The sequence below is a fragment of the Rhizobacter sp. Root1238 genome, assembly GCF_001425825.1.
Lineage (GTDB): Bacteria > Pseudomonadota > Gammaproteobacteria > Burkholderiales > Burkholderiaceae_C > Rhizobacter.
This window is the reverse complement of the sequence record NZ_LMDM01000014.1, coordinates 55,793-140,070: the sequence shown is the minus strand read 5'-3', so window position 1 is coordinate 140,070 and position 84,278 is coordinate 55,793. Positions and strand designations below refer to the sequence as shown.

At 69.2% G+C, this 84,278-nt stretch carries 70 protein-coding genes (1 of these 70 cut by a window edge); 17 read left to right on the top strand and 53 right to left on the bottom strand.

What is annotated here, in order from left to right; translation table 11 throughout:
* Positions 1-32: 32 nt before the first annotated feature.
* From ASC98_RS30340 to ASC98_RS13330, 5 genes are all read right to left on the bottom strand, one after another.
* The gene (locus ASC98_RS30340; RefSeq protein WP_157604809.1) at positions 33-599 is read right to left on the bottom strand and encodes a hypothetical protein; all 567 of its coding nucleotides are present in this window, start codon (positions 597-599) and stop codon (positions 33-35) included.
* A 210-nt stretch (positions 600-809) separates the two neighbouring features.
* Positions 810-2,027 (bottom strand): alanine transaminase, encoded by a 1,218-nt coding sequence (alaC, locus tag ASC98_RS13345; RefSeq protein ID WP_056812726.1) that lies wholly within the window; start codon positions 2,025-2,027, stop codon positions 810-812.
* A 226-nt stretch (positions 2,028-2,253) separates the two neighbouring features.
* Positions 2,254-4,341: a penicillin-binding protein 1C gene (gene pbpC / locus ASC98_RS13340; RefSeq protein WP_056812777.1), complete on the bottom strand. Its 2,088-nt coding sequence runs from the start codon at positions 4,339-4,341 to the stop codon at positions 2,254-2,256.
* Positions 4,342-4,373: 32 nt separating this feature from the next.
* Complete coding sequence (locus ASC98_RS13335) at positions 4,374-10,229, bottom strand: alpha-2-macroglobulin (RefSeq protein WP_056820016.1); 5,856 nt, start codon at positions 10,227-10,229, stop codon at positions 4,374-4,376.
* 59 nt (positions 10,230-10,288) lie between these two features.
* On the bottom strand, positions 10,289-11,920 hold the full coding sequence (locus ASC98_RS13330; protein ID WP_056812731.1) for a M48 family metalloprotease: 1,632 nt from the start codon (positions 11,918-11,920) through the stop codon (positions 10,289-10,291).
* 73 nt (positions 11,921-11,993) lie between these two features.
* On the opposite strand from ASC98_RS13330, the gene moaC reads away from it, so the two are divergent.
* A complete protein-coding gene (gene moaC / locus ASC98_RS13325; protein WP_157598144.1) occupies positions 11,994-12,509 on the top strand; it encodes a cyclic pyranopterin monophosphate synthase MoaC in 516 nt (171 codons plus the stop codon).
* On the opposite strand, the gene ASC98_RS13320 is transcribed toward moaC, so the two are convergent.
* Positions 12,502-14,217, bottom strand: a complete 1,716-nt coding sequence (locus tag ASC98_RS13320; RefSeq protein WP_235581254.1) for an O-antigen ligase family protein — start codon at positions 14,215-14,217, stop codon at positions 12,502-12,504. The two genes, moaC and ASC98_RS13320, sit on opposite strands and share 8 nt — an antisense overlap.
* A gap of 130 nt (positions 14,218-14,347) precedes the next feature.
* Here ASC98_RS13320 and ASC98_RS13315 point away from each other — a divergent pair, with 130 nt between their 5' ends.
* From ASC98_RS13315 to ASC98_RS13305, 3 genes are read left to right on the top strand one after another with little or no spacing between them, the layout of a single operon-like run.
* Complete coding sequence (locus ASC98_RS13315) at positions 14,348-14,641, top strand: hypothetical protein (RefSeq protein WP_056812738.1); 294 nt, start codon at positions 14,348-14,350, stop codon at positions 14,639-14,641.
* A 28-nt stretch (positions 14,642-14,669) separates the two neighbouring features.
* Entirely contained in the window at positions 14,670-16,613 is a 1,944-nt protein-coding gene (locus tag ASC98_RS13310; protein WP_056812741.1) for a tetratricopeptide repeat protein, read from the top strand.
* A 49-nt stretch (positions 16,614-16,662) separates the two neighbouring features.
* The gene (locus tag ASC98_RS13305) at positions 16,663-17,544 is read left to right on the top strand and encodes a TylF/MycF/NovP-related O-methyltransferase (protein ID WP_082542163.1); all 882 of its coding nucleotides are present in this window, start codon (positions 16,663-16,665) and stop codon (positions 17,542-17,544) included.
* A 3-nt stretch (positions 17,545-17,547) separates the two neighbouring features.
* On the opposite strand, the gene ASC98_RS13300 is transcribed toward ASC98_RS13305, so the two are convergent.
* The 24 genes from ASC98_RS13300 to araD1 all read right to left on the bottom strand — a co-directional run bounded on the left by ASC98_RS13300 (position 17,548) and on the right by araD1 (position 45,975).
* Complete coding sequence (locus tag ASC98_RS13300) at positions 17,548-19,269, bottom strand: PglL family O-oligosaccharyltransferase (protein WP_082552761.1); 1,722 nt, start codon at positions 19,267-19,269, stop codon at positions 17,548-17,550.
* Positions 19,270-19,336: 67 nt separating this feature from the next.
* Complete coding sequence (locus tag ASC98_RS13295) at positions 19,337-19,765, bottom strand: pilin (RefSeq protein ID WP_056812747.1); 429 nt, start codon at positions 19,763-19,765, stop codon at positions 19,337-19,339.
* A 194-nt stretch (positions 19,766-19,959) separates the two neighbouring features.
* Positions 19,960-22,422, bottom strand: a complete 2,463-nt coding sequence (locus ASC98_RS13290; RefSeq protein WP_056812751.1) for a tetratricopeptide repeat protein — start codon at positions 22,420-22,422, stop codon at positions 19,960-19,962.
* A gap of 12 nt (positions 22,423-22,434) precedes the next feature.
* Positions 22,435-23,211: an MBL fold metallo-hydrolase gene (locus ASC98_RS13285; protein ID WP_056812754.1), complete on the bottom strand. Its 777-nt coding sequence runs from the start codon at positions 23,209-23,211 to the stop codon at positions 22,435-22,437.
* A gap of 175 nt (positions 23,212-23,386) precedes the next feature.
* Entirely contained in the window at positions 23,387-24,055 is a 669-nt protein-coding gene (locus ASC98_RS13280) for an FHA domain-containing protein (protein WP_056812758.1), read from the bottom strand.
* 101 nt (positions 24,056-24,156) lie between these two features.
* A complete protein-coding gene (locus ASC98_RS13275) occupies positions 24,157-24,939 on the bottom strand; it encodes a Stp1/IreP family PP2C-type Ser/Thr phosphatase (protein ID WP_047501166.1) in 783 nt (260 codons plus the stop codon).
* A 48-nt stretch (positions 24,940-24,987) separates the two neighbouring features.
* Positions 24,988-26,277, bottom strand: coding sequence for a serine/threonine-protein kinase (locus ASC98_RS32345; protein WP_082542165.1), 1,290 nt, complete (start codon positions 26,275-26,277; stop codon positions 24,988-24,990).
* An 81-nt stretch (positions 26,278-26,358) separates the two neighbouring features.
* The gene (locus ASC98_RS13265) at positions 26,359-27,066 is read right to left on the bottom strand and encodes a TerC family protein (RefSeq protein ID WP_056812761.1); all 708 of its coding nucleotides are present in this window, start codon (positions 27,064-27,066) and stop codon (positions 26,359-26,361) included.
* Positions 27,067-27,233: 167 nt separating this feature from the next.
* The gene (sucD, locus tag ASC98_RS13260) at positions 27,234-28,127 is read right to left on the bottom strand and encodes a succinate--CoA ligase subunit alpha (protein ID WP_056812764.1); all 894 of its coding nucleotides are present in this window, start codon (positions 28,125-28,127) and stop codon (positions 27,234-27,236) included.
* A 30-nt stretch (positions 28,128-28,157) separates the two neighbouring features.
* Positions 28,158-29,321: an ADP-forming succinate--CoA ligase subunit beta gene (gene sucC, locus ASC98_RS13255; protein WP_056812767.1), complete on the bottom strand. Its 1,164-nt coding sequence runs from the start codon at positions 29,319-29,321 to the stop codon at positions 28,158-28,160.
* 32 nt (positions 29,322-29,353) lie between these two features.
* Complete coding sequence (locus ASC98_RS13250; protein WP_056812770.1) at positions 29,354-29,941, bottom strand: DUF2889 domain-containing protein; 588 nt, start codon at positions 29,939-29,941, stop codon at positions 29,354-29,356.
* A gap of 121 nt (positions 29,942-30,062) precedes the next feature.
* The gene (locus tag ASC98_RS13245) at positions 30,063-30,827 is read right to left on the bottom strand and encodes an ATP-binding cassette domain-containing protein (RefSeq protein ID WP_056812773.1); all 765 of its coding nucleotides are present in this window, start codon (positions 30,825-30,827) and stop codon (positions 30,063-30,065) included.
* A complete protein-coding gene (locus ASC98_RS13240; protein ID WP_056812783.1) occupies positions 30,827-31,957 on the bottom strand; it encodes a sugar ABC transporter permease in 1,131 nt (376 codons plus the stop codon). Before ASC98_RS13240 ends, ASC98_RS13245 begins: the two co-directional genes overlap by 1 nt.
* 68 nt (positions 31,958-32,025) lie before the next feature.
* Entirely contained in the window at positions 32,026-33,060 is a 1,035-nt protein-coding gene (gene xylF, locus ASC98_RS13235) for a D-xylose ABC transporter substrate-binding protein (protein WP_056812774.1), read from the bottom strand.
* Positions 33,061-33,209: 149 nt separating this feature from the next.
* Positions 33,210-34,448, bottom strand: coding sequence for a carbohydrate porin (locus tag ASC98_RS13230; RefSeq protein ID WP_056820012.1), 1,239 nt, complete (start codon positions 34,446-34,448; stop codon positions 33,210-33,212).
* Positions 34,449-34,683: 235 nt separating this feature from the next.
* Complete coding sequence (gene yjfF, locus ASC98_RS13225) at positions 34,684-35,703, bottom strand: galactofuranose ABC transporter, permease protein YjfF (RefSeq protein WP_056807810.1); 1,020 nt, start codon at positions 35,701-35,703, stop codon at positions 34,684-34,686.
* Positions 35,700-36,740 (bottom strand): ABC transporter permease, encoded by a 1,041-nt coding sequence (locus ASC98_RS13220; RefSeq protein ID WP_056807808.1) that lies wholly within the window; start codon positions 36,738-36,740, stop codon positions 35,700-35,702. Before ASC98_RS13220 ends, yjfF begins: the two co-directional genes overlap by 4 nt.
* Entirely contained in the window at positions 36,737-38,257 is a 1,521-nt protein-coding gene (locus ASC98_RS13215) for a sugar ABC transporter ATP-binding protein (RefSeq protein WP_056807805.1), read from the bottom strand. Before ASC98_RS13215 ends, ASC98_RS13220 begins: the two co-directional genes overlap by 4 nt.
* A gap of 114 nt (positions 38,258-38,371) precedes the next feature.
* Positions 38,372-39,568 carry a multiple monosaccharide ABC transporter permease gene (gene mmsB / locus ASC98_RS13210; RefSeq protein ID WP_056807803.1) on the bottom strand — a complete coding sequence of 399 codons (1,197 nt, stop codon included), beginning with the start codon at positions 39,566-39,568 and terminating at the stop codon, positions 38,372-38,374.
* Entirely contained in the window at positions 39,558-41,159 is a 1,602-nt protein-coding gene (mmsA, locus tag ASC98_RS13205; protein WP_082541755.1) for a multiple monosaccharide ABC transporter ATP-binding protein, read from the bottom strand. The genes mmsB and mmsA overlap by 11 nt, the downstream gene beginning before the upstream one ends.
* An 80-nt stretch (positions 41,160-41,239) precedes the next feature.
* A complete protein-coding gene (gene chvE, locus ASC98_RS13200; RefSeq protein WP_056807801.1) occupies positions 41,240-42,328 on the bottom strand; it encodes a multiple monosaccharide ABC transporter substrate-binding protein in 1,089 nt (362 codons plus the stop codon).
* A gap of 99 nt (positions 42,329-42,427) precedes the next feature.
* On the bottom strand, positions 42,428-43,360 hold the full coding sequence (locus ASC98_RS13195; protein ID WP_056807800.1) for an ABC transporter substrate-binding protein: 933 nt from the start codon (positions 43,358-43,360) through the stop codon (positions 42,428-42,430).
* Positions 43,361-43,523: 163 nt separating this feature from the next.
* Positions 43,524-44,960, bottom strand: coding sequence for an aldehyde dehydrogenase family protein (locus ASC98_RS13190; RefSeq protein ID WP_056807798.1), 1,437 nt, complete (start codon positions 44,958-44,960; stop codon positions 43,524-43,526).
* A 13-nt stretch (positions 44,961-44,973) separates the two neighbouring features.
* Positions 44,974-45,975, bottom strand: a complete 1,002-nt coding sequence (gene araD1, locus ASC98_RS13185) for an AraD1 family protein (RefSeq protein ID WP_056807796.1) — start codon at positions 45,973-45,975, stop codon at positions 44,974-44,976.
* A gap of 158 nt (positions 45,976-46,133) precedes the next feature.
* Here araD1 and ASC98_RS13180 point away from each other — a divergent pair, with 158 nt between their 5' ends.
* A complete protein-coding gene (locus tag ASC98_RS13180; RefSeq protein ID WP_056807794.1) occupies positions 46,134-47,102 on the top strand; it encodes a LysR family transcriptional regulator in 969 nt (322 codons plus the stop codon).
* Between the two features lie 114 nt (positions 47,103-47,216).
* On the opposite strand, the gene ASC98_RS13175 is transcribed toward ASC98_RS13180, so the two are convergent.
* Positions 47,217-47,999, bottom strand: a complete 783-nt coding sequence (locus tag ASC98_RS13175) for an SDR family NAD(P)-dependent oxidoreductase (RefSeq protein ID WP_056807792.1) — start codon at positions 47,997-47,999, stop codon at positions 47,217-47,219.
* Between the two features lie 173 nt (positions 48,000-48,172).
* Between ASC98_RS13175 and ASC98_RS13170 the strand changes: the two genes are divergently transcribed.
* Together ASC98_RS13170 and ASC98_RS13165 are read left to right on the top strand one after the other, a co-directional pair.
* The gene (locus ASC98_RS13170; protein ID WP_056807790.1) at positions 48,173-49,906 is read left to right on the top strand and encodes an IlvD/Edd family dehydratase; all 1,734 of its coding nucleotides are present in this window, start codon (positions 48,173-48,175) and stop codon (positions 49,904-49,906) included.
* A gap of 29 nt (positions 49,907-49,935) precedes the next feature.
* On the top strand, positions 49,936-50,841 hold the full coding sequence (locus ASC98_RS13165) for an SMP-30/gluconolactonase/LRE family protein (RefSeq protein ID WP_056807789.1): 906 nt from the start codon (positions 49,936-49,938) through the stop codon (positions 50,839-50,841).
* A gap of 12 nt (positions 50,842-50,853) precedes the next feature.
* Here the strand turns inward: ASC98_RS13165 and ASC98_RS13160 are convergent, their stop codons facing one another.
* Both ASC98_RS13160 and ASC98_RS30335 read right to left on the bottom strand, forming a co-directional pair.
* On the bottom strand, positions 50,854-51,123 hold the full coding sequence (locus ASC98_RS13160; protein WP_056807787.1) for a hypothetical protein: 270 nt from the start codon (positions 51,121-51,123) through the stop codon (positions 50,854-50,856).
* A gap of 16 nt (positions 51,124-51,139) precedes the next feature.
* The gene (locus tag ASC98_RS30335) at positions 51,140-51,403 is read right to left on the bottom strand and encodes a hypothetical protein (protein WP_157597814.1); all 264 of its coding nucleotides are present in this window, start codon (positions 51,401-51,403) and stop codon (positions 51,140-51,142) included.
* 160 nt (positions 51,404-51,563) lie between these two features.
* Here ASC98_RS30335 and ASC98_RS13155 point away from each other — a divergent pair, with 160 nt between their 5' ends.
* The 3 genes from ASC98_RS13155 to ASC98_RS13145 are packed head-to-tail and all read left to right on the top strand — an operon-like array spanning position 51,564 to position 53,298.
* The gene (locus tag ASC98_RS13155) at positions 51,564-52,124 is read left to right on the top strand and encodes a GNAT family N-acetyltransferase (RefSeq protein WP_056807785.1); all 561 of its coding nucleotides are present in this window, start codon (positions 51,564-51,566) and stop codon (positions 52,122-52,124) included.
* 18 nt (positions 52,125-52,142) lie between these two features.
* On the top strand, positions 52,143-52,619 hold the full coding sequence (locus ASC98_RS13150; protein WP_082541757.1) for an SET domain-containing protein: 477 nt from the start codon (positions 52,143-52,145) through the stop codon (positions 52,617-52,619).
* 16 nt (positions 52,620-52,635) lie between these two features.
* Positions 52,636-53,298 (top strand): DNA-3-methyladenine glycosylase I, encoded by a 663-nt coding sequence (locus ASC98_RS13145; RefSeq protein WP_056807784.1) that lies wholly within the window; start codon positions 52,636-52,638, stop codon positions 53,296-53,298.
* Positions 53,299-53,301: 3 nt separating this feature from the next.
* Here the strand turns inward: ASC98_RS13145 and malZ are convergent, their stop codons facing one another.
* The 3 genes from malZ to ASC98_RS13130 form a co-directional block, all read right to left on the bottom strand.
* Positions 53,302-55,125, bottom strand: coding sequence for a maltodextrin glucosidase (malZ, locus tag ASC98_RS13140; protein WP_056807782.1), 1,824 nt, complete (start codon positions 55,123-55,125; stop codon positions 53,302-53,304).
* Positions 55,126-55,294: 169 nt separating this feature from the next.
* Positions 55,295-56,194 carry a pirin family protein gene (locus tag ASC98_RS13135; protein WP_056807780.1) on the bottom strand — a complete coding sequence of 300 codons (900 nt, stop codon included), beginning with the start codon at positions 56,192-56,194 and terminating at the stop codon, positions 55,295-55,297.
* Between the two features lie 53 nt (positions 56,195-56,247).
* Positions 56,248-56,850, bottom strand: coding sequence for an FMN-dependent NADH-azoreductase (locus ASC98_RS13130; RefSeq protein WP_056807778.1), 603 nt, complete (start codon positions 56,848-56,850; stop codon positions 56,248-56,250).
* A 124-nt stretch (positions 56,851-56,974) separates the two neighbouring features.
* On the opposite strand from ASC98_RS13130, the gene ASC98_RS13125 reads away from it, so the two are divergent.
* On the top strand, positions 56,975-57,967 hold the full coding sequence (locus ASC98_RS13125) for a LysR family transcriptional regulator (RefSeq protein ID WP_056807777.1): 993 nt from the start codon (positions 56,975-56,977) through the stop codon (positions 57,965-57,967).
* Between the two features lie 85 nt (positions 57,968-58,052).
* Entirely contained in the window at positions 58,053-58,571 is a 519-nt protein-coding gene (locus tag ASC98_RS13120; protein ID WP_056807775.1) for a LapA family protein, read from the top strand.
* 18 nt (positions 58,572-58,589) lie between these two features.
* On the opposite strand, the gene ASC98_RS13115 is transcribed toward ASC98_RS13120, so the two are convergent.
* The 10 genes from ASC98_RS13115 to ASC98_RS13070 form a co-directional block, all read right to left on the bottom strand.
* The gene (locus ASC98_RS13115; RefSeq protein ID WP_056807773.1) at positions 58,590-59,285 is read right to left on the bottom strand and encodes a Bax inhibitor-1/YccA family protein; all 696 of its coding nucleotides are present in this window, start codon (positions 59,283-59,285) and stop codon (positions 58,590-58,592) included.
* Positions 59,286-59,296: 11 nt separating this feature from the next.
* Positions 59,297-60,058 carry a TerC family protein gene (locus ASC98_RS13110; RefSeq protein ID WP_056807771.1) on the bottom strand — a complete coding sequence of 254 codons (762 nt, stop codon included), beginning with the start codon at positions 60,056-60,058 and terminating at the stop codon, positions 59,297-59,299.
* Positions 60,059-60,181: 123 nt separating this feature from the next.
* Positions 60,182-60,526: a hypothetical protein gene (locus tag ASC98_RS13105; protein ID WP_157597815.1), complete on the bottom strand. Its 345-nt coding sequence runs from the start codon at positions 60,524-60,526 to the stop codon at positions 60,182-60,184.
* A 65-nt stretch (positions 60,527-60,591) separates the two neighbouring features.
* The gene (locus tag ASC98_RS13100; RefSeq protein ID WP_200952984.1) at positions 60,592-63,684 is read right to left on the bottom strand and encodes an efflux RND transporter permease subunit; all 3,093 of its coding nucleotides are present in this window, start codon (positions 63,682-63,684) and stop codon (positions 60,592-60,594) included.
* A 34-nt stretch (positions 63,685-63,718) separates the two neighbouring features.
* Entirely contained in the window at positions 63,719-64,876 is a 1,158-nt protein-coding gene (locus ASC98_RS13095; RefSeq protein WP_056807767.1) for an efflux RND transporter periplasmic adaptor subunit, read from the bottom strand.
* A 25-nt stretch (positions 64,877-64,901) separates the two neighbouring features.
* Positions 64,902-66,362, bottom strand: a complete 1,461-nt coding sequence (locus ASC98_RS13090) for an efflux transporter outer membrane subunit (protein WP_056807765.1) — start codon at positions 66,360-66,362, stop codon at positions 64,902-64,904.
* On the bottom strand, positions 66,359-67,093 hold the full coding sequence (locus ASC98_RS13085) for a CerR family C-terminal domain-containing protein (protein WP_056807763.1): 735 nt from the start codon (positions 67,091-67,093) through the stop codon (positions 66,359-66,361). The genes ASC98_RS13090 and ASC98_RS13085 overlap by 4 nt, the downstream gene beginning before the upstream one ends.
* A gap of 56 nt (positions 67,094-67,149) precedes the next feature.
* Entirely contained in the window at positions 67,150-67,341 is a 192-nt protein-coding gene (locus ASC98_RS13080) for a helix-turn-helix transcriptional regulator (protein WP_056807761.1), read from the bottom strand.
* 39 nt (positions 67,342-67,380) lie between these two features.
* Positions 67,381-67,776 (bottom strand): hypothetical protein, encoded by a 396-nt coding sequence (locus tag ASC98_RS13075; RefSeq protein WP_056807759.1) that lies wholly within the window; start codon positions 67,774-67,776, stop codon positions 67,381-67,383.
* Between the two features lie 156 nt (positions 67,777-67,932).
* Entirely contained in the window at positions 67,933-69,093 is a 1,161-nt protein-coding gene (locus ASC98_RS13070; protein WP_056807757.1) for a hypothetical protein, read from the bottom strand.
* 173 nt (positions 69,094-69,266) lie between these two features.
* Here ASC98_RS13070 and ASC98_RS13065 point away from each other — a divergent pair, with 173 nt between their 5' ends.
* A complete protein-coding gene (locus ASC98_RS13065) occupies positions 69,267-70,256 on the top strand; it encodes a YafY family protein (RefSeq protein ID WP_056807755.1) in 990 nt (329 codons plus the stop codon).
* Positions 70,257-70,259: 3 nt separating this feature from the next.
* On the opposite strand, the gene ASC98_RS13060 is transcribed toward ASC98_RS13065, so the two are convergent.
* On the bottom strand, positions 70,260-72,104 hold the full coding sequence (locus ASC98_RS13060; protein WP_056807753.1) for a diguanylate cyclase domain-containing protein: 1,845 nt from the start codon (positions 72,102-72,104) through the stop codon (positions 70,260-70,262).
* Positions 72,105-72,276: 172 nt separating this feature from the next.
* On the opposite strand from ASC98_RS13060, the gene ASC98_RS13055 reads away from it, so the two are divergent.
* From ASC98_RS13055 to ASC98_RS13040, 4 genes are all read left to right on the top strand, one after another.
* The gene (locus ASC98_RS13055; protein WP_047593840.1) at positions 72,277-72,558 is read left to right on the top strand and encodes a DUF427 domain-containing protein; all 282 of its coding nucleotides are present in this window, start codon (positions 72,277-72,279) and stop codon (positions 72,556-72,558) included.
* Positions 72,559-72,663: 105 nt separating this feature from the next.
* Complete coding sequence (locus tag ASC98_RS13050) at positions 72,664-73,551, top strand: amino acid ABC transporter substrate-binding protein (RefSeq protein ID WP_056807750.1); 888 nt, start codon at positions 72,664-72,666, stop codon at positions 73,549-73,551.
* A gap of 38 nt (positions 73,552-73,589) precedes the next feature.
* Positions 73,590-74,369, top strand: a complete 780-nt coding sequence (locus ASC98_RS13045; protein WP_056807747.1) for an aspartate/glutamate racemase family protein — start codon at positions 73,590-73,592, stop codon at positions 74,367-74,369.
* Entirely contained in the window at positions 74,366-75,634 is a 1,269-nt protein-coding gene (locus ASC98_RS13040) for a D-amino acid dehydrogenase (RefSeq protein ID WP_056807817.1), read from the top strand. Before ASC98_RS13045 ends, ASC98_RS13040 begins: the two co-directional genes overlap by 4 nt.
* Here the strand turns inward: ASC98_RS13040 and ASC98_RS13035 are convergent.
* The 6 genes in view from ASC98_RS13035 to ASC98_RS13010 are tightly spaced (at most 36 nt apart) and all read right to left on the bottom strand, a layout consistent with a single transcriptional unit that may run on beyond the window.
* Positions 75,618-76,508, bottom strand: a complete 891-nt coding sequence (locus ASC98_RS13035; RefSeq protein ID WP_056807745.1) for a LysR family transcriptional regulator — start codon at positions 76,506-76,508, stop codon at positions 75,618-75,620. The genes ASC98_RS13040 and ASC98_RS13035 overlap by 17 nt on opposite strands.
* A gap of 36 nt (positions 76,509-76,544) precedes the next feature.
* Positions 76,545-77,315, bottom strand: a complete 771-nt coding sequence (locus ASC98_RS13030) for a YfaP family protein (RefSeq protein ID WP_056807743.1) — start codon at positions 77,313-77,315, stop codon at positions 76,545-76,547.
* A complete protein-coding gene (locus ASC98_RS13025) occupies positions 77,312-78,970 on the bottom strand; it encodes a DUF2300 domain-containing protein (RefSeq protein WP_056807741.1) in 1,659 nt (552 codons plus the stop codon). The genes ASC98_RS13030 and ASC98_RS13025 overlap by 4 nt, the downstream gene beginning before the upstream one ends.
* A 7-nt stretch (positions 78,971-78,977) precedes the next feature.
* Entirely contained in the window at positions 78,978-83,588 is a 4,611-nt protein-coding gene (locus ASC98_RS13020; RefSeq protein WP_056807739.1) for an alpha-2-macroglobulin, read from the bottom strand.
* Positions 83,585-84,223 carry a DUF1175 family protein gene (locus ASC98_RS13015; RefSeq protein ID WP_056807737.1) on the bottom strand — a complete coding sequence of 213 codons (639 nt, stop codon included), beginning with the start codon at positions 84,221-84,223 and terminating at the stop codon, positions 83,585-83,587. The genes ASC98_RS13020 and ASC98_RS13015 overlap by 4 nt, the downstream gene beginning before the upstream one ends.
* On the bottom strand, positions 84,223-84,278 hold the end of the coding sequence (locus tag ASC98_RS13010) for a DUF2138 family protein (RefSeq protein WP_162249250.1). 1,567 nt of this gene lie beyond the right edge of the window; 56 of the gene's 1,623 nt are visible here — the last part of the coding sequence; the start codon falls outside the window, past its right edge; it ends in the stop codon at positions 84,223-84,225. Before ASC98_RS13010 ends, ASC98_RS13015 begins: the two co-directional genes overlap by 1 nt.

Genomic DNA, 84,278 nt, shown 5'->3' with positions numbered 1-84,278 from the left:
GAACCAATTCGCTGTGGTCTACGAGGAGCGATTCACACTGCCGGCGCACGGCAGTCGATAAGCGAGTCGGCCAATAGCCAATTCAGCTCAACCGCCTCGCACACAGAAATCCTGACAGCCCCATTTTGCTTGCCCTGCCCCGAGGCTTCCGGCCAGTCCGGCTCTCCGCTGACGGGTTCGTACTTGCGACTCCCGACTCGCTCCTTCACCCTGCCCAAGGAATTCTGGCTTGCGGCATTCAGCTTGCGGGCGGCTCCACGAACGCGTGAGCCTGCCTTCTTCGTCACCTTGCGCGCGCTGCTTGCGGCATCTTCAGCTCCTTGCGCGACGACACCCCCTGCAGCTCGGACAAAACCACTACCCGCCTCTGCCACATGAACAGCTGCCTCGTAGGCCATCCTCATCGCGTGACGCCTCAAGTCACGTCCAGCCTTCTCGGCATTGTCGATCACGTGAAGGCAGCCCTTCTCCAGGAAATCGACATACCCGTTCAGCGCGGCATTCGCGCCGTGCCGAATATTTTCCACTCTGGTGTGCAACCGATGAGCAGTTGGGCTGTGATAGACCTGCTTCGGCAGTTTGTTCAGGCCCTTCTTCATCACGTGAAGGGGCCTGCGGAGTGAGGGGAGTGAGGGGAGTGAGTGGAGCAAGGGGAGCGAGGGGAGCGACATGGGGCTGACCTTTGACAAACAACTGGAGCTGATGAAGATGCGTACGGCGCACCGCGGATCCGACCCACCAGACTCGATCTCCGTGCGCCTTGAGTAACAAGGCCGCCCCATCGGTTCCCAGCCGTGGGCTGTCGTTTGTCAGGTCGCCCGCGCCGCCTCCACCCCATCCCCCTTGAACATCGCCTTGATCCCCCGCACCGCCTGGCGGATGCGCGACTCGTTCTCGATCAGCGCAAAACGGACGTGGTCATCGCCGTGATCGCCGAAGCCGATGCCGGGCGACACCGAGACCTTCGCCTTCGCCAGCATCTGCTTCGCGAACTCCAGCGAGCCGAGCGCCCGATACGGTTCGGGAATGCGCGCCCAGATGTACATCGAGGCCTTCGGCGTCTCGACCATCCAGCCGGCCTCGTGCAGGCCCTTCACCAGCACGTCGCGGCGGCGCTGGTATTGCGCGGCGATGTCCTTCACGCACTGCTGGTCGCCCTCGAGCGCGGCAATCGCCGCCACCTGCAGCGGCGTGAAGGTGCCGTAGTCGTGGTACGCCTTGATGCGCGCCAGCGCCGCCACCAGGTCGCGGTTGCCGACCATGAAGCCGATGCGCCAGCCGGCCATGTTGTAGCTCTTCGACAGCGTGAAGAACTCGACCGCGATGTCCTTCGCGCCCGGCACCTGCATGATCGACGGCGCCTTCCAGCCGTCGAACACGATGTCGGCATAGGCCAGGTCGTGCACGACGAAGATGTCGTGCTTGCGCGCGAGCGCCACCACGCGCTCGAAGAAATCCAGCTCGACGCACTGCGCCGTCGGGTTGCTCGGGAAGCCCAGCACCATCATCTTCGGCTTCGGGTAGCTGCCGCGGATCGCGCGCTCCAGTTCGGCGAAGAAGTCGACGCCCGGCACCAGCGGCACCGAACGGATGTCGGCGCCGGCGATCACCGCGCCGTAGATGTGGATCGGGTAGCTCGGGTCGGGCACCAGCACGGTGTCGCCGCGGTCCAGCGTCGCGAGCATCAGGTGCGACAGGCCCTCCTTCGAGCCGATCGTCACGATGGCCTCGCTGTCGGGATCGATCGCGACGCCGTAGCGGTCCTGGTACCAGTGCGAGATCGCGCGGCGCAGCCGCGGAATGCCCTTCGACGTGGAATAGCCGTGCGTGTCGGGCCGCTGCGCCACCTCGGCGAGCTTCGCGACGATGTGCGGCGGCGTGGGCCCGTCGGGGTTGCCCATGCTCATGTCGATGATGTCTTCGCCACGACGGCGTGCGGCGGCGCGCAGCTCGGCGGTGATGTTGAAGACGTAGGGGGGAAGACGGTCGATGCGCGCGAAGCGGCGCTGGCCTGCGGAAGAGGACATTGAGAAGACTTTCACGTGAGCGCCCGGAACCGTCCGAGCGACGTGAGCCGCGCATGAGGCGCGGCCCGGGCGGGATGGTAGCGGAGGTTTTGGGCGGGCAGGCGTTTCGACAGGCTCGACGCGAACGGGGGGGCGGCTCAGCGCGAACGGGGGGGGCGGCTCAGCGCGACTTTTCGACGGGCTCAGCGCGACCCTTCGACAGGCTCAGGCGAACGGGTTGTTGAACTCAGGGCGAACCAGTCTTCCGCTTGCGCACGTCCGCACCCCGCACCTCGAAGTGCACCGCCTGCAGCAACGCGCCATCGCGCGCCACCAGCTTCAGCTCGTGCCGCCCCGGCCACGGCGCCCAGTGCAACCGCTCGCCCTGCCCGAGCGCCTTGCCGTCCATCCACCAGCTGCCGCCCTCGCCTTCCAGCACGATGCGCTGCGCGGCGGGCGGCATGTCGGGATCGATCGCGAAGATGCTGCCGTCGCGCGGGCTGGCAATGCCGAAGCGCTGCGTGCCGCGCACCTGCGCGCTCGCGCTCCACAGCGCCTGCTCGGTGCCGGCGATGAACACCTCGTCGCGCGCGGTCTCGCGCCGGTCGTCGAAGCGGATCGGCATCGTCACCACGCCCGCCGGCGCCGCCGGCCGCTTCGACGGCGTGCCGTCGTGCAGCTGCCGCACCAGCGCCTGCCACACCGGCGCTGCACCGCTGACGCCGCTCACGTCGTGCATCGCCTCGCCGCTCGCGTTGCCGACCCACACGCCGACGGTGTAGCGGTCGGTGAAGCCGATGCACCAGTTGTCGCGCATGTCCTTGCTGGTGCCGGTCTTCACCGCGGCGAAGCCCTTCGTGACGAGGCTGCTGTCCAGCCCGAAGGTGCGCGCCCGCGCCGCGTTGTCGGCCAGGATGTCGGTGACGAGCCAGCTTGCCGCCGCACCCGCGACGCGCTTCGGCGCACCCGCCGGACCACGCAACGCCGGCGGCGAGTACAGCCCGCCGTTGGCCAGCGTGCGGTAGGCGTTGGTCAGCGCCAGCAGGCTCACGTCGGCGCTGCCGAGCGCCAGCGAATGGCCGTAGAAGCCGCCGGTCTCCGGCAGCGCCAACCCCAGCGCGTTGAGCCGCTCGACCAGCGCATCGGGCCCGAGCATCGCGCCCACCCGCACCGCCGGCACGTTCAGGCTCGCGCCGAGCGCGGTGCGCGCGCTGACCCAGCCCTTGAACGCATGGTCGTAGTTCTGCGGCAGGTACAGGCCGTTGGTCGTCGCCAGCTGCGCCGGCGAATCGTCGAGCAGGCTGGCCGGCGTGATCAGCCGGCGCTCGAAGGCCAGTTCGTAGACGAAGGGCTTCAGCGTCGAGCCCGGCTGGCGGCGCGCGAGCACGCCGTCGACCTGCGCCGCATCCGAGAAACTGCCGCTGGAGCCGACCCACGCGCGCACCTCGCCGCTGGCGTTGTCCAGCACGACGATCGCGCCGTCTTCGACGTTGCGGCCCGACAGCTCGGCCAGTTGGCGGCGCAGCGTGTTGACCGCGAAGCGCTGCAGCCGCGCATCGAGCGTGGTGCGCAGCACCGGCGCCTGGGTCGCCGCATCGCCTGTCACCACCTGCCGGGCGAAATGCGGCGCAAGCTGCTCGCCCAGCGGCATGCCGCCCTGGCGCGTGAGCGCCGTCTGCGCCAGCGCGGTGACACCCTTGCAATCGAGCTTCTGAAGTTGCAGCACGCCGCATGCCCGTTGCGCAACGACAGTCGGCGTTGCATTCGGCCCGCGCAGCAGCGCCGCCGCGATCGCCGACTCGTCGACATCGAGCCCGCCCGGGTGCTTGCCGAACAGCGTCTGCGACAGCGCATCGATGCCGACCACCTCGCCGCGGAACGCGACCCGGTTCAGGTAGGCCTCGAGGATCTCGCTCTTTTTCCAGCGCGCATCGAGCCGCGTCGCGGTGACGGCCTGGCCGAGCTTCTGCCCGACGCTGCGCCCGCCGACCGGCCGCGCGAGTTCGTCGTCGAGCAGGCCGGCCAGCTGCATCGTCAGCGTCGACGCGCCGCGGGTGCGGGTGTTCCACACATTGGCCCAGGCGCTCTTCGCGACCGCACCCCAGTCGACACCGCTGTGCTCGTAGAAGCGCCGGTCCTCGCTGAGCACGATGGCCTGCAGCAGCGCCGGCGAGACCTGCTGCAGCGGCACCCAGGCCAGGCGGCGCGCGCTCTTGTCGACCCGCAGCGTCTGCAGCGGCGTCCCGTCGCGGGCCAGCAGCGCCACGTCGGACGGCTTCCATGCCGCCTTCACGTCGTTGAAGCTCGGCAGCGCCTGTGCCACGCCTGCTGCCATCAGCAGGACTGCGGCGGCACAGGCGCGCCCGCTCACGGCGCCACCTCGATCGCCGCGTTCGGCAACTCGCCGAAGCTCTCCGGCGCGTACATCGCCTCGACACGCGTCGGCGGCAGCGCGAAGCGGCCGTGGTTGTTCAGCCGCACGGTGTACTCGATCACGTGCTTGCCACGCGGCAGGTAGTCGTAATAGCTGCGGAAGGCCTCGAAGCTGCGCTCCTCGTACACCGGCCAGCTTCCCTGGCGCTTCTCGCCTTGCGTCGCGATCGCGCTGTCGCGGCCAAGCCCCGAGCCGAGCAGCGTCGCACCGCCCGGCACCGGGTCGCTGACCACCACCCAGGTCATGTCCGACTGCGCATCGACCTCGACCCGCACCCGCAGCACGTCGCCGCGCGACCACTTCGACTTGTCCTTCTGCTCGACCGCAGTGACGGTGCGCGCGAGGCTGTAGCCGGCGCGGATCGGCTCCTTCAGCGGGATCGCCGCGAGGCCCTGCACCGTCAGCCACGGCTTGCCGCTGCCCTCTTGGGTCACGCCCAGCGTGCCGGCCTTGTCGGGCCACGGCAGCGTCACGACGCCGCCGTCGGCCGACTTGCCCCAGTCGATCGCGGCCGGCGCGCCGCCGGTGCTCGCGACCGTGCGGCCGGCGACCTTGGCGGATTCGAACTTCGCCGAGAACTTGTCGAGCGCGAGCGAGCCCCACAGGTTGGCCGTCGTCGTCAGCCAGGCGCCGCCGCGCTGGCGACCCAGGCTGCCGACCACCATGCGCGGCAGGTCGTCTCGCCAGGCCGGGTCGTCGAGCACCGCGAGGATCAGCCGCGCCGCGTTCGCGTCGGCGCTGTCCATCAGCCACCACCAGAAGTCGTCGCCCTCGTTGCTGAAGCGCAGCGTGGCGCCGGCATAGGTCAGCCGGCCGCGCAGGATCTGCTGCACTTCCTCCAGCCGCTTGGCCTGCTCGGGCACGCCCTGCACGCGGCGCAGGATGTTGAGCCAGTCGATCACCGCGGCGGTCGGCCACTGGTTCGGTGTGATGTTGACCGAGCCGAGCATCTTCGGCTGCGCCCGGCCGTAACGCGACAGCGCCTCGATCGCGGCCAGCTTGCGCACGTCCAGGTCGGCGCGCGGCGACCAGAACTTGCGCTCGATGCGGCCTTCGACGAACGCGGTCAGCCCGTCCAGCATGCTGTCGCGCGCGGCGGGCGGCAATTCGAAGCCGGCCTCGTGCGTCGCGGCCAGCACGTAGGCGGTGAGCCGGTCGCTGCCGCGCGGGCCGTCTTCGGCGCGCGGCGGAAAGTAGCTCGCGAGCCCGTCGCTGTCGAGGTAGGTCGGCAGCGCGTTCGCGACGCCGGCCCACAGCTTCGCGTCCTTCAGGCCGACCGACTTCGAGGTCTTCTGCTCCAGGCAGATGAACGGGTAGGTCTCGAAGTAGCGGCGGATGCCGGGCAGCGCACCGGTCAGCTTCGGCTGCACGCCGACTTTCAGGCCGCCGCGCTTGACGCCCGTGTCGGGCAGCGCATCGGCCGGCGCCGCCACCGGCAGCGAGAACGGGCCGTCGAGCTGCGACAGCGTCGCCTGCAGCACGCGCACCGGCACCGCGGCACTGACCAGCTGCGTCACCTTCAGCTTGTCCTTGGCCTTGTCACCGGCGAGTTCTTCGGCACCCGCCTCCCACCCGATGCTGAACACCTCGGCCGGCACGTCGACCGGCCACGCCAGCTCCTTCGCGCCACCGGCCGGCAGCACCACGTCCTGCGGCGGCAGCTCGATCGGCGTGCGCACGATGTCGCGGCCCTGCTCGCCGCCGCTGTTCGCGCTGCCTGCGAGCGTCGCCCGCACCTTCATCTCGTGCGTGGTGGTGTTGCGCAGCGTCAGCATCGCGCTGAAGCGGTCGCCGTCGCGCACCAGCGGCGGCAGGCCGGACAGCACCTGCAGGTCCTGCGTGACGCGGATGCTGGTGCTGCCGCTGCCGAACTGCTGCAGCCCGGCATCGGCCACCGCCACGAGCCGGAAGCTGGTCAGCGAATCGTTCAGCGGCACGTCGACCACCGCCTCGCCGTTGGCGTCCAGCGCCACCTGCGCCTTCCACAGCAGCAGCGTGTCGAACAGCTCGCGCGTCGCGTTCTTGCCGCCGCCGCCGCCGGCGGCCACCGCCTTGCGGCCGTAGTGGCGCCGGCCGATGATCTCGCTCTGCCCGGTGCTGGTCTCGACGCCGAGCGCGCGCGGCTTCAGCATCGCGCCGAGCAGGTCCCACGAATCGTTCGGGCGCAGCGCCAGCAGGCCTTCGTCGACCGCGGCGAACGCCACCTCGGTGTTCGCGAGCGGCTTGCCGTCATGCAGCACCTTGATGCGCGCCTTCGCGGTCTGGCGCACCGCGTACTGCGGCTTGTCGGCCGTCACGCTGACCTGCAGCCGGTGCGCCTGCAGTCCCACCTTCAGCGCGGCGATGCCGAGCTTGAAGGCCGGCTTCGACAGGTCGACCATCGCGGTCGGCGCCTGGTACTCGCGGCCCTCGTACCAGAACGAGCGCGCCCAGTTCAGCGGCTCCTTCCAGCCCCAGCTGAAGAACGAATACCACGGCACCTCGCGGATGCGCCCGCGCAGCACCAGCACGTCGACATACACGTTCGGTCCCCACGACGGCTCGATCTTCAGCTCGACCGTCGGGTCGTCGCCGCGCAGCGTGACGACGCGGGTCGCGATGATGCCCTCGCGCTCGACGCTGACCAGCGCGGTCGCCTCGCGGAACGGCATGCGCACCTGCAGCCGCGCGGTCTCGCCGGGCTCGTAGCTCTTCTTCTCGGGCAGCACGTCGATGCGGTCGTCGTTGTCCTGCGCGAACCACAGCTCGCCCTGCTTCGTGACCCACACGCTGGACGCCGATTCGGCGACGTTGCCGGCCTTGTCGCTCGCCTTCGCGATCAGCTCGACCTGGCCGGCGTTCTCGAGCGCCGCATCGCACAGCAGCAGGCCGCGGTCGTCGGTGTTGCCGCTGCACACCGTGCCGAGCTCCTTGACCTCGGTGCGGTTGTCGTAGGCGTAGAAGCCGCCGACCATGCGCTTGCGCGTGCTGATGACCTGCGACAGCCGGCCCCGCACCTCGACGGCCTGGCCCTTGACCGGCTGGCCGGCGGTGTCGAGCGCCAGCACCTGCAGCTTGACCTTGCCACGCGCGCTCGCCCACGAGCCGGTCTTCACGCCCAGCACCACCGCGCTCGGCCACAGCGAGACGGTGGTGGACGCGGTCTGCACCTCGCCGTTCGGGTCGTTGAAGGTGAGCTCGGTGACGAGCTCGCTCGGTCGCTTGATCGGCGGCAGGTCCTTCACGGTGACGCTGGCCGCGCCGTCGCGGTCGGTCGTCACCGGCAGCTTGTCGGCCACCACCTTGCCGCTCGCCTCGGGTGCGCCTTCGTCGCCGTCGTCGCTGCGCGCAGCCTGCTTCGGGTCGCGCGGCGGCTCGAAGCTGAATTCGTCGTAACCCGCCAGGCCGCTCGCGCGGCCGCGCAGCAACGCAGTCAGGCGCGCCGGTGCCTGCGCCATCCCGCCGCCGGCGAAGTAGTTCAGCTGCACGCCGATCGGCAGCTCCTTCGGTGCGATCGGTACCTCCTTCGGCCCGCTGACGCGCGCATCGACCAGCGGCAGCCGGAACTCCTCGACGCGGAAGCTGCCAGCCGACCAGCTGCTGCGCTGCCGGTCGTCGCCGCCGCCCTCGCGCTCCAGCGTGACGTCGTAGACGCCGAGCTTGGCGGCCGGCGGGATGTTCCAGCTCGACACCGCGCTGCGCGTGCCGTTCCAGCTCAGCGGCAGCGCGATCTCCTGCCCGCTGCCCTGGTGCACGATCTTCAGCCGCGTCGGCAGCCGCTCGGCCGGCAGCGCAGCAAGCCCGCTGCGGGTCTCGCGGCGCAGGAAGTGCTTCATCGACACCGTCTCGCCGGCGCGCAGCAACGTGCGGTCGAACACCGTGTGCGCCTGCACGTCGGGCTGCGTGTCGTTGCTGGTCGGGAAGCTGAAGCGCCAGGTCTCGATGCCCTTCTGCCAGCTGCTGAAGACGAAGGCGGTGTCGGTCAGGCCCTTCGGCGTCGGCTTGCGGGCGGTGACGAAGAAGCCGGTGTCGGCCGGGCATTCGTCGGCCCGCTCGAGCGGCTGCTCGATGCGCGCGAGGCCGCTTGCATCGGTGCGGCCGGCCCACAGCCGGTGTCCGCGGCAGTCGTTGACGGCGATGTCGGCGTCGACGACCGGCTGGCCGCGGTCGAGCGTGGTGACCCAGACCACGCTGTTCTCGCGGCCGAGCTTGAAGTGCACGCCGAGGTTGGTGACCAGCACGCCGGCGCGCACGTACATCGGCGCCTTCTTGTCGAGCAGCGCTTCGCCGAGGCGGCGCGATTCGATCTCGACCACGTGGTAGCCGGGGTCGGCGATCGGGATGCCGACCACCTCGAACGGCCGCGGGTCGCCGCCATTGAGCTGCGGCAGGTCCATGCGCTTCGCATCGGCCGCGCCGTTCAGCAGCGACAGCTCGCGGGTCTCGACGACGCGCTCGCGCCGCACCTCCTTGCTGCGGCCCTTGCCGTCGACGACGCGCTCGACCTCGTAGTGCTGTGCGGCCGGCAGCCCGGCCTCCTTCGCGGTCAGGCGGCTCTCGTGGTAGCGCGCGACGCGGGCATACCACTGCAGGATGTCGGCATCGGTGCGCAGCGTCTTGATGCGCACCGCGCCGCCGCCGGCGGCCGGCCGCAGGTCGCCCTGCACGTGGCGCAGCGTGACCGGCAGCATCGCGTCGGCATTCAGCTCGACGACGCCGAACGGCGCGGCCGCGAACTTCGCGATCGGCGGGGCGTCGCCGGTCGCGACCTTCAGCGGGAAGTTCGCGGCATTTGCCAGGGTACGGCCCGAGCCGTCCTTCAGGTTGCGCGGCAGCTCGATCGTGAACGTGCTGCGCTCGGGCAGGGGCGTCGGGAAGCGCAGGTTGTCGACCTCGGTCGACTTGTCGTCGGCATCGAACGCCGGCGCGATCGCCTTGCCCGAGGCCGGCTGCAGGCGGATCGCGGCGGCCAGTTCGCGCGACAGCGGCGACGAGAAGCGCAGCGTCATCGGCCGGATCGGCAGGCACGGCGCGTCGGCGCGTTCGCGCTCGCAGCTGAATTCGGCCGTGAACGCCGGGCGCACCCGGAAGTTGAAGCGCTGCTCGGTGCGCGTGACGATCTTCGGATTGGCCTGGGCCGCGATGCCGGCGCCCCACACCAGGCGCAGCACGCTGTCGGGCGGCAGCGGGCGCTGGCAGGTCAGCACGACGATGCGCTCGGCCTGCTTGTCGAGCTGGCGGGCCTTGATCACCTCGTCGCGGACCGCACCGCCGACCACGCGCACCGGCATGCGTTCGCCGATGCCTTCGACCTCGCAGGCCGCATGCGCCGCGACCGTGGCCTCGACCGCCGGGCCGGTCAGCCGCAGCACGAAGTGCTGGTCTTCCTCGATGGAATTGCCGGCGTACGGCAGTGTCGATTCGACGGCCGGGCCGCCGGTGCTGACGCTGTAGTCGGTGCCGCCGGTCAGCGCACCGTTCAGCGGCTTCCAGTCGGGCTTCGCCTTCAGGGTGCAGCGCGTGCCGGGCGGCAGCGCTTCGCGAAAGTCGTACAGCCAGACGCGGTCGTTGGCCCAGCGACCCGACCCGGCACGCGCCGGGCCTTCGCAGGCCACCACCAGCGGGTCGGGCAGCCGCAGGTCGCCGAACGGCACCACCGCCTCGGAGAACTTCACCGTGAGCTGGCGGACCTGCGCGACCTCGCCCTGCGGGCTGACCGACGTGATGGTGGCGGCCGTGGCCGGCATCGCCGATGCCGCGAGCAGCGCGAACGTGGCGGCGCCGATGGCCCGGGCGATGAATCGTGGCATGCCGTCTCCTCCTGAAGTGCCGGGAGGATAAGCCACGCCAGGCCGGATTCGGCGGGGCTTCAGCCTTCCTGCCGGCGCTCCTCTTCCATCTGCCGGCGACGCTGGCCTTCGAGGTCGCGCAGCCGTGCATCGATGATCGACGCGTCGATGAAATCGACCTTGCCACCCGGCGAGCGGGCCAGCCGCTGGCCGGCGCGCAGCCGGTCGACCGCGCCGGTCAGGTCGCCGACGGCGTAGTGCGCTTCGGCATCGGCGCGCAGCGAGCGCAGCTGCAGGCCGAGCTGCTCCCAGGTGCGGCTGAGCTGCTGCCACGCGAGCGCATCGGTCGGGTGCAGCGTGGTCCAGGTCTGCAGGTCGTCGGCGCTGCGCTTGACGGCCGGGTCGGCCTTGGGCGAGGCCAGCGCCACCTGCGCCTGCAGCAGCAGCACCGCGCGCGACGGTGTCGCGCCGGCGTCGAGGTAGGGCTTCAGCACCTGGCCGGCGCGCGGGCCGTCGCCGCGTTCGGCCAGCGACTGCGCCTGCAGCATCACGACCTCGCGCTCGGCGGTGGCGTCGCTGCGCGGGCTGCCGCGCACCACGCCGAGCGCCACCTGCAGTGCGGCATCGGCACGCGCCCAGTCGTGCAGCAGCGTCGACGCCAGCGCGCTGGCATAGGCGGCGTTCAACCGTTCGCCGACGCTGGCGGTGGTGGCGACCTGGTCCTGCGACTGCCAGCGCCGCAGCGCGTCGGTGCGGGTGTCCATCATCACGCGGGCGCGGGCCTGCGCCGCGACGTGGGCCAGCACGCTGACCGGCGGCACCGGCGCGGCGGTGCCCAGGCGCTGGCGGGCGTCGCCGATGCGCTCGGTGGTGATCGGGTGGGTGCGCAGGTAGGGAAAGCCGCCGCTGTCGTTCAGGTGCGAGGCCTGGTCGAGCTTCTCGAACATCGCGGCCATGCCGCCGGGCGCGAAGCCGGCGCCGGTGAGCACGTTGAAGCCGACGCGGTCGGCCTCGCGTTCCATGTCACGCGAGAAGTTCAGCTGGCCCTGCACCGACGCCGCCTGGGCGCCGGTGAAGATCGCGTTGGCGCCGTCGACGCGCGTGCTGCGCGTCGCGGCGATCACGCCGAGGATCATGCCGGCCAGCCCGATCAGCGACTGGCGCCGGCTGTTGACCATGCCGCGGGCGATGTGGCGCTGCGTGACGTGCGACATCTCGTGCGCCAGCACCGACGCGAGCTCGTCGCGGGTGGCCGTCATCGCGATCAGGCCCAGGTGCACGCCGACGTAGCCGCCGGGCAGCGCGAACGCGTTGACGGTCTTGTCGCGCACCAGGAAGGGCTCCCACGCGAAGCGCTGGTCGATCTCGCCGCCGATGTTGCCCTGGGCACGCGAGGCCGCGACCAGCGGCTGCCACAGCGACTGCAGGTATTCGAGCAGCACCGGATCGTCGAGGTAGTCGGGATCCTGCCGGATCGCCCGCATGATCTGGTCGCCGATGCGGCGCTCGGTGCCGACGCTCAGGTCGTCGGACACCGAATCGCCGAGGGCGGGCAGCGAGTTCTGCGTGGCCGGTGCGGGCTCGGGCGCGGAGGCGGCGCCCTGGGCTTGCGCCTGCGCCCAGCCACTGCTGCCGAGCAAGGCCAGTGCGCAGAGCGACGCGGTGAGGCGGGCGGCCAGGGTCGGACGGGTGGGTTGGAGCGAGCGTGTCATCCGGTGGGGCGCGAAGCTGGAACGGGACCGGTCGCTATGATGCCAGCGCCACGTTGCCCGGATGTTTCCTTCCATGTCCAAGCCCCTTCCCCCAGTGCAGTCCTTGCCGGCGAATCACCTGACCCACTTCGATGCGCAGGGGCAGGCGCACATGGTCGACGTCTCGGCCAAGGCCGAGACGCACCGCGTCGCCCGCGCCGCCGGCGTGATCCGCATGCTGCCGGCCACGCTGGCGCTGATCCAGGGCGGCACGGCGAAGAAGGGCGACGTGATCGGCATCGCGCGCATCGCGGCGATCCAGGCCAGCAAGCGCACCGCCGAGCTGATCCCGCTGTGCCATCCGCTGCCGATCACGAAGGTCGCGGTCGATTTCGAGGTCGACGCCGCGCAGAACCTGGTGCGCTGCACCGCGCAGGTCGAGACGCTCGGGCGCACCGGCGTCGAGATGGAGGCGCTGACCGCGGTGCAAGTCGGGCTGCTGACGGTCTACGACATGTGCAAGGCCGTCGACCGCGGGATGGTGATGGGGGAGATCCGGGTGCTGGAGAAGCACGGGGGGAAGTCGGGGGATTGGGTGGCGGCTACCTGAAGTCCTCGAACGTCAGCGGGCGGGTCGGCTGCAGGCACTGGAAAGGAAGCGGCGCGGTCGACGACGCCTTCGGGGCATCGCAGGGCGCAAAGAATTCGGCTGCGGCCGGGTTCTTGAACTCGCGCAGGCGCTGCGCGACGTAGCGCGCCCGATCGGTGTCGCCGCTCTCTTCCAGCGCCTTGGCCCACGCCATCATCAGCCGGGTGTCCAGCAGGTAGTGAGTGGAGCGCTTGAAGCTGCCCAGCACGTCGCCGGGGTGGTCGGCGATGGTGCCGGCGGCGTAGTCGGCGTGGTGGGCAAACAGCCAGCTGCGCTGGCCGTCGGCGATGCGTTCGGGCAGTGGGGTCGCGTTGTCCGGCGGCGAGAAGATGACCACCACGCGCAGGTAGTCGACCACCGTCGCGACGGTGCCCAGGATCAACAGCACCGAGCCTGCCACCAGGACCATCGAGAGGCGGCGGGTGGGCACTGGCGTCACAGCTTCGCCGGGCTGCCGGACCCCGCCCAGGCAGATGCCGAAGGCGAAGGCCGTGGGCAGCAGGAAGTAGGCGTACCACAGCGGGTACTCGAGCATGCTGTGCACCACCATCATCAGCACCATCACGAAGGCACTGCGCTGCGTCATCAGCACGCTGGGCGACGCGGTGCGGCGCGTTGCGATGAACGCCTTCCACAAGGCCCACAGCAACAGCGCCATCACCACGGTGGCCAACGGAATGCCGAGCTCGACGAGCAATTGCAGCGGCAGGTTGTGGGTGTGGTCGAAGAAGGCGCCCGGCCGGCCGGGAAACGGCGTGAGGGTCCATGCGAAGTTGAACTCGCCCCAGCCCACGCCGAGCCAGGGATGCTGCGCGATCATCGAGAGCGTATTGGCCCAGATGCCGAAACGGGAGCTGGAGAGATCCGATCCGTGGATCTGCGAGTCACCGGCGAACGCCTGCGCGCTGGCCGTCGCCAGCATCCATGACACGACATACAGAAGCGGCGTCAGTCCCAGCATGATGCGCGTGAAGCGCGACAGGCCGCGATCGACCACCCCCCAGGCGGCGAGCAGCAGCACGCAGACCATGCCGGTGCGCGACACCGTCAGCGCGACCCCGAGAACCAGGGCGCCCGTCGCGAGGAACGACGCCACGCGGGCCGCGGCCAGGCGCGGATCGCGTGGACGCTCGATCCAGGCTTCGTGCAGGTAAGCCAGCGCCGCGAGTGACCACACCAGCAGGCTGCTCAGGTGATTGGGCTGGCGCAGATTGCCGCCGGCTCGCCCGGGTGTCGCGGGTCGGGCAATCCAGTCGCCATCTGCCCATTGGGGTGCGAACGACTGGATCGCCGCGACGACCAGGCTGAGCAGCCCGGCAACGACCATGGCGATGCAGAAAGCCTGGAAGACCGCCTGGCGCTGCCCGGCCGACCGGCCGACGAGCACGCCGATCGCCAGCGCGAGCACCCCGGCCAGGATCATGCCGGCCGAGGACAGCGCCAGCGGCCACGGCGCCCCCGAGACCACGGCAGTGATCAGCGCCGACAGCGCGAGGATCAGCAGGGCTGCTGCCGCCGCCAGCGACGGGATGGCATCGCGCCGTGGACCGGCCTGCAGCGGGACGGTGGCCGAGAGCACCAGCGCGAGCACGCCCCACCCGGCCAACGCCGCCGCCTGGTTCAGCAACGTCGCCGAGGGGGGGACGTTGAACGCCAGCAGCGCCGGCACGGCAATGGCGACCAGCGCGAGGCCGCCGACAAGCGCCGGCTCGGCGCGAGAAGAATAGGTCATCCGGGAATTCTGCCCGAGGTGCCAGCAAGTAAACTCGCGGACCGGTCAGAGGCTTGGAGGAGCGCAAATGCTGAAATGGTTGGATGCGAAGGAAGAACAGGCCTTCGGCACGGAACTGGCGAAGTTCTACATCGCGCGGGTGCCGTTCGAGTCGCCGTTCAGCACGAAGCAGTTCGCCGCCAAGACGCAGGAAGTTCTGAAGAAGGTCGACCTGCAGGTGCACAACTTCAAGACCGGCCGTTCGATGAACGTCTACAAGAAGGCCAAGCTCGGCAACGCGTTCAAGTGGGTGCTGCGTGACGCCGGCTACGACACCGAGTACGTCGACGGCCTCACCGAGTGGCTGATGCACCGCCTGTGATCCCCACGCGGGCGTGCGAGGGCCTGCGATGACGGGCTGGCTCAGGCGTTTGCTGGGGCGGGATCGGCCCACGGCGGCTCCCGCGGATGATGGCAGTGCCGCCGCCGCGGCCCATGTTCGCGAAGGCAACAACCTGCTCGGCAGCGGACGCCTGGAAGATGCCGCGGGGTGTTATCGCCTGGCCATCAAGGCCGCTCCGCACCATGCGGTTGCGCACGTCAACCTCGGGTTCGTGCTGCTCGAGATGAACCGCGCGAGCGAATCGCTCCCGGTGCTGCGCCGAGCGACGGAGCTTGCCGCCGACTCCGCCGATGCGCACTACCTGCTCGGGACAGCTTTGCAGAAGGCCCAACAGTCGGCGGCCGCCGTGCCGGCATTCGAACGCGCGCTGACCCTCAAGGCGGACTTCGTCGTCGCGCATCGCGATCTGGCCAAGGCGCTGCATGACATCGGGCAGCATGTGCGCGCGAAGGCAGTGCTGAAGACCGCCGTGGCCATCGACCGTCGGCTGCCCGATCTGCACCTTTTCCTGGGCAACATCGCGCTGCACGAGATGGAACTCGATGCTGCACTGGACAGCTACGACCGAGTGCTCGAGATCGAGCCGAATCATGCGGTAGCGCTCAGCAACAAGGCGCAGGCACTGCTCCAGCTCAGCGATTTCGACGGGGCCGCGGTCGCCGCGCATCGGGCGATCACGATCGATCCGTCGCTGCACTTCGCACGCAGCAACCTGTTGATGACACTGTCCGGCGACGGCCACACCTCGCCCCAGGCTTATCTCGCGGAAGCGCGTCGCTACGGTGAGATGGTGACACCCGCGAAACCGCCGCTGGTGCCCCAACGATCCGCCGATTCGCCGGCTCCCGCTCGCCCCCTGCGTATCGGCTTCGTGTCCGCCGACCTGCACAGCCACCCGGTGGGCTTCTTCCTCGAGGGCGTTCTCGCGCATTGGGACCGCGGCCGGCAGATGGACGTGATCGCCTACAGCAACCGGGCCGCGGGGGATGCACTGACCGGACGGCTCAAGTCACGCTTCAACGAGTGGTACGACATATCGGGCCTGGATGACGATACGGCTGCGCGCAAGATTGCGGCAGACGGGATCGACGTGCTGATCGACCTGTCCGGGCACACAGGGGAGAACCGGCTTCCGGTATTCGCGCGGCGTGCGGCGCCGGTGCAGGCCAGTTGGCTGGGGTATTGGGCGAGCACCGGCGTGCCGGCCATGGACTGGTTGATTGCGGACCCTGTCTCCATCCCTCCGGAGCAGCGCGAATTCTTCAGCGAATCGATCTGCTACCTGCCCGACACGCGCCTGTGCTTCACGACGCCGACGGGCGCCGACATTCCCTCAGTGGCGCCGCCGCCGGTCGTTGCGAGGGGGTACGTCACCTTCGGATCGTTCCAGCGTCTCACAAAGCTCCACGACGAAGTGCTCACGCTGTGGGCGAAGGTGCTGCACGCAGTGCCTGGCTCGCGCCTTCGGTTGCAGTCGAAGCAGATGCAGGACCCGATGGCCCGCCGGCAGTTGCTGGAGCGACTGCAGCGCGTCGGCGTCGAGGCGGCGCGCGTCGAGTTGGCGCCTGCAAGTGCAAGGTCGGCCTACTTGGCAGCCCACGCCGAAGTCGACATCCTGCTCGACACGTTTCCGCACAGCGGCGCAACCACCACCTGCGAGGCGCTGTGGATGGGTGTTCCTACCGTGACGCTGGCAGGACAGACGATGCTCGCACGTCAGGGTGCCAGCCTGCTCGGCTGCGTCGGCCTGTCTGACTGGGTGGCGCGGGACGAGGCACACTATGTCGAGTTGGCGGTTCGGCATGCTGGCGACGTCGAAAGCCTGGTCAGCCTGCGGTCCGTGCTGCGCGCGCAGGCGGCGGCTTCGTCGCTGTTCGATGCGCAGCGCTTCACTGAGCATCTGCAGACCGCCCTGCTCACAATGTCAGGCCGCCAAGCGGCACGCCCATGATGGATCGCGAACCGTCGATCCTTTCTCATCAAATCCTCCGAGGAACCGCATGATCCTGACCCGCCTGTTGCGACGCTTGTTCTCCGCAGGGCCGTCCCGCGAGACCCATGTGTTCGAACTGTCGCGCGAAGGCGATCCTGCCGTGATCGCCAGGCTCCCTCCGCTGACGTCGCCGCCGCCGGAAAGGGTGTCCAACTTCTTTTCCCCCATGTTCTGGTGCACGCAGGAACCGGAGAAGGTCAAGTCCTCGGCACGAGTGATCGCTGATCTGGCGACGTCAGGCCACTACTTCGGCGACAACCTGCTGACCTGGGGTCGGAACATGTCGATGCTGGACGACCAGCCTTTCGTGCAGGCTTGGCAGAGCAACATCGAGAGCGATGCCGACCAAGCCATTCTGTGGCGCAGGTACGTGCTCGCCTGCGCCGCATATCACTGCGTGCAGCTCGGGGGCGATTTTGTCGAATGCGGCGCCTACACCGGGGTCGGAATGAAGACGGTGATCGACTACCTGGGCGGGCGCGAGTTTCCACGCACCTTCTGGGGCTACGACCTTTTCGAGCACGAAGAAGGCATGCTGCACCACTCGATGCAGGAGCATGGCGAAGGGCTGTACGCTCGCGTGCAGCAGAAGTTCGCCGACTATCCGCAGGTGAGATTGCTGAAGGGAATGATCCCCGATGTCTTTGCTGACGGTTGTCCCGAGCGCATCGCATACCTCCACATCGACTTGAACCAGGCCCCGGCGGAAATCGCTGCGCTCGACCATCTGTTCGACCGCATGGTGCCAGGGGGCATCCTGATCCTCGACGACTATGAATGGTCGGGGCCCTACCGTGTGCAGAAGCTGGCCGAGGACGTGTGGTTCGACTCTCGCCAGTACCGCGTCATGCCATTGCCCACCGGTCAAGGCTTGATCATCAAGCGCTGAGCATCACGCCGACGGCCATGTCACCCGCTGGATGGCGGGTTGCCGAGCGCCCAGTACCGCCCACAGTGCCGTCAGGTTTTGGCACGTCGCCTCGGGTTCGAGCTTGCAGACGCGCCGCAGCACCTGTACAGCCTCTTCAGACTGGTTATTCAGTGCCAGAGCCGCGGCCAGTCGCACCATGTTCGCGCCGGACGGGAAGCGGGCAACGGTCTGGCGCATTTCGCCAAGTTGCAGCTCGGTCATGTCTTTGCGCTCCGGCGTCCGTGCAAACTGCAAGAGGGCATCGAACTGCGACAGCAGTCGGATGGGAGGCAGCGTCGACTGAGGTGCATGCAAGCCGATGCGTGCTTGCTCGAACCGCAGCCGCATCATTTGCTGCTCGACGGTCAGGTAGTCGACGGACACGACGAACAGCAATGACGCGGCGCCGCACAGCAGCATCGGCGACAGCCACGCCGGGACGACACGCACCGATGCGGTCGGTCCATCCGCGCACAACAAGCCGCACAGCACGCCGGCGGGCAACAGGAAGTAGGTGTACGCGAGCGGATACTCGACTTGCGCGTGGCTCAGCATCGCCATCAGTGCGACCAACGCAAGCAAGGCGGTCGAATCGGTCGCGCTTGTCGCGACGCCCCACAGCCAGACAAGTAGCCAGCCCACAATGATCAGCCCCAGCGGTATGCCGGTGCAGACCAGCAGATCGAGGACCAGGTTGTGGCTGTAACCCAGAATTTCGTGTGTAGCCGGGAATGCGGCGGCCACGTCATATTGGGCGGAAACCACACCCATCCAACCATACCCCGACCATGGCCGGCGCAGCATGGCGACGGCCATCTCGTGCCAGTGCGTGATCCGGTTTCCGGTCGACGCCGTACTCACCGTTGCATCACGGGCGACCGGGTGAGCGCTCAGCGGATCGAGAACCATCCAGGCGAGCTGGGCCAGGATCAACAGCATTGCGCCAATCGCAAAGTGCCGCAAGCCCAGCGAACCCGTCAGCGCGCGGCGCTTGGCAATCACCACCAGCGAGATGACCGCCAGCTCGAGCCAGGCAGCACGGGACTGGGCCAGGATCAAGCCAAAGCTGATCAGCGCGGCCGTCAGCAAGCTGACCGCGGCACTGATGCGCCTGTTGTCGAACAGGCACGCGACGCCGACCAAACCCAGGACAAGAAGGGTGGCCAGCAGATTGGGCTGAAGCAGATTCGCGTACGGCCGAGAGAGCGGCGCAAGCGTGTTCACCAGCAATGGAAGGCCGTCCGACATCTGCCATTGACCAAGGGCCATGCCGGAAGACGCGATGGCCGCTAGCACAACGACCCAGGCGCAAGCGTCCAGCACTCGCCGTCCGGACCACAAACGGGCCGCATGGAAACTGATGGCCACCGTCATGGCGAACGAGAACAGGTACAGACTGGAGAGGATCGCATCGCCGGCGAAGCGGATCGTGCCGACCAGGAGCTGCAGCAACGGTGTCATGGACACGGCCGCAGCGAAAACGGTGAGCGATGGCATCGCAACGACCCGCCCGCGAAGGGCGGACAACACACTCACCGAGCCGAACAGCGCCGCGATCCCCATCGCCAATTCGGCATGAAACGTGGTCCAGGGAAGTTCATGCGTGGGCATCAACCACGACAGCAGTGCACACGCCCCCGCGCCGAAGAGAAATAACCGTGTCGCCGAGTCGATCTTTCGGGCTGCGCTGGGGTCTGGAGCCATGAGAAAAAGGCGGAGACTCAAACAGGAGAGGCCTCCGAAGAGGCCTCTTTTGCAATCGTGAATCCGATTACTTGCAGCTGGAAGGCAGGTACTTCGGAGCGATCGAACCGGTGCAAGCCCACGAGACTTGGCCGGTCGAGGTGTCGTACGTGCCGGTGAGCACGACGTTGGAACCGGAGATGGCAGCTTCCTTCGAAGAAGCGATCGCCGTGATCGTACCGGTGTTGGTGCCGGTGTTCGAATAGGCAACGGACGAGACGTACGGCGATTGTTGCGTGTTGATCGCGCCAGATGTCGTCGACGGCATTGCGCCGTAGGTGGCGGCTTGCTCCGACACCGACGTCTTGCCCGACGAGGCGGCCAGGATCACTTCGGAAACCTTGGCGCGGACCGTGTAGTCGCGGTAAGCCGGCAGCGCAACTGCTGCCAGGATGCCGATGATCGCCACGACGATCATCAGTTCGATAAGGGTAAAGCCTTGTTGGACGCGTTTCATGAGGAATGGCTCCTGAGTCGGTTGAGGAAAGAGACGGAACTGCCGCTCGCTCTACTCATTTGCAGCGTTCATGCCAAGTCGAATCACCCCCCTAGAACGGTATTGCTTGGCGCTTTGCAGGAGCATCCGACACGGATGCGACGAAACCTGTCATTCGCTGCCGCTTTCTTTGCTTCGGCGAGCGACGATTTGCGTCATGACGACCGGGTTTCCGCAGAGGCCGCGGCCCCTTGTCGCCAGATCTCCGCCACAGCTTCTTCGAAGTTGCGTGCAAACCGACGCACGTCGAACAAGGCCGTGCCTGCCAATCGGCCGCGCACGCCCTCGCGCCATGCCGCCAGTGCCGGCATGTCCGAGGCCAGCAGCGCAGCCTTGCACACGAAATCGGCGCGATCGGTCGCCACCCATTGCGGCAGCCCTGCAGCACGCATCAAGGCCTCCCCCTGGCGGGAGATCATGGTGTCTCCCGACAGCGTGAGCGTCGGCACCCCCATCCACAGCGCCTCGCACGTGGTCGTACCGCCTGTATACGGGAACGTGTCAAGGACGATGTCGACTTCACTGTAGGCCTGGAGGTAGACGTCCCGCGGAACCGGGCCGCGAAGGGTGACGCGGTCGGATGCGATGCCGACGCGGGCCAATCGGGCGAGGGTCTGTTCGACCGCCTTGGCGCGGCCAGTCTGAACACTCTGAATCAACAGACGCGCATCGGGCAAGCGCGCGAACACCTCGCCCCACAGTGCCAGCACCTCATCGGTGATCTTCGGCAGGCGCTGGAAGCATCCGAAGGTGATGTGACCGCGCTGCAACGCGGGCAGTGGTGCAACCGGCGGAGCGGCATCGGTGGCCGGCGGCGTGAAGCACAAGCGGGTTTGTGGCAGACGCCAGATCCGCTCGCTGAACTGGTGCTCATCGCCGATCGGCACACAGCCCTCGTCGGCGAGCACGTAGTCGATCTCGGACACGCCCGTGCTGGCCCAGTATCCCAGCCAGCTGAGTTGGACCGGCGCCGCACGCCTCGCAAACACGGCGAGGCGATTCTCGGCGGTGTGACCGGCCAGGTCGATCAGGATGTCAACCTCGTCAGCACGAATCCTGCGGGCTGCAGCGTCATCGCCCAGCCCTCTCAGCTGCACCCATTGGCCGAAGCGCGGCTTGATCCGTGCCGTCAAGGCGTCTTCCTGGCCCACGGTCGAGTACGCAATGAGCTCCAGCTTGCTGGGCTCCAGGTGCTGAATGATTCCCTCAATGAACAAGCCGACAGGGTGGGTGCGCAGGTCGCCGGACACGAATCCCACGCGAAGAGGCTGCCCGGAAGCCAGGTTGCGGCGGACCGGAGGATCCTCGGGCGGACGCGCGAGCTTCGCATCGAAACGGCGCGCCTCGGCCAGGTATTCCTGCGTCGAGGCGTGGCCGGTGGATGCCAGGTACACGAGCAGGTTGCTGTGGGGCATGAGGAAGTCGGGGCGCTTCGCCAGCACATCGCGGTACGCCGCAATCGCCTGTTCGGTCGCCCCCGTGTCGCCCAACGCGCTTGCCAGGTTGCAATGGACGCTCAGGTTGTCGGGGCTCAGCCGGATCGCCTCGTGGTAGTGATCGATTGCCTCGTCGGTGTTGCCGAGCTTGGCCAGCGTGATCCCCAGATTGCCATGGAGCTCGTGCGACGGCTTGATTGCCAAGCCCTGTTTGTAGACATCGACGGCCTCTCCGGACTGCCCGTTGTGGTCCAGCGCCATCCCCAGGTTGACGTAGCCACCGGGAAGGTCCGGACGCAGCGAAATGGCACGCCGATAGTGCTCGATGGCCTGCGGCAGCTTGCCCTGCTCCTGGAGCACCATGCCCATCTCATTCAGGGTGTCCGGGTTCTTCGGATCCAGCTGAAGCGCCCGACGAAATGCCTCCTCCGACTCGGCAAGGCGGCCTTGCGCCTTGCGCGTCATGCCCCATTTGGCATGCGCATCGGCGAACGTGGGGTCGAGCTTCAAGGCCTGCTCGTAGCTGGCGATGGCTTCTTCGTACAGACCCTTGATCCGCAAAGTACTGCCGATATTGGCAATGACCTGAACATGGTCCGGGCGAAGTTCGAGTGCGCGGCGGTAGTGTTCGACGGCCGCATCCGGTTGCCCCTCGGTCACGCACACGTTGCCGAGATAGTGATGGAAGTCCGCGTTCGACGGATGCAGCGTCATCGCCTCTTCGATGGCCGCACGCGCTTGCACCAGATCGCCCTTCAGCGCAAGCATTCGGCAAAGGTCGATCCGCGCCGCCTCGAAATCCGGCCGCAGGGCCAATGCGGCGCGTACATGTTCGACCGCGCCCTCGAAATCGGGCAGAGTTTCCAGCGCGCCAGCCAGCATGTATCGCGCATCGAGCGATTCCGGATCCAGCGACACCGCCAGCCGCAAATGGTCGAGCGCAGCGACCCCTTCGCCGACTTGCTGCAGTGTGTAGGCCAGATTCACGTGGTGAGACGCGACACCGGGCTCTCTTGCCACCGCCTCCCGGAACTGCTGCGACGCTGCCAGCATCTGGCCCGACCTCAGCAACTCAACGCCGCGCTGGGACGGGCCCGCCGCCTCATGGTCAACCAGCTCGCGTTCCGGTTTCACCGCCGCGATGGCGCGTTGCGGCCTGCGCAGCCAGTCAAAGAATCCCATAAGCCCTTCGAATCAACCCACGTCGATCACGTCGCCCGCGACAAGCATGCGAATCCGGTGGATGGTATCAAGGCGGCCTATTTCGCTCATCACGGCGTCCGTCTCGCCAGGCTTGATGTGGGTGATGTGGATGTCGACGCTGTGCTTCAGCGAGGCCAGCTCATCCCCGAGCGCGGTCGGGCACAGGTGCCGACTGATGCGCGCGAGCTGTCGCTCGTCGTCGCTGAAGGCGGTCTCGATCACCAGGTGCGCCACCTTCAGCTGCGCCAGCCGCTCCCACAGCAACGGGTTGGGCCCCGTGTCGCCGGTGTAGATCCACCAGCCATCGGCGCCCTTCAGCCCGAAGCCAACCGCCGGCACCGTGTGGGCCGCGCTCAGCACCTCGAAGGTCTTGCCGCCCAGCATCAGTTGCTGGCCGATCTCGAACGGCCGCAGCTGCATCACCGGCTGCTCGCGGCTCGGCAGGCGCGTGAAGTCGGGCCAGATCACGCCATTGAAGATGTGCTGGCGCAGCGCTTCCAGCGTCTGCGGCAGCGCATGCACCTGGATCGCCGGCCGGCCGGCAGCCATGCGCCTGCGCATCACGCTGTCGGCCAGCAGCCCGATCGACAGGATGTGGTCGAGGTGCGAGTGGCTGATCAGGATGTGATCGATGCCCGTCAGCTCATCGAGCGACAGGTCGCCCACGCCGGTGCCCGCATCGACGAGCACATCGTGATCGACCAGGAAGGCGGTGGTCCGGCTGCCTGCGGCAATGGCCCCGGAGCACCCGAGGACGCGGATTTTCATGGCGGTGGCAGGAGGCGCGCGACTCAGGCACGCCAGCAGGACAGAACGCTGAATGCTGACTGCGACCGCCCGGTGATGCAAGGTGCGAAGCCGCAATCGGGCCCACCTTGAACACCTCGATACCCGGCATTCGCGATCGACGTGAATTGCTTCACGCCGGCCGGGCTACAGTTTCTCAGGCCTGCACGAACTGCATCTGCGTGCCGGCGAGTTCGATCACGTCGCCGTTCTTCAGCGGCAGCGTGTCGCTGGCCAGCGGGTTGCCGTTGATGGTCGGGCGCGTGGCGCCTTCGACGTGGGCGAACACATAACCGCCCGGACGCTTCGTGATCGACGCGACCTGCACGCCGGGCTTGCCGACGGTCGTGACCACCTTGGTGAGCGCGACCTCGCGGCCGGCGGCAGCACCGTTCAGCACCTTGATGGTCGCCGGGTTCGACGATGCGCCCAGCCCGCCGAAGCCGGAGGCCGGCGCCAGCGTCTGCGCGAAGCCCTGGGCAGAAGGCACCGGCGCGGCGCCGGGCTTCAGGATCATCGTCTTCTCGTAGTCGGTCCCGTCCTCGACCAGGTACTTGATCTTGTACTTGCCGATCTCGACGGTGTCGTTGTGCGCCAGCAGCTGCTTCTTGACGGCCTTGCCGTTGATGTACGTGCCGTTGGTGCTGTTCAGGTCTTCGATGAACACATCGGAGCCGACCATCTGGAGCACCGCGTGCTCACCGCTGACGGCCAGGTTGTCGATCACGATGTCGTTGTAGGGCCGCCGGCCAAGGGTCGTCTTGTCCTTGGTGATCTGCACTTCCTTGATCACGACTCCGTCGAGCGATACGACCAACTTGCCCATGCTTGACCTCTAGTCTCTCTTGTATGTCTGGGCTCCGAACCAGGACCCCGTGCAATGTGCTGGCAATTTCAGCGCCGGCAAAACTTCAACGCCCGAACGCTTCAACGCCTGAACGGCCACCAGGACCGCGGCGCGATGCTCTGGCCCCGTACCCGAACCAGGACCACCGCGATATTATCCTTTCCACCCGCATCATTGGCCGCGTCAATCAGCGCCGCGCCTGCCTCGTCCAGCGAGTCGTGTGCCTGCAACACCTGGCCGATGCTTTCATCGTCCAGCATGTCAGACAGCCCGTCGGAGCAGAGTAAGTAGATGTCTCCGGGCATCAGGTCGTGCAGGTGGGTCTCCAGCAGCACGGTGTCTTCGACGCCGACCGCGCGCGTCACCAGATTCTTGTTGGCGGAGAAGGCAGCCTGTTCCGGCGTGATCAGCCCGGAATCGATCTGTTCCTGCAGCAGCGAATGGTCGTGCGTGATCTGCTGCAGGCGCCCGGCGCGAAAGCGGTAGCCGCGCGAATCGCCGACGTGACCCATCAGCAGCCGGCCGTCGCGGAAGGCGCCGACCACCAGCGTGGTGCCCATGCCGGCGTACTGCGGGTTCGAATTGGCCGCATTGAAGATCGCGCGGTTCGCGTTGTCCACGCAGATGTCCATCGCCCGGCGCACGTCGGTGTCGGACGCGTTGCCCGACGCTTCCTGCAGCCAGCGGCCCAGTTCGGTCTTGATGAACGAGGTGGCCATGCCGCTGGCGACCTCGCCGGCGTTGTAGCCGCCCATGCCGTCGGCCAGCACGACCAGCGCCGAAGCCTCGTGCACGGCGACCGAATCCTCGTTGTTGTTGCGCGCTCGGCCGGTGTCCGTGGCACTGAAGAATTCAAGCGACATGGCGGTGGCGGACACGGGCAGAGTCATCGAACCTTCAAACCGAGGGGGTCAGGAATTGTGCCTTGGATCGGCACGGTCGAACTTCACGGTCTCCGTGAATCCGCTGGAATCGGGGGGTGGCGATCCTACGGCCGGCGGCGGCGCCAGCGCGGCGGCGTCCATCAACGACGCGATCTGCCGCAGGTCGGAGGCCATCTGCCGTCCATCGGCATAGCGCACCTCGGGCCGCTTCTCGACCGCGAGCGTCACCACGTCGGCCAGCATTTCCGGCAGCTCCGGGCGCAGCGTGCGCACGTCAGGCGCCGGCTCGTTGGCGATCTGGTGCATCAGCGTGGCCATCGATTCCGAGCGGTGCGGCAGCATCCCGGTCAGCAGCTGGAACAGCATCACGCCGAGCGAATACAGGTCGCTGCGCCCGTCGACGCGCAGGCCGGCCATCTGCTCGGGCGACATGAACGACGGCGTCCCGAGGACCATGCCGGTGCGCGTGCGGCTCGAATCGGAGATCCGCGCGATGCCGAAATCGGTGACCTTCACCAGGTCGCGCGACAGGTCGACCATCACGTTGGCCGGCTTGATGTCGCGGTGCACCACGCCCTGGCTGTGCGCGTAGGCCAGCGCCTCGGCCACGCGCGCAACGACGCGCAGCACCTGCGGCACCGGCAGCAGCCGCCCGGGCTGGCTGTGGCGCAGCAGGTCTTCGCCCTTCAGGTATTCCATCGCGATGTAGGCGAGTTCCTGGTCTTCGCCGGCGTCGTAGATCGTCACGATGTCGGGATGCTGCAGCCGGCCTGCCGTTTCGGCCTCGCGGAAGAAGCGGCGCCGCGCCTCTTCCAGCTCGTCGCCGGCGAACTCCTGGCTCAGCGCCATCGTCTTGATCGCGACCAGGCGGCCGATCTTGCTGTCGCGGCCGAGGTAGACCGCGCCCATCGCACCGCGACCCAGCTCGCGCTCGACGCGATAGCGGCCGAGCATGCGACCTTCGGCGCCGGGGCGGGTCGATGTCGCCGATGGATCGGGCGCGGGCAGCGCGGGGGATTCAGGATGCGGCGGTCCACGGCGCCCCGCCAGCCCACGTTCGAACCCGAGGTGCCCGGTGACGAGCGCCGCCACCGGCAGCAGCCACGGCACCCACACGGCCGCCGACAGCAGGCCCCACGCGATCAGGATCTGGACGAGCGCCAGCGCTCCGCTGGCGAGGCGCCCCCGGCCGGCATCGAGCCGCGGCAGCACCAGCAACACGTGCACGAGCACCGCGGTCAGCAGCAAGGCGACGGCGGCCGCCGTCGACGCGGCGTTGAAGGAGGGATCGGGGGGAACGAGGCCGCCGCTGAACATGGAGCGGGCACCATATCACAGGCGCCACGGGCGAACGGGCTCACGCCGGCGCTGGCTCCAGGCCGCGCGGGCCCGCCGCCGTCATTCGGCTGCGCCGCCCTTCGCCGCCTTGCCGCGTTTCTGCAGCCACAGCCCGACCACCACCACCAGCACCGCGCAGATGCCGCCGACGATGAAGTCGGCTTCCGGCACGTTGGCGTGGAACCAGTCGCGGGAGAACGGGTCGCTGACGAACATCTCGCCGGCCAGGAAGCCCAGCAGCGCCGCCCCCAGCGTGATGATGATCGGGAAGCGGTCCATGATCTTCATCAGCAGCGTGCTGCCGGCGATGATCAGCGGGATCGACAGCGCAAGCCCGACGATCAGCAGCGTCAACCGCGCACCCTCGGGCGCCCGGTCGGCGGCGCCGGCCACCGCCAGCACGTTGTCGACGCTCATCACCAGGTCGGCAACCAGGATCGTGCGGATCGCCGCCCCCATGGTGCCGTGCGACTTGACCTCGCCGTCGTCCTCCGAATCGACGAGCAGCTGCACGCCGATCCACAGCAGCAGCACGCCGCCGATCACCTTCAGGTAGGGCAGCTGCAGCAGCTGCACCGCGACGATGGTCAGCACGATCCGCATCACGATCGCGGCGGCGCTGCCCCAGAAGATGGCCTTCTTCTGCTGCTCCTGCGGCAACGATCGGGCGGCCATCGCGATGACCACCGCGTTGTCGCCCGACAGCAGGATGTTGGCGGCGATGATGGCGCCGAAGGCGCCCCACAGGGCTCCTGACGTGAAGTCCATGGGTGTGGATCCTCCTGGTTGTTGTGTTCGATGATTGCGGAAACCGAGGCCGGCATTGTCTGCCGGCCGGCCGGCGCCCGGCTTCTGTAGTTTCCACAGGCGCCGTCGTCCCGCCGAAAAAAAAGCCGCCTGCAAAGGCGGCCCCTGGGGCGTCGAGCCCGGCTTGCTTAGAGCAGGCCCTTCAGCAGTTTGCCCATTTCCGACGGGTTGCGCGTCACGGTGAAGCCGCAGGCTTCCATGATCTCCAGCTTGGCATCGGCCGTGTCGGCACCGCCCGAGATCAGCGCGCCCGCATGGCCCATGCGCTTGCCGGGGGGCGCGGTGACGCCGGCGATGAAGCCGACGATCGGCTTCTTCATGTGGTCCTTGCACCAGCGGGCGGCGTCGGCCTCGTCCGGTCCGCCGATCTCGCCGATCATGATGACCGCATCGGTCTCGGGATCGTCGTTGAACATGCGCATCACGTCGATGTGCTTCAGCCCGTTGATCGGGTCGCCGCCGATGCCGACCGCGCTCGACTGGCCGAGGCCGATCTCGGTCAGCTGCGCGACCGCTTCATACGTCAGCGTGCCCGAGCGCGAGACCACGCCGATGCGGCCGCGGCGGTGGATGTGGCCCGGCATGATGCCGATCTTGATCTCGTCGGGCGTGATCAGGCCGGGGCAGTTCGGGCCGAGCAGCAGCGTCTGCTTGCCGCCCTTGGCTTCCTTCTGCTTCATCTTGTTGCGCACTTCCAGCATGTCCTTCACGGGGATGCCTTCGGTGATGCAGATGGCCAGGTCGAGGTCGGCCTCGACGGCTTCCCAGATGGCCGCGGCGGCGCCGGCCGGCGGCACGTAGATCACGCTGACGGTGGCGCCGGTGCTGGCGGCCGCGTCCTTGACGTTCGCGAAGATCGGGATGCCTTCGAAGTCTTCACCGGCCTTCTTCGGGTTCACGCCGGCGACGAAGCAGTTCTTGCCGTTCGCGTAGTCACGGCACATGCGGGTGTGGAACTGGCCCGTCTTGCCGGTGATGCCCTGCGTGATGACCTTGGTGTCTTTGTTGATCAGGATGCTCATGGAATTTCCTTGGAGGGTCGTCGCGCGAGTTCAGGCCTTGAGGGCGCCCATGACCTTCTGGGCCGCTTCGGCCATCGAGTCGGCACTGATGATGGGCAGGCCGCTGTCGGCCAGCATCTTCTTGCCCAGGTCTTCGTTCGTGCCCTTCATGCGCACGACCAGCGGCACCGACAGGTTGACCGCCTTGCACGCGGCGATCACGCCTTCGGCAATGGTGTCGCAGCGCATGATGCCGCCGAAGATGTTGACGAGGATCGCCTTCACCTTGGGGTTCTTCAGCATGATCTTGAAGGCCTCGGTGACCTTCTCGGCCGTCGCGCCGCCGCCGACGTCCAGGAAGTTGGCCGGCTCGCCGCCGAACAGCTTGATGGTGTCCATCGTCGCCATCGCGAGGCCGGCGCCGTTGACCAGGCAGCCGATGTTGCCGTCGAGCTGGATGTAGGCGAGGTCGAACTTGCTGGCCTCGATCTCGGCCGGATCCTCTTCGTCGAGGTCGCGGTAGGCGGTGATCTCGGGGTGGCGGAACAGCGCGTTCGAATCGAAGTTGAACTTCGCGTCGAGCGCCTTGATGTTGCCGTTGCCTTCGAGGATCAGCGGGTTGATCTCGGCCAGCGACGCGTCGGTGCTCATGTAGCAGCCGTACAGCTTCTTGAACACGTCGACGGCCTGGGCCTGCGAGGCTTCGGGCACGCCGATGCCCTTCGCGAGCTCGTAGCCTTGCGCGTCGGTCATGCCGGTCAGCGGGTCGATGAAGACCTTCAGGATCTTGTCGGGCGTGTTGTGGGCCACCTCTTCGATGTCCATGCCGCCTTCGCTGCTGGCCATCATCGCGACCTTCTGCGTCGCGCGGTCGGTGACGGCGGCAACGTAGTATTCCTTCTTGATGTCGGCGCCTTCCTCGATCAGCAGGCGACGCACCTTCTGGCCTTCGGGGCCGGTCTGGTGGGTTTTCAACTGCATGCCGAGGATCTCGCCGGACAGCTTCTTCACGTCGTCGAGCGAGCGCGCGAGCTTGACGCCGCCGCCCTTGCCGCGACCGCCGGCATGGATCTGCGCCTTCACGACCCAGACCGGGCCGCCCAGCTTCTGGGCCGCCTCGGAGGCTTCCAGCACGCTGAATGCCGGGTAGCCCTTCGGCACCGGGACACCGGCCTGGCGCAGGATTTCCTTGCCTTGGTACTCATGGATTTTCATCGCGGACTCTCTCGCTCAGTTTCTAAAAATGTTCAACGGGCAGGCCCGTCGATGGGAGTGCCTGGCACAGGCAATGCTCGGTACCAGCGGGGGTAGAAGGTGCGCACCACCGGCCCGTCGGTGCGCAGCGCATGGCAGCGGTCAAGCTGGAACGGCTGGCGGCCGGACGCATTGTCCTCCCGCGTGTCCAGCACCTCGCCGGCAAAGGCCTGCACGACCGCGGTCGGCAGCACCTGGGTCATCTCGGTCAGGTGGGTGCAGCCCAGCACGCCGCCGAGCCGCTCGCGCACCGCGGCGCGAAAGCCCTGCAGCAGGTTCAGGCCGACCAGCGTGCCATAGGCATCGCCGAGGTCGTCGCAGTGGCCGGGGTACGGCATCCAGCGGGTTTCGGAGCCGGCCTCGAGGATGTTGAAGGCCTCGTCGATCACCAGCCGCAGCAGCATGTCGTGGATCGGGTCGCCGGCATGGCGGACCTGGCCGGCCAGCGTGGCGTCGCGGGTCTTGATGTCGCTCAGGTGGGCGTCGACTTCCCACAGGCCGTTGCCGCGCGCATAGACGCGCACGTCGATGCTGCGTCGATGCTTGAGCTGACGCTCGGGCGCGGCGGTGGGCAAGGCCATCAGGTTGGGTTTCAGGGTGGTTACAGCCGCGGACGAGCCGAGAGGCGTCGGTCCGCGCGGGCCCTAGGGCAAACCCCCGAAATGTAGCATCCCGCACCGCAACAAGCGGCCGGGCGGGTCGTCAAACCGGTGCGAATGCCTGCGTTTTGCCCGCCGGTTGCTTGCCGAGGATGATCATGCCGAGCACCTCGTCCTCGGTGACGTCGCTGGTGCGGTAGGTGCCGACCAGCTTGCCGTTCTTCATCACCGCGAGCCGGTCGCTGAGCTCGAACACGTCGGGCATGTCGTGGCTGATCAGGAAGATGCCGACGCCCTCGGCCTTCAGCTGGCGCACCAGGTTGCCGACCATGCGCGTCTCCTCGGGCCCAAGCGCGGCGCAGGGTTCGTCCATCACCAGGATGCGCGCATTGAAGTAGATCGCCCGCGAGATCGCGACCACCTGCCGCTGCCCGCCCGACAGCCTGCGCACCGGCGTGCGGATGTTGGTGAAGTTCTTGTTCAGGCGCTGGAAGACCTGCCGGGCCTGCACCTCCATGAAGTGGTCGTCCAGCGTGCGCCAGGGCGTCAGCTTCTCGCGGCCGAGGAACAGGTTGGCCACCGAATCGAGGTTGTCGGCCAGCGCGAGCGTCTGGTAGATCGTCTCGATGCCGTGCGACTGCGCCTCGGCCGGCGTGCGGATCTGCACCTTCTTGCCGCCGATGCGGGTCTCGCCGCTGTCGATCGGGTAGGCGCCGGCCAGCATCTTCATCAGCGTGGACTTGCCGGCCCCGTTGTGGCCGAGCAGCGCGACCACCTCGCCCGGGTACAGCGTCAGGTTGACGCCCTCGACGGCGCGCACGCCGCCGAAGGCCTTGTGGATGTCGACCAGTTCGACCAGGGGTTCCATCAGCTTTCCTGCACGTAGCGGCGGTACAGCACGTCGAACACGACGGCCACGATCAGCACCTGTCCGATGATCACCATGCGCTTGCCGATCGGCACGTCGAGCAGCAGCATGCCGCTGTCGAGCGACTGCATGATCAGCGCGCCCAGCACCGAGCCGAGGATCGAGCCGCTGCCGCCGGACAAGGCGGTGCCGCCGATCACCGCGGCGGCGATCACGTAGAGCTCCATGCCGCTGCCCAGCGAGTTGGTGCCGGCGTTCAACCGGGCCACCGACACGATCGCGGCCACCGTGATCAGCACGCCCAGCAGCGCGAACAGCATCAACGTGACGCGCCGCACCGGGATGCCGACCAGCGCGGCCGCATCGGGGTTGCCGCCCATCGCGAACACATAGCGGCCGAAGCGGGTGCGGTGCACGATGAACGACAGCGTGCCGGCCACCACGCCCCAGATCAGCACCGGCACCGGGATGCCTTGCGCCTCGGTCTTCGACGAGATCCGGTAGGCCGACATCACCGCCACGAAGCCGAGCAGCAGCGCGATCGTCAGCCCGGCCAGCAGCCCGTCGACCCACAGCGGCTGCAGCGCCATGCCGTGGCGCTGCTTGGCGCGCCGGCGCAGCAGCATGCGCACGACCAGTGCCGCGCTCAGCAGCCCACCCAGCACCCAGCTCGGGCCGACGCCGATCGCCCCGTCGTAGCCGCCGCCGAGGTTGACGAAGAAGTCGTCGCTGACCGGCTGCGTCTTGCCGTCGGCGACCAGGAAGGCCGCGCCGCGGAACGACATCAGCCCGCCCAGCGTCACGACGAACGACGGCACGCCGAGCACCGCCGTCAGTCCGCCCTGGTACACCGACACCAGCAGCGCGACCGCGAGGCCCGCCAGGCACGAGGCCTGCCACGACCAGCCGGCGGTGTACTGCAGGTACGCGATCAGCACGCCGACGAAACCCATCGTCGAGCCAACCGACAGGTCGATGTGGCGCGCGACGATCACCAGCACCATCACCGTCGAGACGATGCCGACCACCGCCGTCTGCTGCGCGATGTTGTAGAGGTTCTCCGGCGACAGGAAGATGCCGCCGGACATCGCGTGGAACACCACCGACATCACGGCGAGCACCAGCCCCATCAGCACCAGCCGCCAGTCGACGGCGGCGTGGCGCAGGTGCTTGATCAGGGAGGGCTGGATCAGCGAACTCACTTGCAGGCCGAGGGCACCTTGTCGCCCGTCACGCCCTTGCACAGCTCGTCCTTCTTGATCCAGCCGGCCTTGACGACGACGTCGAGGTTGTCGCGCGTGATCGCGACCGGCGCCAGGAAGCGCGACTGCAGCGCGATCTTCTTCTCGCCGCCGTTCCAGCTGACGGCCTTCTCGGGCGACTTGCCGCTGCCGAGCGCCACCGCCGCGCTGGCCGCTTCACGGCCCAGGTCGCGCGCGTCCTTCCAGACCGACACCGTCTGCGAGCCGGCGGCCACGCGGTTCAGCGCGGCGAAGTCGCCGTCCTGGCCCGACACCGGGATGCCCTTGATGCCCTTGCCGGTGAGTGCAGCCACCACGCCGCCGGCGGTGCCGTCGTTCGACGCGACGACCGCATCGATCTTGCCGCCGTTCTTCGTGATGATCTGTTCCATGTTCTTCTGCGCGACCTCGGGCTTCCAGCCGTCGGTGTACTCCTCGCCGACGATCTTGATATCGCCCTTCTTGACGGCCGCGTCGATCACCTCCTGCTGGCCTTCGCGCAGGAAGTTCGCGTTCGGGTCGGTCGGCGAGCCCTTGATCATCACGTAGTTGCCCTTGGGCTGGGCCTTGTAGACGGCACGCGCCTGCAGGCGGCCGACCTCCTTGTTGTCGAAGGTGATGTAGAACACGCCCGGCGCCTCGATCAGCCGGTCATAGGCCACCACCGGCACCTTCTGCTTCGCGGCCTTGTTGACGGCCGGCAGGATCGCGTCCTTGTCCATCGCCAGCACGATCAGCACCTTGGCGCCCTTGGACATCAGGCCCTCGATGTCGGCCAGCTGCTTCTCGGGCGAGCCGCCGGCATCGGCGCTGACGTACTTGGCGCCGAGCTTCTCGAGCTGGGCCTTGATGGCCGCCTCGTCGGTCTTCCAGCGCTCTTCCTGGAAGTTCGACCAGCTGACGCCGACGGTGAGTTGCGCCTGCGCAGCGCTGCTGAGGCCGCCGAAGGCGAGCGCGAAGGCGACGGCGCCCAGGGTGTGCTTGATCTGCATGTCTCTCTCCAGTCTTGTGGGGTGCATCACTTCGATCGCCGATGGGTACGAGTTCGACCACATCGACATAGTTTGAGTGACGAACGAAATGTCGCTTCAGACGGTTTTGGCGTCATCGGGACAAGCCCTGAGTCGGCCGCGCCGAGGGTTCACCGACATGAAAAAAGGGCCCCGCAGGGCCCTTCGAAAGGAGTCGTCAGCCGGTACCGGATCAGAACCAGATTTCCGCTTGAGCACCATAGGAGGTGCCCTTGGTCTTGCCGTCGGCGTTGCCGGTCAGGCCGTTGGGGCCGGTGGCGGCGTTGGCCGCGCTGTTCCACTTCGCGGTGGTSACGGTTCCAGAAGCCCGGGCCGGTCGCCAGCGTCGGCGCGAAGGTGAACTTCGCCAGCTTCTGCGTGTCGGTGGCGTCCGGCTTCTTCTGCACGTACGCGGCTTCGGCCACCAGCTTGAAGTTCTTGGTCAGCGCGTACGAGCCGCGCCCGCCCACCGACACCGACTTCACGTTGGTCGTGTTGCCCAGGCCGTCGTCCAGCTTGTCGTGCTGGAACATCACCATGCCCTGCCCGCCGAACGGGCCGACCTGCCAGCCCGGGCTCTCAACGATGCGGTAGCTCTTGTTGCCCGAGTTCGCACCCAGGTTGCCGAAGTTGCCGTTCAGCCCGGCCGAGCCCTGCGCGTACTGCACCCACAGGATGTTGGTGCCGCCCAGCCCCAGYGCGTTGTCCTGGTTGTGCTGCGCGGTCARCCCGAAGCCGTTCTTGCCGTCGGTGAAGTCGCCCTTCGTGATCGTGCCCACGATGCGCAGCTTGCCGCCCGGGTTCACCACCAGCTCCGAGAAGTCCACGTTCACGCGCGAGCCCGGCTTGGTCGAGTCGGCGCTGTCCGAGCGGAACGCCGCCACCGCCAGCTTGCCGCCACCGACGTCCATGCTGTCCGCACCGGCGCCCACGCCCGACAGGTTCACGAAGAACGTGTCGACGATGTGCACGTCCGCACGGCCGTAGAAGCGCTTGCCGATCCAGAAGTTCGTGTTCGGCGCAATGTCGTAGCCCTTGCCCTCGACGTACATCTGGTTGATGCCCAGCTTGCTGTGGTCCAGCGACTGGTTCGTCGCCGGCTGCCCGCTCAGGCCGCGGTCCACCGCACCGGTGTCGGTGCCGTTGCTGTACAGGTTGGTCATCAGCGCGGCCTTGTATTCCACGCCATCGGCCTTGAAGCCCTGGCTCAGCAGGAACTCGCCGTAGAAGTCGCACTCGTTGCCGAGCCGGTACTTCATGCCTTCTCCGCCCAGTCCGTAGCACGCGCGCGACGAGTCCTTCGACGTCGCGCCCGGGCCGGTGCGGAAGTAGCCGCCCCAATCGACGGCTTGTGCAGAGGTGGCGCTCAACAGGTCCGTAGCACGCGCGCGACGAGTCCTTCGACGTCGCGCCCGGGCCGGTGCGGAAGTAGCCGCCCCAATCGACGGCTTGTGCAGAGGTGGCGCTCAACACGCTGGCTGCGGCGGCAGCCAGGGCGAGCACGGTCTGGCGGTGGGGGAATGTCTTCACGGATGGTCTCCTTGGTTTTTGATGCACAGGGGAAACACAGGGCCTGGGGGAGCCCTGTCGGGGGAACGGGGAGCGTCAGCCGCGCTTGCGGCTCGATTCGAAGATGCGTTGCAGCAGGCAGAACACGAACAGCAGCCCGCCGATCACGATGCGGGTCCACCATGAGCTCAGGCTGCCGTCGAACATGATCAGCGTCTGGATGATCCCGAGCATCAGCACGCCGAACAGCGTGCCCAGCACGTAGCCGACGCCGCCGGTCAGCAGCGTGCCGCCGATCACCACCGCCGCGATCGCGTCCAGCTCCAGCCCGACCGCGTGCAGGCCATAGCCCGACAGCATGTAGAAGGTGAACACCACGCCGGCCAGCGCCGAGCAGAATCCGCTGACGGTGTAGACGCCGATCAGCGTGCTGCGCACCGGCAGGCCCATCAGCACCGCCGAATGCTCGTTGCCGCCGATCGCGTAGACCGTGCGGCCGAACTGCGTGTAGTGCGCGACGAACACCGCGAGCAGCACCACGGCGACTGCAATGATTGCGCTGACCGACAGCTCGGCGCCTTCCCACAGCGGCACGCGCAGCTGCGACAGCGCGGTGTAGAACGGGTTCGTGATGCTGATCGAATCGATGCTGATCAGGTAGCACAACCCGCGCGCGAGGAACATGCCGGCCAGCGTCACGATGAAGGGCTGCAGCCGGAAGCGCTGGATCAGCACGCCCTGCAGCGCGCCGAAGCCGATGCCCATCAGCAGCACCAGCGGGATCACCACCGCCGGGCTCCAGCCGTGCTTCTCGACCAGCGACGCCGACACCATCGTCGTCAGCGCGATCACCGAGCCCACCGACAGGTCGATGCCGCCCGACAGGATCACGAAGGTCATGCCGACTGCGACGATGCACAGGAAGGCGTTGTCGATCAGCAGGTTCAGGAACACCTGGGCCGAGAAGAAGCCGGTGTAGAGCACCGAGCCGAGGATCGCCATCACGACGAACAGCGAGATCGTCGCCGCCAGCGGGATGAACTTCGGGTCGAAGCGCAGGCGCCTCGACGCAGCGGCGGCCGGCATCGGCGCCATCGGTTGCACCTGCGCATTCATGCCCGTCCTCCCACCGCGGGCCGCTGCACCAGCGCGCGCAGGCTCTGGCGGAACTCCGGCGACTGCAGCAGCATCACCGCGAACACCACGCCGGCCTTGACGACCAGGTTGACCTCGGGCGGCACGCCCAGCGAGTAGATGGCATAGGTGAGCGTCTGGATGATCAGCGCGCCGATCACGCTGCCGGCCAGGCTGAAGCGGCCGCCGGTCAGCGCGGTGCCGCCCAGCGTCACCGCGAGGATCGCGTCCAGCTCCATCAGCTGGCCGGCGTTGTTGCCGTCGGCGCTCTTGACGTTCGAGCTGACGATCAGCCCGGCCGCGCCGGCGCACAGCCCGCAGAAGGCGTACACCCACACCGTGATGCGGCGCGCGCGCACGCCGGCGACCCGCGCGGCCGACGGGTTCACGCCGACCGCCTGGATGAACAGCCCGAGCGCGGTGCGCGTGGTCACCCACCACAGCAGCACGAACACCGCCGCCGCGATGAACAGCGAGAACGGCAGCCCGAGCAGGTAGCCGCTGCCGAGGAAGAAATACGGTCCGTAGTAGATCGTGATGATTTGCCCGCCGGTGATCAGCTGCGCGATGCCGCGCCCGGCCACCATCAGGATCAGCGTCGCGATGATCGGCTGCATGCCGACGCGCGCGACCAGCACGCCGTTCCACACCCCGCACACCAGCGCGACGCCGAGCGCGCCGGCAACCGCCGCCCACATCGGGAAGCGGCTCGCATGCGTGGCCACGCCGTCGACGATGACCAGCGAGCCGCCGATCATCCAGGCCGCGATCGCCGCGGCGATCGCCACCACCGCGCCGACCGAGATGTCGATGCCGCGCGTGGCGATGACCAGCGTCATGCCGAGCGACACCAGCATCAGCGGTGCTGCGCGGTTCAGGATGTCGACCAGGCTACCGTACAGGTGGCCGTCGCGCCATTCCAGGTGCAGGAAGCTGCTGTTGAACGCCGCGTTCAGCACCAGCAGCAGCAGCAGCGTGACCAGCGGCCACGCCAGGCGATGTTTGAAGAGACTGCTCATGCCTGCGCCGCAATCACGTGGTAGACCGCCTGCTCGCTGCTGCCGGCCGGCAGCTCGGCGACCTTGCGGCGATCGCGCAGCACCGCGATGCGGTGCGAGACGCGGACGACCTCGCTCATCTCCGACGAGATGAACAGCACCGACATGCCCTGCTGGGCGAGCCGCAGGATCTCTTCCATGATCTCCTGCTTGGCTGCGACGTCGATGCCGCGCGTCGGCTCGTCGAGGATCAGGAGCCGCGGCTCGGTCGCGAGCCAGCGCGCGAGCATCGCCTTCTGCTGGTTGCCGCCCGACAGCAGCCCGATCGGCGTGTCGATGCTGGCGGTCTTGATGCCCAGCGCCTTCACGAAGCGCTCGGCCATCTCGGCCTGCTGCTCGCGCGACAGCGTCTTCGCGAGGCCATGGCGGGCCTGCAGCGCGAGCGCGATGTTCTCGCGCACCGACAGCTCGGCGACGATGCCGTCGGTCTTGCGGTCTTCGGGGCACAGGCCGATGCCGTGGCGCACCGCGTCGGCCGGGCTGTGCAGCTGCACCGGCTGGCCGTCGACCTGCAGCGTGCCCTGGTCGTTCGCGGCCAGGCCGAACAGCAAGCGCGCGAGCTCGGTGCGGCCGGAGCCGAGCAGGCCGCCCAGCCCCAGCACCTCGCCGGGATACAGGTCGAGGTCGACCGGCTGCAGCTGGCCTTGCTGGCCGAGGCCCTGGGCCCGTAGCAGCGGCTGGCCGTCGTGCGGGCGGGCGCTCGGCACGACCTCCGACTGGCTGGCCAGCTCGCGGCCGATCATCGCGGTGATCAACGCCGGCGCGTTCAGCTCGGCGACCGGCTTCTCGCAGACGAACTCGCCGTTGCGCAGCACCGTGATGCGGTCCGAGATCGCGTAGACCTGCTCGAGGAAGTGGGTCACGAACAGGATCGCGAGGCCCTCGCCGCGCAGCTGGCGCAGCACCGCGAACAGCCGCTTGACCTCGTCTTCGTCGAGGCTGGAGGTTGGTTCGTCGAGGATCAGCACCTTGGCCTCGACGCTCAGCGCGCGGGCGATCGAGACCATCTGCTGCACGGCCACCGAGTACGTCGCCAGGCCGCGCGTCACGTCGATGTCGAGGTTCAGCCGCGTCAGCAGCTCGCGCGCCTGCGCGTTCATGCGCGGCCAGTCGATGCGCCAGCCGCCGCGCGCGCCCTTGCGCGGGTAGCGCCCGGCGAAGATGTTCTCGGCCACCGACAGGTTGGTGCAGAGGTTCACTTCCTGATAGACGGTGCTGATGCCCAGCTGCTGCGCCTGCTGCGGCGTGGTCGGCCGGATCGCGGCACCGGCCAGCGTGAACTCGCCGGCATCGGGCGGATGCACGCCGGTCAGCACCTTGATCAGCGTCGACTTGCCGGCGCCGTTCTGGCCCATCAGCGCATGCACTTCGCCGGGGAACAGCCGCAGGCCGACGTCGCTGAGCGCGCGCACGCCGAGGAACTGCTTGCTGACGCCACGCAGTTCGAGGACAGGAGCGACATCGGGCTTCACGGTCATGTCAGGGTTCTCGTTTCAGTACCCAGCGAACGCCGTGGAACCGGCTTTGCCGGGCCACTGGCGTTGCCCCCTCGAGGGGGTGGCGCGAAGCGCCTCCGGGGGTGGGCACATCAATCAGGCCTTGTTCTTGTTGTAGACGTCGAGGAACACGGCCGCGAGCAGCACCAGGCCCTTGATGACCTGCTGGTAGTCGATGCCGATGCCCATGATCGACATGCCGTTGTTCATCACGCCCATCACGAACGCACCGATCACCGCGCCCATCACCTTGCCGACGCCGCCCGAGGCCGATGCGCCGCCGATGAAGCAGGCCGCGATCACGTCAAGCTCGAAGCCGACGCCGGCCTTCGGCGTCGCGGTGTTCAGCCGCGCGGCGAACACCAGCCCGGCCAGCGCCGCCAGCACGCCCATGTTGACGAAGGTGTAGAACGACAGCCGCTCGGTCTTGATGCCCGACAGCTTGGCGGCCTTCTCGTTGCCGCCGAGCGCGTAGATGCGCCGGCCGATCGTGCTGCGCCGGGTGACGAAGTCGTACGCCACCATCAACAGCACCATGATGATCAGCACGTTCGGCAGCCCGCGGTACGAGGCCAGCAGGTAGCTGAAGAACAGGATCACCGCGGCGAACGCCGCCGTCTTCGCGAGGAAGAACGGGTACGGCTCTTCTTCCATGCCGTGGCGCGTCTGCGCGATGCGCCCGCGCACCTTCAGCACCACCATCACCAGCACCGTGATCACGCCCAGCAGCAGCGAGGTCAGCCGCAGCTCGGCACCGGCGAACAGGTCGGGGATGAAGCCCGAGCTCAGGCGCTGGAACTCGACCGGGAACGGCCCGACCGACTGGCCTTCCAGCAGCGCGAGCGCCAATCCCTTGAACACCAGCATGCCGGCCAGCGTGACGATGAACGACGGGATGCGGAAGTACGCGACGAACCAGCCCTGCGCGGCGCCGATCAGCCCGCCCACCAGCATGCAGCCGAGGATGGTCCAGATCCAGTGGATCTCGTGGTTCACCATCATCACCGCGGCCAGCGCGCCGATGAAGCCGGCCACCGAGCCGACCGACAGGTCGATGTGCCCGGCCACGATCACCAGCAGCATGCCCAGCGCCATGATGACGATGTAGCTGTTCTGCAGCACCAGGTTGGTCAGGTTCAGCGGCTTCAGCAGCGTGCCGTCGGTCAGGTACTGGAACAGTCCCATGATCGCGACCAGCGACAGCAGCATGCCGTACTCGCGCACGTTGTTCTTCAGGAAGCCGCGGTACTCCTTGGGCGGCACGGGGGCCGCCGCGGCGATGTCAGTTGCCATGATTCGTCTCTCCGGCCAGGGGGCCGTGTTCAGTGTCCAGCTTCGGGGGGGCGTCCATGCCGTCGTGCGAGCCGGCCCGCATGATGGCGCGCATGATCCGCTCCTGCGACGCCTCGGCCGCCGGGAATTCGCCGACGAAGCGGCCTTCGTTCATCACGTAGATGCGGTCGCACATGCCCAGCAGCTCGGGCATCTCCGACGAGATCATCAGGATGCATTTGCCCTCGGCCGCCAGCGCGTCGATGATGGTGTAGATCTCGTACTTGGCGCCGACGTCGATGCCGCGCGTCGGCTCGTCGAGGATCAGCAGCTCGGGTTGCGAGAACAGCCACTTGCTCAGCACCACCTTCTGCTGGTTGCCGCCCGACAGGTTCACCACCGGCTGGTAGACGCTGGCCGAGCGGGTGTTCAGCCGCTTGCGGAAATCGCTCGCCACCGTGAACTCGCGGCCGTCGTCGATCACGCCGTGGCGCGACACCGCCGGCAGGTTCGCGAGCGTGGTGTTCTTCTTGATGTCCTCGCCGAGCACCAGGCCCAGGCCCTTGCGGTCCTCGGTGACATAGGCGATTCGGTGGGCGATCGCCTTCTGCACCGTCGAGGTGTCGATCGCCTCGCCGTGCATGCGCACCTCGCCGCTGATGCGCTGGCCGTACGAGCGGCCGAACACGCTCATCGCGAGCTCGGTGCGCCCGGCGCCCATCAGCCCGGCGATGCCGACGATCTCGCCGCGCCGCACGTTCAGGTTCACGCCCTTCACGACCAGCCGGTCGGCGTGCACCTGGTGGTGCACCTTCCAGTCGCGCACCTCGAACACGGTGTCGCCGATCTTCGGCGTGCGCTTCGGGTAGCGGTCGGCCATCTCGCGGCCGACCATGTTGCGGATGATGCGGTCCTCGCTGATCGCCTCGGCACGGCAGTCCATCGTCTCGACGGTGGCGCCGTCGCGCAGCACGGTGATCGAATCGGCGACCTTCGAGACCTCGTTCAGCTTGTGCGAGATCAGGATCGCCGAGATGCCCTGCGCCTTCAGCGCGAGCAGCAGCTCGAGCAGCGCATTGCTGTCGCTTTCGTTCAGGCTCGCGGTCGGCTCGTCGAGGATCAGCAGCTTGACCTCCTTCGACAAGGCCTTCGCGATCTCGATCAGCTGCTGCTTGCCGACGCCCAGGTTGGTGATCAGCGTCGACGGCGATTCCTTCAGCCCGACCTTCTCCAGCAGCTCCTGCGTGCGGCGGTGCGACTCGAACCAGTCGATCACGCCCAGCTTCGCGCGTTCGTTGCCGAGGAAGATGTTCTCGGCGATCGACAGCAGCGGCACCAGCGCGAGTTCCTGGTGGATGATGATGATCCCGAGTTTTTCGCTGTCGGAGATGCCGGCGAACTTGCGCAGCTCGCCCTGGTAATGGATCTCGCCGGTGTAGGAGTCATGCGGATAGACGCCGCTCAACACCTTCATCAGCGTCGATTTGCCGGCGCCGTTCTCGCCGACCACCGCATGGATCTCGCCCTGGCGCACGACGAGGTTGACGTCGTTCAGGGCGGTCACGCCGTGGAATTTCTTGGTGATGCCGCGCATCTCCAGGATGGCTTCCATCCTTGGTCCTCTGGATCGTTCCGACTGCAAAAAAGGGTTCTGCGCACGCCGCGCAGAACCCACGCCGCGCCAAGAGGCGGTTACTTCAGCTGCGCTTCGGTGTAATAGCCGCTGCCGACCAGCACCTGCTTCCAGTTGCTCGCGTCGACGCTGACCGGCTTCAGCAGGTACGAGGGCACGACCTTCACGCCGTTGTTGTAGGTCTTGGTGTCGTTGATCTCGGGCTTCTTGCCGCCCAGCACCGCGTCGACCATGCCGACGGTGACCTTGGCCAGTTCACGCGTGTCCTTGAAGATGGTCGAGGTCTGCTCGCCCTTCTGGATCGACTTGACCGACGGCACCTCGGCGTCCTGGCCGGTGATGACCGGCATCGGCTGCTTCGGCGTGCCGTAGCCGACACCCTTCAGCGACGAGATGATCCCGATCGACAGGCCGTCGTACGGCGACAGCACGGCGTCGACGTGGGCACCCGAGTAGTACGCGCTCAGCAGGTTGTCCATGCGGGCCTGGGCGACCGCGCCGTCCCAGCGCAGCGTGGCGACCTTGTCCATGCCGACCTGCTTGCTGCGAACGACCAGCTTGCCGCTCTTGATGTACGGGTCCAGCACCGACATCGCGCCGTTGTAGAAGAAGAACGCGTTGTTGTCGTCGGCCGAGCCGCCGAACAGCTCGATGTTGAACGGGCCCTTGCCGCTCTTCAGGCCCAGCTTCTGCTCGATGTAGCTCGCCTGCAGCACGCCGACCTGGAAGTTGTCGAACGTGGCGTAGTAGTCGACGTTCTTCGAGCCCTTGATCAGGCGGTCGTAGGCGATGACCTTGACGCCCTTGTCGGCGGCCTTCTGCAGCACGTCGGTGAGGGTCGTGCCGTCGATCGCGGCGATCACCAGCACCTTGGCGCCCTTGGTGATCATGTTCTCGATCTGCGCCAGCTGGTTCGGGATGTCGTCCTCGGCGTACTGCAGGTCGGTCTTGTAGCCCTTCTCCTGCAGGTACTTGACCATGTTGGAGCCGTCGGCGATCCAGCGCGCGGACGACTTGGTCGGCATCGAGATCGCGATCGAGCCCTTGTCCTGCGCATGCGCAGCCAGGGGCGCGATGGCCACAACGGCAAAAGTGGCCAGCGAGGCCAGGATCGTACGGATGGTTTTCACTTCTCTGTCTCCAGTCATGGGGGGTTCGTCATCGCCGCTCCACTGGGCGGCGGCCGGAGCGCGGCCTGCTCCGACAGGCTTCGCGCGTTGCTGCGAAGCCCAGTCTCACCCCATCGCTCAATACTTGCGATTGGGGAATTCCTTGGCAGCGACCTCCATCGGGAAGACGCCTTCCTGCGTCACGATGCGCTTCGGAATGGTCTTGCCGGCCACCAGGTCCTTGACGGCCTGCATCAGCTGCGGGCCGAGCAGCGGGCTGCATTCGACCGACACGTTCAGCTTGCCGGCGATCATCGCCTCGAAGGCGCCCTTCACGGCGTCGATCGAGATGATCACGATGTCCTTCGCGGGCTTCATGCCGGCTTCCTCGATCGCCTGGATCGCGCCGATGGCCATGTCGTCGTTGTGCGCGTAGAGCACGTTGATCTTCTTGCCCTCGGCCTTCAGGAACGCCTCCATCACTTCCTTGCCCTTGGCACGGGTGAAGTCGCCGGTCTGCGAGCGGATGATCTTGAACTTCGGGTCGGCCTTGACGATTTCCTCGAAGCCCTTCTTGCGGTCGATCGCCGGCGCCGAGCCGACGGTGCCCTGCAGCTCGACGATGTTCACGTCGCCCTTCTGGTCCTTCATCTTCTCGACCAGCCAGCGGCCGGCGCGGCGGCCTTCCTCGACGAAGTCGGAGCCCATGAACGAGACCCACAGGCTGTCGTCCTTCTCGTCGACCGCGCGGTCCGACAGGATCACCGGGATCTTGGCGGCCTTGGCCTCGCGCAGCACGGTGCCCCAGCCGGATTCGACGACCGGCGAGAACGCGATCACGTCGACCTTCTGCGCGATGAAGCTGCGGATGGCCTTGATCTGGTTCTCCTGCTTCTGCTGCGCGTCGGAGAACTTCAGGTCGACGCCCGCTTCCTTGGCGGACGACTTGATCGACTCGCTGTTCGCGGTGCGCCATTCGCTTTCGGCACCGATCTGGCTGAAGCCGAGCACGATCTTCTTCTGGGCGAAGGCCTTGAACGGCAGGGCCGCGGCCAGGGATGCCGCAGCCATCGCTGCAAACAGGGAACGTCTTTGGAATTTCACGGTTGTCTCCTCTTGGTGGGTGGCATGAAAAACGCACGGCTTGTTCCGGCGGTGCCGGGGTGCCGCATCAAAGCGCAAGGGCGGTGAAGCTCAGGCGTGGGGTGGAACTCCTCTGTCTGTCGTTCCAGGATCAGGCCAGCGTGTACGCCGTCTTGACCGTGGTGTAGAACTCGGCGGCGTAGCGTCCCTGCTCGCGCGGGCCGTGGCTCGATCCCTTGCGGCCGCCGAACGGCACGTGGTAGTCGACGCCGGCGGTCGGCAGGTTGACCATCACCATGCCGACCTTGGCTTGCCGCTTGAACTGCGTCGCGAGCTTCAGCGACTGGGTGCAGACGCCGGCGCACAGGCCGAACGGCGTGTCGTTGGCGAGCGCCAGTGCATGCTCGAAACCATCGGCCTTCAGCACGCAGGCGACCGGGCCGAAGATCTCCTCGCGCGCCACGCGGTGCTGCGGCTGCGCGAGCAGCAGCGCCGGCGCCATGAAGTGGCCGCGCGTCGCGCGCTGCAGCAGCTCGCCGCCGGTGACGAGCTCGGCGCCTTCGTTGCGCGCGATCTCCAGGTAGCCGAGGTTGGTGTCGAGCTGGCTGCGGTCGACCACCGGGCCGATGTCGATGCCGCGCTCCAGCGCATGGCCGACCTTCAGCCCGCGGGTGCGGTCGCGCATCTTCGCGACGAAGCGGTCGTGCACCGTCGCGTCGACGATGATCCGGCTCGACGCGGTGCAGCGCTGCCCGGTCGAGAAGAACGAGCCCTGCACCGCGCATTCGACAGCCTGGTCGAGGTCGGCATCGGCCAGCACCACCAGCGGGTTCTTGCCGCCCATCTCCAGCTGCACCTTGGCGCGCCGCGCGGTCGCGGCCTTCAGGATCTGCTCGCCGGTGCCCACCGAGCCGGTGAAGCTGATCGCATCGACCAGCGGGCTGTCGACCATCGCCTGGCCGACCTGCCGGCCACTGCCCATCACCAGGTTGAACACGCCCGCCGGCAGGCCGGCGCGGCTGATGATCTCGGCCAGCGCCGCGGCACAGGCCGGCACCAGCTCGGCCGGCTTGAAGACGACGCTGTTGCCGTAGGCCAGCGCCGGCGCGATCTTCCACGCGGGAATGGCGAGCGGGAAATTCCACGGCGCGATGATGCCGACCACGCCGACCGGCTCGCGGGTGATGTCGACCTCGACGCCCGGCCGCACCGACGGCAGGTGCTCGCCGGCCGCGCGCAGCGCCTCGCCGGCGAAGAACTTGAAGATGTTGCCGGCGCGCGCGGCCTCGCCGATCGCCTCCGGCAGGGTCTTGCCTTCCTCGCGGGCCAGCAGCTGGCCGAGCTCGTCCTTGCGGGCGAGGATCTCGCTGCCGATCTGGTCGAGCGCGTCGGCACGCCGCTGCGGCGTGCTCAGGCCCCAGGCCGGCGCGGCATCGGCCGCGGCACGGATCGCGACCTCGGCCTGGTTGCCGTCGGCGCGGGCGTATTCGGCGACCACCTCGTCCAGGTCGGACGGGTTGCTGCTCATGCCGGTCGTGACGCCGGTCTCCCAGCGGCCGTTGATGTAGTTCTTGTAGCTCTGCGTCATGGTCCGCACCGGGTCAGAGGGCGCGCACGCCGCCGATCGCGAAGCGGCGATCGACCAGCGCCAGCGGGTTGACCAGCGGCGCACCGAGCGCCGGCAGGTCGATCTCGAAGCAGTCGCCCGGCTCGACGCGGACGTTGTCCGAGAAGCTGAGCGTCGCGGTGCCGAAGAAGTGCAGGTGCACGTCGCCCGGCTGGCGGTGCGCCTCGTACTTGAAGTGGTGGTATTCGAGGTTGGCCAGCGAATGGCACATGTTGGCCTCGCCGGTCAGGAACGGCTTTTCCCAGCGGACCTCGCTGCCGCGCCGGATGCGGCTGGTGCCTTCGAGGTGCGCCGGCAGCGCGCCGCTGCGCAGCTCGGGGCCGATCGCGCAGACGCGCAGCTTCGAATGGGCCAGGTAGAGGTAGTTCTGGCGCTCGGTGACGTGGTCGGAGAACTCGTTGCCGATCGCGTAGCCGAGGCGGTACGGCTGGCCGTCGGGGCCGATCACGTACAGGCCGACCAGCTCGGGCTCCTCGCCGCCGTCGAGCGCAAAGTCGGGCATCGCGAGCGGCGCGCCGGGCGCCGCGACGATGCTGCCGTTGCCCTTGTAGAACCACTCGGGCTGCACGCCGGGCAGGCCGTCGGCCGGACGGCCGCCTTCCATGCCCCACTTGAAGATGCGCATCGAATCGGACAGCGTTTCCTCGCCGCCCGACAGCTTCTGGTGCATCGCATCGCGCGCCGACGCGCTGCCGGTGTGCGTGAGGCCGGTGCCGGTGACGAAGCAGTGCGCGACGTCGGGATGCGCCAGCGGCGTCAGCACACGCTGTTCGCGCAGCAGCACGTCATACGGCAGCGCCTCGCCGGTGAGCGCCGGTTGCGCCAGCGCATCGACCGATACGCGGCGGGCAATCGCAGCCTGCGCCAATTCGTAGCTGCTGACGAAACCGCCGACCGCGCGCACCGAACGGCCGTCGTCTGCCACGCAACCCACATGCTGGGTGCCGTTTTCGGCGAGGAACTGGATCAGTCTCATGGGGCAGGCGCTTCTCGTCTGGCAAGCGAGGCTTGGGTGAAGGTGCCGCATCCTAATGAGCGGAGCTATAACTTTCTAATAGATATTTGCCGAAAACACATATACGATCCGGCATCGATAAAAACCCCTAGTGGCGCGCCGAGACAACGCCCTTTCGCATGACGAACTACACCCATTGGTTCATCCGCGCCCGCCTGAAGACGCGGCAGCTGCTGCTGCTGGTGGCGCTCGACGAAGAGGGCAACATCCACCGCGCGGCCCAGGTGCTCAACATGACGCAGCCGGCCGCGTCGAAACTCCTGAAGGATCTCGAAGACGTGCTGGAGGTGCCGTTGTTCGAGCGGCTGCCGCGCGGCATGCGGCCCACCTGGTACGGCGAGACGATGATCCGGCATGCGCGGGTCGCGCTGAGCAGCCTGAACCAGGCGCACGACGAGCTGGAAGCGATCAAGGCCGGGCGCTACGGCCAGGTCAGCGTCGGCGCGATCACCGCGCCGGGGCTGGTGCTGCTGCCGCCGGCGGTCGCGCTGGTCAAGCAGGAGCACCCGAGCCTGCGCATCGGCGTGCAGATCGAGACCAGCGACGTGCTGCTCGACCGGCTGGCGCAGGGCAAGCTCGACATGCTGGTCGCGCGGCTGTTCGCGCAGCACGACAAGACCGACCTGCGCTACGAGACGCTGACCGAGGAAACGGTGTGCGCGATCACCCGGCCGGGGCACCCGCTGCTGTCGGTGGCGCACCTGGGGCTGCGCGACGTGGTGAACGCCGGCTGGATCGTGTCGCCCAGCGGCAGCGTGCTGCGGCACCGCTTCGACCTGATGTTCCAGGAAGAGGGGCTGGAGGCGCCGATGAACGTGATCGAGACCTCGGCGCTGCTGTTCATGACGAAGATGCTGCAACAGAGCGACATGATCGCGGTGGTCGCGACCGATGTGGCGCGCTACTACGCGGCGCACGGCATCGTGTCGCTGCTGCCGATCGCGCTGCCCTGCCAGATGGATGCGTTCGGCATCATCACCCGCACCGACCGGCTGCTGTCGCCGGCGGCGAAGGTGATGCTGAAGGCGCTGAAGACGACGGCGGTGACCGTCTACGGAGCGAAGTTCGACGTGAGCGTGGAAGCCTGAACAAAAAAGCCGTTCGGACCGAGCTTGTCGAAGGCCTCGTGCCATGGCACCAACCCTTCGACGGACGGGCCTTCGACCAGCTCGGTCCCTGCTCAGGGCGAACGGTAGAGAAGCCTACGACCAGCCCGCGTCGACCTTGAACTCCTGCGCAGTGCACATCGCGCTGTCGTCCGCCGCGAGGAACAGCACCATCCGCGCCACGTCGCCCGGCTGCAGCTTGTCCGGCAGGCACTGGTTGCGCTTCAGCACCTCTTCGCTCTCGGCGGTGAACCACAGCTTCACCTGCCGTTCCGTCATGACCCACCCCGGCGACACCGTGTTGATGCGAATGCGGTGCTCGCCGAGCGGCTTCGCCAGTCCGCGCGTCAGCCCGTTGACCGACGACTTCGCGATTGCGTAGCAGGGGTACGCCCCGTCCTTGCCCTGCCAGCCGGTCGAGCCGAAGTTGACCACCGAACCGAAACCGAGCCGCTTCATCCCCGGCACCACCGCCTGGATCGCGAAGAACGCCGGCCGCTCGTTGATCGACATGCGCTGGTCGTAGTACGCCGGCGTCACCGATTCCAGCGTGTGGCGGTCGTCGCTCGCGACGTTGTTGACCAGCACCGCGAAATCACCGAGCGCCGCTTCGGCATCGGCGATCGCCTGCTGCAGCGCCGGCACGTCGCGCACGTCGCAGGGCCGGAACCACGGCGCCGGGTGCCCGGCCGCCTCGATCTGCTGCACCAGCTCGCGGCTGGCCGCTTCGGCGACATCGACGAAGGCCACCAGCGCGCCCTGCTCCGCGAACGCGCTGACGACGGCCGCACCGATCCCGGTGCCGCCGCCGGTGATGAAAACGCGGCGTCCGCGCAGGCTGGGGAATGACGCTAGAACGGCTGTCGTGGCACTTGCCATGGGGGTTTGTCCTTGATCTATTGCAATTCAGATATGTGAGAAGCGAATTTATTTATTTTTCTATTATCAATGTGCCTTGATACGATCCGCCGCGTCAAGGGCCTTGTACGACGACTGACTCGACGACCGCCTGGACAAGGCCGGCCCGCCCCCCTCCGGAGACAACAGACCCCATGGATTCGAAGAAACCGCCCGCTCCGCCGAAGCGGCGCAGCCACGCCTGGTTCGGCAAGCAGGACCGCGATGGCTTCGTGCACCGCAGCTGGCTGAAGAACCAAGGCTATCCGCACGACCTGCTCGACGGCCGCCCGATCATCGGCATCTGCAACACCTGGAGCGAGCTGACCCCTTGCAACGGGCACTTCCGCGAGCTGGCGGAGTTCGTCAAGCGCGGCGTCTACGAGGCCGGCGGCTTTCCGCTCGAGTTCCCGGTGATGTCGCTCGGCGAGACCCAGCTGCGCCCGACCGCGATGCTGTTCCGCAACCTCGCGAGCATGGACGTCGAGGAATCGATCCGCGGCAACCCGATCGACGGCGTCGTGCTGCTGATGGGCTGCGACAAGACCACCCCGTCGCTGATGATGGGCGCGGCCAGCTGCGACCTGCCGACCATCGGCCTGTCCGGCGGGCCGATGCTGAACGGCAAGTTCCGCGGCAAGGACATCGGCTCGGGCACCGGCGTGTGGCAGATGAGCGAGATGGTGCGCGCCGGCGAGATGACGATGGACGAGTTCACCGCGGCCGAATCGTGCATGCACCGCTCCAAGGGCAGCTGCATGACGATGGGCACCGCGTCGACGATGGCCAGCATGGTCGAGGCGCTCGGCATGTCGCTGCCGGAGAACGCCGCGATCCCGGCCGCCGACACCCGGCGCAACCGGCTTGCGCAATTGACCGGCCGGCGCATCGTCGAGATGGTCAAGGAAGACCTGCGCATGTCGAAGATCCTGACGCGCGAGGCCTTCGAGAACGCGGTGCGCACCAACGCCGCGATCGGCGGCTCGACCAACGCAGTGATCCACCTGATGGCGATCGCCGGGCGCATCGGCGTCAAGCTCGACCTGGACGACTGGGACAAGCTCGGTGCCGACGTGCCCTGCCTGGTGAACCTGCAGCCCTCGGGCAAGTTCCTGATGGAGGACTTCTACTACGCCGGCGGGCTGCCGGCGGTGCTGACGCAGATCACCGACAAGCTGCACACCGGCGCGCTGACCGCCAACGGCAAGACGCTGGGCGAGAACATCGCCAACATCCCCTGCTACAACCGCGAGGTCATCATGACCCCGGCCGAGCCGTTCATGCCGTCGGCCGGCATCGCGGTGGTGAAGGGCAACCTGGCGCCGAACGGCGCGGTGATCAAGCCCTCGGCCGCGTCGGCGCACCTGCTGAAGCACCGCGGCCGCGCGGTGGTGTTCGAGACCATCGAGGACTTCCACGCCCGCATCGACGATCCCGAGCTGGACATCGATGAGAACTGCGTGATGGTGCTGAAGAACTGCGGCCCGAAGGGCTACCCCGGCATGGCCGAGGTCGGCAACATGCCGCTGCCGCCGAAGGTGCTGCAGAAGGGCATCACCGACATGGTCCGCATCTCGGACGCACGCATGAGCGGCACCGCCTACGGCACCGTCGTGCTGCACACCTCGCCGGAAGCAGCGGCCGGCGGCCCGCTGGCGCTGGTGCGCGACGGCGACATGATCGAGCTCGACGTGCACGAGCGCAAGCTGCACCTGGAGGTGTCGGACGAGGAGCTGGCCGCGCGGCGCGCACAATGGCAGCCGCCCGAGCCGCCGAAGCGCGGCTGGTACAAGCTGTACGTCGAGCACGTGCAGCAGGCCCACCTGGGTGCCGACCTCGACTTCCTGGTCGGTGGCAGCGGTGCCGAAGTGCCCCGCGACTCTCACTGAAGCCCCGCTGAAGCCCCGCTGAAAGCCGCATGACCGTCACCGCCCCCAAGCTGCTGTCCGAACCCCGCGTGCTGTGGCCCGCGGGCGCCACGCTCGGCGAGGGCACGCTGTGGTCGGTGCGGCGGCAGTCGCTGTACTGGGTCGACATCCTCGGGCGCACGCTGTACCGCTACCACCCGGCGACCGACGCCCGGGAGAGCTGGCCGTTCGACGAGGAGATCTCGGCGCTGGCCGAGCGTGCGGAAGCGCCCGGCCTGCTGGTGACGCTGCGCAGCGGCTTCGCGCTGTTCGACACCGACACCGGGCGGGTGCAGAAGCTGCACGATCCCGAGGCGCACCTGCCGGGCAACCGCTTCAACGACGGCAAGTGCGACCTGCAGGGCCGCTTCTGGGGCGGCACGATGGACTTCGGCTGCACCGAGCCGACCGGCTCGCTGTACCGCTTCGATGCGAAGCGGCACTGCGAGAAGGTGTTCGATGCGCATTTCGCGGTGACCAACGGGCCGACCTGGTCGCTCGACGGGCGCACGATGTATTTCAACGAGACGGCGCAGCAACGCATCCATGCGTTCGACTTCGACACCGCCACCGGCGCGATCTCGAACCAGCGGCTGTGGCTGCGCTTCGCGAAGGGTGACGGCCATCCCGACGGCATGACGACCGACGCCGACGGCCGCTTGTGGATCGCGCGCTGGGGCGCGGCGTGCGTGACCTGCCACGACCCCGTCAGCGCGAAGGAACTGCTGCGCATCGCGCTGCCGACCAGCCACATCACGAACGTCGCGTTCGGCGGGCCGGAGCTGCGCACGCTGTTCATCACCAGCGCGCGTTTCGAATTGAGCGACGAGCAGCTGGCGGCGCAGCCGTTGGCGGGCGCGTTGTTCTCGGTGGAGGTGGACGCGTCCGGGCGTCCCGCGACGGCCTGGGAAGGCTGAGCGTCCCCGCCCTTACTTGCCGAAGAAGTGCTGGAAGATTTCCGGCTCGTCGACTTCGCGCATCGACAGGCCGTCGAGCGCTTCGCGGAACGGCTTCGGCGGCTGCGCGACGTCCATCATGCTGGCCGGCATCGTGTTCTTCCACGCCGGGCCGTCTTCAGCCTGCGGGCCCTTGCTGCGCGAGACCGGCAGCGAAGGCATGTCTTCCCATTCGATGCCTTCGTTCGCGGGCAGCGCGCGGAAGTTGATCGGGGCAGAAGCGGTGGCGGTCGAGCGGTTCATGGCGGGCGGTGATCTGTCAGACGTCAGTTCGTCCTGGGATCAAGCGTAGCCGGAGCGGCACCGGGCCAAGCGCTGATAAACGGGCCAAGCGGGGGCCAATTCCGGCCGTTCGGCGCAGCAGGTCACCCAGCGCAAGGCCCATCACCGGGTGACGCCGCCAGGCCAGCAGGCCAGCGCACAGGATCAAGCCCTTCGACGCGCGGCGACCGGCCGTCACCAGTTCGCCGTCGGCCAGGCGGGCGAATGGCACGTCGGTGGAGGCAAGGGGGTGCATCGGCATGGTGGCGCATCGTCGCCGGACCGACCGGCCCGCAACGGCCGGAACAAGCCCGCTGCACCGATCGCGGTGTCGACTCGTATCAGCGGTGTCCAAGCCCTCGGCGGCTGGGACAGAATCGCGCGGACCCGTGCCGGCCCGCGGCGCGGACAGGGAGCCTTCGATGCCGCTGACCGTGCCCGCCCCGATCGAGACGCCCCGCCTGGTGGTGCGGCAGATCGCCGAACCCGACCTGCCCGGCCTGATGGCGGTCAACGGCGACGACATGGTGACGCAGTTCCTGCCGTACGCGACCTGGCGCTCGATCGACGATGCCGCCGCCTGGTACCAGCGCATCGCTGGCATCCAGGCGACCGGCAACGCGGTGCAGTTCGTCATCCTGTCGCGCGACGACGCCACCGTGATCGGTGCCGGCTTGCTGTTCAACTTCAACGAAGGCAGCGCCCGCGCGGAGCTCGGCTATGTGCTGGGGCGGGCGCACTGGGGTCGTGGGCTGGCGCGCGAGGCGGCCGGCGCGCTGGTCGGTGCCGCGTTCGGACCGATGGGCCTGCGCCGGCTCGAGGCCGAGGTCAATCCGCTGAACCAGCCATCGGTGCGGCTGCTGCAATCGCTCGGCTTCACGCGCGAAGGGCTGCTGCGCCAGCGCTGGGTCGGCAAGGGCGCGGCCTACGACGTCGAGTTGCACGGGCTGCTGCGCGACGAGTGGCAGCAGCGTGGCACGTGACCCGGTGACAATCGCCGCATGCCGCGACTGTCGACCCTTGCCGCTCCTGAACCCCCGAGCGCCCCACCCCGCCCGCGCGGCGCCCCGGCCGACCCGCAGAAGTTCGCGCTGACCGTCGCCGCCAGCCCGATCGACGGCCAGGGCGTGTTCGCCGCCGAGGCCATTCCGGCACGCCGCAAGATCGGCGAGCTGCGTGGCGAGCCGATCAGCGTCACCGAAGCCCGCCGCCGTGCGCGCGGGCAGGCGCGCATCATGATCGTCGAGGTGTCCGAGCGCCGCGCGATCGATGCGTCGCAATCGGTCGACGCGCTGCGCTTCACCAACCACTCCTGCCGACCGAACGCGACGCTGAAATTGCAGCAGGGCCGCGTCGCCTTCCATGCGCTGCGAGACATCGCCCCCGGCGAGGAACTGACGGTCGATTACGGCCGCTCGCACCACCAGGGCCGCCTGGCCTGCCGCTGCGGCGCACCCGGTTGCGCCGGCACGCTCTGATCCCCAAGGACCTTGCATGACGACCCCCGCCCAGCACCAGGCCGCCGAACGCCGCGGCCTCTTCATCGCCGACGACGGCGTCGCGCGGTGCCACTGGTGCCGCGCGACACCCGGCTACCAGCACTACCACGACCATGAATGGGGCTTCCCGGTCACCGACGACCGGCGGCTGTTCGAGAAGATCTGCCTCGAGGGTTTCCAGGCCGGGCTGAGCTGGCTGACGATCCTGAACAAGCGCGAGGCGTTTCGCGCCGGCTTCGCGAACTTCGACGCCGAGCAGGTGGCACGATTCACCGCGAAGGATGTCGAGCGCTTGCTCGGCGACGCCGGCATCGTGCGCCACCGCGGCAAGATCGAGTCGACCATCAACAACGCGCAGCGCGTGCTGGAAATGCGCGCCGAGTTCGGCTCGCTCGCCGCGTATGCGTGGGGTCACGAGCCGGCGGCGCACACGCGGCCGAAGAAGCTGACGCACGAGGCGCTGGTCGCGATGACGACCTCGGCGGAGGCGATCGCGATGTCGAAGGACCTGAAGAAGCGCGGCTGGAGTTTCGTCGGGCCGACCACGGTCTATGCGTTCATGCAGGCGATGGGGTTGGTGAACGACCACCGCGAAGGGTGTGCGTCGCGCGAGGCGGCGCTGCAGGCGCGGGCGGCGATGACGCCGCCCGCGCGTTGAGCATCAGGCGCCGGCGCTCCACAGCCAGGCCGCGTCGCGCGCCGGCAGCGGCAGGCGGATCGCGCGGCCTTCCAGCGTCCAGCGGTGGCCGCTCGGCGATGTCCAGCGGGCGATGTCGAACGGCAACGCGTCGAGCGGCACGACCGCTTCGGTCGCATCTCCGCGGTTCAGCACCAGCACCGTGACGGCCGTGGCGTTCACCCGCGCGAACGCGATCCAGTCGTCGCCATGCGCGAGCGTGAGGCAAGCACCCTCGCGCAGCTCGGCACGCTCGCGGCGCCAGCCGGCGAGCCGCTTCACGCGCTCGAGAATCCCGCTGCGCCAGCTCGCGCCGCTCCAGTCGAAGCAGCGCCGGTTGTCCGGATCGTTGCCGCCTTGCAGCCCGACCTCGTCGCCGTAGTAGATGCACGGCACGCCGGGGTAGCCGAACTGCAGCGCGAGTGCCAGCGCGTGCCTCGCCTCGTCGGTGCCGAGCAGCGTGAACAGGCGCTGCGTGTCGTGGCTGTCGAGCGCGTTCCATTGCGCGAGCGCGACCTCGTGCGGCACGACGGCACGCGATTCACCGAGCCAGCTCATCAGGTCGGCCGTCGCGATCGGTGCCGCACGGCCGCCGAAATCGACCCCCGCCAGCCACTGCCACAGCGGCAGCGTGAAGCCCCAGTAGTTCATCGCGGCGTCTTCCTGGTCGCCCTGCAGCCAGGAGCTCGCCTCGCTGAAATGCTCGCCGACCAGGATGGCCTCCGGGTTCTCGTCGCGCACCGCATCGCGCATCGCGCGCAGCATCGCCGCGTTGTTGCCGGCACCGGCGCCCTCGCCCAGCATGTGCACCGCGTCGAGCCGCCAGCCGTCGGCCGACACCGGCGGCTGCAGCCAGCGCCGCAGCACCGCATCGGGCGCGCGGATGAAGGCGTCCAGCACCTCGGGGTGCGCATAGTCGAGCACCGGCAGCGACTGGTGGCCCTTCCAGTAGACCGGGCGGCCGTGCTCGTCGCGGGCGTACCAGCCGTGCCAGCGCGACTCGGTCGATTGCCACGCGCCCGGTTCGCCGTGCTGCGCGAAGCGGTTGAACCACGGGTGGTTCGCGCCGGTGTGGTTCAGCACCGCATCGAGCACCAGGCGCATGCCGCACGCATGCAGCTGCTGCGACAGCGCGACCAGCGCCGCGTCGCCGCCGAGCCCGGCATCGACGTGGTCGTAGTCCTCGGTGTCGTAGCGGTGGTTGCTGCCGGAGCCGAACACCGGCGTCAGGTAGACGGTCGTCACGCCGAGCGCCTGCAGGTGGCCGAGGCGTTCGCCGATGCCGGCCAGGTCGCCGCCGTAGAACGCGCTCCACGTCGGTTTCACGTCGAGCGGCGCGCCCCAGTCGAGCGCATGCACCGGCGCCTTGCCGTAGCCGAAGGCGTGCGGCGGGCGCTCGCGTGGCGCGTCGGGGCCGCGCGCAAAGCGGTCGGGGAAGATCTGGTAGATCAGCTGCTGCTGCGCCCAGGCGGGCACCAGCGGCTGGCGGGCGATGCGGAAGTGATGGGCCTCGTTCGGCACGCGGCGTTGCGGGCCGGTGGCGGCAAGCCAGTGCGGCATGCCGCTGCGCAACGCGCGGAAGCAGTAGCGCGTCGTCGGCCCGGTCGGGCACCACGGGATCGTCGCCTCGAAGCACGCGAAGCGGCCCTGGTCGGCCGTGCGAGCAAGCGGCTGCCAGGTCTCCTCGTTGTCGAGCAGGAAGCGAACGTGGACCTCGTCGAGGTCCGGCGTGTCGCTCAGCAGCGTGAGCCGCAGGCCGGCGTGGGTGCGCTCGGCCCACGGGGCCAGGGGCAGGTGCTGGAGGAACATCGGGCAAGCCTAACGCCGAACGCCGCTCCCGTTCGGCTGAACCATCCCGTTCGGGTTGAGCCCATCCCGTTCGGGCCAAGCACCTCCCCCGTTCGGGCTGAGCTTGTCGAAGCCGGGTGCCGTGCGAGCAGGCCCTTCGACAGGCTCAGGGCGAACGGGTCGCGGCGCGTCAGGCGGTCAGCGGACCGAACTTGCCCGAGCGGTAGTCTTCCACCGCCTGGAAGATCTGCTCGTGCGTGTTCATCACGAACGGCCCGTACTGCGCGATCGGCTCGTTCAGCGGGTGGCCCGCGATGATCAGCGCCTTCGCCGGCGCATCGCCCGCCTGCAGCACGATGCCGTCGCGGTCGGCGCCGTTCTTCAGGATCGCCATGCGCTGCGAACCCACGCGCGCGCCACCCACGTCGACCTCGCCGCGGTACACGTAGACGAACGCGTTGTGCGACGCCGGCACGAGCTGGTCGAAGCGCGCACCGGCCGCCAGGTGCACATCGAGGTACAGCGGCAGCGTCCGCTCGCGCTGCATCGCGCCGGCCACGCCGTGCGATTCACCGGCAATCACGCGCACCGTCGCACCGCCGCCGGTCGTGAACTCGGGGATCTCGTCCGACTGGATGTCGCGGTACCACGGGTCGGCCAGCTTGCGGTCGGCCGGCAGGTTCAGCCACAGCTGGAAGCCTTCCATGCGGCCTTCCTGCTGCTCGGGCAGCTCGGAGTGCACGATGCCGCGCCCGGCCGTCATCCATTGCACGCCGCCGTTCTGCAGCAGGCCTTCGTGGCCGGCGTTGTCACGGTGGCGCATGCGCCCGGCGATCATGTACGTGACGGTCTCGAAGCCGCGGTGCGGGTGGTCCGGAAAACCGCCGACGTAGTCATCGGCGTTGTCGGTGCCGAAGGCATCGAGCATCAGGAACGGATCGAGCCGGCGCTGCAGCGGCTGCGTCAGCACCCGCGTCAGCTTGACGCCGGCCCCGTCCGACGTGGCCTGGCCCGTCACCAGGCGCTCCAGCTCGCGCGGGCGCGCGACGGCCTCGGTCACGGGGTGGAAGACGGTGGTGGCGGAAGACATGTCGAACTCCTTGGTGGTGATGGAAGACTGATGGGTGAACGGTGGAAGCGGAATCAGGCGTGCACGGCTTCGTCGATCTGCGCCCGGGCGAACGCCAGGCCCTTCTCGGCAGCGTCCGGGCCCATGTTCAGGCCTTCGGCGTAGAAGAACTCGACGTCGGTCATGCCGAGGAAGCCCAGCACCGACTTCAGGTACGGCACCTGCGTGTCGGCCGGCGTGTTGCGGTACAGGCCGCCGCGGGTCAGAGCGACATAGACCTTCTTGCCGGTCAGCAGGCCTTGCGGGCCCTTGTCGGTGTACGCGAAAGTGACCTTCACCTTGGCGATCGCGTCGATCCAGTTCTTCAGCTGGGCCGGCACGCCGAAGTTGTACATCGGCACGCCGAGCACGACGATGTCGGCCGCCTTGATCTCGGCGATCAACGCGTCGTCCAGCGCGACCCGCGCGGCCTGGGCCGGCGTGCGGGCTTCGGCCGGAGTGAACAGCGCCTGCAGCGCGGCCTCGTCGAGCACCGGGTGCGGCGTGACGGCCAGGTCGCGCAGCGTCAGCGTCGCGTCGGGGTGCACGGCCTGCAGGCGGCTGGTCAGTTCATGGGCCAGCACGGTCGATTGCGAACCTTGGGTGCGGGCGCTGGAGTTGATCTGGAGGATGTTCATGAGGGGCTCCGAGGGGGTTGAGGGGGTTCGGGATGCGATGAACGAACTCTAGGCGTCCCAAAATCCAACCGGAAGCCATTGGATTGGATAACATTGTTCCACTGATGAGACAGTGGAGCCCGCGATGAGCCTCGAAGCCAATGACCTGATGCTGTTCGCCCGCGTCGCCGAAGAAGGCAGCTTCAGCCGCGCCGCCGAGCGTGTCGGCCTGCCGAAGTCGACCGTGTCGCGGCGGTTGGCCGCGCTGGAAGCGCAGCTCGGCGAGCGGCTGCTGCTGCGCACCACGCGCAAGCTGACCGTCACCGATTTCGGCCACAGCGTGCTGGAGCATGCGAACCAGGTGCTGGCCGAGGTCGAGGCCGCCGCGTCGCTGGCGCAGCACCGGCAGGTGGAGCCGAGCGGGCGGCTGCGCATCTCGATGCCGGCGGATTTCGCGAACGTCGTGCTCGGCGAAATGCTGAACGAGTTCCTCGTGCGCTACCCGGCGATCACGCTGGAGCTCGACCTGTCGCCCCGGCGCGTGGACCTGATCGGCGAGAACTTCGACGTCGCGATCCGCATGGGCGACCTGCCCGACGATGCGAGCCTGGCGGCGCGGCGGATCGCGGCGATGCAGGTCGGGCTGTATGCGTCGCCCGCCTACCTGGCGCGACGCGGCGAGCCGAGCGAACCCGAGGCGCTGATGGAGCACGACACGCTGCAGCTGCTGACGCGCAGCGGCGAGCCGGCGATGTGGACGCTGCAGCGTGGCGAGGCGCAGTGGCAGGGCACGCCGTCGCCGCGCGCGACCGCGAACTCGCCCGAAATGCTGATCCGCATGGCGCGGGCCGGCGCGGGCATCACCGTGGTCTCCAGCCACTTCGCGGTGCACCATGTGCGCAGCGGCGAGCTGGTCCCGGTGCTGCCGGGCTGGTCGCTGCCCGATGTGACCGCGTGGGCCGTGTTCCCCGGCCGGCGGCTGATGCCGGCGCGCACGCGGGTGCTGCTGGACGCGATGGCGACGCAGTTCTCCGGACCCGCCTGCGAGCGGGCGCAGGAATCGATCGAGCGGGAACACCTGGCCGCCAAGCGCCTTCGCGATGCGGGCCTGCCGGGCCAGCCTGCGGCGGCGGCTTAGCGAACGCCGGGCGCTTGTCCTACACCCTCGGCGAGGGGGCTGGTCTTACGCTCGGGGCCCTGATCGTCATTTCGAGGAGACCGCCATGGTCCGCGTGCTCGTGCTGTTTGTGGCCCTGCTGGTGATGGCCGTCTTCACGCTGCTGAACTGGCAGGCCTTCGTCGCGCCGACGCCGCTGTCGCTCGGCTTCACGACGGTGCAGGCGCCGCTGCCGATGCTGCTGCTGGGCGCCTTCGTGTTCATCAGCGTCTGGTTCGTCGTGTGGGCGCTGCAGCTGCAGGGCAAGGCGATGCTGGAAGCGCGCCGGCTGTCGAAGGACCTGCAGGCGCAGCGCGAGCTGGCCGACAAGGCGGAGGCCTCGCGCTTCACCGAGCTGCAGGGTTTCCTGACCGCGGAGTTGGCGCGGCTCAACCAGTCGGGGCTCGATGCGCGGGCCGCGGTGAACGCGCGCTTCGACCAGTTGCGGCGGGAGCAGCAGGTGGCGCTCGAAGAGGCCACGAACGGCATCTCGGCGCACCTGGGAGAACTGGAGGACCGGCTGGAGCGCTCGCACGGGCTGCCGGCCGACATCGACCGGCCGCCCGTGCGGGAGCACCTGCGCTGAGGCGTCAGCGGCCGACGATCACTCGTCGCGGCTCCCGCCGAAGATCCCCAGCAGCGCGAGCAGCGACTGGAACACGTTGTAGATGCTCAGGTACACGCCCAGCGTCGCGCTGATGTAGTTGGTCTCGTGGCCGTCCTGCACGCGCTTCAGGTCGTACAGGATGAAGGCCGAGAAGATGCCGATCGCCAGCACCGACAGCGTGATCATCAGCGCGCTCGACTGGATGAAGAAATTCGCGATGCCGGCCACCAGCAGCAGGATCGCGCCGATGAACAGGAACTTGCCCATCGACGACAGGTCGCGCTTGATCACCGACGACAGCGTCGCCATGCCGAGGAAGACCGCACCGGTGCCGGCGAAGGCCGTCATGATCAGGCTCGCCCCGTTCGACAGGCCGAGCACCGCGCCGACCAGGCGCGACAGCATCAGCCCCATGAAGAACGTGAACGCCAGCAGCACCGGCACGCCGGCCGCCGAGTTCTTGGTCTTCTCGATCGCGAACATCAGGCCGAACGAGCCGACCAGGAAGACGACCAGGCCGACGCCGGGCGACATGGCCCGCACGATGCCGGTCGACACGCCGATCCAGGCGCCGAGCACGGTCGGCACCATCGACAGCGCGAGCAGCCAGTAGGTGTTGCGCAGCACCTTGTTGCGCTGCTGGACGGAGCTGTCGACATAGCCTGTCGACGCGATGTTGGAAAGCGGATTCATGGTGAATTCCTTCAGTTCGAAGTTTCAGGAGTGTTCGCACGGCGCTTCGCGCGCGCGCGGATGTTGAGCGCCTCGACTGCGAGCGAGAACGCCATCGCGGCATAGATGTAGCCCTTGGGCACGTGCGCATCGAAGGCCTCGGCCGTCAGCGCCATGCCGACCATCACCAGGAAGGCCAGCGCCAGCACCTTGACCGACGGATGGCGGTCGACGAACTCGCCGATCGGCTTCGCCGCCACCAGCATCACGCCGACCGACGCGACCACCGCTGCGACCATCACGCCGATCTGGTCGACCATGCCGACGGCCGTGATCACCGAGTCGAGCGAGAACACGATGTCGATCACCGCGATCTGGCCGATCACGGCCCAGAACATGCGCTGGCCGGCCGCCTTCAGTGCCGCCTGGTCGGCGACGGGCGCCGGGCCATGCTGCTCGCGCGCCTCGACCTCGACGAAGATCTCGTGCGAGGCCTTCCACAGCAGGAACAGCCCGCCGAACAGCAGCACCAGGTCGCGCCCGCTGATGCCCTGGCCGAACACCGTGAACAGGTCGGCGGTCAGCCCCATCACCCAGCTCAGCGAGAACAGCAGCAGGAGCCGCGAGACCATCGCAAAGCCGAGGCCGAGGCGCCGCGCCTTGTCGCGCAGCTCCGGCGGCAGGCGCCCGACGAGGATCGAGATGAAGATGATGTTGTCGACGCCGAGGACGATTTCCAGGGCGGTGAGCATCGCGAAGGCGATCCAGAGATTGGGGTCGAGGAGAGATTCCATGGCGTGGCAGTGGTGGTCCGTCGGGCTGCCAGGATGGCACGGCCGCGGACGCACGGGGGCAAAACAGAAAAAGCGAGGGATCGAGGCAGAACCGCTGGCCGCGGACATGCCGCGGCAGGGTTCTCAGGCGAGCGGCGCGTGCGCCTTCGGGGGACGCCGCAGGCCGTCCAGCCAGGGGGCCGGGCGAGCGGGCTCGGTGTCGACGGGCGGACGGGCCAGCGAGAAGCCGGGGTCCGGCACCGGCAGCGCGCCGGTCAGCAGGTCCTGCACGTCGGCGACGGTTTCGCCAGCCGACTGGATGCGGTCGTCGAGCTCGTGCCCGGCGCCGTCGCGATCCTGGGTGGACGCATCGGCCACCGCCACCACGGCCTGCGCCGACGGCAGCATCTCGCTCGCCTGCGGGCGGGCCATCAGGCCGGCTGCCAGCAGGAACAGAGTCAGGACGAGGACGAGACCGCGGGACAACATGGAGGCCGCAGTGTACCGGGCCGGCGCGCCGTGCCGGCCCGAGGGGCTACTGCGTGCCGTGGCGGCTACTTCGCCACCAGCGCCGGCGCCTCATCCGTCGGATGGTGCCGGCGAACCTTGCTCGACACCCACTGCACCACGTCGTCGACGAAGGTGAACAGCACCGGGATCACCAGCAGGCTCAGGAAGGTCGACGTGATCAACCCGCCGATCACGACGATGGCCATCGGCGCACGGAAGCTCGAATCGACGCCGATGCCGAGCGCGATCGGCAGCATGCCGGCGCCCATCGCGATGGTCGTCATCACGATCGGCCGGGCCCGCTTGTGGCAGGCGTCGAGCACCGCATCCCAGCGCGACAGCCCGTGCTCGCGGCGCGCCATGATCGCGTACTCGACCAGCAGGATCGAGTTCTTGGTCGCGATGCCCATCAGCATGATCAGCCCGATCATCGACGGCATCGACAGCGCGGTGTGGGTGACGAACAGCGCGAGGAACGCACCCGGCACCGACAGCACCAGCGCCGCGAGGATGGTGACCGGCTGCACGAAGTCGTGGAACAGCAGCACCAGCACGATGTAGATGCACAGCACGCCGGTCAGCATCGCGAGGCCGAAGCCGGAGAACAGCTCCTGCATCGCCTCGGCATCGCCGACGCCGGCCAGCGACACGCCGGCCGGCAGGCTGCGCAGGCTGGGCAGCTGTTCGGCCGTGCTCTGCACATGCTCCAGCGACTGGCCGTTCAGCTCGATCTCGAAGTTGATGTTGCGCTTGCGGTCGAAGCGCGCAATCTGCGCCGGGCCGCTGTCGATCGACAGCGTCGCGACGTTGGCCAGCATCACCGGCCCCTTCGCGCCCGGCACCGCGAGCCGCGACAGCAGGTCGAGGTCGGTGCGCGCATCGGCGGCCAGCTTCACGACGATCGGCACCTGGCGCTGCGACAGGTTCAGCTTCGGCAGGCTCTGGTCGTAGTCGCCGGCGGTCGCGATGCGCAGCGTGTCGGCGATGGCCGCCGACGTGACGCCGAGGTCGGCCGCGCGCGCGAAGTCGGGCCGCACGATCAGCTCCGGCCGCACCAGGCTCGACGTCGACGTGACCGCGCCGATGCCGGAGATCGTGCGCAGCTCGCGCTCGACCTGCTTCGAATGCGCGAGCAGCACGTCGCCGTCTTCGCCGGCCAGCACCACCACGTACTTCTCGCCGGAACCGCCGAAGCCGACCGCGACCCGCGCGCCCGGCAGCCCCGCCAGCGCGTCGCGCAGCTGCTGCTCGATCACCTGCTTCTTCGGCCGATGCCCGCGCTCGGTCAGGTTGATGCTGAGCGAGGCCTTGCGCACCTCGGCGGCACCGGCGCCGGCGAACGGATCGGCCCCGGTGTTGCCGCCGCCGACCGCGGTGTAGACCAGCTTCACGTACTGATTCTTCTGCACGATCTCGCGCGCCTGCTCGGCCACCGCCAGCGTCTGCGCGAACGTGGCGCCCGGCGGCAGCGAGATCGAGACCTGCGACTTCGACAGGTCGTCCGGCGGGATGAAGCCCTTCTCGAGGATGCCGGCGAGGACGATGGAGCCGGCGAAGAACGCGATGACCGCGATCGTCGTGATCACGCGGTGGTGCAGCGCGGCCGTGACCCAGCGCATGTAGATCTCGACCCAGCGGCCATCCTTGTGATCGCCCTTCGGCGGCTTCAGCAGGTAGGCGGCCATCATCGGCGTCAGCATGCGCGCGACCACCAGCGACATGAACACCGCGATCGCCGCGGTCCAGCCGAACTGCACGAAGAAGCGGCCGACCACGCCGCTCATGAAGGCGGTCGGCAGGAACACCGCGATCAGCGTGAAGGTGGTCGCGATCACCGCGAGGCCGATCTCGTCGGCCGCCTCCATCGCCGCCTGCAGCGGCGTCTTGCCCATGCGCAGGTGCCGCATGATGTTCTCGATCTCGACGATCGCGTCGTCGACCAGGATGCCGACCACCAGCGACAGCGACAGCAGCGTCACGCCGTTCAGCGTGAAGCCGGCCAGCGCCATGAACGCGAAGGCCGGGATCACCGACAGCGGCAGCGCGAGCGCCGACACCAGCGTCGCGCGCCAGTTGCGCAGGAACAGCCACACCACCAGCACCGCCAGTGCCGCGCCTTCGTACAGCATCGCCATCGAGCTGTCGAAGTCCTCCTGCACGTTGTCGACGAAGTTGAAGGCCTCTTCGAACTTCACCTCCGGGTGCGCCGCCTTCATCGCCTCGATCTCGGCGCGCACGCCGGCCGCCACCTCGGTCTCGCCGGCCCCGCGGGTGCGGGTGATCTCGAAGCCGACCACCGGCTTGCCGTTCAGCAACGCGGTCGAGCGCTGCTCGGCCACCGTGTCGCTGACGCGCGCGACCTGCTCCAGCCGCAGGCGCCGGCCGTCGGCCAGCGAGATCTCCATCTTCGCGAGCTCTTCGGCCGAGCGCACGGTGGCGATGGTGCGCACCGATTGCTCGGCTCCGCCGACATCGGTGCGGCCGCCCGAGGCTTCCTGCTGGATCTTGCTGAGCTGGTGCGAGATGTCGGCCGCGGTGGCATTCAGCGCCAGCAGCTTGGCCGGGTCGAGCTCGACGCGCACCTCGCGCGTGACGCCACCGACCCGCGCGACCGCGCCGACGCCGCGCACGCTGAGCATCTGCTTGGCCACGGTGTTGTCGACGAACCACGACAGCGACTCTTCATCGAGCCGGTCCGACGCCACGGTGTAGGTCAGGATCGGCGAGCCCGACAGCTCCATCTTCGTGACCACCGGGTCGCGCAGGTCGGCTGGCAGGTCGGCGCGCACCCGCGAGACGGCGGCACGCATGTCGTCGACCGCCTCCTGCACCGGCTTCTCGAGCCGGAACTCGCCGGTGATCGTGACCAGGCCGTCGGTCACCGAGGTGTAGACGTGCTTCAGGCCCTGCAGCGTCGCGACCGAATCCTCGATCTTGCGCGCGACGTCGGTCTCGAGCTGCGATGGCGACGCCCCCGGCAGCGCGGCCGAGATCGTGACCGTCGGCAGCTCGATGTCGGGGAAGTTCTGCACCTTCATGCTCTTGAAGCTGTACAGCCCGAGCAGGGTCAGCAGGATGAAGAGCAGCACCGCGGGGATCGGATTGCGGATCGACCAGGCGGAGACGTTGATGTTCATGGGGCGTCGTCCTTCAGGGAGTGCCGGTGCATGCTCAGCGCGCGGCCGTGGCGGCTGCGGCAGCGGAGGCGGCGGCCGGCACCGGCAGCGCGTCGACCACGTGCACCGTGTCGCCGTCGCCCAGGAAGCCGCCGCCGGTGGCGACGACGCGGTCGGCCGGCTGCACGCCGCCGAGGATCTGGATGCGGTCGCCGACGCGCTGGCCGACCTTCACCTTGACCAGCGTGACCTTGTTGTCGGCGCCGACGCGCAGCACGTAGCTGAAGCCTTCACGCAGCAGCACCGCGCTCTGCGGCAGCGTCATGCCCTGCTGCGAGCCGATCTCGAACTCGCCGCGCGCGAACATGCCGGCCTTCGCGGCGCTGGCACCGGCGGGCAGGTCGACGTAGACGAGGCCGTTGCGCGTCTGCGCGTCGACGGTCGGCGCGACGATGCGCAGCTTGCCGGTGACCGGCTCGCCGCTCGCCGGCAGCACGCGCACCGCCATGCCGGGCTTCAGTGGCCCGATCTCGGACGACGGCACCTCGGCCCGCCATTCGAGCCGGCCGCCGCGGATCAGGCGGAACAACTCCTGGCCGGCCGGCAGCACCGCGCCGACGGTCGCGCTGCGCGACGAGATCACGCCGTTGTCGGGCGCCAGCACCTGGGTCTGCTGCAGCCGCAGCTGCTGCACCTTGGCGGCGGCGCGCTGGGCTTCCAGCCGCGCCTGCGCGGTGCGCTCGGCGGTCAGGTACTGGTTGGTCTGCTGCGCGCTCAGCGCGCCGGTGGGCTGCAGGTCGCGCGCCCGCTGCGCGTTGGCGGCCGCTTCGGCGGCATTCGCCTCGGCCTCGGCCACCGCGGCACGGGTCTGCGCGAGGTCGGCGTGGATGGTGTCGGACGCAAAGGTCGCGAGCACCTGGCCGCGCTTGACGACGTCGCCGACGTTCACCTTCACGTCGGCCAGGCGCAGGCCGTTGGCTTCGGTGCCGACGATCGCCTCCTGCCAGGGGGCGATGCTGCCGTTGGCGGCCAGCAGCGTCGGCAGGCTGGCCGGTTGCAGCTGCGTCACGGTGACGGTCAGCGCGGCCTTGGCGGCGGCGGGCTTCTTGTCGTCGGCGGCACGGACGGTGCTCGTCGCCGAGACGGCCAGCAGAGCGGCAAGCACGCCGGCAGCGGCGAGGGACAGCAGCAGGGGCTTCAGTCGTTGGGTCATGGTGGGCGTCAGCTGTGGAGCGTGTTCAGGGGGTGGCCTTCGTGGGGCCCGAGGGGTTGTCGGCCGGTGCGGCATCGGCCACCGGCGTGCCGGTGCGCCAGCCGCCGCCGAGCGCACGGTACAGCGTGATCCAGGCCGCGACGCGTTCGCGCTGCAGGTCGATCAGCGTGGCGTGCGCCTGCACCGCGCTGCGGCGGGCGTCTTCCAGTTCGAACAGGCTGGCCAGGCCGCCCTTGAAGCGGGCCTCGGTGGCGCGGAACGACTGCTCGAAGCCTTCGTCGGCGATGCGGGCGTTGTCGGTGCGTGCCGCGCTGCTGTCGAGCTGCACCAGCGCCTGCTCGACTTCCTGCACGGCCGTGCGCAGCTTCGCGCGGTACAGCGACGCGGCCTCGTCGTAACGGGCGCGGGCCGCGTCGACGTTGGCGCGGCGCACGCCGGCGTCGAAGATCGGCAGCGTGACCGCCAGCGGCCCGACCGACCAGACGGTGCCGCTTTGCGTGGCATCGCCGATGTCGACGCGGGTGCGCGAGATCGACCCGGCCAGCGTGACGCGCGGCAAGCGCTTCGGGCGGGCCTGCGACACCTCGGCGCTGGCCGCGCCGAGTTCGCGCGCCGCGTTGAACACATCGGGCCGCTGGGCGAGCACCTCGGCCGGCACGCTGTCGATCGCCAGCTCGGCCGGCTGCGGGATGCGGGCGGTTCCGGCGGCCAGCGTCGCGCGCAGCGTGGGCTCGTCGATCGCCGTCAGCGCGACCAGGCCCTTGATCGCGATGTCGCATTGCGCGCGCTGCGCGGTCAGCAGGCTCGCACCCTGTGCGGCACTGGCGCGCGACAGCGCCGCGGTGGCCGGCGGCTCGAAGCCGGCCTGCGCACTCAACCCGGTCAGGCGCGCGGTCTCGGCGCGCGAGCCGGCATCGGCTTCGGTCTGCACCAGCTGCGCCTCGCAGGCGCGCAGGCCCAGGTAGGCGTTCGCAGTCTCGGCGGCGACCGACACGCGGGCGTCGTGCCACGACGCTTCGGCGCCTTCGAGGCGGTACTGCGCTGCGTCGCGGCCGGCCCGGCCGGCACCGAACACGTCGATCTCCCAGGCCGTCTGCAGGCCCGCCGAGGTGGTGGTGGACAGCGGCGTGACGAAATCGGTGCGGCCGCGCGACGCGCTGGCGCTGGCATCGAGCGTCGGCAGCAGCGCCGCGCCGGCGCCGGTGCGCGTGGCCTGCGACTGCGCGAGGCGCGAGCGGGCGGTAGCGAGCGTCGGGCTGACGGCCTGCGCGGCGTCGATCAGCCGGGTCAGCACCGGGTCGTCGAACTGCTGCCACCAGCCGCTCAGGTCGGCGAGGCGGCCGTTGTGCGGCAGCGGGGCGTACCACTGCGCCGGCAGCAGCGCCGGATCGGCGGCCGGCTCGGGCGGCGCGCTCGCGCAGCCGGCCAGGGCGGCCACCGCGGCCAGCACGGCCGCGAGCAGCGCGCTGCGGGTCGGTGTCGTCATGTGTTGTCCTCTTTCTTGTCCACGCGTTGGTCGATGTTCTTGCGGGTTCTCTTGAGCGCCACGCGGCGCGCACCTTCGGCCCCGACCATCGCCAGCGCATACATCACGAGCCGCTCCGACCACCGATCGAGCGCACGCGGGTGGCTGTTCAGGCGCGGTGCCAGCGCATCGGTCACGTCCTGCGCGATCTGCAGGTGCACGCCGAGCGCCGCGATGCAGATCGCCAGCCGGTGCAGCTCGTCGTCGGCACGGCGCAACCCCAGGTGGCGCGCCAGCAGCGCGACCAGCGCCTCGTGGCGCGGCTTGATGCCGTTGACGATCTCGTCCTCCCAGACACCGGTCGGCTCCAGCATCTCGCGCACATGCAGGCGCATGCACTGCTGGGTCATGTCGCCGTGCTTCAGCGGCTCGAGGAAGCCGGCGTACAGGCCGTGCAATGCGTCGGGCAGCGTCATCGCCGGGTCGTCGTAGCGGGCGATGTCGTCGTGCGGCGTGCTCAGCGGGCCGGCGAACACGGCGCGGTACAACCCGGCCTTGTCGCCGAAGTAGTAGCTGATGGCCGCGATGTTGACCTGCGCGGCCTCGGCGATCTCGCGCGTGGAGGTCTTGTTGTAGCCGTGCTGCGCGAACAGCCGCAGCCCGGCCAGCAGCAGTCGCATGCGCGACTGCTCGCCGTCGCTGCGCGGTGCGCGCGAGGGTTCGCGGCTGGTCTCGGGGGGGTGGGCCGACATGGCCGGCACTCTATCAAATGAATCAAACGATTGATTTAGTTTTTAGGGGTGTCGAATCACGGGGCTTCGAAGATCTCCTCGATCGGCAACCCGAAGGTGCGCGCGATCTGGAAGGCCAGCGGCAGGCTCGGGTCGTAACGCTCGTTCTCGATCGCGTTGACCGTCTGGCGCGACACCTGCAGCCGCTCGGCCAGCTCGGTCTGCGACCAGCCGCGTTCGGCCCGCAGCGTCTTCAGGTGGTTCTTCAATTGTTCTTCACCTGTTCTTACCAGTCTCTTACCCGCTCCCTACCGATAGCGCCGGGCCGCGATCACGCCGCCGATCACCCACAGCCCCGCCATCACCGGCCACACGGTGAACATCGACAGCGGCCGCCAGCCGACCCCTTCGAGGAAGCCGTAGCTGAAGGTCAGCAGCGCGGTGCCGGCGAATGCGAAGCCGAGCGCTTCGAGCTGCACCCGCATCTGCAGTTCGTCGAGCCGGCGGAACTGCCGCAGGATCGCCCAGCAGGCGGCGATGCACGGCAGTGTCGGCAGCAGCGCCACCAGCGTGGCGGACGGGCCGTCGAAGTGGCCGGTCTTCAGCAGGAAGATCGACGTGCACAGCACCAGCGCGTAGACCAGCATCGCGGCACCGAGCTCGACCAGGTAGCGGCGGGGGATGGGCGAGAAGCATTTCAGCATTGGTGAGCCATGTAAAGGTTGCTTTACAGTCATCTTAGGCGCGAGGCCCGTCGATGTAAAGCATCTTTTACAGCTCGCTTCCTCGCCGTGCTTCCCGCCCACCCCTGCGGCTCCCCTCTTCCTCCCCGAGAACCGTTCTGCAGACCGTGGCGGCGCTCACTGCAGCGGCAGGCTCGCCTGGCGCGGGTCGCCGGCCGGCGGGAACGCGTCGGGCCGCAACCGGCGCGGCACGCCGCCGGCACTGCGGCGCATCAGCACCGCATGCGGCACGTAGCCGCGCGAATCGATCTGCCAGCCGTCGGTCGCCTGCTCGTCGCTGACGCATTCGATGCGCACCGTGCCGAGCTGCCGGGCGCTCGCGCGCTGCACCAGCGCCTCGCATTGGGCCGCCGTGAGCTGGCGCGCGAACAGCGTCCAGCGCTGCTGCACCAGCGGCTGGCGCCAGGCGTCTTCGATGGCCCAGCGCAGCGCCTGCGGCGTGCTGTTGCGGCCGGCTTCGAGCACGCGCGGCAGCAGCGCATGGAAGAAGGTCTGGAACGCGCGCCGCAGCAGCTTGCCCGGCAGCAGGTCTTCGAGCCGCGTCATGCGGTGGCTCCAGCCCGGGGTGGTGAGCTGCTGGCTGATGAAGGCCTGCAGCGCCTGCACCGGGTTGAACAGGCGCAGCCGGTTCGGCGGCAACACCAGCAGCGGCAACGCGCTGGCTTCTTCATGCGTCAGCGGTTCGACGAAGCTGCACAGCACCGCGACGCGCGACCACTGCTCGGCCGTCAGCCCGTTGAGCCCGCCGAGCGGCCCGCCTTCGATCAGCTTGACGAACTGCAGCGCGTCGCGATAGCCGTGCGCCGCCTTCGCATGGTTGGCCTTGGTGCTCATCACCGCCAGGTTGCCGGCGGCATAGCCGGCATCGCTGCGCACGCGGTCGACCGATGCGATCGCCGAGGCCGACTCGGTGCCGTCGGCCGTGTCGGACGACAGCGGCAGGCGGGTGACCGGGCAGTGGCTCACGTCGATCTGCTGCAGGTAGTGCGGCGTCACCTGCACCAGTTCGACGCTGCGGCCGCGCAGCCAGGCATGCAGCCGCAGCTGCAGCCACTTGCGCACCTGCGGCGTCGCCTGCAGCGTGCGCGGGCCGAAGGCCGCCTGGCCGGACAGCCAGCCGTTGCGCAGCGGCGAGGGTTCGTTGGCATACGGCGCCGGCGGCACGACGGCGTAGTGGCCGTAGTCCCAACCCAGTTCGAAGCCGATGTGCTCGTGCGCGGTCAGGCTGTTCGGCAGCGCCGGGGTCGGCAAGGCGGGGGTCGGCAGTTCGGTGGTCATCGTTCGGCTCCGTGGGTTCCGCTGCGCGATGCAGCGATGGAGCGAAGTGTTGCGGCCCGGTGGCTCACCAGATGAGCCACCGGGTCGCGTGGCCCCGAAAAGACATCCAGGTATGCTCGCGCGGCTGGCTCATCTGGTGAGCCACCCGACTGCTATTCGCCACTCGCCCCGCCATGGACCGCACCGAACGCTTCTACAAGATCGAACTGCTGCTGCGCAGCCGCGGCTGCGTCGGCTTCGACGCGCTGCTCGAGGAGCTCGACATCTCTCCCGCCACGCTGAAGCGCGACCTGCAGTACCTGCGCGACCGGCTCAGCGCGCCGATCGTCTACGACCGTTTCGAGAACGGCTACCGCTTCGAGCAGGGCGACACCCATGCGCTGCCGGGCGCGCGCCACGAGCTGCCGGGCGTCTGGTTCAGCGAGAAGGAGATCCATGCGCTGCTGACGATGCACCAGCTGATGGCCGGGCTCGATGACGACGGCGTGCTGTCGCGCCACCTGCAGCCGATGGTCGACAAGCTGCAGGGCATGCTGGGCGCCGACGAGAGCGAGGCGCGCGAACTGATGCGGCGCGTCAAGATGATCGCCACCGCGCGCCGCCGCACGCCGAGCCGCCATTTCGAGCTGCTGGGCAGCGCGCTGGTGCAGCGCAAGCGCATCTGGCTGCGCTACTTCAAGCGCACCGACCGCAGCACCAGCGAGCGCGAGGTCTCGCCGCAGCGGCTGGTGAACTACCGCAACACCTGGTACCTCGACGCCTGGTGCCATGCGAGCGACGGCCTGCGCCGCTTCGCGCTCGATGCGGTGCAGGAGGCGCGGCCGCTCGAGACGCGCGCCCGCCATGTCGCGGTGAAGGACCTCGAGGCCGAGCTCGACGCCGGCTACGGCATCTACAGCGGCACCGGCAGCAAGCTGAAGTGGGCGACGCTGGTGTTCCAGGCCGATGCGGCCCAGTGGGTCGCGAACGAAGAGTGGCATCCGCAGCAGAAGGCACGCTGGCTGGACGATGGCCGCTACGAACTGCAGGTGCCGTACAGCGACCCGACCGAGCTGACGATGGACATCCTGCGCCACGGCGACAGCGTCGTCGTGACCGGCGACAAGGCGCTCGCGGCGAGCATCGCGTCGCGGCTCGCGAAGGCCGCGGCGCGGTATGCGTAGCGTCTACAGCAACGACAGCTGGAAGGTGTTGCGCCCGGCCGTCTTCGCCGCATAGAGCGCCCCGTCGGCCCGCGCCAGCAGCGCGGCCGGGTCGAGGTTGCCGTGCCGGTGGAACGCGACGCCGATGCTGGTCGTCACGACCAGCACCTGGCCGTCGACCTCGAACGGCCGGTTCATCTGCGCGACGATCTTCTGCGCCACCGCGGTCGGCTCCACGTCGGTGCCCAGCCCTTCGAGCACGATCACGAACTCGTCGCCGGCCAGCCGCGCGACGGTGTCGGTCGCCCGCACGCTGCCGCGCAGCCGGCTGGCGAACTCCTTCAGCACGCGGTCGCCGGTGCCATGGCCGAACCGGTCGTTGATGTCCTTGAAGCGGTCGACGTCGAGGAACATCAGCGCCAGCAGGTCGCCGCTGCGCTCGGCGCGCGCCAGCGCCTCCTGCAGGCGCTCGTTCAGCGCGTGGCGGTTCGGCAGCCCGGTCAGCGCGTCGACGCGGGCCAGCGCCGACAACTGCCGCTCCACCGCCTTCTGCGCCGACACGTCGCTGCTGAGCGCGTACAGCCCGCGGATGCGCCCGTCGCGCGCGCGGTCGGGGATGTAGACGTTGTGCAGACAGCGGGCCTCGCCGCGCACCGGCGTCTCGACATCGAACTCGACGCGCTCGCCGGCCAGCGCCCGCTCCACCTCGGCGCGGCGCGCCTCGTACATCGCCGGCCCGAGCACCTCGGCCATCGGGCGGCCGACCTGGGCCGCCGGGTCGAGGCCGAGCCAGCTGTCGAAGGTCGCGTTGCAGAACTGGAAGCACTGCGCGGTGTCGATGTAGGCGACCAGCGCCGGCAGGTTGTCGGCGACTTCGCGCAGCCGGCGGTCGGCGAGCTGGCGTTGCCGCTCGCTACGGCGCAGCCGCTGCACCAGCCCGCTCAACGCGCCGAAGACGGCCAGCAGCACCGCGGTCGCCACCGCGGCGATCGCCAGTTCGGCGCTGCGGCGCGCCTCGTGCTCGGCCAGCACCTCCGCTTCGGCCAGCCCGGTGAACACGACGAAGGGCCGGTCGGCGAGCTGCTTGTAGGCCAGCAGGCGCGGCACGTCGTCGAGCCGGCTGGTCGCGCGGTAGGTGCCCTCGGGGGCGCGCGCCAGTTCGTGGACCAGGAAGTTGTTGCCGGCGGTCTCGCCGAACCACAGGCAGTCGCCGGAGCGCCGCGCCCGCACCGTCCAGTCGAGTCCGACGAAGCTGATGACGCCCTGGCGGCCGAGCTGCTGCTCGTCGTAGAAGCGGGTGAAGTACGACGGGTCGGTCAGCACCACCACGACGCCGGCGAACGCGCCCTGCGCGGTCTGCAGCCGCCGGCTCAGCTGGATCGTCCAGGCCTGGCTGACGCGGCTGACCAGCGGCTTGCTGATGTAGAGCCCGGGCGTCTTCCCGTCGACGTGCACCTTGAAGTGCTCGCGGTCGGCCACGCTGAGCCCGACGCCCTGCCCGGTCGATGCGATCACGCTGCCGGCGGCGTCCGTCACGTACAGCGCGACCAGCCCCGGCTGGCGGGCGAGCCCCTGGCGCAGCAGGCCCGGCAGGTCGACATCGTGCCCGCCGCGCTGCTCGACGTTGTAAGCGACGAAGCCGCCGATCTGGTCGAACTGCGACAGCGCGCGCTCGGTGTACTCCTCGAACGCGCGGTTCAGGCTGCGCGCCTTCGCGTACGCGTCGGCCACCACGCGGGCGCGCTCGGCCTCCAGGCCGTGCAGCACGAAGGCCCACATGAAAACGATCACCAGAACGCCGATGGCCGGCAGGCCCCAGCCGATCCAGGCCAGGCTGCGTCGGCGGGAACGGGCCTGCGCCGTGAGCATGTTCAACGACTCTCTTTCGGGATGGTGTCGTCCCCCCAGGCGGGCCGATCGAGCGACCGCACTCACGATAAGCCCAAACGGCCTTGGCGCAACAGCGGGCTTTTCCTTCAGTCGAGGGGGTCGGCAGGGCCGCCGCTACCATCGTCGGCGTCGGCAACACGAGAGGAATGCGATGAAAGCAGTGTGGAACGGCGTGACCATCGCCGAGAGCGACGACACGGTGGTCGTCGAGGGCAACCACTATTTTCCGGAGAGCAGCCTGAAGCGCGAGTACGTCAGCTTCAGCAACCACCGCACCAGCTGCCCGTGGAAGGGGCAGGCGCACTACTACAGCCTGCTGGTGAACGGCGAGGCGAACCCGGACGCCGTCTGGTACTACCCCGAACCGAGCGAGGCGGCCGCGCAGATCAAGGGCCGGGTCGCGTTCTGGAAGGGCGTGCAGGTCGAGCGCTGATCCTCCATAAGGCGGGCTGATGGGGCCCGGGGAAGATCCGATGGCCCACCCGGCACGAAGCTCGCTAGCATCCTCGCACCGCAACCGCTGTTCGAGGACCCACCCATGTCGCTGCGTTCCCTCCGTGCACTGTCCCTCCTGGCCTGCGCGCTCCCGCTGCTCGCGGCCGCCCAGACCACGCTCGAGAAGGTCAAGCAGAGCGGCGTGATCGGCGTCGCGTACCGCGAGTCGTCGATCCCGTTCTCGTACCTCGACGACAAGGCGCAGCCGGTCGGCTTCGGCGTCGACATCTGCAACAAGGTGGTCGACGCGGTGAAGAAGGCCACCGGCCGCGCCGACCTGAAGGTGCAGCTGCAGGCCGTGACCTCGGCCAACCGGATCCCGCTGCTGCAGAACGGCACCATCGACATCGAGTGCGGTTCCACCACCAACAACAGCGAGCGCGGCAAGCAGGTCGCCTTCGCGACCAACTACTTCTACACCGGCACCCGCTTCCTGGTGAAGGCCGGCACGCCGGTGAAGTCGCTCGCCGACCTGGCCGGCAAGCCGGTCGTGTCGACCACCGGCACCACCAACTACAAGATCCTGCGCAACCTGAACGAAGAGAAGAAGCTCGGCATCGAGCTGCTCGGTGCGAAGGACCATGCCGAGTCGGCGCTGATGGTGCAGACCGGCCGCGCGCTCGCGTTCGGCATGGACGACATCCTGCTGTACGGCCTGAAGGCGAGCGCCGCCAACCCGGCCGAGCTGGCGGTGGTCGGCGACGCGATCCAGGTGGAGCCGTACGCCATCATGGTGCGTCGCGAGGACCCGGCCTTCAAGAAGCTGGTCGACGACACGATCGCCGGGCTGATCCAGAGCGGCGAGTTCGAGGCGCTCTACAAGAAGTGGTTCCAGTCGCCGATCCCGCCGAAGGGCATCAACCTGCAGGCGCCGATGAGCCAGGAACTGCGCGACAACCTGAAGGCGCTGAGCGACAAGCCGGCGACCTGAGCGGCCCCGCCCTCTTCCCTCCTCGACAAGACACAGCGATGAACGATGCAGCGTGCGGTGCACGCGGCACGGGCCTGCCCACGCCCGCCCCCGGCCTGGTCGGCGTGCTCGGCGGCATGGGCCCGCTCGCGACGCTCGACTTCCTGCACAAGGTGCTGGCCGCGACGCCGGCGCAATGCGACCAGGACCACGTGCCGATGATCGTCAGCAGCATTCCGCAGGTGCCCGACCGCACCGCGGCCTTCCGCGGCGAAGGCGAATCGCCGCTGCCGGCGCTGCGCGCCTGCGGCGAGCGGCTGGCGGCCGCCGGTGCCGGGCTGGTGGTGCTGCCGTGCAACACCGCGCACCTGTGGTTCGATGCGCTGCAATCGGCGCTCGGGTTGCCGATGCTGCACCTGGCCGACGCCGCGCTGGCGGAGCTGGCGCGGCGCGCGCCCGGCGCCCGCGTCGGGCTGCTGGCCACCGATGCGACGCTGGCCTCGGGCCTGTACCTGAACCGCCCGCCGCGGCACCCCCATCCGCCGCAGTGGGTGCTGCCGACCGCGCCCGAGATGCTCGACTGGGTGATGCCCGGCATCGCCGCGGTGAAGGCCGGCACGCCGGCGCTCGGCCGCCGCCTGCTGCTGCAGGCCGCGCAGGCCTTGCAGCGGCGCGGTGCCGACGCGCTGCTGCTCGGCTGCACCGAGCTGCCGCTGGTGCTCGACGAAGCGGCACTCGGCCTGCCGGTGATCGATGCGACCGATGCGCTGGCGCGCGCCGTCGTCGCGTGGTCGCAGGCGCAGCGCGCGATGGACGCGGGCGCGGCGGTGCCCGCATGACGCACGTCTGCGTGATCGGTGCCGGCGTGGTCGGCAGCGCCACCGCGATGGCCCTGGCGCACGAGGGCTTCCAGGTGACGCTGGTCGACGCCGCCGACCGCCCCGGCCAGGGCGCGAGCCGCGCCAACGGGGCGCAGCTCAGCTACAGCTATGTCGAGCCGCTCGCGACGCCGGCCGCGCTGCGCGCGCTGCCGGGCTGGCTGCTGTCGCGCGACAGCCCGCTGTCGTGGCAGCCGCGCTGGCAGCTGTCGCACTGGCGCTGGCTGGCCGCGTTCATCGGCGCCTGCACGCAGGCGCGCGTGCAGCAGACCACCGAGGCGCTGCTGCGCCTGTCGTTCCTGAGCCGCGACGTGCTGGCCCGCTGGCAACGCGAAGCCCCGGCCGAGCGACCGCTCGGCGTGCAGGTCCGCCAGGCTGGCAAGCTGGTGATCCACCGCGAGGCCGGCAAGCGCAAGGCGGCGCAGCGGCAGGTCGCCTGGCAGGCCCGGTTCGGCTGCCGGCAGCGCGTGCTGGACGCCGACGCGTGCCGGCAGCAGGAGCCGGCGCTGGCGCACGACCGCGCGCCGATCGCCTTCGGCGTCTGGACGCCCGACGAGGCCGTCACCGACGCGCAGCAGCTGAGCCATGCGCTGGCCGAGGCGAGCGGCGCGCGCTGGCGGATGGACACGCGCGTCGTCGGGTTCGTGCAGCGCGACGGCCGCGTGCACGCGTTGCGCTGCACCAATGCCGGCGGTGCGGAGCGCGAGATCGAGGCCGACGCCTTCGTCGTGTCGGCCGGCCCCGGCGCGGCCGCGCTGCTGAAGCCGCTCGGCGTGCACCTGCCGATCGAGCCGATCAAGGGCTACAGCATCAGCCTGCAGATCGCGAACGCCGCGCGGGCGCCGCAGGTCAGCGTGACCGATGCGGCGCGCAAGCTGGTCTACGCGCGGCTGGGCGAGCGCGTGCGCGTGGCAGGTTTCGCCGAGCTGCGCGGTGCCGACCTGCGCATCGGTCCGCGCCGCATCGAGGCCATGCTGCAGGCGGCGACGGAGACCTTCCCCGGCGCGTTCCTGACCGGCGACCCCGAGCCCTGGGCCGGCCTGCGCCCGGCCACGCCGAGCTCGCGCCCGTTGATCGGCGCGACGCGCCTCGGCGGGCTGTGGCTGAACACCGGTCATGGCGCGCTCGGGCTGACGCTCGCGTGCGGCAGCGCGTGGCTGCTGTCGCAGCTGATGCAGGGCCGCACGCCGTCGATCGACGCGGCGCCGTTCAGGCTGCAGGGCTGACGACGCGGCGGAACGCGTCGATCAGGTCGTCGGCCGGCTGCGGCGACCGCTCGCCCTGCGGCAGCAGCGCGCTGATGCTGACCGGCACCTCGGGCACCAGCGTGCGCACCTGCAGCGTGTCGTCGGCGGCCGCGGCGGTGAACGAATCGATCAGCGCCGGACCGAAGCCCTGCGCCGCCAGCGTCATCGCGATGTGGTGCGTCTGCACCGTGATGCCGCCTTCGGGCGCGAGGCCTTCGCGGGCGCATTGCTCGGCCAGCATCGCGCCGATGGGGTCGCGCTCGTCGATGCGGATGAAGCTGCTGCGCAGCACCTCGGCGAGTTCGATGGTGCTGCGCCGGTCGCCGCTGCGGGCCGGCGTGGCAAGAGACACGCACACCATGCGGCCCTGCGCCACCGGCACCTGCTGCACCGCCGGGTGCGGGCTGGGGCCGAACACGATGCCGACATCGCCCTCCTGCAGCGCGATGGCCTGCGCGATCTCCGGCGAATGCAGCGTGCGGATCGCGACCGGCACCGCCGGATGGCGCCGGCGGAACAACGTGAGCGCCTGCGGCAGCGCATGCACCGCGAGCGACGGCACGACCAGGATGCGCAGCGCAGCCTGCTGGCCGCCGCGCAGCGCCCCGGCCAGCCGCCGCACCGATTCGAGCTGCGAGACCAGCCGCTGCACCTCGGGGTACAGCGCCTGCGCCTCGCGCGTCGGCACCAGCCGGTTGCGCTGGCGGGTGAAGAGCGCGTAGCCGAGTTGCAGCTCGGCATGCTGCAGTGTCTGCGTGACCGCCGGCTGCGTCACGTGCAGCAGCCGTGCGGCGCCGCTGACGGTGCCGGTCAGCATGATCGCGTTGAAGACTTCGACGTGCTTGATGCGCATGGCGCCGGCAGTATCACCGCATGCCCGGCCAGCGCGTCACGGCACCAGGAACGACCGCACCAGCGTCAGCTCGCCCGGCTTGCGCAGCGGCACGCGGAACACCTGCTGCTTCTCGCGCGGCGTGCCTTCGTCCTCGACGATCGCGACCTGCGCGGTGGTGATCACGTCGCGCCGCTCGCCGGCCCCGTAGTAGTTGACGAACACGTGGTACGCGCCGCGCACCGGGCTGGGCGTCGCGAAGATCTCGGGGCCGAAGCCGGTCGTCACGTCGACGTCGAGCGCGCCGCCGTTGCCGGCCACCCGCGCGCCGTAGAACACATGCTCGCCGTCGGGCGAGACGACGTGCAGGTCGAGGTCGGTGTTGTCGCTGTCCCAGCTCAGCACCACGCGCAGCCGCGTCGGCACGCGGCCGGCCTGCGCTTCGTAGAACTGGGTGCGCTTGCCGGCGCCGCCGCCGGGCGAGCGCACCTCAACGCCGTGGCTGCCGCTGCCGAACGACCAGGGTCGCGCGAAGCCGCCGTCTTCGTCGGTCGACAAGGGCATCGCGACGCCGTCCACCACCAGCCGCGCCGGCTGGCGTGCACCGTCGGCACCGGTCTTCGCGGCAGCACCGATGTGGCCGCGGATCAGCGCCGTGGCCGAGCGGCCGTTCACGTTGACGCTCGCGGCCGGGTAGTGCACCTCCTGCACGAAATCGCGCTGGCGCGGCGGCGCGCTGCGCCAGCCGGAGGTCGGTGTGTCGATCGCGGACTGCGCCGCGGCGCCGGTGGCGGCCGCGGCCATGAGCAGGGGAAGGAGCTTCTTCATGAGTCGGCCAATCGCTGTGCGAGTTGTTCGATGTAGGCCTCGTCCTGTCCGCGCGGATGGTCGCGGAAGGCGAGGTGCAGGTATTCGTGGATCAGGGTCACGCGGCCTTCGCGGCTCAGCCATTCGCGCACGCGGATCTCGAGCCGCCGCTGGTCGGAGTGCGGCGTGCCCATCGCGAGCCGGCACACGCGCAGTTCGGCGCCGAGCGCCTGGTAGCCGGCCTCGCGGCGCAGCAGCTCGCGCCAGCGCTGCTGGCGCTGCAGCAGCCAGGCGTGCGCCTGCGGCAGCGCTTCGCAGTCGGCGCCGGCCTGCGCGCCGGTGAGCGTCATGCCGGGCCAGGTGGCGCGCAGGATGGTCTCGAAGCCGTCGCCGCGCCGGCTCGCCGCCACCGCGGCCTGCCACGACAGCACGCCCGGCGAGGCCTGGTCGAGGTGGTAGCGCACTTCGGCACCGCTGATCACCAGGCCGTCGGTGAAGGCGGCCGCGGCGCGCGCCGCCTCGCTGGGCGGGTTCGGGCTGACGCGCTGCGTGCGGCTGTCGTCGGCGATCTGCCGGCAGGCCTCGGCCTGCGGCGCGTTCTGCAGCACGTAGCTGCGTGCGGCGATGGCCAGCGCACGGGCCGCCTCGAGCTCGGTCGCGCGGCCTTCGCGGTCGACGACGCGGGCCACATAGTCTTCGAGCGGCAGCCGTGCATCGATCACCGGGCCGTCGCGTTCCAGCCGCAGTTGCAGCGCCGGCAGCGCGTCGATCGGCAGCTGCGTGCCGTTGCGGAACACGACGCGGTGGCGGCCGTTCAACGCGCCGGCCGGTGCCGCGCTGCCATCGGCGCGCAGCACCGCCTGGATCGGGTAGCGCTGGAAGAAGCGCACGTCGATGCAGGGCTGGGCCGCCAGCGCGTCGGCATCGCCGCGCACGGCGGCGAGCCCGTGCGCCGACCATTGCCGCGCAATCCACGGCGCCTGGGCCTGGAGCGCAGTCCGGCTGGTGCCGGCCGCGCCGAACCAGAACGGCGTGCCGTCGGCCAGCCAGCCGGCCATGCCGCCGCTGCGCTCGCCGTCGACGCGCCACGACCAGGTCTTGAAGCGCGGCCCGCTGCCGAGCGCGGCCAGCACCGCAGCATCGCGCGTGGCCAGCGGCAGCAGCGCCTGCCGCGCCGCCAGCCGCGACGGCGCCGGCACCTGGCGCAGCGCCTGCAGCAGCTCGGGCACCGAGAGCTCGGTGCCGGGCTGCATCGCGTCCAGCCGCTGCAGCCAGGCCGGCGCGCCGCGGTCGCGCCAGAAGCGCGCCCAGTCGTCGGCCGGCAGCGCCAGCCGCTTCGGCTCGAAGTACGGGCCGCAGGAGCGCGCGAGCGCCTCGTCGCGGCCGATGGAGGCTCCCGGGTCGCAGCAGTAGTCGTCGTCCGGCAGGCGCTGCATCGCCTCGCAGCGGTAGGCCGGCTCCTGCACGCCGCGCGCCTCCAGGTAGCCGTGGACGAACAGCTTCCAGGTGCTGCCGAGCGGCGTGCGCGGCACCGACGCGAGCGCTTGCGCGCCCTCGCCGCTGCGCTGCAGCGCGATCACCTCGTCGCCCTGCAGCCAGGCCAGGCGCGTGGCCGGCGCGGCCTGCACGGTGCAGGCCGCGAACAGCGCGACGGCGGCGGCGAAGCGGGCGACCATGGGTGCTTCAGCGGACCTCGACCGTGGACCAGGCACCGCTGCCGTCGACGCCCTTGGCCTCCGGCTGGTACATGCGGTGCACCCGCGTCGGCGGCAGCTTGAACTGGCCGCGCTGCGCGAAGCGCACCAGGTGGCGCAGCGTGACCGTGCCGCCGGCCTCCAGCTTCTCGACCGGTACCGCATAGCCCTGCGGCGTCGGCTCGTGCTGCGCGCGCTCCAGCGGCTGGCCGTTCAGGTCCAGGCCCCAGGTGCTGGCCTCCACTGCCGCGCCGGGCGGCAGAGCCGCCTCGACCAGCGCCCAGCGCATCGCCTTCGGCGCACCGAGCTTGATCTGGTCCAGGTACAGCGTGTTGGTGTCCAGTGCCGTGCCGGGCGAGACCCGCTCCAGCGTGACGTTCATGCGTGCGCTGTCGGGAGACGCCTGTTGCCCCGCCGGCTGCGACGCGGCGGCCGGCTTCGGCGCCGTCACCACGCGCCACAGCGTGCGCTCGATCGTCACCGGCAGCACCGGCGCCTGCGCCTCGCTGCTGTCGTAGCTGACGTAGGCCCAGGCCGCCTTGCCGCCGGCCGGCACGGCCAGCGTGGCCGGCAGCGCCTCACCCGCGGGCAAGGTCCACACCACGTCGCCGCTGCTGCCCACGCTGCGCTGCCACGGTGCGGCCAGCGCCACATCGGAGACGGCGGCGTCCGGCTTGCGGCCGAGCGCGCGCTGCAACCACAGCAGCGTCTGCGAGCGGTCGAAGGTCGGCATGCCGGCACCCACCTGGCCCAGCAGCTCACCGGCCTTCTCGGTGCCACTGCGGCGCGTCGCCATCAGCAGCGACTGCACGAACGGAGACGGCGAGTCGCCGAGTCGCGCGGCGGCCGCATCGCCGGCCGCGCGCTGGTCGACCGTGACCGAGCCTTTCGCCCGCAGCGCGGTGTCGAGCGCCAGCACCAGCGCGATGTCGCGCGAACCGGCGGCGGCCCCCTCCGTCATCACCCAGCTGCCATCCCGCATCGAGACCGGCACCGGCGCGGCCGCCTGGGCGCCCAGTTCCTCGATCAGGCTCGCATTCATCGCGCCCACCGACAACCCCATCTCCTGCATCCACGACAGCACCAGTGCCCGCTGGATCCGCGGCAGCGCGCTGCCCTCCTTCGCATACACGTCGAGCAGGCGCTGCCAGTGCTCGTCCGGCAGGCTGGTGCGCAGCGCCTGCGTCGCGCGCCAATCGGCGTAGTAGGCATACGCGGTCATGAACGCGTCGTCGCTCATGCCGCGGCCCCACCAGCCGAAGCGCGCCTGCGGGCCGGCCATCTGCGCGAGCGACAGCCGCGCCGTCGACAGCCGCTGCGTCAGCTGAGGCGCCAGCGGCTGCTGGGCCGGCGACAGCGACTGCAGCGCGATCGACAGCGGCAGCATGCGGCTCGCCGTCTGCTCGACGCAGCCGTACGGGAAGTCGATCAGCTCCTCCATCCAGCGGTTGAAGGCACCGGCCGCCAGGTCCTGCGCGAAGGCCACGCGCACGCGGGTCGCGTCCGCCGGCAGCTTCAACGCGGCACTGCCGGTGCTGATGTCCAGCACCTGCTCGCGCGGCGCGCGCCAGGCCACCGGCAGGCGCTGCAGCGTGGTGTCGAGCTGGTCGACGACGCGGCCGTCCTGGCGCAGCACCAGGCTGACGCCGGCGGCACCGATGCGGTCGGCCGCGATCGGCAGCGCGATGAAGTTGATGCCCGGCTGCACGCTCAGCGTGTCCTTGCGCTCGACGCCGGCACCGCGCGCTTCCCATTCGACGCGCGCCGGCTGGCCGGTCTGGTTGAACAGCGCGATCGACGCCTGCGCGCGGTCGCCCTCGCGCTGCCAGTCGGGGCTGGTCCACTTGGCGTAGAACGGCTTGTCCGAGCGCACCCAGCCGACCTGCTGGCCGACCGCGCCGCCGGCCTGCATCGCGCGTGCGGTGATGCGCCAGCGCGTCAGCGAATCGGGCATGCGGAACGTGAAGCGCGCATGGCCGCTCGCATCGGTCGTCAGCTTCGGCTCCCAGGCCGCCGTGTCGACGTTGTCGCGGCGCGGCCGCTCCAGCACCTTCACCGCGCGCTCGTTCACCTGGCGCGACGACGGCAGCACGCCGAGCTTGCTGGTCGCGAGGTCGTAGCCGATGAAGGACAGGCTGGCGCTGGTGCGCACGTTGTTGCGGCGCGGGTGGTAGAAGAAGTCCTCGATCGACGGCGCGATCTCCGGCTGCAGCACGTAGATCATCTCGTCGACGACGCCGACCGCGACCTCGGCCGGCACCGGCTTGCCGCCGAGCCGCGTGTCGATGTCGACCGTGACCAGCTCGCCCGGCGCGTAGACCGGCTTGTCGGTGCGCAGCGCGAGCGCGACGCGCGGCTGCTCGACCAGCAGGCCCTGGTTCTGGAACACGTAGTCGCCGTTCTTCACGTAGGCGACCGACACCGTCATGTTCGGGCTCATCTCCTCGCGCACCGGCAGCGTCAGCTTCCATTGCGTCGGGCCGAGGCGCTCGCTCTTCACCCAGTCGACCGATTCGCCGAGCACCGCGGTCGCTTCGACGCGGTCGCGCTCCAGCGTCAGCAGCGCGTGGTCGATCGGCTCCGGAAAGCTCAGCAGCAGCTCGGCGGTGTCGCCGGCGCGGTAGGCGGCGCGGTTGAACACCATCGTGACGCTGCCGGCCGGCGCCTTCAGGCCGTCGCCGCTGACCCAGTGGCTGGCGGCGCCGACGAGGCGGCCCTTGTCATCGCGCAGCGACACGGTGTAGGCGCCGGGCTGCGGGAAGCGCAGGGTCAGCGCGTCGCCGGCCGCCGGCATGGCGCCCGATTCCTTCGCGCGGTTCTCCAGCCGCAGCCATTCCCAGCGCGCCGGGCGCGCCGCGTCGGCCGACGACTGCGCGCCGGCGCTGACGGTGAACGCGACCGGCTCGTCCGGCTTCGAGAACTGGCGGTCCGGCGTCAGCTTGTACGAACCGCTGCCGCGCTCGACCAGGATCTCCTTCGACGTGCGCACGCGCCAGGCCGCGCCATCGGTCGCGAGTGCCGTCAGGATGTAGCGGCTCGGCTGGTCGGCCGGCGGCAGCGAGAAGCTCGCGACGCCGCTGCCATCGGTCTGCAGCTCGTCCTGCGTCAGCTTCAGCGGGAACTGGCCGCCGTAGTCGAGCTCGCCTTCGACCATCGTCAGCTTCTGCGCGCGGGCCGTCAGGCTGACGCGGGCATGGGCGACCGGTTTGCCGTCCGGGTAGTTCAGCTGCAGCTTGCCGCTGACGCGCTCGCCGGTCGCGAAGCCGGGCTTGTCGGCCAGCAGCGTGATCTCGAAATGCGGCTTCTGGTAGTCGGCGACGCGGAAGGCCGCGGTGTAGACATCGTCGCCCATCGCGAGGCGCAGCTCGTAGCCGCCGGCCGCCGCGTTGTCGGGCAGCGCGAAGCGGGTGTCCGCGCCTTGCGTGCCGCTGAAGCGCAGCGATTGGGTCGCGATCACCTGGCCGGCCGGGTCGAGGGCCTGCAGTGCGAGCGGCCCGTCCTTCAGGCTCACCGATTCGCGCGCGCTGCGGAACTCGCGGCCGCTCACCTTCACCTGCACCCAGTCGCCGGGGCGGTACAGCGGGCGGTCGGTCACGGCATAGACCTTGGCCGCGTAGATCTCGCTGTCGTAATAGAAGTTCTCGGAGACGAAGACGCCGCCGGCCGGGTCTTCGCCGAACACGTAGGTCTGCTCGGGCGCCTTGCGGTCGAGCCGCACCAGGCCCTGGGCGTCGGCCGCGCCGCTCTTCAGCACGCCGATGCCGTCGGTCCACACCACGCGGGTCTTCGGCACCGCGGCGCCATTGCCGCGCTGCGCGGCCCACACCAGCATCTGCTCGCCCGACACCTTGGTCAGCGCGACGGTGTCGCTGACGAACAGCAGCGTCGTCGCGCGGTGCTGGCCGGCGATCGCCTCGACCAGGTACAGCCCCGGCGCGCGCTTGCCGATCGGCACCCAGACGTTGCCCTGCGACGGGTTGATGAACTCGCTGCTGCTGCCGGCGAGCTTCAGGTCCTTCGGCGGCTCGATCGGCCTGGCGGCCTCCACCGGGTAGCGGAAGCGCTCGATCACCGCGAGGCCGGCAATCGGCTTGAACTGCGGCGGCTCCTCGAAGCTCGACGGCTTCGTCAGCCCCTGCGGCGTCTTCAGCGCCGGCGCCTGCGCGGTGACGGCCTGGCGAGCCTCGCTGGAGAACAGCTTCTGCCACGCGAGGCGCGACTTGACGGCCCAGTTGTCCCACAGGTGGGTCAGCGTGTTCGACAGCCCCGGCTCGGCCGGCCGCGCATCGACCTGCACGCGGTGCAGGTTCTTCTGCCGCTGCAGGAAATCGAGCGGCTGCGGGATGCGGTAGACCAGCACGTCGACGCCGCCGGCCTGCTCGAGCATCTGCGGCGCGTTGACCTCGAGCCGCACCTTCGCGATGTCGGCACTGCCGAAGGTCGCGTCCGACAGCAGGAAGAACGGTTCGCCGGAGAACGGTGCCCAGGCATTCGGCAGCGGCACCGGGCCCGCGGGCGGCGCGGCGGGCGCCACCGGCGGCAGGGCGAGCAACGCGGCCAGAGCGAGGGCGGGCCAGGAAATCTTGGTCAAGGTCTTCATGCGAGGAACGCCAGTCGATGGACGCCCGAGAAGTTGGGGTTGTCGTCGGAAGGCCGCCAGCGCGTGTCCTTCCATCCGAGGAGCTGGTCGGCGCGCACCGCGCGCAGGCCGTTGTCGTGGGCTTCGATGCGGCCGGTGTGGTACGCGATGTAGCGTCCCATCCAGACCATCAGGTGCTGCTCGTCGCCGAAGTCGTAGAACAGCAGGTCGCCGGCCACCGCCTGCGTCAGCTGGCGCGCGACCGGGCGGGTGTTCTCCTGCACCAGCTCGAGCGCGCCGACGAAGGCATCGCGCGTACCGTCGGCCCGCCGCCACGCATGGCGCAGCGGCTGGGTGCTGCCGGTGTCGAGGTCGGCCGGCAGCCGCATGCCGAGCAGGCCGTTGGCGCGCCGCCAGGCCAGGTCGTGCTCGCGCAGCGATTCGGCGACCGCGAAGCGCACCAGGCCGGCGCAGTCGCGGTGCGTCCAGCGCGGCGTCGGGCCGCGCTCGATCTGCGCATGGATCAGCAGCGTCATCCAGTCGCGAAAGCGCTGCGACTGCGCGCGGTCGAGGCGCGCCGGCGCCGCCTGGCTGCCGGTCGCCAGCAGCGCACCGGCCAGCAGCAGCGTGCGCCGCGTGAAGGGAGCGCGCGACATCAGCGGGTCTTCGCGCCGGCCAACGGGAACGGCTGCCAGTCGAGCGCAACCCAGC

What these genes read in the sequence shown, in the direction of transcription:
- mmsA (WP_082541755.1), bottom strand. Translation starts at nt 41,159, where the DNA reads ATGGAAGCCATCCTGGAGATGCGCGGCATCACCAAGAAATTCCACGGC.
- ASC98_RS13315 (WP_056812738.1), top strand. Translation starts at nt 14,348, where the DNA reads ATGCTGAAATGGTTGGATGCGAAGGAAGAACAGGCCTTCGGCACGGAA.
- ASC98_RS13265 (WP_056812761.1), bottom strand. Translation starts at nt 27,066, where the DNA reads ATGGACTTCACGTCAGGAGCCCTGTGGGGCGCCTTCGGCGCCATCATC.
- ASC98_RS13250 (WP_056812770.1), bottom strand. Translation starts at nt 29,941, where the DNA reads ATGGCCTTGCCCACCGCCGCGCCCGAGCGTCAGCTCAAGCATCGACGC.
- ASC98_RS13165 (WP_056807789.1), top strand. Translation starts at nt 49,936, where the DNA reads ATGACCGTCACCGCCCCCAAGCTGCTGTCCGAACCCCGCGTGCTGTGG.
- ASC98_RS13245 (WP_056812773.1), bottom strand. Translation starts at nt 30,827, where the DNA reads ATGGAACCCCTGGTCGAACTGGTCGACATCCACAAGGCCTTCGGCGGC.
- mmsB (WP_056807803.1), bottom strand. Translation starts at nt 39,568, where the DNA reads ATGGCAACTGACATCGCCGCGGCGGCCCCCGTGCCGCCCAAGGAGTAC.
- ASC98_RS13240 (WP_056812783.1), bottom strand. Translation starts at nt 31,957, where the DNA reads ATGGGGCTGGTGCTCGCCGTGATGTCGGTGGTGTTCCACGCGATGTCC.
- ASC98_RS13025 (WP_056807741.1), bottom strand. Translation starts at nt 78,970, where the DNA reads ATGGTCGCCCGCTTCGCCGCCGCCGTCGCGCTGTTCGCGGCCTGCACC.
- ASC98_RS13130 (WP_056807778.1), bottom strand. Translation starts at nt 56,850, where the DNA reads ATGAACATCCTCCAGATCAACTCCAGCGCCCGCACCCAAGGTTCGCAA.
- ASC98_RS13330 (WP_056812731.1), bottom strand. Translation starts at nt 11,920, where the DNA reads ATGACACGCTCGCTCCAACCCACCCGTCCGACCCTGGCCGCCCGCCTC.
- ASC98_RS13275 (WP_047501166.1), bottom strand. Translation starts at nt 24,939, where the DNA reads ATGTCGCTTGAATTCTTCAGTGCCACGGACACCGGCCGAGCGCGCAAC.
- ASC98_RS13100 (WP_200952984.1), bottom strand. Translation starts at nt 63,684, where the DNA reads ATGAACATCAACGTCTCCGCCTGGTCGATCCGCAATCCGATCCCCGCG.
- ASC98_RS13030 (WP_056807743.1), bottom strand. Translation starts at nt 77,315, where the DNA reads ATGAAGAAGCTCCTTCCCCTGCTCATGGCCGCGGCCGCCACCGGCGCC.
- ASC98_RS32345 (WP_082542165.1), bottom strand. Translation starts at nt 26,277, where the DNA reads ATGTTCAGCGGCGGCCTCGTTCCCCCCGATCCCTCCTTCAACGCCGCG.
- ASC98_RS13150 (WP_082541757.1), top strand. Translation starts at nt 52,143, where the DNA reads ATGCCGCGACTGTCGACCCTTGCCGCTCCTGAACCCCCGAGCGCCCCA.
- chvE (WP_056807801.1), bottom strand. Translation starts at nt 42,328, where the DNA reads ATGACTGGAGACAGAGAAGTGAAAACCATCCGTACGATCCTGGCCTCG.
- ASC98_RS30340 (WP_157604809.1), bottom strand. Translation starts at nt 599, where the DNA reads ATGAAGAAGGGCCTGAACAAACTGCCGAAGCAGGTCTATCACAGCCCA.
- ASC98_RS13175 (WP_056807792.1), bottom strand. Translation starts at nt 47,999, where the DNA reads ATGGCAAGTGCCACGACAGCCGTTCTAGCGTCATTCCCCAGCCTGCGC.
- ASC98_RS13055 (WP_047593840.1), top strand. Translation starts at nt 72,277, where the DNA reads ATGAAAGCAGTGTGGAACGGCGTGACCATCGCCGAGAGCGACGACACG.
- xylF (WP_056812774.1), bottom strand. Translation starts at nt 33,060, where the DNA reads ATGCAGATCAAGCACACCCTGGGCGCCGTCGCCTTCGCGCTCGCCTTC.
- ASC98_RS13105 (WP_157597815.1), bottom strand. Translation starts at nt 60,526, where the DNA reads ATGTTGTCCCGCGGTCTCGTCCTCGTCCTGACTCTGTTCCTGCTGGCA.
- ASC98_RS13295 (WP_056812747.1), bottom strand. Translation starts at nt 19,765, where the DNA reads ATGAAACGCGTCCAACAAGGCTTTACCCTTATCGAACTGATGATCGTC.
- moaC (WP_157598144.1), top strand. Translation starts at nt 11,994, where the DNA reads ATGTCCAAGCCCCTTCCCCCAGTGCAGTCCTTGCCGGCGAATCACCTG.
- ASC98_RS13160 (WP_056807787.1), bottom strand. Translation starts at nt 51,123, where the DNA reads ATGAACCGCTCGACCGCCACCGCTTCTGCCCCGATCAACTTCCGCGCG.
- ASC98_RS13115 (WP_056807773.1), bottom strand. Translation starts at nt 59,285, where the DNA reads ATGAATCCGCTTTCCAACATCGCGTCGACAGGCTATGTCGACAGCTCC.
- ASC98_RS13335 (WP_056820016.1), bottom strand. Translation starts at nt 10,229, where the DNA reads ATGCCACGATTCATCGCCCGGGCCATCGGCGCCGCCACGTTCGCGCTG.
- ASC98_RS13075 (WP_056807759.1), bottom strand. Translation starts at nt 67,776, where the DNA reads ATGCTGAAATGCTTCTCGCCCATCCCCCGCCGCTACCTGGTCGAGCTC.
- ASC98_RS13120 (WP_056807775.1), top strand. Translation starts at nt 58,053, where the DNA reads ATGGTCCGCGTGCTCGTGCTGTTTGTGGCCCTGCTGGTGATGGCCGTC.
- ASC98_RS13050 (WP_056807750.1), top strand. Translation starts at nt 72,664, where the DNA reads ATGTCGCTGCGTTCCCTCCGTGCACTGTCCCTCCTGGCCTGCGCGCTC.
- ASC98_RS13145 (WP_056807784.1), top strand. Translation starts at nt 52,636, where the DNA reads ATGACGACCCCCGCCCAGCACCAGGCCGCCGAACGCCGCGGCCTCTTC.
- ASC98_RS13220 (WP_056807808.1), bottom strand. Translation starts at nt 36,740, where the DNA reads ATGAGCAGTCTCTTCAAACATCGCCTGGCGTGGCCGCTGGTCACGCTG.
- ASC98_RS13090 (WP_056807765.1), bottom strand. Translation starts at nt 66,362, where the DNA reads ATGACGACACCGACCCGCAGCGCGCTGCTCGCGGCCGTGCTGGCCGCG.
- ASC98_RS13020 (WP_056807739.1), bottom strand. Translation starts at nt 83,588, where the DNA reads ATGAAGACCTTGACCAAGATTTCCTGGCCCGCCCTCGCTCTGGCCGCG.
- ASC98_RS13300 (WP_082552761.1), bottom strand. Translation starts at nt 19,269, where the DNA reads ATGGCTCCAGACCCCAGCGCAGCCCGAAAGATCGACTCGGCGACACGG.
- ASC98_RS13125 (WP_056807777.1), top strand. Translation starts at nt 56,975, where the DNA reads ATGAGCCTCGAAGCCAATGACCTGATGCTGTTCGCCCGCGTCGCCGAA.
- ASC98_RS13035 (WP_056807745.1), bottom strand. Translation starts at nt 76,508, where the DNA reads ATGCGCATCAAGCACGTCGAAGTCTTCAACGCGATCATGCTGACCGGC.
- ASC98_RS13015 (WP_056807737.1), bottom strand. Translation starts at nt 84,223, where the DNA reads ATGTCGCGCGCTCCCTTCACGCGGCGCACGCTGCTGCTGGCCGGTGCG.
- ASC98_RS13215 (WP_056807805.1), bottom strand. Translation starts at nt 38,257, where the DNA reads ATGACCGTGAAGCCCGATGTCGCTCCTGTCCTCGAACTGCGTGGCGTC.
- ASC98_RS13110 (WP_056807771.1), bottom strand. Translation starts at nt 60,058, where the DNA reads ATGGAATCTCTCCTCGACCCCAATCTCTGGATCGCCTTCGCGATGCTC.
- ASC98_RS13180 (WP_056807794.1), top strand. Translation starts at nt 46,134, where the DNA reads ATGACGAACTACACCCATTGGTTCATCCGCGCCCGCCTGAAGACGCGG.
- ASC98_RS13085 (WP_056807763.1), bottom strand. Translation starts at nt 67,093, where the DNA reads ATGTCGGCCCACCCCCCCGAGACCAGCCGCGAACCCTCGCGCGCACCG.
- ASC98_RS13290 (WP_056812751.1), bottom strand. Translation starts at nt 22,422, where the DNA reads ATGGGATTCTTTGACTGGCTGCGCAGGCCGCAACGCGCCATCGCGGCG.
- yjfF (WP_056807810.1), bottom strand. Translation starts at nt 35,703, where the DNA reads ATGAATGCGCAGGTGCAACCGATGGCGCCGATGCCGGCCGCCGCTGCG.
- ASC98_RS13095 (WP_056807767.1), bottom strand. Translation starts at nt 64,876, where the DNA reads ATGACCCAACGACTGAAGCCCCTGCTGCTGTCCCTCGCCGCTGCCGGC.
- ASC98_RS13045 (WP_056807747.1), top strand. Translation starts at nt 73,590, where the DNA reads ATGAACGATGCAGCGTGCGGTGCACGCGGCACGGGCCTGCCCACGCCC.
- ASC98_RS13070 (WP_056807757.1), bottom strand. Translation starts at nt 69,093, where the DNA reads ATGACCACCGAACTGCCGACCCCCGCCTTGCCGACCCCGGCGCTGCCG.
- ASC98_RS13285 (WP_056812754.1), bottom strand. Translation starts at nt 23,211, where the DNA reads ATGAAAATCCGCGTCCTCGGGTGCTCCGGGGCCATTGCCGCAGGCAGC.
- malZ (WP_056807782.1), bottom strand. Translation starts at nt 55,125, where the DNA reads ATGTTCCTCCAGCACCTGCCCCTGGCCCCGTGGGCCGAGCGCACCCAC.
- ASC98_RS30335 (WP_157597814.1), bottom strand. Translation starts at nt 51,403, where the DNA reads ATGCCGATGCACCCCCTTGCCTCCACCGACGTGCCATTCGCCCGCCTG.
- ASC98_RS13305 (WP_082542163.1), top strand. Translation starts at nt 16,663, where the DNA reads ATGATCCTGACCCGCCTGTTGCGACGCTTGTTCTCCGCAGGGCCGTCC.
- alaC (WP_056812726.1), bottom strand. Translation starts at nt 2,027, where the DNA reads ATGTCCTCTTCCGCAGGCCAGCGCCGCTTCGCGCGCATCGACCGTCTT.
- ASC98_RS13310 (WP_056812741.1), top strand. Translation starts at nt 14,670, where the DNA reads ATGACGGGCTGGCTCAGGCGTTTGCTGGGGCGGGATCGGCCCACGGCG.
- ASC98_RS13155 (WP_056807785.1), top strand. Translation starts at nt 51,564, where the DNA reads ATGCCGCTGACCGTGCCCGCCCCGATCGAGACGCCCCGCCTGGTGGTG.
- ASC98_RS13060 (WP_056807753.1), bottom strand. Translation starts at nt 72,104, where the DNA reads ATGCTCACGGCGCAGGCCCGTTCCCGCCGACGCAGCCTGGCCTGGATC.
- ASC98_RS13065 (WP_056807755.1), top strand. Translation starts at nt 69,267, where the DNA reads ATGGACCGCACCGAACGCTTCTACAAGATCGAACTGCTGCTGCGCAGC.
- sucD (WP_056812764.1), bottom strand. Translation starts at nt 28,127, where the DNA reads ATGAGCATCCTGATCAACAAAGACACCAAGGTCATCACGCAGGGCATC.
- ASC98_RS13040 (WP_056807817.1), top strand. Translation starts at nt 74,366, where the DNA reads ATGACGCACGTCTGCGTGATCGGTGCCGGCGTGGTCGGCAGCGCCACC.
- ASC98_RS13170 (WP_056807790.1), top strand. Translation starts at nt 48,173, where the DNA reads ATGGATTCGAAGAAACCGCCCGCTCCGCCGAAGCGGCGCAGCCACGCC.
- ASC98_RS13195 (WP_056807800.1), bottom strand. Translation starts at nt 43,360, where the DNA reads ATGGCTGCGGCATCCCTGGCCGCGGCCCTGCCGTTCAAGGCCTTCGCC.
- ASC98_RS13280 (WP_056812758.1), bottom strand. Translation starts at nt 24,055, where the DNA reads ATGGGCAAGTTGGTCGTATCGCTCGACGGAGTCGTGATCAAGGAAGTG.
- ASC98_RS13190 (WP_056807798.1), bottom strand. Translation starts at nt 44,960, where the DNA reads ATGACGCAGAGCTACAAGAACTACATCAACGGCCGCTGGGAGACCGGC.
- pbpC (WP_056812777.1), bottom strand. Translation starts at nt 4,341, where the DNA reads ATGGCAGCAGGCGTGGCACAGGCGCTGCCGAGCTTCAACGACGTGAAG.
- araD1 (WP_056807796.1), bottom strand. Translation starts at nt 45,975, where the DNA reads ATGAGACTGATCCAGTTCCTCGCCGAAAACGGCACCCAGCATGTGGGT.
- ASC98_RS13135 (WP_056807780.1), bottom strand. Translation starts at nt 56,194, where the DNA reads ATGTCTTCCGCCACCACCGTCTTCCACCCCGTGACCGAGGCCGTCGCG.
- sucC (WP_056812767.1), bottom strand. Translation starts at nt 29,321, where the DNA reads ATGAAAATCCATGAGTACCAAGGCAAGGAAATCCTGCGCCAGGCCGGT.